The 112,176-nt window shown below is 62.7% G+C and carries 111 protein-coding genes, 1 pseudogene and 1 riboswitch (2 of these 113 cut by a window edge); of the genes and pseudogenes, 54 read left to right on the top strand and 58 right to left on the bottom strand.

The genetic code is table 11. From position 1 onward, the window contains the following. Positions 1–587, top strand: the 3' portion of a protein-coding gene (locus OO730_RS07135; protein WP_264983892.1) for a hypothetical protein. It extends 217 nt beyond the left edge of the window; the window shows 587 of its 804 coding nt (coding positions 218–804); its start codon lies off the left edge, out of view; it ends in the stop codon at positions 585–587. Positions 588–795: 208 nt separating this feature from the next. Beyond that, positions 796–3,339 carry a preprotein translocase subunit SecA gene (gene secA, locus OO730_RS07130; protein ID WP_264983891.1) on the top strand — a complete coding sequence of 848 codons (2,544 nt, stop codon included), beginning with the start codon at positions 796–798 and terminating at the stop codon, positions 3,337–3,339. 146 nt (positions 3,340–3,485) lie between these two features. Here secA and OO730_RS07125 read toward each other — a convergent pair whose 3' ends face one another. The 5 genes from OO730_RS07125 to OO730_RS07105 all read right to left on the bottom strand — a co-directional run bounded on the left by OO730_RS07125 (position 3,486) and on the right by OO730_RS07105 (position 9,194). Then, on the bottom strand, positions 3,486–3,740 hold the full coding sequence (locus OO730_RS07125; RefSeq protein WP_264983890.1) for a hypothetical protein: 255 nt from the start codon (positions 3,738–3,740) through the stop codon (positions 3,486–3,488). Between the two features lie 11 nt (positions 3,741–3,751). Continuing rightward, positions 3,752–4,270 carry a CreA family protein gene (locus OO730_RS07120; RefSeq protein ID WP_264983889.1) on the bottom strand — a complete coding sequence of 173 codons (519 nt, stop codon included), beginning with the start codon at positions 4,268–4,270 and terminating at the stop codon, positions 3,752–3,754. Between the two features lie 136 nt (positions 4,271–4,406). Next, positions 4,407–7,526: an efflux RND transporter permease subunit gene (locus tag OO730_RS07115; RefSeq protein WP_264983888.1), complete on the bottom strand. Its 3,120-nt coding sequence runs from the start codon at positions 7,524–7,526 to the stop codon at positions 4,407–4,409. Then, entirely contained in the window at positions 7,523–8,569 is a 1,047-nt protein-coding gene (locus OO730_RS07110) for an efflux RND transporter periplasmic adaptor subunit (protein WP_264983887.1), read from the bottom strand. Before OO730_RS07110 ends, OO730_RS07115 begins: the two co-directional genes overlap by 4 nt. After that, positions 8,562–9,194, bottom strand: a complete 633-nt coding sequence (locus OO730_RS07105; RefSeq protein WP_264983886.1) for a TetR/AcrR family transcriptional regulator — start codon at positions 9,192–9,194, stop codon at positions 8,562–8,564. The genes OO730_RS07110 and OO730_RS07105 overlap by 8 nt, the downstream gene beginning before the upstream one ends. Before the next feature lie 331 nt (positions 9,195–9,525). Between OO730_RS07105 and OO730_RS07100 the strand changes: the two genes are divergently transcribed. Next, positions 9,526–9,729, top strand: a complete 204-nt coding sequence (locus tag OO730_RS07100; protein ID WP_264983885.1) for a hypothetical protein — start codon at positions 9,526–9,528, stop codon at positions 9,727–9,729. Continuing rightward, on the top strand, positions 9,730–10,599 hold the full coding sequence (locus OO730_RS07095) for a ubiquinone/menaquinone biosynthesis methyltransferase (protein WP_264983884.1): 870 nt from the start codon (positions 9,730–9,732) through the stop codon (positions 10,597–10,599). On the opposite strand, the gene OO730_RS07090 is transcribed toward OO730_RS07095, so the two are convergent. Further along, positions 10,568–10,774, bottom strand: coding sequence for a DUF2065 domain-containing protein (locus tag OO730_RS07090; protein WP_264983883.1), 207 nt, complete (start codon positions 10,772–10,774; stop codon positions 10,568–10,570). The genes OO730_RS07095 and OO730_RS07090 overlap by 32 nt on opposite strands. A gap of 60 nt (positions 10,775–10,834) precedes the next feature. Here OO730_RS07090 and OO730_RS07085 point away from each other — a divergent pair, with 60 nt between their 5' ends. The 12 genes and pseudogenes from OO730_RS07085 (at position 10,835) to OO730_RS07030 (ending at position 23,350) form a co-directional block, all read left to right on the top strand. Next, positions 10,835–12,157, top strand: a complete 1,323-nt coding sequence (locus tag OO730_RS07085) for a nucleotide sugar dehydrogenase (protein ID WP_407681912.1) — start codon at positions 10,835–10,837, stop codon at positions 12,155–12,157. 8 nt (positions 12,158–12,165) lie between these two features. Beyond that, positions 12,166–12,855, top strand: a complete 690-nt coding sequence (gene mqnB / locus OO730_RS07080; RefSeq protein ID WP_264983882.1) for a futalosine hydrolase — start codon at positions 12,166–12,168, stop codon at positions 12,853–12,855. Between the two features lie 45 nt (positions 12,856–12,900). Further along, positions 12,901–13,869: a polyprenyl synthetase family protein gene (locus OO730_RS07075; protein WP_264983881.1), complete on the top strand. Its 969-nt coding sequence runs from the start codon at positions 12,901–12,903 to the stop codon at positions 13,867–13,869. Positions 13,870–13,929: 60 nt separating this feature from the next. Then, positions 13,930–16,926 (top strand): AIR synthase-related protein, encoded by a 2,997-nt coding sequence (locus OO730_RS07070; RefSeq protein WP_264983880.1) that lies wholly within the window; start codon positions 13,930–13,932, stop codon positions 16,924–16,926. A gap of 167 nt (positions 16,927–17,093) precedes the next feature. Continuing rightward, complete coding sequence (locus OO730_RS07065; protein WP_264983879.1) at positions 17,094–17,543, top strand: cytochrome c family protein; 450 nt, start codon at positions 17,094–17,096, stop codon at positions 17,541–17,543. Between the two features lie 9 nt (positions 17,544–17,552). After that, positions 17,553–19,571 (top strand): methyl-accepting chemotaxis protein, encoded by a 2,019-nt coding sequence (locus tag OO730_RS07060; protein ID WP_264983878.1) that lies wholly within the window; start codon positions 17,553–17,555, stop codon positions 19,569–19,571. 228 nt (positions 19,572–19,799) lie between these two features. Continuing rightward, entirely contained in the window at positions 19,800–20,198 is a 399-nt protein-coding gene (locus OO730_RS07055) for a Fur family transcriptional regulator (protein WP_264983877.1), read from the top strand. 235 nt (positions 20,199–20,433) lie between these two features. Further along, positions 20,434–21,006, top strand: a complete 573-nt coding sequence (gene rbr / locus OO730_RS07050; protein ID WP_264983876.1) for a rubrerythrin — start codon at positions 20,434–20,436, stop codon at positions 21,004–21,006. 21 nt (positions 21,007–21,027) lie between these two features. After that, positions 21,028–21,411 carry a desulfoferrodoxin gene (locus OO730_RS07045; RefSeq protein WP_264983875.1) on the top strand — a complete coding sequence of 128 codons (384 nt, stop codon included), beginning with the start codon at positions 21,028–21,030 and terminating at the stop codon, positions 21,409–21,411. Positions 21,412–21,604: 193 nt separating this feature from the next. Continuing rightward, positions 21,605–21,817 (top strand): annotated as a pseudogene (locus OO730_RS16250) (rubredoxin); the annotation flags it as partial. A gap of 48 nt (positions 21,818–21,865) precedes the next feature. Continuing rightward, positions 21,866–22,054: a rubredoxin gene (gene rd / locus OO730_RS07035; protein WP_407681920.1), complete on the top strand. Its 189-nt coding sequence runs from the start codon at positions 21,866–21,868 to the stop codon at positions 22,052–22,054. 96 nt (positions 22,055–22,150) lie between these two features. Then, positions 22,151–23,350, top strand: coding sequence for an FprA family A-type flavoprotein (locus tag OO730_RS07030; RefSeq protein WP_264983874.1), 1,200 nt, complete (start codon positions 22,151–22,153; stop codon positions 23,348–23,350). A 189-nt stretch (positions 23,351–23,539) separates the two neighbouring features. On the opposite strand, the gene OO730_RS07025 is transcribed toward OO730_RS07030, so the two are convergent. The 4 genes from OO730_RS07025 to OO730_RS07010 all read right to left on the bottom strand — a co-directional run bounded on the left by OO730_RS07025 (position 23,540) and on the right by OO730_RS07010 (position 26,849). Further along, on the bottom strand, positions 23,540–24,718 hold the full coding sequence (locus OO730_RS07025; RefSeq protein WP_264983873.1) for an endonuclease/exonuclease/phosphatase family protein: 1,179 nt from the start codon (positions 24,716–24,718) through the stop codon (positions 23,540–23,542). A gap of 133 nt (positions 24,719–24,851) precedes the next feature. After that, positions 24,852–25,046: a YwbE family protein gene (locus OO730_RS07020; RefSeq protein WP_264983872.1), complete on the bottom strand. Its 195-nt coding sequence runs from the start codon at positions 25,044–25,046 to the stop codon at positions 24,852–24,854. A 157-nt stretch (positions 25,047–25,203) separates the two neighbouring features. After that, complete coding sequence (locus tag OO730_RS07015; RefSeq protein WP_264983871.1) at positions 25,204–25,737, bottom strand: hypothetical protein; 534 nt, start codon at positions 25,735–25,737, stop codon at positions 25,204–25,206. Between the two features lie 68 nt (positions 25,738–25,805). Next, complete coding sequence (locus OO730_RS07010) at positions 25,806–26,849, bottom strand: OmpA family protein (RefSeq protein ID WP_264983870.1); 1,044 nt, start codon at positions 26,847–26,849, stop codon at positions 25,806–25,808. A gap of 234 nt (positions 26,850–27,083) precedes the next feature. Between OO730_RS07010 and rfaD the strand changes: the two genes are divergently transcribed. The 10 genes from rfaD (at position 27,084) to OO730_RS06960 (ending at position 39,569) form a co-directional block, all read left to right on the top strand. Continuing rightward, the gene (gene rfaD, locus OO730_RS07005) at positions 27,084–28,064 is read left to right on the top strand and encodes an ADP-glyceromanno-heptose 6-epimerase (protein ID WP_264983869.1); all 981 of its coding nucleotides are present in this window, start codon (positions 27,084–27,086) and stop codon (positions 28,062–28,064) included. 12 nt (positions 28,065–28,076) lie between these two features. Next, positions 28,077–30,467, top strand: coding sequence for an LPS-assembly protein LptD (locus tag OO730_RS07000; RefSeq protein ID WP_264983868.1), 2,391 nt, complete (start codon positions 28,077–28,079; stop codon positions 30,465–30,467). Between the two features lie 144 nt (positions 30,468–30,611). Beyond that, the gene (gene mutL, locus OO730_RS06995) at positions 30,612–32,420 is read left to right on the top strand and encodes a DNA mismatch repair endonuclease MutL (RefSeq protein WP_264983867.1); all 1,809 of its coding nucleotides are present in this window, start codon (positions 30,612–30,614) and stop codon (positions 32,418–32,420) included. Then, positions 32,420–33,544, top strand: coding sequence for an alanine racemase (gene alr, locus OO730_RS06990; protein WP_264983866.1), 1,125 nt, complete (start codon positions 32,420–32,422; stop codon positions 33,542–33,544). Before mutL ends, alr begins: the two co-directional genes overlap by 1 nt. 15 nt (positions 33,545–33,559) lie before the next feature. Beyond that, the gene (locus tag OO730_RS06985; RefSeq protein ID WP_264983865.1) at positions 33,560–33,781 is read left to right on the top strand and encodes a hypothetical protein; all 222 of its coding nucleotides are present in this window, start codon (positions 33,560–33,562) and stop codon (positions 33,779–33,781) included. A gap of 444 nt (positions 33,782–34,225) precedes the next feature. Continuing rightward, on the top strand, positions 34,226–36,007 hold the full coding sequence (locus OO730_RS06980; protein WP_264983864.1) for a sensor histidine kinase: 1,782 nt from the start codon (positions 34,226–34,228) through the stop codon (positions 36,005–36,007). A 48-nt stretch (positions 36,008–36,055) separates the two neighbouring features. Continuing rightward, positions 36,056–37,294, top strand: a complete 1,239-nt coding sequence (locus tag OO730_RS06975) for an inorganic phosphate transporter (RefSeq protein WP_264983863.1) — start codon at positions 36,056–36,058, stop codon at positions 37,292–37,294. Between the two features lie 42 nt (positions 37,295–37,336). Continuing rightward, positions 37,337–38,011: a DUF47 domain-containing protein gene (locus OO730_RS06970; RefSeq protein WP_264983862.1), complete on the top strand. Its 675-nt coding sequence runs from the start codon at positions 37,337–37,339 to the stop codon at positions 38,009–38,011. A gap of 546 nt (positions 38,012–38,557) precedes the next feature. Further along, entirely contained in the window at positions 38,558–38,881 is a 324-nt protein-coding gene (locus OO730_RS06965) for a tetratricopeptide repeat protein (RefSeq protein ID WP_264983861.1), read from the top strand. Position 38,882: 1 nt separating this feature from the next. Next, entirely contained in the window at positions 38,883–39,569 is a 687-nt protein-coding gene (locus OO730_RS06960; protein WP_264983860.1) for an HD-GYP domain-containing protein, read from the top strand. A gap of 111 nt (positions 39,570–39,680) precedes the next feature. Here the strand turns inward: OO730_RS06960 and OO730_RS06955 are convergent, their stop codons facing one another. The 5 genes from OO730_RS06955 to OO730_RS06935 all read right to left on the bottom strand — a co-directional run bounded on the left by OO730_RS06955 (position 39,681) and on the right by OO730_RS06935 (position 44,335). Next, complete coding sequence (locus tag OO730_RS06955; protein ID WP_323373374.1) at positions 39,681–40,556, bottom strand: Mrp/NBP35 family ATP-binding protein; 876 nt, start codon at positions 40,554–40,556, stop codon at positions 39,681–39,683. 111 nt (positions 40,557–40,667) lie between these two features. Further along, positions 40,668–40,865, bottom strand: coding sequence for a hypothetical protein (locus OO730_RS06950; protein ID WP_264983859.1), 198 nt, complete (start codon positions 40,863–40,865; stop codon positions 40,668–40,670). 306 nt (positions 40,866–41,171) lie between these two features. Beyond that, on the bottom strand, positions 41,172–42,503 hold the full coding sequence (locus OO730_RS06945) for a sigma-54 interaction domain-containing protein (RefSeq protein ID WP_264983858.1): 1,332 nt from the start codon (positions 42,501–42,503) through the stop codon (positions 41,172–41,174). A gap of 801 nt (positions 42,504–43,304) precedes the next feature. Continuing rightward, a complete protein-coding gene (gene hypB, locus OO730_RS06940) occupies positions 43,305–43,964 on the bottom strand; it encodes a hydrogenase nickel incorporation protein HypB (RefSeq protein ID WP_264983857.1) in 660 nt (219 codons plus the stop codon). 14 nt (positions 43,965–43,978) lie between these two features. Then, positions 43,979–44,335: a hydrogenase maturation nickel metallochaperone HypA/HybF gene (locus OO730_RS06935; RefSeq protein ID WP_264983856.1), complete on the bottom strand. Its 357-nt coding sequence runs from the start codon at positions 44,333–44,335 to the stop codon at positions 43,979–43,981. Positions 44,336–44,635: 300 nt separating this feature from the next. Next, positions 44,636–44,782: riboswitch (FMN riboswitch) on the top strand. Between the two features lie 141 nt (positions 44,783–44,923). Here OO730_RS06935 and ribB point away from each other — a divergent pair. The 3 genes from ribB to OO730_RS06920 all read left to right on the top strand — a co-directional run bounded on the left by ribB (position 44,924) and on the right by OO730_RS06920 (position 48,638). Beyond that, positions 44,924–45,676, top strand: coding sequence for a 3,4-dihydroxy-2-butanone-4-phosphate synthase (gene ribB / locus OO730_RS06930; RefSeq protein WP_264984138.1), 753 nt, complete (start codon positions 44,924–44,926; stop codon positions 45,674–45,676). Between the two features lie 379 nt (positions 45,677–46,055). After that, complete coding sequence (gene ilvD, locus OO730_RS06925; protein WP_264983855.1) at positions 46,056–47,717, top strand: dihydroxy-acid dehydratase; 1,662 nt, start codon at positions 46,056–46,058, stop codon at positions 47,715–47,717. A gap of 174 nt (positions 47,718–47,891) precedes the next feature. Beyond that, on the top strand, positions 47,892–48,638 hold the full coding sequence (locus tag OO730_RS06920; protein ID WP_264983854.1) for a substrate-binding periplasmic protein: 747 nt from the start codon (positions 47,892–47,894) through the stop codon (positions 48,636–48,638). Between the two features lie 381 nt (positions 48,639–49,019). Here the strand turns inward: OO730_RS06920 and OO730_RS06915 are convergent, their stop codons facing one another. The 6 genes from OO730_RS06915 to OO730_RS06890 form a co-directional block, all read right to left on the bottom strand. Then, positions 49,020–50,210, bottom strand: coding sequence for a pyridoxal phosphate-dependent aminotransferase (locus OO730_RS06915; protein WP_264983853.1), 1,191 nt, complete (start codon positions 50,208–50,210; stop codon positions 49,020–49,022). Between the two features lie 139 nt (positions 50,211–50,349). After that, positions 50,350–51,327: a signal peptide peptidase SppA gene (sppA, locus tag OO730_RS06910; RefSeq protein WP_264983852.1), complete on the bottom strand. Its 978-nt coding sequence runs from the start codon at positions 51,325–51,327 to the stop codon at positions 50,350–50,352. A 156-nt stretch (positions 51,328–51,483) separates the two neighbouring features. After that, positions 51,484–51,990 (bottom strand): EF-hand domain-containing protein, encoded by a 507-nt coding sequence (locus OO730_RS06905; RefSeq protein WP_264983851.1) that lies wholly within the window; start codon positions 51,988–51,990, stop codon positions 51,484–51,486. Positions 51,991–52,142: 152 nt separating this feature from the next. After that, on the bottom strand, positions 52,143–52,871 hold the full coding sequence (locus OO730_RS06900) for an adenosylcobinamide-GDP ribazoletransferase (RefSeq protein WP_264983850.1): 729 nt from the start codon (positions 52,869–52,871) through the stop codon (positions 52,143–52,145). Between the two features lie 3 nt (positions 52,872–52,874). After that, on the bottom strand, positions 52,875–53,693 hold the full coding sequence (locus tag OO730_RS06895) for an SAM hydrolase/SAM-dependent halogenase family protein (RefSeq protein ID WP_264983849.1): 819 nt from the start codon (positions 53,691–53,693) through the stop codon (positions 52,875–52,877). A gap of 1 nt (position 53,694) precedes the next feature. Next, positions 53,695–54,570, bottom strand: coding sequence for a YitT family protein (locus tag OO730_RS06890; RefSeq protein ID WP_264983848.1), 876 nt, complete (start codon positions 54,568–54,570; stop codon positions 53,695–53,697). Between the two features lie 158 nt (positions 54,571–54,728). Between OO730_RS06890 and OO730_RS06885 the strand changes: the two genes are divergently transcribed. The 3 genes from OO730_RS06885 to OO730_RS06875 all read left to right on the top strand — a co-directional run bounded on the left by OO730_RS06885 (position 54,729) and on the right by OO730_RS06875 (position 56,959). Continuing rightward, on the top strand, positions 54,729–55,217 hold the full coding sequence (locus OO730_RS06885; RefSeq protein WP_264983847.1) for a PocR ligand-binding domain-containing protein: 489 nt from the start codon (positions 54,729–54,731) through the stop codon (positions 55,215–55,217). A gap of 151 nt (positions 55,218–55,368) precedes the next feature. Next, the gene (locus tag OO730_RS06880) at positions 55,369–55,707 is read left to right on the top strand and encodes a helix-turn-helix transcriptional regulator (RefSeq protein ID WP_264983846.1); all 339 of its coding nucleotides are present in this window, start codon (positions 55,369–55,371) and stop codon (positions 55,705–55,707) included. Further along, the gene (locus OO730_RS06875) at positions 55,697–56,959 is read left to right on the top strand and encodes a type II toxin-antitoxin system HipA family toxin (protein WP_264983845.1); all 1,263 of its coding nucleotides are present in this window, start codon (positions 55,697–55,699) and stop codon (positions 56,957–56,959) included. Before OO730_RS06880 ends, OO730_RS06875 begins: the two co-directional genes overlap by 11 nt. 437 nt (positions 56,960–57,396) lie before the next feature. Here OO730_RS06875 and OO730_RS06870 read toward each other — a convergent pair whose 3' ends face one another. Next, positions 57,397–57,654 (bottom strand): hypothetical protein, encoded by a 258-nt coding sequence (locus tag OO730_RS06870; RefSeq protein ID WP_264983844.1) that lies wholly within the window; start codon positions 57,652–57,654, stop codon positions 57,397–57,399. Between the two features lie 103 nt (positions 57,655–57,757). Here OO730_RS06870 and lepA point away from each other — a divergent pair, with 103 nt between their 5' ends. The 3 genes from lepA (at position 57,758) to OO730_RS06855 (ending at position 61,056) form a co-directional block, all read left to right on the top strand. Then, on the top strand, positions 57,758–59,563 hold the full coding sequence (gene lepA / locus OO730_RS06865; protein ID WP_264983843.1) for a translation elongation factor 4: 1,806 nt from the start codon (positions 57,758–57,760) through the stop codon (positions 59,561–59,563). A gap of 84 nt (positions 59,564–59,647) precedes the next feature. Then, positions 59,648–60,268 (top strand): signal peptidase I, encoded by a 621-nt coding sequence (gene lepB, locus OO730_RS06860; protein ID WP_264983842.1) that lies wholly within the window; start codon positions 59,648–59,650, stop codon positions 60,266–60,268. Between the two features lie 263 nt (positions 60,269–60,531). Next, positions 60,532–61,056 carry a hypothetical protein gene (locus OO730_RS06855; RefSeq protein ID WP_264983841.1) on the top strand — a complete coding sequence of 175 codons (525 nt, stop codon included), beginning with the start codon at positions 60,532–60,534 and terminating at the stop codon, positions 61,054–61,056. A 122-nt stretch (positions 61,057–61,178) separates the two neighbouring features. Here OO730_RS06855 and OO730_RS06850 read toward each other — a convergent pair whose 3' ends face one another. Together OO730_RS06850 and OO730_RS06845 are read right to left on the bottom strand one after the other, a co-directional pair. Then, on the bottom strand, positions 61,179–61,967 hold the full coding sequence (locus tag OO730_RS06850) for an MlaA family lipoprotein (RefSeq protein ID WP_264983840.1): 789 nt from the start codon (positions 61,965–61,967) through the stop codon (positions 61,179–61,181). Further along, positions 61,964–63,232 (bottom strand): alpha/beta fold hydrolase, encoded by a 1,269-nt coding sequence (locus tag OO730_RS06845; RefSeq protein ID WP_264983839.1) that lies wholly within the window; start codon positions 63,230–63,232, stop codon positions 61,964–61,966. The genes OO730_RS06850 and OO730_RS06845 overlap by 4 nt, the downstream gene beginning before the upstream one ends. A gap of 193 nt (positions 63,233–63,425) precedes the next feature. On the opposite strand from OO730_RS06845, the gene OO730_RS06840 reads away from it, so the two are divergent. After that, the gene (locus tag OO730_RS06840; protein ID WP_264983838.1) at positions 63,426–66,107 is read left to right on the top strand and encodes a cobyric acid synthase; all 2,682 of its coding nucleotides are present in this window, start codon (positions 63,426–63,428) and stop codon (positions 66,105–66,107) included. An 18-nt stretch (positions 66,108–66,125) separates the two neighbouring features. Here the strand turns inward: OO730_RS06840 and OO730_RS06835 are convergent, their stop codons facing one another. Next, positions 66,126–66,332 carry a diguanylate cyclase gene (locus tag OO730_RS06835; RefSeq protein WP_264983837.1) on the bottom strand — a complete coding sequence of 69 codons (207 nt, stop codon included), beginning with the start codon at positions 66,330–66,332 and terminating at the stop codon, positions 66,126–66,128. Here OO730_RS06835 and OO730_RS06830 point away from each other — a divergent pair. The 9 genes from OO730_RS06830 (at position 66,250) to OO730_RS06790 (ending at position 76,157) form a co-directional block, all read left to right on the top strand. Next, positions 66,250–66,438, top strand: a complete 189-nt coding sequence (locus tag OO730_RS06830) for a hypothetical protein (RefSeq protein WP_264984180.1) — start codon at positions 66,250–66,252, stop codon at positions 66,436–66,438. The genes OO730_RS06835 and OO730_RS06830 overlap by 83 nt on opposite strands. 328 nt (positions 66,439–66,766) lie before the next feature. Continuing rightward, positions 66,767–67,423 (top strand): CBS domain-containing protein, encoded by a 657-nt coding sequence (locus tag OO730_RS06825; RefSeq protein WP_264983836.1) that lies wholly within the window; start codon positions 66,767–66,769, stop codon positions 67,421–67,423. A gap of 113 nt (positions 67,424–67,536) precedes the next feature. Further along, positions 67,537–68,334: an ABC transporter ATP-binding protein gene (locus OO730_RS06820; protein WP_264983835.1), complete on the top strand. Its 798-nt coding sequence runs from the start codon at positions 67,537–67,539 to the stop codon at positions 68,332–68,334. A gap of 47 nt (positions 68,335–68,381) precedes the next feature. Next, the gene (locus OO730_RS06815; protein ID WP_264983834.1) at positions 68,382–70,295 is read left to right on the top strand and encodes an AMP-binding protein; all 1,914 of its coding nucleotides are present in this window, start codon (positions 68,382–68,384) and stop codon (positions 70,293–70,295) included. Beyond that, the gene (locus OO730_RS06810) at positions 70,296–71,183 is read left to right on the top strand and encodes a branched-chain amino acid ABC transporter permease (RefSeq protein WP_264983833.1); all 888 of its coding nucleotides are present in this window, start codon (positions 70,296–70,298) and stop codon (positions 71,181–71,183) included. A 2-nt stretch (positions 71,184–71,185) separates the two neighbouring features. Then, a complete protein-coding gene (locus tag OO730_RS06805) occupies positions 71,186–72,232 on the top strand; it encodes a branched-chain amino acid ABC transporter permease (protein WP_264983832.1) in 1,047 nt (348 codons plus the stop codon). Between the two features lie 121 nt (positions 72,233–72,353). Then, positions 72,354–73,565: an ABC transporter substrate-binding protein gene (locus tag OO730_RS06800; protein ID WP_264983831.1), complete on the top strand. Its 1,212-nt coding sequence runs from the start codon at positions 72,354–72,356 to the stop codon at positions 73,563–73,565. Positions 73,566–73,712: 147 nt separating this feature from the next. After that, on the top strand, positions 73,713–74,513 hold the full coding sequence (locus OO730_RS06795) for an ABC transporter ATP-binding protein (RefSeq protein ID WP_264983830.1): 801 nt from the start codon (positions 73,713–73,715) through the stop codon (positions 74,511–74,513). A 405-nt stretch (positions 74,514–74,918) separates the two neighbouring features. Continuing rightward, a complete protein-coding gene (locus OO730_RS06790) occupies positions 74,919–76,157 on the top strand; it encodes a phenylacetate--CoA ligase family protein (protein ID WP_264983829.1) in 1,239 nt (412 codons plus the stop codon). A gap of 619 nt (positions 76,158–76,776) precedes the next feature. Here the strand turns inward: OO730_RS06790 and OO730_RS06785 are convergent. From OO730_RS06785 to OO730_RS06775, 3 genes are all read right to left on the bottom strand, one after another. After that, positions 76,777–77,115 carry an IscA/HesB family protein gene (locus OO730_RS06785; RefSeq protein WP_264983828.1) on the bottom strand — a complete coding sequence of 113 codons (339 nt, stop codon included), beginning with the start codon at positions 77,113–77,115 and terminating at the stop codon, positions 76,777–76,779. A gap of 237 nt (positions 77,116–77,352) precedes the next feature. After that, positions 77,353–77,943, bottom strand: coding sequence for a Spy/CpxP family protein refolding chaperone (locus tag OO730_RS06780; RefSeq protein WP_264983827.1), 591 nt, complete (start codon positions 77,941–77,943; stop codon positions 77,353–77,355). Between the two features lie 383 nt (positions 77,944–78,326). Then, a complete protein-coding gene (locus OO730_RS06775) occupies positions 78,327–78,674 on the bottom strand; it encodes an IscA/HesB family protein (RefSeq protein ID WP_264983826.1) in 348 nt (115 codons plus the stop codon). Positions 78,675–78,842: 168 nt separating this feature from the next. Here OO730_RS06775 and pyrR point away from each other — a divergent pair, with 168 nt between their 5' ends. The 4 genes from pyrR (at position 78,843) to OO730_RS06755 (ending at position 81,105) form a co-directional block, all read left to right on the top strand. Then, positions 78,843–79,385 (top strand): bifunctional pyr operon transcriptional regulator/uracil phosphoribosyltransferase PyrR, encoded by a 543-nt coding sequence (pyrR, locus tag OO730_RS06770; RefSeq protein ID WP_264983825.1) that lies wholly within the window; start codon positions 78,843–78,845, stop codon positions 79,383–79,385. Positions 79,386–79,388: 3 nt separating this feature from the next. Beyond that, complete coding sequence (gene thrB / locus OO730_RS06765) at positions 79,389–79,925, top strand: homoserine kinase (protein WP_264983824.1); 537 nt, start codon at positions 79,389–79,391, stop codon at positions 79,923–79,925. After that, complete coding sequence (locus tag OO730_RS06760) at positions 79,922–80,524, top strand: hypothetical protein (RefSeq protein WP_264983823.1); 603 nt, start codon at positions 79,922–79,924, stop codon at positions 80,522–80,524. The genes thrB and OO730_RS06760 overlap by 4 nt, the downstream gene beginning before the upstream one ends. A gap of 326 nt (positions 80,525–80,850) precedes the next feature. Then, a complete protein-coding gene (locus OO730_RS06755; protein ID WP_264983822.1) occupies positions 80,851–81,105 on the top strand; it encodes an Ada metal-binding domain-containing protein in 255 nt (84 codons plus the stop codon). A gap of 1 nt (position 81,106) precedes the next feature. Here the strand turns inward: OO730_RS06755 and OO730_RS06750 are convergent, their stop codons facing one another. Further along, the gene (locus tag OO730_RS06750) at positions 81,107–82,018 is read right to left on the bottom strand and encodes a tetratricopeptide repeat protein (protein WP_264983821.1); all 912 of its coding nucleotides are present in this window, start codon (positions 82,016–82,018) and stop codon (positions 81,107–81,109) included. 97 nt (positions 82,019–82,115) lie between these two features. Further along, entirely contained in the window at positions 82,116–82,472 is a 357-nt protein-coding gene (locus OO730_RS06745; protein WP_264983820.1) for a hypothetical protein, read from the bottom strand. Positions 82,473–82,664: 192 nt separating this feature from the next. Here OO730_RS06745 and OO730_RS06740 point away from each other — a divergent pair, with 192 nt between their 5' ends. After that, positions 82,665–83,504, top strand: coding sequence for a class I SAM-dependent methyltransferase (locus OO730_RS06740; RefSeq protein WP_264983819.1), 840 nt, complete (start codon positions 82,665–82,667; stop codon positions 83,502–83,504). Positions 83,505–83,544: 40 nt separating this feature from the next. Here the strand turns inward: OO730_RS06740 and OO730_RS06735 are convergent, their stop codons facing one another. Then, positions 83,545–84,378 carry a WcbI family polysaccharide biosynthesis putative acetyltransferase gene (locus tag OO730_RS06735; RefSeq protein ID WP_264983818.1) on the bottom strand — a complete coding sequence of 278 codons (834 nt, stop codon included), beginning with the start codon at positions 84,376–84,378 and terminating at the stop codon, positions 83,545–83,547. Between the two features lie 158 nt (positions 84,379–84,536). Here OO730_RS06735 and cobT point away from each other — a divergent pair, with 158 nt between their 5' ends. Continuing rightward, on the top strand, positions 84,537–85,604 hold the full coding sequence (cobT, locus tag OO730_RS06730) for a nicotinate-nucleotide--dimethylbenzimidazole phosphoribosyltransferase (protein WP_264983817.1): 1,068 nt from the start codon (positions 84,537–84,539) through the stop codon (positions 85,602–85,604). A gap of 370 nt (positions 85,605–85,974) precedes the next feature. Here the strand turns inward: cobT and OO730_RS06725 are convergent, their stop codons facing one another. The 4 genes from OO730_RS06725 to OO730_RS06710 form a co-directional block, all read right to left on the bottom strand. After that, a complete protein-coding gene (locus tag OO730_RS06725; RefSeq protein ID WP_264983816.1) occupies positions 85,975–86,172 on the bottom strand; it encodes a hypothetical protein in 198 nt (65 codons plus the stop codon). A 134-nt stretch (positions 86,173–86,306) separates the two neighbouring features. Next, on the bottom strand, positions 86,307–86,570 hold the full coding sequence (locus OO730_RS06720) for a helix-hairpin-helix domain-containing protein (protein ID WP_264983815.1): 264 nt from the start codon (positions 86,568–86,570) through the stop codon (positions 86,307–86,309). A gap of 6 nt (positions 86,571–86,576) precedes the next feature. Then, positions 86,577–87,509, bottom strand: a complete 933-nt coding sequence (gene hemC, locus OO730_RS06715; RefSeq protein ID WP_264983814.1) for a hydroxymethylbilane synthase — start codon at positions 87,507–87,509, stop codon at positions 86,577–86,579. Between the two features lie 26 nt (positions 87,510–87,535). Next, positions 87,536–87,799, bottom strand: coding sequence for an FmdB family zinc ribbon protein (locus OO730_RS06710; RefSeq protein ID WP_264983813.1), 264 nt, complete (start codon positions 87,797–87,799; stop codon positions 87,536–87,538). A 226-nt stretch (positions 87,800–88,025) separates the two neighbouring features. Here OO730_RS06710 and OO730_RS06705 point away from each other — a divergent pair, with 226 nt between their 5' ends. After that, complete coding sequence (locus tag OO730_RS06705; RefSeq protein WP_264983812.1) at positions 88,026–89,039, top strand: tetratricopeptide repeat protein; 1,014 nt, start codon at positions 88,026–88,028, stop codon at positions 89,037–89,039. Positions 89,040–89,320: 281 nt separating this feature from the next. Further along, positions 89,321–90,277, top strand: coding sequence for a tetratricopeptide repeat protein (locus OO730_RS06700; protein WP_264983811.1), 957 nt, complete (start codon positions 89,321–89,323; stop codon positions 90,275–90,277). Positions 90,278–90,519: 242 nt separating this feature from the next. Here OO730_RS06700 and lon read toward each other — a convergent pair whose 3' ends face one another. The 5 genes from lon to lptE form a co-directional block, all read right to left on the bottom strand. After that, positions 90,520–93,054 carry an endopeptidase La gene (lon, locus tag OO730_RS06695; RefSeq protein WP_264983810.1) on the bottom strand — a complete coding sequence of 845 codons (2,535 nt, stop codon included), beginning with the start codon at positions 93,052–93,054 and terminating at the stop codon, positions 90,520–90,522. Between the two features lie 130 nt (positions 93,055–93,184). Continuing rightward, positions 93,185–93,454 (bottom strand): acylphosphatase, encoded by a 270-nt coding sequence (locus OO730_RS06690; RefSeq protein ID WP_264984137.1) that lies wholly within the window; start codon positions 93,452–93,454, stop codon positions 93,185–93,187. Continuing rightward, positions 93,454–94,134, bottom strand: a complete 681-nt coding sequence (radC, locus tag OO730_RS06685; RefSeq protein WP_264983809.1) for a RadC family protein — start codon at positions 94,132–94,134, stop codon at positions 93,454–93,456. Before radC ends, OO730_RS06690 begins: the two co-directional genes overlap by 1 nt. After that, the gene (locus OO730_RS06680; RefSeq protein ID WP_264983808.1) at positions 94,131–95,120 is read right to left on the bottom strand and encodes a DNA polymerase III subunit delta; all 990 of its coding nucleotides are present in this window, start codon (positions 95,118–95,120) and stop codon (positions 94,131–94,133) included. Before OO730_RS06680 ends, radC begins: the two co-directional genes overlap by 4 nt. A 7-nt stretch (positions 95,121–95,127) precedes the next feature. Continuing rightward, entirely contained in the window at positions 95,128–95,625 is a 498-nt protein-coding gene (gene lptE / locus OO730_RS06675; protein WP_264983807.1) for an LPS assembly lipoprotein LptE, read from the bottom strand. A 133-nt stretch (positions 95,626–95,758) separates the two neighbouring features. On the opposite strand from lptE, the gene OO730_RS06670 reads away from it, so the two are divergent. Further along, on the top strand, positions 95,759–96,289 hold the full coding sequence (locus OO730_RS06670; RefSeq protein ID WP_264983806.1) for a cysteine hydrolase family protein: 531 nt from the start codon (positions 95,759–95,761) through the stop codon (positions 96,287–96,289). Here the strand turns inward: OO730_RS06670 and OO730_RS06665 are convergent. The 18 genes from OO730_RS06665 to OO730_RS06580 all read right to left on the bottom strand — a co-directional run. Next, positions 96,286–96,495 (bottom strand): DUF1858 domain-containing protein, encoded by a 210-nt coding sequence (locus OO730_RS06665; RefSeq protein WP_264983805.1) that lies wholly within the window; start codon positions 96,493–96,495, stop codon positions 96,286–96,288. The two genes, OO730_RS06670 and OO730_RS06665, sit on opposite strands and share 4 nt — an antisense overlap. Beyond that, the gene (locus OO730_RS06660; RefSeq protein ID WP_264983804.1) at positions 96,492–97,358 is read right to left on the bottom strand and encodes an NAD(P)H-hydrate dehydratase; all 867 of its coding nucleotides are present in this window, start codon (positions 97,356–97,358) and stop codon (positions 96,492–96,494) included. Before OO730_RS06660 ends, OO730_RS06665 begins: the two co-directional genes overlap by 4 nt. Further along, positions 97,346–97,897 (bottom strand): DUF3343 domain-containing protein, encoded by a 552-nt coding sequence (locus tag OO730_RS06655; RefSeq protein ID WP_264983803.1) that lies wholly within the window; start codon positions 97,895–97,897, stop codon positions 97,346–97,348. The genes OO730_RS06660 and OO730_RS06655 overlap by 13 nt, the downstream gene beginning before the upstream one ends. Positions 97,898–97,899: 2 nt before the next feature. Next, positions 97,900–98,121 carry a sulfurtransferase TusA family protein gene (locus tag OO730_RS06650; RefSeq protein WP_264983802.1) on the bottom strand — a complete coding sequence of 74 codons (222 nt, stop codon included), beginning with the start codon at positions 98,119–98,121 and terminating at the stop codon, positions 97,900–97,902. A gap of 10 nt (positions 98,122–98,131) precedes the next feature. Beyond that, positions 98,132–99,214 (bottom strand): YedE family putative selenium transporter, encoded by a 1,083-nt coding sequence (gene yedE, locus OO730_RS06645; RefSeq protein ID WP_264983801.1) that lies wholly within the window; start codon positions 99,212–99,214, stop codon positions 98,132–98,134. 717 nt (positions 99,215–99,931) lie between these two features. After that, a complete protein-coding gene (gene leuS / locus OO730_RS06640; protein ID WP_264983800.1) occupies positions 99,932–102,433 on the bottom strand; it encodes a leucine--tRNA ligase in 2,502 nt (833 codons plus the stop codon). A gap of 26 nt (positions 102,434–102,459) precedes the next feature. After that, on the bottom strand, positions 102,460–102,903 hold the full coding sequence (gene nusB, locus OO730_RS06635) for a transcription antitermination factor NusB (RefSeq protein WP_264983799.1): 444 nt from the start codon (positions 102,901–102,903) through the stop codon (positions 102,460–102,462). A gap of 3 nt (positions 102,904–102,906) precedes the next feature. Then, on the bottom strand, positions 102,907–103,374 hold the full coding sequence (gene ribH / locus OO730_RS06630; protein ID WP_323373373.1) for a 6,7-dimethyl-8-ribityllumazine synthase: 468 nt from the start codon (positions 103,372–103,374) through the stop codon (positions 102,907–102,909). A 78-nt stretch (positions 103,375–103,452) separates the two neighbouring features. Further along, positions 103,453–104,667: a bifunctional 3,4-dihydroxy-2-butanone-4-phosphate synthase/GTP cyclohydrolase II gene (locus OO730_RS06625; protein ID WP_264983798.1), complete on the bottom strand. Its 1,215-nt coding sequence runs from the start codon at positions 104,665–104,667 to the stop codon at positions 103,453–103,455. A 253-nt stretch (positions 104,668–104,920) separates the two neighbouring features. After that, positions 104,921–105,664, bottom strand: coding sequence for a GGDEF domain-containing protein (locus tag OO730_RS06620; RefSeq protein WP_264983797.1), 744 nt, complete (start codon positions 105,662–105,664; stop codon positions 104,921–104,923). A 151-nt stretch (positions 105,665–105,815) separates the two neighbouring features. Then, positions 105,816–106,547, bottom strand: coding sequence for a glycosyltransferase (locus tag OO730_RS06615; RefSeq protein ID WP_264983796.1), 732 nt, complete (start codon positions 106,545–106,547; stop codon positions 105,816–105,818). Positions 106,548–107,445: 898 nt separating this feature from the next. Continuing rightward, entirely contained in the window at positions 107,446–108,102 is a 657-nt protein-coding gene (locus OO730_RS06610; RefSeq protein ID WP_264983795.1) for a riboflavin synthase, read from the bottom strand. A gap of 70 nt (positions 108,103–108,172) precedes the next feature. Continuing rightward, a complete protein-coding gene (locus OO730_RS06605; protein ID WP_264983794.1) occupies positions 108,173–108,994 on the bottom strand; it encodes a substrate-binding periplasmic protein in 822 nt (273 codons plus the stop codon). Between the two features lie 71 nt (positions 108,995–109,065). After that, positions 109,066–109,701: a TetR/AcrR family transcriptional regulator gene (locus tag OO730_RS06600; protein ID WP_264983793.1), complete on the bottom strand. Its 636-nt coding sequence runs from the start codon at positions 109,699–109,701 to the stop codon at positions 109,066–109,068. Positions 109,702–109,743: 42 nt separating this feature from the next. Next, positions 109,744–110,313 (bottom strand): SAM-dependent methyltransferase, encoded by a 570-nt coding sequence (locus OO730_RS06595; RefSeq protein ID WP_264983792.1) that lies wholly within the window; start codon positions 110,311–110,313, stop codon positions 109,744–109,746. A 99-nt stretch (positions 110,314–110,412) separates the two neighbouring features. Next, complete coding sequence (ribD, locus tag OO730_RS06590) at positions 110,413–111,531, bottom strand: bifunctional diaminohydroxyphosphoribosylaminopyrimidine deaminase/5-amino-6-(5-phosphoribosylamino)uracil reductase RibD (RefSeq protein ID WP_264983791.1); 1,119 nt, start codon at positions 111,529–111,531, stop codon at positions 110,413–110,415. Between the two features lie 3 nt (positions 111,532–111,534). After that, positions 111,535–111,993, bottom strand: coding sequence for a deoxycytidylate deaminase (locus tag OO730_RS06585; RefSeq protein WP_264983790.1), 459 nt, complete (start codon positions 111,991–111,993; stop codon positions 111,535–111,537). Between the two features lie 89 nt (positions 111,994–112,082). Then, positions 112,083–112,176, bottom strand: the final stretch of a protein-coding gene (locus tag OO730_RS06580; RefSeq protein WP_264983789.1) for a substrate-binding periplasmic protein. The gene runs 671 nt beyond the window's last position; only the last 94 of its 765 coding nucleotides appear in the window; its start codon lies off the right edge, out of view; its stop codon occupies positions 112,083–112,085.

The raw sequence follows: 112,176 nt of genomic DNA, 5'->3' as shown, positions 1-112,176 counted from the left end.
ACCACACGGCTATCTCCCAGATGCGCGGTGAGGATGACTTTTTCCCAAAGAACATGGTGTTGGCCATGTGGCGCGTTTTTGTTCGCGGGCTCATCGCGTATCTGGGAATGGCCCTGCCTATGCTGATAGGAATGCTGCCGTTCATTCTGATAATTCTGTACGGGGCGGGGCCGGGCGGGGAAATCAGCACCGGCCTGTTCACCGCAGGTGTCATTTTCGCATTCATTGGTTGGTTGGCGGGATTCGGGCTGATGCTTCGACTGGCCGTCATGATCCCGGGCGCAGCTACGGGCCGGGTCGTTAAAGTCAAAGAGGCGCTGGCCATGACCAAAGGGCATGTCTGGCGGATGGTCGGTTCGCTGGTGATGACGATTTTGCCGATGATCGTGCTGCAAATTTTGTTCGTGACGGTGCTTGGTCCATCCGGCGGCGAGGCCCAGGACGGAGGTTTTCCCGTGCTCCCCTTTATCCTGTTGCTGGCGGTGGCTTGTATCGTTTCTCTCGTGGCTTTCGTCACTTTGCCTGTCTGGTACGAAAAACTTCGGCTGCGGCAGGAGGCGATGGCGTCTGCTCCGTCCGCCGAATAGTGGCATAACCCATTCCGTTTTCCAGAGGCCGTCCGTTTTACGGGCGGCCTTCCTTGTGCTATCCCCTTTCGGTCGGGAAAATCCCGTTTTTCACCCGACTGTCGTTGACTTTCCGGCTCATGACTATATGTACGGAATCAGCGGCGGGGCGTCGGCCCCGTCTTTTTGCACGCCGGTAGGTACATAACTCTTCAGGAGACCACGTATAATGCTGAAAATGCTCTTCGGTTCCAAGAACGACCGATATCTCAAGAAGCTCAACCCGATCATCGAGCAGGTCAATGCGCTCGAACCGCAGATGGAAGCCCTGTCCGACGCGGACTTCCCGGCCAGGATCGCCGAGTGGAAGGAACAGGTAGCCGCAGGCGAAAAGACCCTGGACGACCTGCTGCCCGAGTGCTTCGCGCTGGTGCGCGAGGCGGGCAGACGCGCCTTTGACCCGCCCATGCGCCACTTCGACGTGCAGCTTATCGGCGGCATGGTCCTGCACCAGGGCAAGATCGCGGAAATGAAGACCGGTGAGGGCAAGACGCTGGTCGCCACCCTGGCCGTGGTGCTCAATGCCCTGTCCGGCAAGGGCGTGCACGTGGTCACGGTCAACGACTACCTGGCCGCGCGCGACGCCGAGTGGATGGGCCAGCTGTACAACTTCCTGGGCCTGACCTACGGCGTGATCGTGCACGGCCTCAACGACCAGGAGCGCCAGGCCGCCTACGCCGCGGACATCACCTACGGCACCAACAACGAATTCGGCTTCGACTACCTGCGCGACAACATGAAGTTCTACAAGGAGCAGCTGGTCCAGCGGCCCCTGAACTTCGCCATCGTGGATGAGGTGGACTCCATCCTCATCGACGAGGCGCGGACCCCGCTGATCATCTCCGGTCCCGGCGAGAAATCCTCGGGCCTCTACCGCCGCATCGACGCCATCGTGCCCAAGCTCAAGAAGTCCTCGCCCACGGACCCCGAGGACAAGGACGCCGTCCCGGACGGCGATTTCGTGCTCGACGAGAAGACCAAGGCCATCACCCTGACCGACGCGGGCGTGGAGAAGATCGAGAAGCTCCTGGAAGTGGACAACCTGTTCGATCCGCAGAACATCTCGCTGCAGCACCACGTGCTCCAGGCGGTCAAGGCCCACTACTGCTTCCTCAAGGACGTGGAATACATCGTCAAGGACAACCAGGTGGTGCTGGTGGACGAGTTCACCGGCCGCCTCATGCCGGGCCGCCGCTTATCCGACGGGCTGCACCAGGCCATCGAGGCCAAGGAGAACGTCAAGGTCGAGGCCGAGAACCAGACGCTCGCGTCCATCACCTTCCAGAATTTCTTCCGCATGTACGACAAGCTGGCGGGCATGACCGGCACCGCCGACACCGAGGCCGTGGAGTTCAACCAGATCTACGGGCTCGAGGTCATCGTCATCCCCACCAACCAGAAGATGATCCGCAAGGACAACCCCGACGCCATCTACAAGACCCAGGAGCAGAAGTACCAGGCCATTGCCGAGGACATCGAGGACTGCTACCGGCGCGGCCAGCCCACGCTGGTGGGCACCGTGTCCATCGAGAAGTCCGAGCTGCTCTCCCACCTGCTCAAGAAGCGCAAGGTCCCGCACAACGTGCTCAACGCCAAGCAGCACGAACGGGAAGCCGAGATCGTGCTCGAGGCGGGCCAGAAGAAGAAGGTCACCATCGCCACCAACATGGCGGGCCGAGGCACGGACATCAAGCTGGGCGAGGGCGTCCGGGAACTGGGCGGGCTGCACATCATCGGCACCGAGCGCCACGAGTCCCGGCGCATCGACAACCAGCTTCGCGGCCGTTCCGGCCGTCAGGGCGACCCGGGCTCCTCCCGCTTCTACCTGGCCCTGGACGACGACCTCATGCGGCTGTTCGGCTCCGACCGCCTGACCGGCATCATGGAGAAGCTCGGTCTGGAAGACGGCATGGCCATCGAGAACAAGATGGTCAGCAACGCCATCGAGAAATCACAGACCCGCGTGGAAGGCCACCACTACGAAATCCGCAAGCAGCTGCTCGAATACGACGACGTCATGAACCAGCAGCGCGAGGCCATCTACGGCCTGCGCCACGACCTGATGAAGGCCGAGACCGTGGAGGAGATCGCCCGCGAGTACGCCACCGATCTCCTGGAGGACATCCTGGAGCCGGCCCTGGCCATGAAGGGCGAGGACCAGGAGGTGGTCGACTCCGTGCGCGCGCGGCTGGAAGAGGTGTTCAATTTCGAACGGTTCAAGGAGTGGCCGGACGTTTCCCTGCCCGCCCGCGAACAGGCCGACGCATGGGTCGAGGAAATCTTCGGCTACCTGCGCGCCTCCACCGGCGATCACTACGAGCCCATCCTGCGCTACTTCCTGCTCGATTCGCTCGACCGCAACTGGAAGGAGCACCTGCTGAACATGGACCACCTGCGCGACGGCATCGGGTTGCGCGGCTACGGCCAGAAGGACCCCAAGCAGGAGTACAAGCGCGAGGGGTTCGCGCTCTTCTCCGAGCTGGTCTACACCATCAAGGAGAACGCCATGCGCGCCTTCTCCCACCTGCGCATCGAGGCCGAGGTCAAGGACGAGGAGTTCAAGCACGAGGGCTCCGAGGACCTGGAATACACGGACCACGAGTCCGCCAAGGAAAAGAAACCGGCCACGGTCAAGAAGGACCCCAAGGTCTCCCGCAACGCCCCCTGCCCCTGCGGCAGCGGCAAGAAATACAAGAAGTGCTGCGGCGCGTAATCAGATAGACATTCAATTCATAAACGCCCGGTTCGGCAAAAGCCGAGCCGGGCGTTCGTGTTTCGGAAATCGAAAAAGGAATATGCGGATGCCCCGCCGGGGACACCCGCATATCAACCACTATCCTTCAACCGGTTCGAGGAAAATCAGTCCTTGGGCCGGACCTTGCTCTTGACCGTGTTGATGCGTTCCTCGGCCGCGTCCATGGGCTCGGCGCGGCCCGCCATGACCTTGGCAGCCATGGCCCAGACATCGGCCATTTCGGCCTTGGTCAGGTCGTACCCCTTGGCGGTGATATATGCTTCCATCCCGGCCTGGTCCCGGATGGTCATGGCCTCGGCCAGCATGTCCGGCTTGGACATGACGTCGTTGACCAGCCGTGAAACTTCTTCCTGGCTCATGCCCGCTCCTTTTATTTCGTGGGCACCTTGACGCAGGTCACGCTGTTCTTGGGAGAGCCTTCCACCACCCGGTCGCTGTAGACCAGGTAGATGATCACGTCCCGTTTCTGGTCGTAGAAGCGGACCACCTGCATGGACTTGAATATCAGGGACGTGCCCTTTTTGAACACCCTTTCCCCGTCCGCCTTGCCGGACCGGATGCGCTCCGGGACGACGATGTCGTCCGTGCACAGACACTCGATGGAAGCGTCGGACGTGTCCTCGGCCACGCCGAGCATGCCCTTGACCCCGCCCTTGCGCGCCCGGCTCAGGTAGCAGGACACGCCCGGGATGTCGGGATCGTCGAAGGCCTCGACCACGATGTCGTCGTCACGGGACAGCAGACGGAACACGGTGTCCACTGTGCCGATGACCTCCGGCGTGGCAGCGGTTGGCACCACGGCGCAGAGCAGCAGCGCGAGCGGCAAAACGCGGAAAAATCGGCTGAAAAATGGACGCCGTTCAGTCTTGAGAAAATCTAGAGATTTCATAGACCGTTATATAGCAACGGTTCCCGGGGAATGCAAGGGGGTGGGGATTCAGGCGCAGGGGGGCGGTTGATCTGAAGAAAAAGGGGGAGCGGGGCAATGCCCCGCTCCCCCTTTGCGTTGCTTTTTTGGGGATTCCTTACGCCGTCGCTTCCTTCTTCGCCTTGCGTTCTGCCGCCCGTCGCTTCATGCCGTGCTGCAGGGAGCAGAGGCAAGGGACCACCACCAGGGTGAGGAGGGTGGCCACGCCCAGGCCGAAGATCACGGCCACGGCCATGGGGCCCCACCACTGGGAGGTCTCGGAGCCCATGTCCAGGCGGAAGTTGATGAAGTCGAAGCTCACGCCCGTGGCCATGGGCACCAGGCCCAGCACCGTGGTGATGGCCGTCAGCATGACCGGACGGAACCGGGTCAGGCCCGCCTCGATGATGGCGTCGCGGGCCTCGATGCCGGACTCCTTGAGCTGCTCGTAGTAGTCGATGAGCACGATGGCGTTGTTGACCACCACGCCCGCCAGCGAGAGCACGCCCACGCCGGTCATGATCACGCCGAAGGCCGTGCCCGTTATGAGCAGGCCGAGCATGACGCCGCCGAGCGACAGGATGACCGAGGTCAGGATGATGAACGGCGTGGTCATGGAGTTGAACTGGGTGACCAGCACGATGAAGATCAGGAACAGGGCGGCCACGAAGGCGCGCTCCAGGAACGCGGAGGCGTTGTCCTGCTCCTCCTGCTCGCCGGTGAACTTGTAGGAATAGCCGCGCGGGAACTCGAACCCGGCCAGTCGGTCGTTGATGTCCTTGATCACGTCCGTGGCCAAACGGCCGGACACGTCTGCGGACACGGTGACCACCCGTTTCTGGTCGATGCGGTTGATGCCGCCCAGGCCGCCGCCCAGGGACACGGTGGCCAAGGAGGTGATGGGCACGGGCCGGCCGTCCGGGCCGGAGACCGTGATGCGCTTGATGTCTTCCAGGGAACTGCGGCTCTTCTTGGGCAGCCGGGCCACGATGTCGTATTCGTCCTTGCCTTCGCGGTATACGCCCACCTTGAACCCGTTGACCGAGGTCTTCACGGTCTGGGCGATGGTGGAGGCGCTGACGCCCATGAGGGCGGCCTTTTCCTTGTCCACGTCAACGCGGATCTCGGGCTTGCCCGCCACGAAGTCGTCCTTGAGGTCCACCATGCCGGGCACGTCCGCGATCATGCGCTTTATCCTCTGGGCCATCTCGCCCAGGGTGCGCAGGTCCGTGCCGGTGATTTCCATGTTCACGGGATCGCCTGTGGGCGGGCCCATCTTCTCGGGCTCCACGCGCACTTCCGCGCCCCGGATGGCGGCCTGGAGCCTTGAGCGCAACTCGTCGGTGATCTCCGGCGAGGTGCGGGACCGGTCCTGGATGTCCACGAAGTCGAGCTTGACCAGGGAGTAGTGGGTGCCGATCTCGTCCGAGGCGCCGGATTCGCCGGTGTTGGCGATGACGTACTCGATGTCCGGGTACTCGGCGGCCATTTTCTCCACCACCTTGACGTATTCGTCCGAGGCGTCGAGGTTGGTGCCCACCGGGGCCTTGATCTTGACTTCCACCCGCTTGGGATCGGTGTTGGGCAAGAATTCCACGCCCTTGCCGAACATGCCGAAGGCTAGGGTGGACACGACCAGCAGGGCAAAGGACATGCCCAGGATGGTAAAGCGGTGGTCCAGGGACCAGACCAGCACCGGGCGGTATATGTCCTTGAGGCGCTCCATCATGCGGTCGATCATGGACGGCTTCAGGTCCTTTCCGGTCTTGGGGATGCCCTGGAACTTGGCTGACAGCACCGGGTTGATGACCAGGGCGATGAACAGGGAGGCGAACAGGGCGATGATGACCGTGATGGGCAGGTAGCTCATGAACTGGCCCATGATGCCGGGCCAGAAGATCATGGGCAGGAACGCGCCCACCGTGGTCAGGGTGGAGGCGATGACCGGCCAGGCCACCTCGTCGGATGCGTCGCGCGCGGCCTGGAGCCGGGTCTTGCCCATCTGCATGTGGCGGTAGATGTTCTCCACCACCACGATGCCGTTGTCCACGAGCATGCCCAGGCTCAGGATGAGCGAGAAGAGCACGACCATGTTCAGGGTGAACGAGATGGCGTCGAGCACGGCGAAGGTGATCAGCATGGACACCGGGATGGCCAGGGACACGAACACGGCCGAGCGTCCGCCGATGAAGGCGAAGACCACCACCAGCACCAGCAGCAGGCCGGTGATGATGTTGTTCTCCAGGTCCTTGATCATGTTGCGGATGTCCTGGGACTTGTCGGCGGTCAGGTTGATGGTCAGCGAGGGGGGCAGGATTTCCTGCTCTTCCTTGATGATCTGCTTCACCGCGTCGTTGATCTCGATGATGTTTTCGCCCGCCCGCTTCTTGACCGCGATGGTCACGGACTGGTCTCCGTTGAACCGGCTGACGGAGGTCGGGTCCGCGTAGTGGTCGCGGATGGTGGCCACGTCGCGCAGGTACACGGGCTTGCCGTCGTGGGAGTAGACGATGATGTTGAATATCTCGTCCGGGGTCTTGAAGTCCGCAGGCACGCGCACCAGGTACTTGGCCTTGCCGATCTCCACGGACCCGCCCGGGGTGTTGACGTTGGCTGCGGATACGGCGTCGAGGAGGGAGGAGACCGGGATGTTGTAGTAGGCCACCCGGTCCATGTCGAACTCGACGTGAATCTCGCGGTCCAGTCCGCCGATGACGTCGGCGTCGAGCACGCCCTGGATGGATTCGATGCGGTCTTCCAGGGTTTCGGCAAAGACCTTGAGCCGTTTCAGGGAGAACGGCCCGGACAGGACCACGTTCAGGATGGGCTGCTCGGACAGGTTGACCTCGTTGATGGTCGGGTCGTCGGGCAGGTCGGCGGGCAGGTCCGGCTTGGCCTGGTCCACCTTGTCGCGCACCTTCTGCAGGGCGTCGTCGATGTCCACGCCGGGGTTGAATTCAACCTTGATCAGCGACACGCCGTCGTCCGAGATGGAGGATATCTCCTTGGTGTCGGACAATCCCTTGAGCTTGCGCTCCAGCGGCATGGTGACCAGGGTCTCCATGTCCTCCGGGGCCACGCCCTCGAAGTTGGTCTGCACGAAGATGTACGGGATGGTGATGTCCGGCTCGTCCTCTCGCGGCAGGGCGGCGTATGCGGCCATTCCGGCGATGATGATGAAGAGCAGCAGCACGATGACCGTGGACTGCCGATTCAGTGCGGCTCTGTTGATGATCATTTCGTTTCCACCCTGGTGCCGTCCTCGACCATGGTGTGGCCGGACACGATGAGTTCGTCGCCGGCCTTCAGGCCCCTGGTCACCTGGACGAGGTCGTCGCTGACCACGCCGATCTCGATGGTCCGGGCGCGGGCCGTGCCGTTCTCGTTGACGTAGAGCAGCCGTTCGCCGCCCTGGTTGATGACGGCGTAGAGCGGGGCGGTCACGGCGTCTTCAATGGTGCGCCGCTCAAGGGACACGCGGGCGAGCATGCCCGCGCGGATGGCCCCGTCCAGGTTGTCGGTCAGCACGCGGGTCTCGAAGGTCTTGGACGTGGCGTCCGCCTTGAACGAGATGAATTCCACCACGCCGTCCCAGGTGCGGCCGGGGATGGCGTCCACGGTCACGGTCACCTTCTGGTCCTTTTTGATGTAGGGGATGTCCATCTCGGGCACGTTGATGGTCACGCGGATGAGGGTCGGGTCCACGATGTCCACCACGGGGCTGCCCTCGCTCAACCGTTCGCCCTGGTCCACGTGCAGCTTGTTGACGATGCCCGAGACCGGGGCGCGGATCACGCCGTTGTCCACGCTGACCTGCATCTCGCGCAGGGATGCGTCGGACTCTTCCAGCTTGGCGGCCATCTCGTCGAATTCCTCCTGGGCCAGGACGCCCTTTTCCAGCAGCTCGCGGCGTCGGCGGAGCTGCTCGGCGGCCAGCTCCCGGGAGGCCTTGGCCTGGTCGAGGCGGGCGCCGCTGGAGGCCACGTCCACGCGGGCGACGATCGCGCCCTTTTCGACCCGGTCGCCTTCATGGACGCCCAGCCACTTGACCGTGCCTGCGGAATCCGAGGACACGGACACGTCCTCGTCCGGCTCGGTCTCGCCGGGCAGGGTCAGGATGTCCTTCAGGGGAATCGGGGTCACGGTCACGGTTTCCACCTTGACCACCCGTTCGTGCTCCACTGCCTTGGCCTTGGATTCCTCGCCGTCGCAACCGGCCAGGGTCAATCCCATGGCAAGGGAGACGAGGATCATGAGGGGGATGAATTTATTCTCAAGCATTGTATTTCTCTTTGATGGCTTTGAGTCCGCCCAGGGCGAACGTGGCAAGAAAGTTCGTGGTATGGTCCAGGTCTTCCTCGGTCTGGATGGTGAATTGGGGGTCGTCCAGGGCCCGGAGGAAATAGTGAACGCTCAGCGAGGTGGCGGCCATGGCCGCGTCGGCCACCACGGCCATGTCTTCGCAGCCGCCGAGCAGTTCCTGTAGAACGGGGAAGAGGATCTCTTCCTCCACTTCCTTGTGACATCTGAACACTTCGGGGTCATGGTCCTCCGAGCTCAGCTCCTGAATGATCTGCCGGGCCTGGTTGAGCTGGACGCCGTCGGGGTCGTTGGCCTTGCACATGTAGCTGAGTTCCGCGCGCAGGTACTGCCGGTATTTCTCTTCCGGGCTCTTGAGGGACGTCATGCTTTCGCGCAATCCGGTCTTTTCCATGTAGTCGTCCATCCAGTGGGCGAGCACCTTGTAATAGAGGTTCTGCTTGTCGCGGAAATGGTAGTTGATGGCCGCAACGTTCACGTCCGCCCTGGTGCAGATGTCCCGGACCGTGGTCTTGTCGAATCCCTTGATCGAGAACTCGGCGCTGGCGGCGGCAAGAATTCTGTCGCGGGTTGAGTCTTTGCTCATTGGTCTCTCCAAATGTGCGATTAAATCGTCATTTCAAACAGCGTTTGAAGGGCTCATATAGAGATGGCCCGTGCGGTTGTCAACAGGAAAATCAAACATCGTTTGAAATGGTGTTTCGTCGGGTTGCGCCACGGCATCCGGCCACGTGTTCCCGGCGCGGGGACAGGGATAAAGAACTCGACGGACCCGTGCCGCGCATGCTACTGAATCCGCAAAAAAGAAAGGGGCTTTTCGGTTTCTTTCTTTTTTCCCGCCCGGCTACCCTGACTATGTTGGTCAAGGCCATTTCCCACCGGGCGGTTTTTTCCATTTTTATCCCGGGAGATTGTTCATGGAAAAGTTAGACAAGCAGGCGCTCCAGGTGGCCAAGGAAGTGGTCATCAAGTTCATCGAGGTGGGGCGCATCTCGCCTTCCAACTTCGGGCAGAATTTCGACGTCATCTACAAGGACATCATGCGTACCATCACCGGCGAAACCGCAGGCGACGGCTCCCGTGAGGAAGAGCTGGTCGAAAAGGCGGACAAGGCCGAATAGATGACCCGTCCGGAATGTGAATCCCACACCGGGGCCACCACCCACACCGAGCATGGCGAGCGCGTCGCCGCCATGTTCGGCCGCATCGCCGGGTGGTATGATTTCCTCAACCACGCCCTGAGCGGCGGGCAGGACATCTTCTGGCGCTACCGGTTGGCCAAGGCGGCCCGCCCGGAACCGGGCGGCATGGTCCTGGACCTGGCCGCCGGGACCATGGACGTGTCCGTGGAGCTGCTCCGGCAGTATCCCGGGTGCACGGTGGCGGCCCTTGATTTCGCCCTGCCCATGCTGGAGAACGGCAAGCGCAAGAAGCTCAGGGAAGGGCGCGAAGAGCGCATCTTCCCGGTCCAGGCCGACGGCCGGGCCCTGCCCCTGCCGGACAATTCCATGTCCGCAGCCACCATCGCCTTCGGCATCCGCAACATCCTGCCCCGCGAGGAGGCCTACGCCGAGTTCATGCGTGTGCTCAAGCCCGGCGCGCGGCTGTGCATCCTGGAGTTCGGCACCGGGTCCAAGCGGGTCTGGAAGGGGCTGTACAATTTCTACCTGGAAAAGCTGCTGCCGTTCATCGGCGACCGCATCTCCGGCGACCCCGGCGCCTACCGCTACCTGGCGGAGACCATCAAGTCCTTCCCGGACGAGCGGGCCTTGGGCGTCGAGCTGCTCAACGCCGGATTCGAGCGGGTCTACAACGTGCCCATGATGTCCGGCATCGTCTACCTGCACGTGGCCGAGAAGCCGCTTGGGAACGCCGCCCCCGCAGAGGCCGCGCCCAAAAAGAAGGCCGCGCCGAAAAAGGCGGCAGCCAAGGCGAAGAGACCGGCGGGCGGGAAGGGCGCTAAAAGTTCAGAGAGCGCCCGAAAGAAATAGTCAGGAGGCCGAGTATGATCGCGGTCAGCCCGACGAAGCGTAAAAACTTCGGTGGCTGGGTGGCAAAGGTCAGCAGCCATTTGGGCATGCGCTCGGCAAACAGGAAGTAGGGTATGCCCTCGAAAACGAAGGCAAGGCCTATTGCCATGATGAGAAGCGACCAGTCGATGTTCATGGTGGCCACACTGCCCCAAACGCGGGCCTGTGTCCACCGGGACGGAGAAACGGAGAGCATATGAGCATGATAACTTTCGACCAGTTGAAGAACGGTAAAGAGGCCGTCGGCGTGGTCGGCCTCGGTTACGTGGGGCTGCCCCTGGCCGTGGCCCTTGGCCGCCACTTCAGGGTGGTGGGCGTGGACGTGTCCGAAAAGCGCGTGGCCGAACTGAATGACCGCCTGGACCGGACCAACGAGGTGGATTTCGCCACCGTGGGCGAGGATGTGAACCTGAGCTTCACCGCCGACCTGTCCGCCCTGTCCGGAACGAAACTCATCCTGGTGGCCGTGCCCACACCCATCGACGAATTCCGTTCCCCGGACCTGCGGCCCGTCAAGTCCGCCAGCGCGTCTGTGGGCAGGCACCTCACTCCGGGCACGGTGGTGGTCTTCGAGTCCACGGTCTACCCCGGCCTGACCGAAGAGGTCTGCGTGCCCATCATGGAGGCCGAGTCCGGCCTCAAATGCGGTCGGGATTTCTGGGTGGGCTACTCCCCGGAGCGGATCAATCCCGGCGATCAGGTGCACCGGCTGGAGACCATCGTCAAGGTGGTGGCCGGGCAGGACGACGCCACGGGCAAATTGCTGGAGGACGTCTACGGCACCGTGGTCACGGCGGGCATCCACCGCGCCCCGGACATCCGCACCGCCGAGGCGGCCAAGGTCATCGAGAACACCCAGCGCGACCTGAACATCGCGCTCATGAACGAGCTGGCCCTGATCTTCGACACCATGGGCATCGACACCCTGGACGTGCTGGAGGCCGCGGGCACCAAATGGAATTTCCTTCCCTTCCGGCCCGGCCTGGTGGGCGGCCACTGCATCGGCGTGGACCCCTACTACCTGACCTTCAAGGCCGAGGCCATGGGGCTGCACCCCCACGTCATCCTGGCGGGCCGCGAGATCAACGACACCATGGGCAAGTTCATTGCCGAGTCGACCATCAAGCGGTTGATCCAGAACGATTGCAAGATCAAGGGCGCGCGCGTGGGCGTCCTCGGCCTGACCTTCAAGGAGAACGTGCCGGACCTGCGCAACACCCGCGTGGTGGATATCATCGAGGAGCTGGGCGATTACGGCGTTGATGTCCTGGTGCACGACGCCCAGGCGGACAGGGCGGAAGCCCGGGAAGAGCTGGGCATCGAATTGTGCGACCTCGCCGAGCTGCGCAACCTGGACGCCCTGATCCTGGCCGTGTCCCACGACCGGTACCGCGCCCTCTCCGTCAGGGAGATCAAGGGGTGGTTCGCCGACCCGGACAAGGGGTTGGTGGTGGATGTCAAAGGATTCTTCGACCGGGCCGAACTGGCCGTTGAAAACGTCGCCAGCTGGCGGCTCTAGGGGATTTGATGATCGTTGTTGCAACGGCCACGGTGAACGAGATGAAGGCGGCCTTTCCCGACGCGCCCGCTGTGGAGCAGGGCGGGGCCGTGGAATACGGATTCCAGGGCCGTGACCTGCTGCTCGCCGTGACCGGCGTGGGCGTGGTCAACGCGGCCCTGGCCGCCGGGAGGCTCCTGTCCCGTCCGGACGTGGACGGGATGGTCAACCTCGGCATCGCCGGGTCCTACAATCCCGAAGAGTATCCCCTGTTGTCCACCTGCTACGCCTGGCAGGAGACCTGGCCCGAATACGGGCTGCTGGACGAGGAGGGGAGCGTGGACCCCAAGGGCATCGGCTTTGCCCAGGGCACGGCGGGCAAGCAGATTGTCTGGAACCGGATCAAGCTCAATCCGGTCAACGATGCGGCGGGCATGGGCCTGACGCTGCGTGACGGCTGGCTGCGCGCTGCGGGCGTGACCGTGTCCGGCGTGACCGGGACCCCGGAGCGGGCCGGATGGCTCAAGCTGTCCTGCAACGCGGACATGGAAAACATGGAAGGGTTCGCCCTGGCCTACCCGTGCATGCAGGCAGGGCTGCCGTTTCTTGAGCTGCGGACGCTTTCCAATCTGGTGGGCTCCCGCGAGGCAGAGGACTGGGATCTCAAGGGCGCGCTCAAGGCCCTGAAAGATGCCGCTGCGGACCTTTTTTCGGGCTAACGCGGGACTTGCCCCGCACCCGGCAACCTGACATACTGAAACGATATGGAAGACCTCTTACGATATTTCCAACGGGAACTCCCCGGCATCAATGATTTTCTCGACAAGGAAGCCGATCAGCTGAGCGGTTTGGTCAGGGATGTGGCCAAGCACATCATCGGTTCGGGCGGCAAACGCATCCGGCCCATGATGACCCTGCTCTTCGCCCGCGCCTTCGGGTACGGCAAGGACGACTACCACGCCATTGCCTGCGCGCTGGAACTGCTCCATTCGGCAACCCTGCTGCACGACGACTACCTGGACGACGCCGAGCTCAGGCGCGGCAAGAAGGCCGCCCACCTGGTTTTCGGGCGGACCGAGACCATCCTGGCAGGCGACGCATTGCTCGCCCTGGCCAACGAGATGGGCGCGCGCTACGGCAACTCCCGGCTGTCCTGGCTGCTGGCCAGGGGCATCATGGAGACCGCCGTGGGCGAGATCGAGGAGATAGCCTTCTCCCGGAACCCGTCCCTGGACCGCGCCACCTACATGGAGATCATCATCGGCAAGACCGCGCGTCTCATCGAGTGCGCCTGCCGGTGCGGGGCCGCCCTGGCAGGGGCCACCCCGGAGCAGGAGGACGCCGCGGGCCGGTACGGCCTGAACGTGGGCATCGCCTTCCAGCTGGTGGACGACGCCCTGGATTACGCCTCGCCCACCAGCGAGACCGGCAAGCCCGAGGGCGGCGATCTCAAGGAGGGCAAGGTGACCCTGCCGCTGATCCTGCTCATGGAGGACGGCGACGAGGCCGGGAGCGAGGCGCTGCTCGATGCCCTCAAGGAGAAGTCCCTGAGCGAGGCCCAGTGCGAGGACGTGCTGGCCCAGGTGCGGGAAGGGCGCTACTCGGACAAGACCCGGGAGGAGGCCGCCCGCTATGTCGAGAAGGCCAAGGCGTGCCTGGACGGACTCGACTCCGTCGAGGAGGTGGCCGTGCTGAAGCAGGCCGCGGATTTCGTGCTGACCAGAACCAAGTGATTTTCAGGCCGGTTCCGAGGAAGGGACCGGCCTTTTGCATATTGAGAGGAGAGAGTAATCATGCTGTGCCGTGTACTTGTCGGTCTGAAGGAAAATGTGCGTGACGTGTTGGGCGAGAAGATCGCCCGCAAGATCACCGGAGAGCTGCACATGGACGTGGGCGGTGTGCGCATCGTCAACGTCTACACCCTGGAAGGGCTCGATCAGGCCCAGGTGGACCTCGCCCTGGAGCGGGCCGCCCTGCACGACCCCGTGCTGCACGAGGCGTCCCTTTCGCCGCTGGCCCGTGATTTCGACTGGATCATCGAGGTCGGCTTCCGGCCCGGCGTGACCGACAACGAGGGCCGCACCGCCAGGGAGACCCTGGGCGTGGTGCTGGGCCTGGACAAGAAGGCGCTTGAGGGCGTCAAGGTCTACACCTCCCGCCAGTATCTCATCACCGCCGACATGGCCGAGGGCGACATCAAACGCATCGGCAAGGACCTGCTTGCCAACGAGCTCATCCAGCGCTTCGAGTACAAATCCGCCGCCACCTGGACCACGGACCCCGGCTTCGAGGCCAAGGCCGCCCGGGTCACGGGCGAGGCGTCCGACGAGGTGAACATCATCCCCCTGTCCACCATGACGGATCAGGAGATGACGGACTTTTCCCGGGCCAACACCCTGGCCCTGTCCCTGCGCGAGATGCACGACATCCGGGCCTGGTACGCCGACCCGGCGGTGCAGGCCGAGCGCGCCAAGTTCGGCCTGGGCATCGACCCCACCGACGCCGAGATCGAGGTCCTGGCACAGACCTGGTCCGAGCACTGCAAGCACAAGATATTCTCCGCAAAGATCGCCTACGAGAACACCGAGACCGGCAAGATTTCCGAGCTGTCCAGCCTGTACAAGACCTTCATCCAGGGTTCCACCAAACAGATTCGCGAGCGCAACGCGGCCACCCGCGAGGGCGGCGACTACTGCCTGTCCGTGTTCAAGGACAATGCGGGCGTGATCTCCTTTTCCGACTCCATCAACGTCTGCGTGAAGATGGAGACCCACAACTCCCCGTCCGCGCTCGACCCCTACGGCGGGGCCCTGACCGGCATCGTGGGCGTCAACCGCGACCCCATGGGCACCGGCATCGGCGCCAACCTGCTGTGCAACACCGACGTGTTCTGCTTTGCCGATCCCTTCTACGAGGGCGAGCTGCCGCCCAGGCTGCTCCACCCGCGCCGGGTGTTCGAGGGCGTGCGCGAGGGCGTTGAGCACGGCGGCAACAAGTCCGGCATCCCCACCGTGAACGGGTCCATCGTCTTTGACGAGCGTTATTTCGGCAAGCCGCTGGTCTACTGCGGCACCATCGGCACCATGCCCGTCACCGTGGCCGGCAGGCCGTCCCACGAGAAGTGCGCCATGTCCGGCGATTTCATCGTCATGTCCGGTGGCCGCATCGGCGCGGACGGCATCCACGGCGCGACCTTCTCCTCCGAGGAGCTGCACGAGGGCTCCCCGGCCACGGCCGTCCAGATCGGCGACCCCATCACCCAGCGCAAGATGTACGATTTCCTGATGCGCGCCCGCGACCGGGGCCTCTACAACGCCATCACCGACAACGGCGCGGGCGGGCTGTCCTCGTCCGTGGGCGAGATGGCCGAGGACTCGGGCGGCTTCGACATGGACCTGGCCAAGGCCCCCCTCAAGTACGACGGCCTGCGGCCCTGGGAGATTCTCATCTCCGAGGCCCAGGAGCGCATGACCATGGCCGTGCCGCCCGAGAAGCTGGACGAGTTCATGGCACTGAGCGCGGAGATGGACGTGGAGTCCACCGTGCTCGGCAACTTCACCGACTCCGGCAAGTACCTGGTCCGGTACGGCGACAAGATCGTTACCTGCCTGGATATGGATTTTCTGCACAACGGCGTGCCCCAGATGGAATTGACGGCCACCTGGGAGCGTCCGGTCCACGACCGCGACGAGGTCCCGGTTCCCGCCGACCAGAACGGGCTGCTCAAGAACATGCTGGGCCGCCTGAACATCTGCTCCAAGGAGTACGTGGTGCGCCAGTACGACCACGAGGTACAGGGCCGGTCCGCGGTCAAGCCCATGGTGGGCGTCAAGGCTGACGGCCCGTCCGACGCGGGCGTGGTGCGCCCGGAATACGGTTCGGATAAGGGATTGGTCATCTCCCACGGCATCTGCCCGCAGTTTTCCGATTACGACACCTACTGGATGATGGCCAACGCCATTGACGAAGGCATCCGCAACGCCGTGGCCGTGGGCGGCGACGTCAACTACATGGCCGGTTGCGACAATTTCTGCTGGTGCGATCCCGTGCAGTCCGAAACCACCCCCGACGGACAGTACAAGCTCGCCCAGCTGGTGCGTGCCAACCAGGCCCTGGCCCACTATTGCCTCGGCTTCGGCGTGCCCTGCGTGTCCGGCAAGGACTCCATGAAGAACGACTACAAGGGCGGCGGCCACAAGATATCCATCCCTCCCACCGTGCTCTTCTCGGTCATCGGCGTCATCCCGGACGTGAACAAGTGCATGACCTCGGATTTCAAGAGAGAGGGCGACCTGATCTACGTGCTCGGCCTGACCCGCCCCGAACTGGGCGGCTCCGAGGTGGCCGACGAACTGGGCTTCTCCAATCCCGACGCACCCCAGGTGGACCTCCTGTCCGCCAAGGCCCGTTACGAAGCCGTGTTCGCGGCCTCGCAGCAGGGACTGATCTCCGCCTGCCACGACTGCTCGGACGGCGGGCTGGGCGTGGCCCTGGCCGAGATGTGCATCGGAGGCAGGCTGGGCGCGGAAGTCGACCTGGACGCTGTGCCGACCTGCGGCGACATGAACCTGACCGGCGTGCTCTATGCCGAGTCCGCCAGCCGGTTCGTCGTCACCGTGAAACCGGCGGACCGGGCGGCCTTTGAGGCCCTTTTTGCCGGGCAAATCCTCGGCTTGATCGGGCAGGTCTCAAATGCCCCTAAATTAATTGCAAAATATGCCGAAGAGACAGTGCTGAACGAGGAGGTCGGAGCCTTGGCCCAGGCGTTCAAGGCAACACTCGATTGGTAGTGGTTGTTGTCGGTTTGAGAACAATAACTGCTTTACCTGATTGAAAAATACCTCTATAAGTTCTAAGCAATAGTAATGGCGGCTTGAGAGGTCTGCCGCCACACCAAGGATATCGCTACGGGGGTTGGTACATGTCTTTTTCTACTGTTTGGTCGAAAGGCTGTCTCATGTTCTTTGGGGCTGCCTTTTTTATCGCCGTCTGCATGGCCGGCACAGGCCGCACGAACTCCGGGCAGTTCGTCGGGTCTGCGGCATGCGAGGAATGTCACGAAACCGAGTATGGTAATTTCAAGCAATTCGCCAAAAAGGCCCACTCCGGCGAATCGGTCAAGCTCATGTCGGGTGACCTGACCGAAGAGGAACTCAAGGAGTGTTTCCACTGTCACGTGACGGGCTATGGCCAGCCGGGCGGCTTCGTCAGCTTTGAAGAGACTCCGGGCATGGCCGACTGCGGCTGTGAGGTCTGTCACGGACCGGGGTACGACCACGTGGAATCCGGGGGCGACTCCGAATTGATCAAGGGGTCGCTGGACATGGCGGATTGCCAGACATGCCACAACCCGGAACGGGTCGAGGCATTTGACTTCAAGCCGCTGTTGTACGGCGGGGCGCACTAGGGAGGGCGTATGAATTTCATCAAGAAATCCCTGGGCGTCAAGGTTTCCCTGCTGTCGTCCGTATTGACCATCGTCGCCTTCACGGGCCTGTTCGTGTATACGTCCATTTCCACCAAAGACCACACCCTGCATGAGGTCGAGGCCGCAGCCGAGCGTGTGGCCGACATGCTCTACATCGCCATCGAGGACCCCATGGCCGTCGGCGACAACGAGGGCACCGAGATCAAATTCCTGCAGATGGCGGAACGGTATCCGGATACCATGGTCTACCTGACGGACTACAAGGGCGAGGTCACGTATTCGACCGTCTCCGGAGCCATCCGCAAGTCCATTTTCGAGGAACGTTCTGAAAACGGCCTGCCGGGCATGATCCAGAACAGCCTGGACGAAAAGATGCGTTCCGGCGAGCTCATGGAGATCAACGGCAAGCTCCATTTCGCCGAGGTCAAGTCCATTGAGAACAACCCGTTCTGCTACCACTGCCACGGAGGCACCCGGAAGATTCTGGGCACCATGGTCGTGGCCGTTGACGTCAGCCCGCAATTCGAGGCCCTGAAGAACAATCAGTTCAGGTCCGCAGGCATCTCGGCGCTCGGCGTCATCGCCCTGCTGGCCGCCCTGATCATCTTCATGCGCCAGTCGGTCATCAAGCCCATCACCTCCATCGCGGCCACGGCCGAGGAAGTGGCCAAGGGCGACCTGGATGCCCAGTTCCACGTCAAGGGACAGGACGAGATGGCCAGCCTGGCCGGGTATCTGACGGCCATGGTGGACCAGATCAAGAACCAGCTTCAATACAACCAGTCCGTCCTGAACGGCATCGTGGTTCCCCTGTTCGTCACCGATGCGGCCATGACGTTCCAGTTCATCAATCCGCCCCTGCAGCGGATTCTCGGGTTTGTGGAAGACGAGGTGAAGGGACGGCCCGTGTCCGAAATCTTCACCTGCGACGACGAGGAAGCCGGGACCTGCGAGGCCGACAAGGTCATGATCACCGGAGAGCCGGTCACCGGGCGTTTCCTCTATCCCCGAAAGGACGGCGTGACCTTCCCGCTGCTCTTCGAGGCTTCCCCGCTCAAGGACGCCGAGGGCGAGACCGTGGGCGTCATCTGCGTGCTCATCGACCTCAGCCGCGAGGAAGAGGACAAGAAGAATATCGAACTGCAGCGCCAGAACCTTCTGGAAGTGGCCAACGAGGTCACCGAGGTCGCCAACAAGCTCAACGAGGCGTCCGACGAACTGTCTTCGCAGATGGACCAGTTGGCCAGCGGCGTGGACACCACCGCCGATCAGACCGGCCAGGTGGCCACGGCCATGGAAGAGATGAACGCCACGGTCCTGGAGGTTGCCAAGAACGCCTCCGAGACCGCCGAGGCGTCCGGCCAGGCCAACAAGGTGGCGGCCGACGGCGGCATCGTGGTGGGCAAGACCGTGGACGAGATCAACGCGGTCGCGCGGACCACGGAGAACCTGGCCGAGGCCCTGAGCGCCCTGTCCAGCCGGGCCGAAAACATCGGCAAGGTCATGGCGGTCATCAACGACATCGCGGACCAGACCAACCTGCTTGCGCTGAACGCGGCCATCGAGGCCGCCCGTGCGGGCGAGGCCGGTCGGGGCTTTGCGGTGGTTGCCGACGAAGTCCGCAAGCTGGCGGAAAAGACCATGGACGCCACCAAGGAAGTGGAGGGCGCCATCTCTCTCATCCAGCAGTCCACCTCGGACGTGGTCAAGGAGATGGACACCGCCAGGGAGCGCGTGGTCAAGACCTCGGGCATGGCCCAGGAAGCGGGCGGTGTTCTCGAAGAGATCGTCAAGCATTCCAACACCATTGCCGATATGGTCAACGGCATCGCCACGGCGGCCGAGGAGCAGTCCAGCACCTCGGATGAGATCAACACCCGCGTCACGCAGATCAACAATCTGTCCCAGGAAATCCTGGCCGGGATCAACGACTCCAACCGCGGTATCCAAGTGGTGTCGGGCATGGCACAGAACCTTGCCGGCCTGGTGGCCAAGTTCCGCAACTAGCATCGATCAACACAAAAGGGCGGCCCGAGTTTTCGGGCCGCCCTTTTTTATGTGGGGTTGATAACGATTCCGCCTATTCATTGCGTGAGTCCTTATTGGGTTAAGGCATTTGCAGGAAAGGACTTTCTGTTGTAGGGGAATACTGCGCCGGTAAGCTGGCGTGGGGAGCTTGACTTTTCGACAACAAAAGAATAGTAATTGTTATCGAATTTTTTCGAAGGAGTTCTTATGGCGCATGAAATGGGATTTAGGCTTTCCAAGCAAAGGAAAGTTATTCTTGAAGAGTTAAGGAAGGTTAAAAGCCATCCTACCGCTGATGAAGTATATGACATGGTGCGAAAGATCATCCCGAGAATAAGCCTGGGAACGGTCTACCGCAACCTGGAGTTTCTTTCCAGCAAAGGCCTCGTCTTGAAGCTGGGCGCACCGGGTGAGCAGAAGCGGTTCGACGGGACACCTGACCCGCACCCGCATATCCGTTGCGAGGTTTGCACCGCCGTGGCCGATGTCGAATGCGAGATCGAGATTCCCGATATCCCCGAGTCCTGCACGGGCGGCTACAGGATTTTGAACACCAACGTCGAGTTTGTGGGCATTTGCCCCAAGTGCCAAAAGACGCAGCAGTAACGCCACTGCTTCCGATATTTCAAGGCCGGTCACACAACCGTGTGACCGGCTTTTCTTTTTTTCTTCAGGGTCTTGACATAGCGCGCACTGCTTATTAGTAATAGTTCTCACAAAGTGAATTGACGCCGCCATGAATGCAATGTTTTGACAACGGCGGCCGATTGGGAACAAAATAATACGACAGCGCATCGATTTTGATGTAAGAAACGGTGAAAGTCCAAAAAGGAGAACATGTATGTCACTTAAAGGCACCCGGACGGAAAAGAACCTTTTGACCGCTTTTTGCGGGGAATCCCAGGCCCGCAACAAATACAATTATTTCGCAAGTGTGGCCAAGAAAGAAGGCTACGTCCAGATATTCAGGATTTTTGAAGAGACCGCCAATCACGAGAAGGAACACGCCAAGCGGCTGTTCAAGTTCCTTGAGGGCGGCGACGCCGAGATCACGGCCACCTTCCCGGCGGGCAAGATCGGCACGACCCTGGAGAACCTCTACGCCGCTGCCGAGGGCGAGAACGAGGAGTGGCAGCACATGTACCCCGAATTCGCCAAGATCGCCCGGGAAGAGGGCTTTGCCGAAATCGCCGCAGTCATGGAAAACATCGCCGTGGCCGAGTCCTACCACGAAGAACGTTACAAGGCCCTGATCGCCAATATCGAGGCCGACAGGGTTTTCAAGAAGGATGAAGAGATCGTCTGGCGCTGCCAGAACTGCGGGTACAATCACAAGGGCACGACCGCCCCGGTGAAATGCCCCGCCTGCGATCATCCCCAGGCCCATTTCGAGATGAAGGACACCAACTGGTAAACCAGCACAAGGAGAAACGACATGGCAATCAAACTGGGTGAAGTGTACAAATGTGAAGTGTGCGGCAATATCGTCATGGCCATCCACGAGGGCGGCGGCGACCTGGTCTGCTGCGGACAGGAAATGAAACTGATGACCGAAAACACCGTTGATGCCGCCAAGGAAAAGCACGTCCCGGTCTGGACCAAGGACGGCGACAAGATCACCGTCAAGGTCGGCGACGTGGCCCATCCCATGGAAGAGAAGCATTACATCGAATGGATCGAGGTCCAGATCGGCGAGACCGTCCTGACCAAGATGCTCAAGCCCGGCGAAGCCCCGGAAGCCGAGTTCTGCGTCTGCGGGCTGTCCGGTGACATCAAGGTCCGCGAGTACTGCAACCTCCACGGGCTCTGGAAAGCTTAAAAGGGCGATGGCGGCGCATCTGCCGCAGTGCTGCGGACATCGCTGTAGGGGGACTACAGCTTCGCCCTTGCGCCTTGCACCTGCACCACTCCCGACCTTTTAAGCAGGACCATTCGTGAGTTAATGATGGGCGGGCCCGGCGGCCCGCCTTTTTGCCCTCTGCGCAAGCGGGGGAGAGCAGCGAGGAAAATTTATGGCTCTGCCTGAAGAGATGTACCAATGCCAGACCGTCAATTGCGGTTATATCTACAACCCCGACAAGGGCGACCGGAAGGGGAAGATTCCCAAGGGAACCAAGTTCGAGGACCTGCCGGACGAGTGGCGGTGCCCCATCTGCGGCGGGACCAAGAATTGTTTCAGGCCGCTCATGGGCCCCGGCTCCACCAAGGCCGACTGTGAATTGCCTGTGGAAACAGACCCTGACAAGTTGACAGCCGTCGCGGCTGCTGCGAACATGCCCGACCAAAAGGAGAGAGATCCCATGCAGAAATACGTTTGCGAAATTTGTGGCTATGTGTACGACCCCGAGGTGGGTGACCCCGATTCCGACATCCCCGCCGGCACCAGCTTCGACGACCTGCCGGACGATTGGACCTGCCCCATCTGCGGCGCTACCAAGGAAAGCTTCGTCCCGGAAGACTAGTCTTCCGGACATGTCGGTGATGAGGAAGCGCGTTCCGGTCAGATCGCGCTTCTTTTGGATTTGGGAATTGATTGACCGTTCAATGTGGAGCATTGCATGAAACCTGTCGAAATAAAGAAAGATGTATACTGGATTGGTGCGGTGGACTGGAACCGCCGCAACTTCCACGGCTATTCCGTGGCCCCCATGGGCACCACCTACAACAACTATCTGATCATGGACGAGAAGGTCACCCTGGTCGACACCGTGGCCGAGGAGTTCTGGGGCACGCTCCAGTGCAACCTGGCCAACGTGCTCGGCGACAGGAAGATCGACTATATCGTCGTCAACCACCTGGAACCGGATCATTCCGGTTGCCTCGCCAAGGTGGTGGAAAAATACAAGCCCGAGAAGATCTACACCTCTCCCATGGGCCAGAAGGCCATGGAGGCGCACTTCCACTACAAGGACTGGCCCGTCGAGGTCGTGCCCACCGGCAGCGAGATCAACATCGGCAAGCGCACGCTGACCTTTGTCGAGACCCGCATGCTGCACTGGCCCGACGCCATGCTGACCTACTGCCCGGAGGAGAAGATCGCCTTCACCAACGACGCATTCGGCCAGAACTGGGCCACCAGCGAACGCTGGGCGGACGAGGTGGACCGCGCCAAGCTGGAAGAGCTGATGCGCTTCTACTACGCCAACATCGTGCTGCCCTACTCCCCGGTGGTCCTCAAGACCCTGGCCGCGCTCAAGGAGATGAACCTCGAATTCGACATGATCTGCCCGGACCACGGGCTCATGTTCCGGGGTGACGACTGCGCATGGGCCATGGAGAAATACCAGCAGTACGCCGAGCAGAAGCCAAAGAACAGGGCGGTCATCATCTACGACACCATGTGGCATTCCACCGAGAAGATGGCCAAGGCCGTGGCGGCCGGACTGGCGGACGAGGGCGTTTCCGTGCGTCTCATGTCCATGAAGTCCAACCATCATTCCGAGGTCATGCTGGAGGTGTTCGACGCCGCCGCCGTTATCGTCGGGTCCCCGACCCACAACAACGGCATCCTGCCGCTCATGGCCGACATGCTGACCTACATGAAGGGACTGCGGCCCCAGAACAAGATCGGCTCGGCCATCGGCTCCTTCGGCTGGTCCGGCGAGTGCGTCAAGGTCCTCACCCAGTGGCTGGAGGACATGAGCATGGAAGTGGTGGAGCCGGTCAAGACCAAGTTCGTGCCCGATCACGACGCCATGGAGAAGTGCTACGAGCAGGGCAAGGCCATTGCCGCTGCGGTCAAGGCCAAGCTTGGGTAAGCGGCTGTCCATAGCGGCCCGATTGCTGCGTTGCTGCGGTCAAAGAGCGTCCTCGCGTATTGGGATACGCTGCGGTACTCTTTGACCTTGCGCCTTGCACTCGAACCACTCTGAACAGCCTTGGCTGTTCGTCAGTAAAGATAAAAAGCCCGGTCTCTGATGAGGCCGGGCTTTTTGCTTGGGTGGGGGCTATTCTTCGAGGGGGGTGAAGGTGCCGTCCTTGAGGGTGGTCAGGTATTCGGCGCTGAAGTCCACCTCGAGTTCGACCCAGAGGGGGAGGTGGTCGCTGATCTGGAAGGTGCGCCAGGTGTTGACGTAGTAGTCCCTGCGCAGTTCCTCGTCGGCCAGAGTCTTCTTGAAGTCGTTCACGGCGTTCAGTTTCTTGGCGGTGGGTTTGTTTTTCCGCCTGGCCTCGCGCAGGGCTTCCTCGGCATCCGCCAGTTTCCTTTGCAGGGTGGCGGTGACGAACGGGTCGTAGTCGCGAAACTGCGTGACCCCGTCCCGCATGACCGCAGAGAGCACGTCCAGGACGCCGTGGCTCCGGTCGGAATCGGCGCGGCGCACCGAGCCCTCCCTCGGCAGCCAGGATATCTGGTCGTAGAATTTGTTTTTCCTGGAGTTGCTCCCGATGATGTTCTGGGTGGTTTCGAATCCCTGTCCCACCAGGGCATTCCCGGCATCGTCACCCATCTTGTCGATGTTGAAGTCGCCCACCAGAATGTAGTTGTCCTTTTCCTTCTTCGCCAGCTTGGCCAGGTGTTTGGCCACGGACTCGATTTCACCGACCCGTCGCCTGTACTCGTCGGAGTTCTTGGACTGCTTGCCGTAATAGATGTGCACCGTGGAGAAGATGAACCGGAACCAGCCGGACTGGAAGGCGCAGGCGAACGGGGTGCGGGCGAACTGCCGTTTCCGGGTCACGTCGCTGATCTGGTCCTTCCAGGGCAGGACGATCTCGCCCGCGATGTTGCGGAAGCGGACCTTGTTGGTGTTGTAGATGAACCCGAGGCGCTCCTTGTTGCCGCTGCTCCCCTCGGTCACGTCGGTGACGATGTAGTCGTAGTCGGCCCCCAGCAGCCGCATGACCTCCTTGAGGGGGCCGAGGTCGCGGCAGATTTCCTGGATGGCGATGACGTCGAATGCGGAGATGACTTCGGCGATGTAGTAGAGCGACTCCTCGAGCCGGGGGCCGTCGCCGAACCGGTTGTCGTCGAAATTGCGGATGTTCCAGGTGCCCAGCACCAGCGTCGACTGCAGGGTCCGTCCGGGCATTTCCGCGGCCACGAGTTTCCGGATTCTCTCCAGCCCGTCCACGGTCCGCTTCCGGGACTTCCTGTCCATGCGCTTGAGCGGCCAGTAGTTGATCATGCCGTCCTCCTCTGGCCCGGGAAACAGCGTCTGAATCCGACGCACGGCGCGGGCCGGTTGCAATATTGGCTATTGCATACAGCATGCGCACGGTTGCGGCAAGATGGAGAGGAAATAGAAGGGCGAGGTGCGGCTAGTCGGCCAGGATCGCCTTGACCCTGCCCACCTGGCCGTCGTCCAGGCGGACCTTGATGCCGTGCGGATGGGTGGGCGATTTGGTCAGCAGCCGTTCGACCACGCCCTCGGTGAGGTTCCCCGAGCGCTGGTCTTTCTTCAGGACGATATGCACCCGCATGCCGGGCTTGATGTCTTTTCTGGGAATACTCATTCAACGGCCTCTGGTGGTTTACCCCGCGTCGGGGTTTGCTGGAGTGGGTTGCCGTGCAATCTGCCGACCGCAACCATGCATGCCGTGCCCGTTCGGGCGGGCGGCCGGTTCGAAAAAAGTGCGGATGCGCGGCTTTCGCAAACCTGCGCGAAGGGGATTACTGCCAGCGACCGCCGGAATAGCAGAAAATCTGGGCGTTGGGGCGGCGGACCTTGGGGGTGAACTCGGCAGCGCGGCATTCCTCGGGAGAGGAACCCCGGGCCTCGTATACCACTTCCACGAAGCGGAACAGGCCGGAATAGCCGTGTTGTTCCTTGGTCACCTCGAACAGCTTGCCCATTCCCGGGGCGACCTCTTCTTCGAGGTACTGGCGGCGCATGAAGTACACGGCCTTGTATGTGCCGTCGGACTGTTTCTCGATGCGCGGCTTGCGGCGTGAGGGCAGGAGGTGGGTGTTGGCGGTGGCCATCCACTCCAGGGCCGACGTGACCAGCTGCTGCTGTTTGCGGGCCAGGTCCTTTTTCAGGACGGTCAGGGCGGATTTGCCGGGCGATTCGGTGTCGGAGTCCTGGATGGAGGCGGTCTCCACGGGGGGGCTCGCCAGGGCCTCGCTCTGCGCCTGTGCGGCGGACGTAAAAAAGGCCCCGGTCAGAAACACGGCCAAAATAACATAGATAGCAGATTGTTGCATGGGTCGCATCCTTCCAACCAGAGCAGTGGGCTGGGCGGCAGTGCCGCCCAGCCGTTTGCACTATAACGCTACTTGGTCAGGATTTCAACCCTGCGGTTCAGCCTGCGGCCTTCCTTGGTCGTGTTGTCGTACTTGGGCTGGGATTCACCATAGCCCACGGCCTCCATGCGGTCTGCACCCACGCCGTTGGCGGTCAGCCAGTTCATGACGGAGTTGGCGCGGCGCTCGGACAAGCCCTGGTTGTAGGCGTCGGTACCGGTGGAGTCGGTGTGACCGGAGATGACGTAGGAAGCGGCGGGGTCCTGCTCCAGAAGAGCCTTGGCCCTGCTCAGGATCGGGGTCATTTCCTCGGTGATCGAATACTTGTCGAAGTCGAAGTTCAGGTTGAAGGAGATAGTTTCCTTGACCATGGGCACCGGAGCGGGCTTCGGAGCCGGATCAGCGACTTCGCCGTAAAAGACGGCCTGGGCATAACGCTTGAGGGCACCTGCGTCGGCAAAGGTGGCGGCGTCGGCCGGGACCGTGCACGGGAAGGCTGCGCGGATGCCCTCGATGACGGCCTGTCCGTCGGCGGTGTCGGCGTAGGAGACCACGTGGACGCAGAGCTTGTCGCCGTACTTGGCGTACAGGGCCTGTGCCTTGGCGACCGGGTCGGCACCGATGTTCGACGCGCCGTCGGTGAAGATGATCAGGGCGGTCTTGCCGCTCAAGGAGGACAGGGGACCGTCGATGCTGGCAAGGCCCGCGCCCATGGGGGTCTGGCGGTTGAAGATGTCGAAGCCGGTGTCGATGGCTTTGGCGGCGCCTTCCACGTTGGCCTTGGAGTAGGGCTTCATGCCGCACATTTCCTCAAAGGGGGCGAACATGTACACGCCGGAATTGTAGTCGAGTTCCGGGATGGCGTTGTTCAGGGCCAGGATGTTCTGGACGGCCATCTCGATTTTCTTCACTTTGAAGTCGCCTTTCATGGCCATGGAACCGGACTGGTCCACGAACAGGATGAAGTTGTCGACTTTCTTGACCATCTTAGCGTTGGCGGTGGCCGCGAACGCAAAGGACAGGGTCAAGAGAGCGGCCAGAGCCAGGAACAGCAGACGCTTTGAAGTTTTCATATTTTTTCTCCTTGATAAGAATTGTTCTCAAAAAAGCACAATCAGCATGATTTGCGAATTATGACATTACAAGAGTGTGGCCCCTGGCGCAAGGGGGTATGCCGGGAAATATAGGAAAAGTAATGCGATCTCAACAGGGAATGAAGAGTTCTTCGGGTTGCGTCCCGGCCGGGAACACAGTATAAAAAGACGTTTACACCCCGAGGATGAATCTCGGGGGAGCAAGGAGCAGTTATGTACATAGTCACGGGCGGCGCGGGATTCATCGGAAGCGCCATGGTCTGGAAACTCAACCGGATGGGCATCGACGACATCCTGGTGGTCGACAACCTGTCCACTTCGGACAAGTGGAAGAATCTTGTCGGCCTGCGGTATCAGGACTATCTTCACCGCGACCAGTTCCTCAAGTTCATGCTGGAGGGGGACGACCCGTTCGAGACCCAGGCGGTGATCCACATGGGCGCCTGCTCCTCCACCACGGAGCTCGACGCCGACTTCCTCATGGAGAACAACTACCGCTACACCCAGTACGTCTGCCGCTTCTGCCTGGATCACGACGCCCGGTTCATCAACGCCTCCTCGGCGGCCACCTACGGCAACGGCGAGTTCGGCTTCAACGACGCCCACGAGGGCATCGATCGGCTCAACCCGCTGAACATGTACGGCTACTCCAAGCAGCTTTTCGATCTCTGGGCCAAGGACGCCAATGTCCTTGACCGCATCGTCAGCCTCAAGTTCTTCAACGTCTTCGGCCCCAACGAGTACCACAAGGACGACATGAAGTCGGTCATCTGCAAGGCCCACTCCCAGATACTGGAGACCGGCGCGCTCAAGCTGTTCAAGTCCTACCGCGACGAGTACCCCGACGGCGGCCAGAAACGCGACTTCGTGTACATCAAGGACTGCGTGGACATCATGGCCTGGTTCCTGGAGAATCCGGACAAGAACGGCATCTTCAACATCGGTACGGGAACTGCAAGGACATGGAATGACCTAGCCAACTCGGTGTTCGCGGCCCTGGGAAGGGAGCCGAATATCGAGTATATCCCCATGCCGGAATCCATTCGCGATAAATACCAGTATTTTACGCAGGCCGACATGGACAAGCTCAGGTCTGCCGGGTATGACGGGGAAATGACGACCCTGGAAGACGGCGCCAAGGACTACGTGCAGAATTACCTGGACAAAGAAGACCGCTATCTCAAGTCCCGCTAGGGCGAGGTGTATTTGGAACGCAGGTCGCGCATATCAATACTGGCCGGGACGGTTTTCGTCCTCGTGCTGTGCCTCCCCTGGACGCTCATCGGCAAGACGCCCGACGGGAACCGGGTTCGGAAGTACGTGCCCGAGGCCCCGGTGGAGCAGCCCAAGCAGTCGGAATGGACCTTCTCGGCGGACCGCGTGGTGGGCGACCATACCAGCGAGTACGTGGAGGCCTTCGGCAACTGCTCCCTGAGCCTGGGCAAGAACCAGCTGCGGGCGGACTTCGCGCGGTACTACCAGTCCACGGGCTGGGTCTTTCTCAAGGGCAACATCCGCGCCCACTGGGACGGCGATTTCCTCCAGGCCGACGAGGCCGAGTTCGACCTGAACAACATGACCGGGTGGCTCAAGAACGGCAAGCTGTTCATGGCCAAGCCCCACATCTACGTGGAGGCCGAGCGCGTGGGCAAGGCCGCAGGCGACACCTACACCTTCAAGAACGCCAAGGTCACGGCCTGCTCCGGCGAAAGGCCCGCCTGGTCCGTGACCACCGCAGAGGGCGACGTGACCCTGGACGGCCGCGTCCACCTCTACCATTCCGCCTTCCGCATCAAGGACGTGCCGGTCTTCTACTGGCCGTATATGGCCCTGCCCGGCACGGCCAAGCGCCAGAGCGGTTTCCTGATTCCGTACATGGCCAGTTCGGACAAGCTCGGCTTCCAGTTCAACCTGCCGTACTATTGGGCCATCGACGACGAGTCCGATGCCACCTTCTATCAGAATTTCATGAGCAAGCGCGGATACATGCAGGGCATCGAGTACCGCCACGCCAACGACTCCGCCACCAAGGGCGTCTGGCAGGCGGACGTCCTCTACGACAAAAAGCGGGCCCCGACCGAGGGTGACGAGTTCGAGTCCTACCGGGGGGACGGGCTGACCCGCGACAACCCGGACCGGTGGTGGGTGCGCTCCAAGTACAACGGCTGGCTGGGCAGCCCCAAGTGGCAGGTCAGGCTCGACCTGGACGTGGTCTCCGACCAGAACTACCTGCGCGATTTTCAGAACGGCCCCAACGGATACGAGGCCTCGCGTGACCAGTTCCTCGACGCCTTCGGTCGCGACATCGAGAACATAGACTCCCTGCACCGCCTGAGCACGGCCTACGTCAGCCGCAGTTGGGACCGCTTCGGCGTCGTCGGCCTGGTCCAGTACGATCAGGCCCTGGAATACCGCAACGGCAACAACTCGTCGTCCCAGGACCCCACGGTCCAGAAGTTCCCGGAACTGGACGGGTTCGCCTGGCAGCAGTCCCTGTTCGGCACCGGGCTCGAGGCCTCCCTGGAAACCAAATACAATTATTTTCATCGTGAATACGGCAATTCCGGGCACCGGTTCCGGGCCACGCCGGAGCTGAAACTGCCGCTCAAGACCGACCTGGTCACGTTCATCCCGTCCCTGTCCCTGGATCACACCTCCTACAACGTGACCTCCCATGAGAAGACCGGCGTCATGACCGTCACCGGCCCGGGCGGGAAGACGCAGTCCATCGACACGGGCGTCATGGAGGACGGGTTCCAGAGCCGGACCTCCTGGGCGGGCGGGTTCACCGCATTTTCGGAGATGACCCGCGTGTTCAACCTGGCCGAGGATCTCAGTCCCGAGCCGGGGCTGGCCGGGACCAGCCGCTGGACCAGGCTCAAGCACTCCATCGTGCCTCGGGTGGAATATGGGTACACGCCGCATGTCTCGGGCCAGTCAAAGCTCCCGTATTTCGATGCCCTGGACCGGCTTGAGGCGAAGAACAAGGTGACCTATTCACTGACCAACCTGCTCGACCGGCGGCGCGATTCCGTGATCCTGTCGCCGGGTGAAAACGGCGGCCGGCCCGTGACCTCCGTGGCCAGCGACTACCTCGATTTCGTCCTGTTCCGCGTGGAGCAGTCCTACAATCTGCGCGAGGCGGACCGCACGGACGAGTTGGGGCAGTATGAGCGCCGTCCCTTCTCCGACGTCATGGTGGAACTCAAGGTCAAGCCCGAGACATTCATCGACGTGCTGACCCGCAACTGGTTCTCGCCCTACATCACCGGCCTGACCCAGAGCGAGACCTCGGTCGTGTTCCACAAGGACGGGTTGGGCATGATCTCCGTGGGCTACGATTTCCTGGACAAGGTGGACGAGTACCTGCGCACCCGCACCGATCGCATGTCCGTGCTCAACCTGGGTGCCAGGTGGGAGGTCACCGAGGACTTCTCCATCGGCGCCAAGTATCGCCACGACTTCGTGTCCGGCAAGGATTTGGAGCGCACCCTCAAGTTCAACTGGGCTGCGGAGTGCTACTCCCTGTATTTCGCCTACACCCAGAAGCCCGACGACCACCGGTTCGAGATCGGTTTCGATCTGCTCAATTTCTAGCCAAGCGATCCCCCAATGCTCGATTGCGCCGCCGCCGCAAAAAAGGCAGACTGCCGTGAGGGGAATCCGCTTCCCGCTGGTTTCTTTTCATTGCGTCCTGCATTCGAACCTTGCTGAACCTTCCGGAAGTCTTATTGTTGAGCCATGATGGAACCTGCTGAAATCCGTATCCTGCCCCCGGGCCTGAAGAACCAGATCGCTGCGGGCGAGGTGGTGGAGCGACCGGCCAGCGTGGTCAAGGAACTGGTGGAGAACTCCCTGGACGCGGGGTCCACCCGCGTGGACGTGACCGTGGAAAAGGGCGGGCGCGCGCTCATGGTGGTCCAGGACAACGGCACCGGCATCTCCCCGGACCAACTCGCCCTGGCCGTGACCCGGCACGCCACCAGCAAGATACGGGATTTCTCCGACCTGTCCGCCATCGGCTCCTTCGGCTTCCGGGGCGAGGCACTGCCGTCCATCGCCTCGGTGTCGCGGTTCATCATGACCTCCCGCGCCGAGGGGCATGAGGCCGCCTTCATCGAGGTGCGCAACAGCGAAGTGGCCGCCGAAGGCCCGGCCGCCCTGCAATCCGGCACCCGGGTGGAGGTTCGCGACCTCTTTCAGTCCATTCCGGCCCGGCTGAAGTTCCTCAAGACCGAGTCCACAGAGAACCGGCGCTGCCAGGAGACGCTCATGCGCCTGACCCTGGCCCATCTGCATGCCGGGTTTTCACTGACCGTGGGCGGGCGCGAGGCCTTCCGGCTGCCCTCCGGCCAGGACCTGTGCGCCCGGCTGGCCGCGTTCTGGCCCCCGGCGGTCTGCCGGGAACTTTGTCCCTTTGATTTCGAGCGGCACGGCTACCGCGCCCACGGCGTGGCCGGTTCGCCCGCCACGGCCCAGGGGCGGGGCAACCGCATCCTGCTCTATGTGAACGGCCGTCCGGTGCAGGACAAGCTCATGCTGTCCGCCGTGCGCCAGGCATACAAGGGCATGCTCCTGTCCCGCGAATATCCGCAGATCGTGCTTTTCCTGGAACTGCCGCGCGAGGAGGTGGACGTGAACGTGCACCCGGCCAAGATGGAGGTGCGGTTCATCGAGGAGAGCGCGGTCTTTTCCGTCATCCGGGGGGGCATCCTGCAGGCCCTTGGCAACCGGGAACCGGCCGGGAGCGGCGGTCCCGCCTATGCGCCGCCGCCCGCTTCGTCCGTGTCCGGCCCCTCGTCCTCCATGCCGCCCGGCCCGCCGGAAAAGTTCGCGCACCGGCCCGCGTCCATGGGCGACGGCCCGAAATTTTCCACCTACCGCCGGGTCGAGCCCGACTTCGTCCCGCCGAGGGGCCTGGACCTGCCCGTGGGGCCGTCCGCGCCCATGGCCCGGGAAGGGGCGGGGCCCGGCCTCGACGCGACCCGGTCGGCGTCCCTGGCGGGCGGCAGGATGACCTATCTCGGCCAGGTGGCCGACACCTATCTGGTGGTCCGCGAAGGCGATACCCTGGTGCTCATCGACCAGCACGCGGCCCATGAGCGCGTTCTGCTGGAGGCCATGCGCAAGGCCCGGACCAGGGGCGATTCCCAGCCCCTGGCCCTGCCCATCGAGATCGCCCTGCATCCCAGCGAGGCCGAGGTGCTGCAGGGGCTGCACGACGACCTGCGGTCCATGGGCTTCGTCATCTCCATGGACGGCCCGGCCAAGGCGCTGGTGCGCGGCATTCCGCCCACGCTGGACTCGGGCAAGGCGCGGGAGTATCTCACGGACGCCCTGGCGGAAAAGGCCAGGGGATTGGAAGACCTGTGGATCATGATGTCGTGCAAGACCGCCATCAAGGCCAACCAGCCCCTGGCGACGGACGAGGCCCTGGCCCTGCTCGAAACCTGGCTGGTCACCCCGGAGCGGGAGTACTGCCCTCACGGGCGGCCCATTGTCCTGCGCTGGTCGTCCCATGACCTCGAAAAAATTTTCAAGAGAAAATAATGATCGATTACAACAAATTGCGCGTTCGGATCAACCCGGACAACCTGCGCCACAATTACCGAATCTACCGGAAGCTTCACGACAACGTCATCCCGGTCATCAAGTCCGACGCCTACGGGCACGGACTGGCCGAGACCTGCCGGGCCCTGGAGCCCGAGGGCGTGATCACCTTTGCGGTCGGTTTCGTCAACGAGGCGGTCAAGCTGCGCGGGATCGGGTGCAAGACCCGCATCCTGGCCCTGCTCGGTCCCCAGGACGACGCCGACGTGGAGGCCCTGTGGCAGCATGACGTGCTGGCGGCCATCTCCCATATCGACCAGTTGAAAAAGGTGGCTGCCGCCGCTGCGGCCAACGGGCCGCTGGACATCGGGCTCAAGTTCGACACCGGCATGCGTCGGCTGGGGTTCCTGCCCGGCGAGCTGGACGCGGCCATGGAGGTCATCAAGGGGTCCGGGCTCAATCCGGTCATGGCCTCTTCCCACCTGGCGTCGGCGGATGTGCCCGGGCACAAGGACAATGTGGAAGGGCAGATCGCCACTTTCGAGTCCATGGTCGGCTGGTTGACCGCAGCCGGATTCGACGTGGAGGCCAATATCGCCAATTCCGCCGGGGCCCTGGCCTTTGAGCGGAGCCGGATGGGTTCCCTGCGCCAGGGCATCACCCTGTACGGCGGCAACCCGTTCTCGGGCTCCGAACTGGAATCCCTGGGCCGGGAGTTCCGGCCCGCCATGGAGGTCACCGCGCCGGTCATGCAGGTCCACGAGCTGAAAAAGGGCGAGTCCATCAGCTACGGCTGGACCTTCACGGCGGACCGCGACTCGGTGGTGGCCGTCGTCGGCGTGGGCTATGCCGACAACTACTCGCGCGGCCTGTCCAATACGGGCGAGATGCTCATCCACGGAAAACGGGCGCCCATCAGGGGGCGGGTCTGCATGCAGATGACCGCGGTTGACGTCACCGAACATATGCGCGAAGGTCACGCCGTCGGAGCCGGGGACAGGGCCTTTCTTCTGGGCGGACCGGGACCGGACGCCATCACCCCCAAGGAATTGGCAGGGTGGTGGGGAACCATCGACTACGAGGTGTTCTGCCTGCTGGGCATGAACCCGAGAGAGTATATTTAATTCAAGGAGATCGACATGCCTGCAGTGCAAGACGACGAATGGGTCGTGGCCGAGAGCTACCCCCTCAAGGACATGGAAGAGAAGGGCGTGACCCCTGCCTGGCTGGAAGGAAAATGGCTGAACGTGGCCGAGGACATGGCCCTGATTCCCGAGAACAACGTCCGCGTGATCGAGGAAAACGGCACCTGCCGCGTTGAAGTGTCCATGTATCTCATGGAGTGCATGCGCGGCTTCTAATTCCGGATTGCCGATAAGCGCACCATTGCTGCGTCAAGCGAATTGCAGGCGAGTCTTCGGGCCGTACGCGATATTCCGCACTCAGGAGTGCTGCAAAACGGCAAGACCCTCGCGTAGGAAAACTACGCTTTGGTCTTGCCGTTTTTTGCGCCCCGCACTCGTACGCTTCTCGGTGAACCGGCCTTGGCTCGAACCGGAAACAGGCTTATTGGAGGACCGGGCATGGCCCATGGGCTTGGATTTTCTGGAGTTGTCTTTCGGAACGCGGATGGCGGGAAAACGGCTTGATTGCGGGATCGGGACGGGTTTTGTAACAGAACTGTAACAAAGGATGACGTTACAATTTCGTTACGTTTGTGTTACACAGCCCACGCGCGCGGCGCGGCGGGATAGTCTGAGCGGCTTGACCAATTTCAACCGCCGTTGCGCAACGAGGTACAGGGTATGAGGCTCGGCTCCTTTCAGATGCGTATCCTTTTATGGACGTGGGCGCTTTTGCTCGCGGTCCTGGGCGTGATCTTTTTCTATTCCACCTCCATCGTGGAAGAAGAGTTGATCGCGGATACCGAAATCCGTTCCAGAAGCGAGATCGAGTCCATCAAGTGGCTCATCAGGGATCATCAGAGCTTTGCCGATGAGCGGGAGTTCTCCGAATGGGTGGACGCCTTCGGCTACAGCCTCGGCTCGCGCATCACCTACATCGTGGACGGGCGGGTCATTGCCGATTCCGACGTCCTGTTCGGCGACCTGGGCAACCTCGACGACCACTCCTCCCGGCCGGAGGTCATGGCCGCCCTGCAAAGCGGCTGGGGGGCCAACGTCCGCCACTCCGACACCCTGAGCAAGGACATGCTCTACGTGGCTTCGAAGATGGAGGCTTCCTCCGGCGTGCCCGAAGGCGTGATCCGGCTGGCCGTGTCCTTTTCCAAGGTGGGCGAGCGGCTGAGCCTGTTGCGCCGGAACTTCCTGTGGATATTCGTCATCACCTTCGGCGTGGCCCTGGTCATCAGCATCGTCATGTCCCACAACATGGGTCGGGAAATCCTGGCCTTTTCCGGCCTGGCCCGGGCCATCGGCGAAGGTGACTATTCCAAGCGGCTGCGCCGGGTCCCGGGCGGCGAGTTCAAGCCCCTGGCCGAGTCGGTCAACGCCATGGCCCAGTCCATCGAGCGCAACATGCAACTGGTCAGCGACCAGAAGGGGCAGCTCCAGGCCATCTTCCAGGGCATGCACGAGGGCGTGCTGACCCTGGACAGCGAGGGGCGCATCGAGTCCTTCAACCCGGCGCTGGACAAGATGTTCAACATGCCGGAGTCCTCCGTCGGCAGGACGCCCATCGAGGTCTCCCGGCGGTTCGAGATACAGGATCTGGTGGACTCCATCCTGGCCGACGCCGACAACGGTTCGAGTTCCGTGCAGATAGACCTGTCCGACTCGCGGACCGTGGAGGTCAAGGCCGAGGCGTACCGGGACCAGAACGGGGTGCGCAAAATCATCCTCGTCTTCCATGACATCACCGAGATGAAGCAGAGCGAGAAGGGACTCAAGGATTTCGTGGCCAACGCCTCGCATCAGCTGCGCACGCCGCTGACCTCCATCAAGGGCTACACCGAGACGCTCATCGACATGCCCCCGGCCAATCCCGAGGACTCCAAGGGGTTCCTGCAGACCGTGCTCAAGAACGCGGACCATATGGACAAGGTCATCTCCTCCATGCTCGCCCTGGCCAAGTCCGAGCAGATGGGCAAACGGCTGGAGCGGGTGCCGGTGTCCGGTCGCGAGCACCTTTCGCGGGCGGTCAACGACCTGACGCCGTGGGCCGCCGAGAAGGACGTGGTCATCGAGACCCGCACCCCCGAGGGCGAGATGATGGTCATGGGCGAGACCGACGGGCTGCTGCACGTCTTCCACAATCTGCTCAACAACGCCGTGAAGTACAGCCCCATGGGCGGTCGCATCACGGTCTTTGCCGAGGACGACGGCGAATCCATCGTCTTCTGCGTGGAGGACCAGGGCCCCGGGATCTCGCGCGAACTTTCGACCAAGGTGTTCGAACGGTTCTACCGGGTGGACGAGAACACCATCGACGGATCGGGCAGCGCAGGGCTGGGGCTTGCCATCTGCCGCCGCATAGTGAAAAATTTCGGCGGGGAAATCTGGCACGACGGATACGGCGAGGACGTCCGCGGAGCGCGCTTCTGCTTCCGCCTGGACAAACCGGCGTGACGATCGTGACGAACATTTAACCAACTCCCTCGAAAGAGGGGCGTAACAATGGATATATACGATCTGTTCCTTTACATGTCGCTGGGGGCGGGCTTCCTCATGGCCTTCAACCTCGGCGCGAACGACGTGGCGAATTCCATGGCCTCGGCCGTGGGTGCCCGGGCGATCACGATCAGGCAGGCCGTGTTCATCGCCGGCATCCTGAACTTCGTCGGCGCGGTTTTCCTGGGTTCGCATGTGACCGCCACCATCAGCAAGGGGATCATCAACCCCGAGGCCATCACCGATCCCAAGATCATCATGATCGGCATGTTCGCGGCGCTCCTGGCCGCGGCCCTGTGGGTGCTGGTGGCCACGCTGACATCGTTGCCGGTCTCGTCCACCCACTCCATCGTCGGGGCCATCACCGGCTTCGGCCTCATCGCGGGCGGCCCGAATGTGGTCAACTGGCTCAAGATGGGCGGCATCGTCCTGTCATGGGTCATTTCGCCGTTCTTTGCCGCAGCCATCGCCTATTTCATCTTCACGCACATCAGGAAGTACATCCTGTTCAAGCGGGATTTCATCCACCAGGCAAAGAAGTGGGCACCCATCTGGGTGGCCATCACCCTGGCCATGATCTCCCTGTCCTTCCTGTACAAGACCCCGGCGGGCAAATCGCTCCACCTGCACTGGGTCGCTTCGCTGGGCGTGGCCGCGTTCCTGTCCTTCCTGGCCTGGCTGGTCGCCCGGTATTTCGCGGCCAAGATCATTCTGGACGAGGAAGAGGGTGCCGAGGGCGTCGAGCGGATATTCCGCAAGATGCAGGTCGGCACCTCCTGCTACGTGGCCCTGTCCCAGGGTGCCAACGACGTGGCCAACGCCATCGGGCCGGTGGCCGCCATCTACCTCATCGCCAAGGAGCACGTGCTGTTGTCCAAGGCCGAGGTGCCTTGGCCCATGCTGGTGCTCGGCGGCGTGGGCATCGCCGTGGGTATCGGCCTGCTCGGCCATAAGGTCATGGCCACCGTGGGCCAGAAGATCACCACCCTGACCAACACGCGCGGTTTTGCGGTGGACTTCGGGGCCGCGTCCACCGTGCTGGTGGCGTCCAACCTGGGACTGCCCGTGTCCACCACCCACGCGGCCGTAGGCGGCGTGGTCGGCGTCGGCCTGGCCCGCGGGTTCCACGCCGTGGACTTCCGCGTGCTGCTCCGGATCGTGGCCTACTGGGTGGCCACGGTTCCCATTGCCGCCCTGACCAGCATCGTTATCTTTGTGCTGCTCAAGTGGTTGTGTTACAGCTAAGTCGCAATTAAATAAAAAAACCTTTCAAAAGAGGTCATATACATGTCATTGAGACTCCCCTTTTTCGGTTTGCTCGCCAGCCGGTCCCCCATGGACGGTTTGACCGAGCACTATGACAAGATCGCCGAGTGCATCGCGGCCATCGACGACTCCCTGGAATGCTACGTGTCCGGCGGCGTGTGTCGCGAGTTCGAGGAGCTGACCAAGGCAGTGGACGAGATCGAGAACCACGCCGACTCCATCAAGCGCAACATCCGCAACCATCTGCCCAAAGGGCTGTTCATGGCCGTGGAGAAGTCGCTTTTCCTCTCCTACACCAAGAGCCAGGACAATATCCTCGACTCCGCCCAGGACGCCCTGCATTGGCTGGCCATGCGCAAGGTCATCATCCCCGAGGACGTGCAGAAGGACCTGATCTATCTGCTCGACTCCATAGCCAAGTGCACGGTGCTCCTCGGCCCGGCCCTCAAGTCCACCATCGCGCTCATCCACGGCGAGTCCCTGGACCGCGAAGGGACCAAGGAGTGCTACCGCAAGGTCCGCCGCGAGCGCGACGAGGTGCGCCGCCGCAAGAACGCGTTGCAGCAGAAAATCTACGACAAGGATATAGATTTCAAGGATATCTACCAGCTTATCCACTTTGTGGACTGCCTGGACAAGATGGGGCATGACACCGAGAATTGCGCTGAATTGCTGCGCGCAATGATCGCGCGGTAAACGCGCGATTATTGTCGGCGCAGATCCGGCTTGCGATAGCGGCGCATCTGCACATTTTTCGGGCATCGTCCGATCCTCACCGTAGCGTTGCTACGCCTCCGGTCGGTCGATACCCGGGAAAATGCACATCTGCACCACTCTCCCAAGCCTCCCGTCACCGGGGGGGGCCGTCGCTGTTGGGTGCGCGCTGCATCCGAGCCACCTTTGGTCCGAATTAGGGGAGAGGCTTTTGCCTCTCCTTTTTTCGTGGGGTGTTGCGCGGCGAGGGGTGGCCAAAAGGAGCCTCATTGAGAATGGTCTGGTCGGTTTGTCTGAGACAGATTCCAACACGTTGAAAAAGCACGCGAAAAAATGTGAACAAAATGCTTGAAATTGAAAATCAAAATCAATATTGTGCGCACATGTTGAACAACGAGGGAAGGCGGGCGGCGGTTGTCGCCTCTGTGGATTTCGTCGCGTGGAGGGCGGTGTCTTCAATTCGGGGACGATGTAGGGGCCGGTCCGCAATGGTGCGGGCCGGCGAGTCTAACCGAAAAGGAGATACCAATGAGCAGTTTGAAAATACTCGGCATGTTGAACCGGGCCGGAATGGATGCCTTCAACGAGGGGAGGACCGAGGACGCCCTGTTTCAGCTGATCCAGGCGGACCGGCTGGCGCAGTCCATGGAGTCGCCCCTGCACGGGGCAAAGGTGCGCAACAACATCGGCCTGGTGCATCAGGGTGCAGGCAATCACGAAGCGGCCCTGGCCTGCTTTCGGGTGGCCGCGCAGGAAGCCGTCAGGGGCGCGGGCGAGGGGAATGTCCTGCACAAGGCCATCGCCCGGAACCTGAATCGGCTCGAGGCCGAAGTGACGGGGCAGGGCGCGTAGCATGCCGACCCGGAAAAACGTCCAGGGTGACAAACCCGCTGGTGGGACGTCGTGCTCACTCGATTCCACCCACTTCGTGACCACCGTGCTGCATCAGTTCGCCGAGTCCCTGGGCACGGCCATAGACGCCAAGGACCCGCACACATCCATGCATTCCGACGAGGTGGCCGAAGTTTCCCACGCCCTGGCCCTGACCATGGGGCTCTCCCCGCGCGAGGCGGACATCATCCACGTGGCGGCGCACCTGCACGACATCGGCAAGATCGGGGTGCCCGACGCGGTCCTCCGCAAGCAGGGGGCCCTGAACACCAAGGAGTGGCAGGCCATACGCAGGCACCCGGAGCTGGGGGCCAACATCCTCAAGCCCGTGGCCGCATTGCGCGACCTCGGCGTCGTGGACATGGTCCTGCATCACCATGAACGCTGGGACGGCAAGGGCTACCCGGCCCGGCTCAGGGGGGTGCAGATTCCCCTGGGTGCACGGATCATCTCCCTGGCGGACTCCCTGTCCGCCATGCTGCAAAACCGTCCCTACCGAAACGCCATGGATTTCACGAAGGCGCATGACGAGATTCTTCGCTGTTCCGCCACGCAATTCGACCCATCCGTGGTGATCGCTTTCAGGAAGTCGGCGGACACCATTCTGAAGATGGTTTCCTACCTGTCCAACAAGGAACAGGCCGCATAACCGCGACTGCATCCAACAGAAAAACCGCCCCGGCTGGTGCCGGGGCGGTTTTTTTATGTCTACGCGTTGCGGTTCATGGAAGCGGTGCGGATGTGCCGCTGTCGCGAGTCGCTAATCTGCTTTCGGCGGGTCCGGAAGATTGAGCATGGGTTCGATGACCTGCTCGAAGGCCTTGCCCGTGACGGTCTCGCGGTGGACCTTCATGAACGGGTAGCCCTCGTCGCCGGAGGTGGCCACCTCAGGGTCGAGGGGGATGCGGCCCAGGAACCGGACGCCCGCTTCCTTGGCAAGCTCCTCGCCGCCGCCGGACTTGAAGATGTCGTGCACCGTGCCGCAGTTGGGACAGGCGAACCCGGACATGTTTTCCACGATGCCGAGCACGCGGTTGCCCACCTCGCCCACGAAGGACACGGAGCGGCGCACGTCGTCGATGGCCACGCCCTGGGGGGTGGTGACGATGACGCCGATGGCTGTGGGTCCCAGCGTCTGCAGGGTGGACAGCGGCTCGTCGCCGGTGCCGGGGGGACAGTCCACGATCAGGTAGTCCAGGTCGCCCCACATGACGTCTTCCACGAACTGCTTGATCAGCCCCATCTTGACCGGGCCGCGCCAGATAACGGCCTGGCGGTCATCCGGGAGCATGAAGCCCAGGGACATGACGGACAGGTTCTTGGACCAGGGAACAGGCTCCATGACCTGATCACCCATATGGGGCTGCTTGCCCTTGAGGGAGAGGAGGCGCGGTACGCTGGGGCCGTGCACGTCCACGTCGAGCAGGCCGACCTTCTTGCCGGCCAGGGACAGGGCCACGGCGATGTTGGCGGCCACGGTGGACTTGCCCACGCCGCCCTTGCCGGACATGACCACGATCTTGTGCTTGATGCGGGACAGGGTCTTGTTCAGTTTCTCATCGGGATTGGTGCACCCGCTCTCGCTGGAGCAGGAACCGTCGGGTGCTGCGGACGCGCAGCCTTCACAACCGCTCATGGTATTCTCCTGAAAACGGCGGTCGGTGACCGCCTTTGAAGTATCGTGCAACGCCCGTCCGGGATCGGTTCCCAGCCGGGCCAACGCTAATTAAGCATGGTTTCGGATTTGTCAAACGCGGGTGCCCGGCATGGCCAGGTCGTCCAGCGCGTGGCGCATGTAGCCGTCGAGGACCTGGGTCTCGGAGCCGGTGAGCCAGGGCAGGACCGTGACGCCGCCCGCTTCAAGGGTCTGCCGGGTCTGGTTGCGGATGGCGCCGCAAAGAAAAGCAGTTACCCCGCAGGCCAATATGGCGGATGTCCTGTCCATAGGGTCCTTTGAGGGAAGGGATAGGTGGCCTGCGGGGTAAAATTTGTCGTCACGTATTTCAAATAACTTGTAGCCGTCAGCATTCTCGCAAACGGAGGCCAGTCGGTTCCGGTAACATGCCAGGCAGATGAGCTGGTCGGTATCTGCTTTCATTTCATCTACTCCACATACGGCGGACCCGAGCCGGATACACGCTATCAAGCACAGACCGTGCCATCTCATATAGCATTGAAAATCAATAAGTTATGATTTCGGCATACGGATTTGTGGCTAAAAATAAGCCCGGTACAGACAGGTTTGGGCTAATTATTTGCCCTTTCCGGGAGGGGTGAGCAGTCGGCGGAGGGTGTCCTTGGTGATGGAGAGCTCGCGGCAGGCGGCCATTTTCTTGCCGTTGTTCCGTTTCACAGCCTGCCGGGCGGCCCGGCGCTTGATATCGTCCATGGTCCCGCGCAGGGGGTCGGGGCCGGACCGGTCGGGCTGGCCGGGCTGGAGATATTCGGGCAGGTGTTCCACCTGGATGAAGCCGCCCGTGCAGAGGATGAAGGCGTATTCCAGGATGTTCTCCAGCTCGCGCACGTTTCCGGGGTAGCCGTGATGCATGAGCACCTGGAGAGCGTCCTCGCTCACGCCCAGGATGCCCTTCCCCTGGCTGGCCTCGAACTCGGCCAGGAAGTGGCTGATCAGGAGCGGCAGGTCCTCCTGTCTGGCCGAGAGCGGCGGCAGGGTCAGGGTGACCACGTTGAGGCGGTAGAACAGGTCCTGGCGGAAGGACCCTTCGGCCACGGCCCGTTCCAGGTTGCGGTTGGTGGCCGCCACCACGCGCACGTCTGCCTTTACCGGCTCCACGCCGCCCAGCGGCTCGTACATCTTGTCCTGGAGGAAGCGCAGCAGCTTGACCTGGAGCTTGCCCGGCATATCCCCGATCTCGTCCAGAAAGATGGTGCCGCTGTTGGCCAGCTGGAACCGGCCCGGCTTGTCCTTTCGCGCGTCGGTGAACGCGCCCGCCTTGTAGCCGAACAGCTCGGATTCCAGCAGCGTCTCGGGCAGGGCGCCGCAGTTCACGGCGATGAACGGCCCGTTCTTGCGCGGGCTCAGGTTGTGGATGGCCCGGGCGAACAACTCCTTGCCGGTTCCTGATTCGCCCAGCAGCAGGGTGGTGGCCTCGGAGTCGCTGATGCGCGGCAGGATGGCGAATATCTTTTCCAGGCCCGGGCTGCGGCCCACGATGTTTTCGAACCGGTAGATGTCCTTGGCCTGTCGCCGGGTGGCGTGGATTTCGGTCAGGTCGCGGAAGGTCTCCACGCCGCCGACCATGTTGCCGTCGCCGTCGCGCAGGGTGGAGGCGGAGATGGACACCGGCAGGGTGGTGCCATCAGAGCGCACGATGAAGATGGACTTGTTCACGATGGGCTTGCCGCTGTCCATGCAGGCGGAGATGGCGCAGTTCCCGTCGCACAGCGAGGAGCGGAACACGTCCCAGCACTTGCGGCCCACGGCCTCGGTCTCGGGGATGCCGGTGATGCGTTCGGCAGCCTCGTTGAAGTAGGTGACGTTCCAGTCGGCGTCCACGGTGAACAGCCCGTCGGCGATGGAGGCGAACACGTCTTCAAGGGGCAGGTTTTTCGGGAAGGACATGATTGGCAGCGTACGCGTCTATTTATGTGCTGCCAAGAAAAATGGGCGAAAAATTCTCCCGGTTATTTTGTGGGCTCCAAACCCGCGATGCGAGTTTGATCGCCATTTTGGTTTTTAGCGCATTCGCGTTTGACGGCAATCGTTCTCCTTCTGGAGTGTTCCGCTTTTACAGCGGCTGACTTTTTGGCTGGCGCACCAAAAAGTAAGCAAAAAATGCGCTTTTCCAACTTGGCCGCCCCAAGATCGCGGCAAGAATCCGATCAGCTCTGGACGGCTCCCATCCGTGGGGGATGGCTGGCGTTGCAAGTATGGGGAGGTGTTGGCCCTGGCAGGGGGGCGGGCTGCATTTTGGGAGCCGCCGTCCCTTGCAGTCGGCTTCTAGGCCGCGATCAAGGCGGGTGCATACTATGATTAATTGAGCGTGCGTCTACCAAGAGGTGCACCTACTGGAGATGGCAGGTTCAAACGGCAGTGACGGCAATTCGCTGGCAGGTCCTAGAGCCTGTTCCGGGCGAATTGCGCAGCCCGTCGACATTGCCGCAGGCAAGTTTGCAGACGGGCAGCAAAGTCGCCTACAGGCTCTTGGGCCTGGCAGCGCGAGCTAGCCCAAAAGCGCCCTTTTTCCCCTATTTTTGGGGCGCCAGCCAAAAATAGGGCCGCCGAGGGGCGGAACACGTTGTAAGGAGGACGAAGAGCGTACAACGCGAATGCGCCTCCGCTTCTTCCTTCCGCACGCAAAAAAAAGTCAGGCCGCCCACAAGGGCGGCCTGACTTTCAAATCTTCAAAAGCGGTGAAGCGGCTTACAGCTTCTCGGCCCGCTTCTCGCGCAGCCACTCATACCACGCCTCCATGTTCTCGCCGGTGCGGGCGGAGATGGGCATGACCTTGATGTCCTTGTTCAGCTTGGTGGCGTGGGCCTTGGCCTTGTCCAGGTCGAAGTCCACGTAGGGCAGCAGGTCCACCTTGTTCAGCAGCATGACTGCGGAGATGTGGAACATGAACGGGTACTTTTCGGGCTTGTCGTCGCCCTCGGCCACGGACAGGAGCGTGACCTTGTAGTCCTCGCCCACGTTGAACTCGGCCGGGCAGACAAGGTTGCCCACGTTTTCCACGAACAGGATGTCCAGCCCCTCGGTGTCGATGGACTTGAGCGCGTCCATGACCATGCCGGAATCCAGGTGGCAGCCGCCCTCGGTGTTGATCTGCACGGCCTGGGCGCCGGTGGCGGCCACGCGCTGGGCGTCGTTGTCGGTCTGCAGGTCGCCTTCGATGACGGCCATCCTGAACTCATCCTTGAGGTCGGTCAGGGTGCGTTCAAGCAGTGTGGTCTTGCCCGCGCCCGGAGAACTCATGAGGTTCAGGCACAGGATCTTCTTGACCCGAAATTTTTTGTTCAACTCATCGGACAGACGGTCGTTGGCTTCCAGCACGTTTCTGACGATGGGGACTTCCTGGGACATGTTTCCTCTCCTTGCTATAGCTGGTCATCCACTTCAATGGAGTCGATGAGCAGTTCCTTACCTTCGAGAACCTTGTGGCCGAGCAGGGCGTCGCACTTGGGGCAGGGCATGCACCGATTGTGCTCGGGCGAGAATTCCTCTCCGCACTCGCCGCAGGTCACCTTGACCGGCACCTCGATCACTTCCAGTTCGGCTCCGTCGAATTCGCCGCCGGGGATAAGCGCCTCCCATGCGAACTCCAGGGCTTCGGTGACCACGCCGGCCAGGCGGCCGTTTCTGATGGTCACCTTCTTGAGCCTCTTGCCGTCATGTTTGACCATCTCTTCGCGCAGGATGCCGAGGATGGATTCGACGATGGACATTTCATGCATGGGAATTGGGCTTACTCCTTTTTGACCTATGCGGCAAGAACTACGGCAGCGTCGGCTTGCAACAGCAGGCCGATTTCGTCGTCGGAAGGTCGGAGTCCGGCCCCGCCGTATCGGGATGCGGCTGCGGGAAAGCCCCAACCGTCCGCCTGGGACTCGACCCGCTCCTGCAAGCCTTGATTCGGGGAAAGAGAGGAGTAGACGTGCCGGCTTGGGAACGGGGTTGCTTGAGGGCGGTCGGAAACGGATTCGCTGTGACGGGTTTTTGTTGACACGGCCGGAAATTTGCAGGAATGTTTCCGCACTTGTTCTCAGGGCGGGGTGCAATTCCCCACCGGCGGTGATCCGGCTTTCCGGGAAGCCCGCGAGCGCCTCCCTCAGGTGGGAGGGTCAGCAGATCCGGTGTGATTCCGGGGCCGACGGTAAGAGTCCGGATGGAAGAGAATGAGGCAGTTCTGCGTTTGCGCATCCCGGCGGTCCTCGCCTCATGGTGCGCATGCGTTCCGGCGAACACCGGCGCTCAAGCCGTGCCCGCCACTCTGTCTACGCGCCCTGATTCATCCCTAACCTCCTTGGAGGGTTTCTTTGATGATGGATCAGCCAATCCTCAAACAGTTCGGCGGCCCGATCTCGCGGGTCGAAAACGCGATCGCCTTGTTGCGCAAGGGCCGGGGCATCCTGGTCACCGACGACGCGAATCGCGAAAACGAGGGCGACCTCATCTTCGCCGCCGAAACACTGACCAATGAGCAAATGGCCATGCTCATCCGCGAATGCAGCGGCATCGTCTGCCTGTGCATGAGCGAAGAAAAGGCCCTGCAGCTCGACCTCCCCATGATGGTGGAGGAAAACGAGAGCCAGTTCGGGACCGCGTTCACGGTGTCCATCGAGGCCGCCCAGGGCGTGACCACCGGCGTGTCCGCAGCCGACCGGGTGACAACGGTCAAGGCGGCCATCGCCCCGGACGCCAAGCCCGGCGACCTGGCCCGGCCCGGCCACGTGTTCCCGCTCTGCGCCCGCTCCGGCGGCGTGCTCGAACGCGGCGGCCACACCGAGGCCACCGTGGACCTCATGCGGCTTGCCGGACTCAACCCCTGCGGCGTGCTCTGCGAGCTGACCAACCCCGACGGCACCATGGCCAAGCTGCACGAGATCGTGGGCTTTGCCATCAAGAACGAAATGGCCGTGTGCACCGTCCAGGACATCATCGCCTACCGCGAACACCGCGAAGACGAGGACGGAAACCTCAAGCCCGTGGAAGACGCCCCCAAGGCCCCGGGCATGATGCCCGCCGGCGCCACCAGAGGCACCAGCGCCATGTCGCGCTCCAACAGCCGCTGGTAACCGACGCCAAAAACAAAATACGGCTTCTCCTTCGATATAGTAGGCCCCTCCGGTTTTCGCCCGGAGGGGCCTTTTTCTTGCTCGGCGGCTTCCGATAGCGGCACATCTGCACCACTCTCGAAAGCCTCGGGGTGTAAGAAGGGAAGGACCAGACGTACTATTGTCTTGTCCTCAACCCCGCGCGGATGCGCGCACAAAAAGTTTAGGAAAAGGAGGGGATGGGGGTCCGGGGGAAGGGGAGGAAAGAACCCTTTCCCAAAGGGTTTTTCCTCCCCTTCCCCCGGCCGCCGGAGGCCCCTTCTTCCAAACAAGTTGACACCCGGCCCCTATCCGGTGTGAACTACCACTCCGAATTTTATTTAGTTAGGAGAGAATTTCGATGCGTAGCAAGAAGATGACTGGTGGATTGGAGAAGGCCCCGCACCGTTCGCTTTTGTATGCGAGCGGGTTGTCCAAGGAAGAGATGGACAGGCCGCTGATCGGCGTATGCAACGCCCAGAACGACATCATTCCCGGTCATGTGCATCTGGACACCATTGCCGAGGCCGTCAAGGCGGGCATTCGCCTGGCCGGCGGCACGCCGCTCGAGTTCCCGGCCATCGGGGTATGCGACGGGCTGGCCATGAACCACGAGGGCATGAAGATGTCCCTGCCCAGCCGCGAGATCATCGCCGACTCCGTGGAGATCATGGCAACCGCCCATCCGTTCGACGCCATCGTCTGCATCCCCAACTGCGACAAGATCGTCCCCGGCATGCTCATGGCCATGCTGCGGCTGAACATCCCGGCGGTCATCGTGTCCGGCGGCCCCATGCTGTCCGGGCACAAGAAGACGTCCGACCTGATCACCGTGTTCGAGGGCGTGGGCAAGGTCCGCGCCGGGCTGATGACCGAGGACGAGCTTGAGGAGTACACCGCCGGGGCCTGCCCCACCTGCGGCTCCTGCGCGGGCATGTTCACGGCCAACTCCATGAACTGTCTTTCCGAGTCCATCGGCCTGGCCCTGCCCGGCAACGGCACCATCCCGGCGGTCATGTCCGCCCGCATCCGGCTGGCCAAGAAGGCGGGCATGCAGGTCATGGAGATGCTGGAGCGCGACATCAAACCCCGCGACATCGTCACCGAGAAGGCCGTGCACAACGCCGTGACCATGGACATGGCGCTCGGCTGCTCCACCAACACCACGCTCCATCTGCCCGCCCTGTTCGCCGAGGCCGGGCTGGACCTCGATCTTTCGATGTTCAACGAGATCAGCGTCAAGACCCCGAACCTGTGCAAGCTTTCCCCGGCCGGTCCCCACTACATGGAGGACCTGGAGGAGGCGGGCGGCATCCCCGCCGTCATGTCCGAGCTGGTCAAGCGCGACCTGCTCAACCTGGACGTCATGACCGTCACCGGCAAGACCCTGGGCGAGAACCTCAAGGACATGAACGCCCGGGTGACCAACCCCGAGATCGTCCGGCCCATCGACAACCCGTATTCCGAAGAGGGCGGCATCGCCATCCTGTACGGCAACATCGCGCCCGAGGGGTGCTGCGTGAAGCAGTCCGCCGTGGCCCCGGAGATGATGCGGAACACCGGCACCGCCCGCGTGTTCAACTCCGAGGAGGAGGCCGTGGAGGCCATCCTGGGCGGCAAGATCGTGTCCGGCGACGTGGTGGTCGTGCTCTATGAAGGCCCCAAGGGCGGCCCCGGCATGCGCGAGATGCTCACCCCGACCTCGGCCATTTCCGGCATGGGGTTGGGCGAGTCCGTGGCCCTGGTCACCGACGGCCGGTTCTCCGGCGGAACGCGCGGCGCGGCCATCGGCCACATCTCGCCGGAAGCGGCGGCGGGCGGCCCGTGCGGCCTGATCCAGGACGGCGACAGGATCAGCATCGACATCCCGGCCCGGTCCATCGAACTGCTTGTGGACGAAGCCGAGCTCGAAGAGCGGCGCAAGGCCTTCAAGCCCGTGGCCAAGGAGATCACATCGCCCTTCCTCCGCCGCTACGCCAAGCTCGTGACTTCGGCCTCGCGCGGCGCGGTGTACGAAAAATAATCTTGAGCGACGTCAATGAAAATGCCGGGCGGGAATTTCCTGCCCGGCATTTTTCGCTTTGGGAAAATGTATACACGGGAGAGGGAGATGGTGTATCATGACAATACGTTGACCATGTATTGAATGCCGTATGCATCCGGGGCGTTTCCCAACAATGGAGGGGTCGTGTTTCGAATGAGTCTTATTGCCGTGCTGTTGCTGCTGGCGCATGCGGGCATGTCGTTCGGGGGAGACCTTCGGGTGGTGACCGAGTCCTGGCCTCCGTATACATACAGTGAGAACGGCGAGATCAAGGGGGTGGTCACCGAAATCGTCGAGGCCACCCTGAACCGGGCCGGGCTCGACTACTCCATCGAGCTGTATCCCTGGGCACGGGCTTACGACATCGCCAAAAACAATGAAAACGTTCTCATTTATTCCATCTTGAAACTGCCCAACCGGGAGGGGCTGTTCAAGTGGATACACCTCGACGGCCTGCGCACCGCCATGTGCCTTTTCCGGCCCTGCCACCGAACCGACATAACGGCGTGCACGCTTGAGGAGGCCAGGTTCTACCGGATCGGCGTGACGCGCGAGACCTCGACACACCATTTTCTGCAGGCCAAGGGGTTTGTGGAGGGCGCCAATCTTTTCCCGGTCAACTGCGAGGAGCAGAATTACCTGAAGTCCTCTCCGGAAACCAATCGAATCGATTTCACCACCGGCGACAGGCTTTCCCTGGCCCACTGGCTCAGGGACGCGGGCCTGCCCACGGACTACTGGGTGGCCCAGGTGCCCCTGTTCCAGGAGGATTTTTACATGGCCTTCGGGATCAGGACGCCGGACGGGCTGGTGGACAGGGTGCGCCGCGCCCTCCGGGAAATGCGGGAGGAAGGGGAATTCGCGGCCATCGTGGACAAATATTCCCGCCTCTACCAATGACCCGTACGCCCGGTCAGGGCTGAAGGGGTCGGGCCGGAACCATGCGGCCCGGCTTTTTTTGTGCCCAAAAACGAGAAAGGCCTCCTTGGGGAGGCCTGGATTTTCTCGGTGCAAATAAAAGGAAGATGCTTTCTTTAAAGCATATGGCGTGCCAAACTCGGGCCCAAAGCTGAGATAGTTTTTATATCCTTTAATATCAAGATGTTGTCTCGGAAGTTGGAAGACTCCGCGTCCGAGCCGGATCAGGCCGGGGGGTACAGTTTTTTTAACTTGGCCCCGGAGTCGGGGGCAGGGGGCCAAATTTTTAAACCGTTTGGCCGGGGGCGGGAACAAAAAAAGGGCTGCCCGAAAGCAGCCCTTTTCGATGTCGGGATTATTGAATTATTTGTACTTGGCCATGGCCGCTGCCATGCCGTCCTTGGCGCGCAGGATGACGTCTTCGCTCACGCAGAAGGCCAGGCGGAAATAGCCGGGGCGGCCGAAGCCGGTTCCGGGCACTGCCAGGACCTTTTCCTCGGTCAGGGAGGCGCAGAACTTGACGTCGTCGCCGCCCGGGGCCTTGGGGAAGAAGTAGAACGCGCCCCTCGGCATGGTGTACTCGTACCCGGCGTTGTCCAGGATCGAGGCCATGGCCTTGCGCCGCGCATCGTAGACCGAGGCGTCCACGGTGGAGCCGAGGACCTTGCCGAGCAGCTTCTGGGCCAGGGCCGGGGCGTTGACGAAACCGAGGATGCGGTTGGTCAGGGTCACGCCGCCGATGAGCGCTTCCTTGCCGGGCATGGCCGGGTTGATGCAGGCGTAGCCGATGCGTTCGCCCGCCATGGAGAGGTTCTTGGAGAACGAGGAGCAGACCACCGAGTAGTCGTAGATGTCGAGCAGGCTGGGCACTTCGACGCCGTCAAAGGCCAGGAAGCGGTAGGGCTCGTCGGCCAGGAGGATGATGGGGCGCTCGCGGCCCTGGTTGTGCTTTTCCAGGATTGCGGCCAGCCCTTCCAGCTGCTCGCGGGAGTAGACCGCGCCCGTGGGGTTGTTGGGCGAGTTGATGAGCACCACGCGGGTCTTGTCCGTGATGGCCTTGTCCATGGCGTCCAGGTCCAGCTCGAAGGTCAGCTCCCTGGCCGGAACCGGGACCAGCTTGGCCCCGTGGTTCTCGCAGTAGAAGCCGTACTCCACGAAGAACGGGGTCGGGGTGATGACCTCGTCGCCGGGGCCGAGGGTGGCCCGGAACACGGAGTTGAGCGCACCGGCCGCGCCGCAGGTGATGACCAGGCAGTCGGCGGGCACGCTGACGCCCTGCTCTTTGCTGACCACGGCGGCCAGCTTTTCGCGCACGTCCGGGTAGCCGAAGTTGGGCATGTAGCCCATGAAGAACGGCTTGTCCGCGTCCTCGGCCAGCTCGAGCAGCGCGTCCTTGACGGAGGCGGGCGGCGGCAGGTCGGGGTTGCCCAGGCTGAAGTCGCAGACCGCGTCCTCGCCGAACTGTTTTTTCAGGGCGATGCCCTCTTCGAACATCTTGCGGATCCACGAGGACCGTTCCACGTATCCGGCTATCTGGTCGGAAATCAGCTGCATGAAAAACTCCTTCTATTCATTGGGACCGCCACTGTACGGCAAAGGCTTTTGCCGCGCAAGAAGCCTTGGCCTGAAACGGGCCGGGGAGGGCGCGGACGCCCGTGGCCGGGGCGTCCCGTTCCCGGAGGCAGGGTCCCTCCTAGTTGGTCAGGCCCTGCGGCCAGACGTAATAGAACCCCGCCTTGGGCGGCATGATGAAGCCTGCGTCCACGCCGAGCATGTTCAGCTTGGCCGGGTCTGCCGAATCCAGGGTGTTGTAGGGGTTGTCGTTGGGGTAGGTGTCGCGGCGGTATGTCACGACCCTGGCATCCTTGGCGAGCCCGGCCATGGCGCGCGCCTTGGCAAAGGCGTCCTGCACGTAGCCGACCTGATCGATGAGGCCGATCTGCCTGGCCTGCCCGGCCGTGAACACGCGGGCCGTCTTGACGGTCTCCAACTGGGCCGGGGACAGGGGCCTGTGCTTGGCGACCAGGGTGTGGAAGCGGGCCGCGAAGTCGTCGATGATTCCCTGGAAGAGCGCCTCCTCCTCAGGGGTGGTGGGCCGGAACGGGGAGCCCATGTCCTTGTCGCGCCCGGACTTGGAGACCTCCACGTCCACGCCGACCTTGTCCATGAGGCCGGAGAGCTTGGGCCGCATGAAGATTACGCCCACGGACCCGGTGATGGTGGTGGGGTGGGCCATGATCCAGTCCGCAGGCAGGGCCGCGTAGTAGCCGCCGGATGCGGCCACGTCGAACATGGCGGCCACGACTTTCTTGCCGGACCGCTGCTTGAAGCCGAGTATCTCGTGATAGAGGATGTCCGAGGCGGTGGTGGTGCCGCCGGGCGAGTCGATGCCGATGACCACGGCCCCGACCTCGTCGTCCGCCTCGGCCAGCTTGAGCGCGTTGACCAGCTCCTGCACCTGGCTGGGCCGGGCGCGCAGCATGCCCATCTTGGGCTGGGAGCTGAGGAAGCCGCGCAGGTGGATCAGGGCCACCTTGCCTTGGCCCTCGCCGTCCACCACGAACTCCTTGAGCGGCTCGGTGGCCTGGGAAGCGAATATCTTTATCTTGGGCGCGCAGCCGGGGAGCATGAGCAGCAGGGCCGCCAGGGCCAGCAACAGTCGGGATGGCATGGGTTCCTCCAAAGTGGCAGTATTGATTGCCGGATACTATCGGGGAGGAGGACTTTTGCCAAGAGGGCCGGGCGGATTTCAATGCAAGCCCGGACACGCATCTCCCCCGTCCATGGGAGAGATGTGGTCAGGCATTTCCGATGGTCGGTCGGGATGCTACTCGGCGGCCTGGGCCTGGTAGGCGGCCATGGCCAGGCGCTGGGTCAGGGCGGACACGCCGTTTTCCGATTCGCCGAAGATGAAGTTCAGGCTGTCGTCGCCCTGTCGGAAGGCCTGGAGCAATTCGTCCAGGGTGACCACGCCGTCCTCGTTGAGGTCGTAGGCGTCATACTCTTCCTCGCTCTCGCCGGACCCGGATTCCGAGTCGGAGGGCGGCGCTCCCTTGCCCCCGCCCATGGCCTCGGGCCCCTGGGCATGGCTTTCCGCGTCGGCGCTCAACTCTTCGGCAGTGATGAAGCCGTCGCCGTCGGCGTCGATCTGGCCGAACCGCTCCGCATCGAGCGGCGTTTCCTCGAGGGTCAGGACCCCGTCGCCGTCGGTGTCGTCCTGTCCGATGATGAACTCCGCCATCTCGTCCGGGTCGGGCCGTTCATTCCTGGCCTGCTGCATCATCTCGGCCAAGTTGAGGGACGCGCTCGAGCCGCTCACAGAATCAATGCTCATGATCTGCTCCTCTTGCTGGAGGTGAATGGAGAGGGCAAAAATTGCCCGTGCCTCTGCCTTGGGCGATCGCAGCAAGGGACGCGCCAGAAATGCGTTAATGAATATTAAGAAATGTTAAGATGCGGAAAGCGTTTGCCCGCAATGGTTCCCGGCTAGATGACCAGGACGTATCCCAGCCCGGCGGCCAGCTCGCCCAGGAGCACGGCGCAGCCCAGGAAGTCGCCGTTTGCGCCGCCCACCTTTTCGGCCAGCCGGAACAGGCCGAGCAGGGCCAGGGTGGCGATGAGCACGCCGGCCAGGGCGGCGTAGAGTCCGGCCAGATAGAGCCCGGCGGCGAAGGTCACGGCCGTGGTGGCCAGGGCCACGCCCAGGGTGGCGCCGTCGATGTACAGCTTGCCCAGCCCGGGGCGGACTAGGTGGCGGACGTGGTAGCCGAGCCAGACGGCTCCGGCCCGGCCCAGGATGAACACCCAGACCACGGCTTCATAGTCGCCGCGCGAGGCCATCTCGTGGAACAGGACGACCTGCCCGACGATGACCATGACCAGGCCGATGACGCCGAACGCGCCGGACCGGCTGTCCTTGACCACTTCCCAGAACCGCGTGGGGTCGGTGTGGGTGGTGACGCCGTCGCAGATGTCGGCCAGCCCGTCGAAATGCAGGCCGCGCGTCAGGATGACGGACAGGGCGGTCATGAGCCAGGCCTGGACCCAGGGGGAGTTTCCGAACAGGCCGAGCCAGAAGGGCAGGGCCACCACCGCGCCGAGGAGCGCGCCCACCGGGGCCATGTAGCGCATGCACCGGTTCATGGATTCGTCCGGAATGACGCGGGCCGGGGCCAGGCGGGTCAGGAAGCCGAGGGTGTCGAGGAAGTGGCGCATGGTCTATCTCTCCCAGGAAAGTTCGATCTCGTCGCCCATGGACAGGCCGAACCGTTTGGCCGCGGACCGCTGGTTGACGGCGATCTCCAGGAATCCCTGGCTGCCTTCGAGCAGGCCGGGGTCGCCCTCGGGCATGTCCGCGTAACGGGTGGCGTAGGCAAGGGGGCCGCCTGCGGGCGAGGTCAGGCGCAGGGCCGCCGGGGTGCCGAGGCTGCCCGCCTCGAGGTTGAGCACGCAGTTGCCGAACCGGTCGATGTGCAGCACGTGGCAGCGCGCCCGGTCGGCGGAAATGTTCGGTTCGGACCAGGTGCGGGTGACCATGTCCTCCGGGGCGATCTCCTCGCCGAGGCTGGCGGGTTTGCCGCCCAGGGCGAACCATGCGGCCAGGGGCGCGAACACGTCCCGCCCGTGGAAGGTGTGCGAGACCTTCTTGGGCGCGTCCACGGCCCTGGACAGGTCATAGGCGCGCGCCTCGGACCAGGCGAATTTCAGGGCCAGGGTGAGCAGCCCGTTGTCCGGGGCGATGAGCAGCCGGTCGCCGATCTCCACGCCCACGATCCTGCGGCCCGTGCCCACGCCGGGGTCGACCACGGCCAGGATGACCGCGTCGTCCGGGAAGTGGACGTAGCTGGCGGCCAGGAAGAAACCGGCCTGGGCCACGTTGAAGGGCTCCACGCCGTGGGAGATGTCCACCACCGGGCAGTGCGGGGCCTTCTTGGCCAGGACGGCCTTCATCTGGCCCACGTAGGGGTCGGTCAGGCCGAAGTCGGTGATCAGGCCGATGGTGCGGGGAACTGCCTCTTTCTCGGTTGCGGTGAACATGTCAGTACACCTTTCTGGACGAGAATCCCTGGCCCTGGACGTGGAAGCCCGAGCCCATGATGAAGAACGCGTCCGGGTCGATGTTGTAGACCAGCTCCTCCAGTTCCTTGAGCTGGATGGAGGAGACCATGGTCAGGATCACCTTCTTGGGGTCCCCGGTATAACCGCCGTGCCCGTCGAGCAGGGTCACGCCCCGGTCGAGGTCGGTCAGGATGGCCGCGTTCAGGGCCGCGTGGTGGTCGGAGACGATCATGATCATCTTGCGTTCGGAGAACATGCCGAGCACGTACTCGATGGCGAAGGCGATGACGAAGGTCATGGCGATGGAATAGAGCACGACGTGCGCATCCAGGTAGATGAATCCGCCCAGGAAGCCGATCATGTTGAACCACAGCTCGAACGAGCCCATGGACATGTTGAACTTTTCCTTGCAGATCACGGCCAGGATGTCCGCGCCGCCGGTGGAGCCCAGCGACCGCAGGGCCACGCCCACGCCCGCGCCGAGCAGTGCCCCGGCGATGATGACCGCCAGCCAGATGTCGTCGAACTTGAACTGCCACGGGATGATGTCGATGAACACGGACGAGATGATCATGCCGTACAGCGAGTAGAAGAAGAACCTGCGGCTGACGAACACCCAGCCGAGCACGAACACCGGCAGGTTGAGCAGAAAATACCACTGGCCGGTGGTCAGGCCGTCGAAGGCGTAGTAGCATAGCAGGGCGATGCCCGACATGCCGCCCGTGAGCAGGCCGTGGGGCATGGCCACGGATTTGACCGCGAAGGCGATGAGGAACGCGCCGATGGTCAGCAGCGCCAGGTTCCAGGGTACGCCGAAGGTCATGGCGCGAAGTGAAGTCTTTGTGTCGAAATCCATTGGTGTCTCCGCCCCTGATTCTAGCGGGTTTTGCCGGGTCTGAAAACCAAAATCGTGCGCCGGGCCGCCCGCTCCCCGGCCAACTTGCGCACCGGGTCGATTCGGAGTAAACAGGCTGCTTCCGGATAATTTCAGACCAGAAAACGAGGGTTTGGCATATGAAAATCACCGATGTGATCCCTGCCGAGGATCTGCGGGCGCTCCAGTTGGAGCTGTCCGAGCGGTTCGGCCTGAACGCCGACATCATGGACGCGGACGGCAAGCGGCTGTTCGGCACCACCTGGGGCAACAGGCTGTGCCGGGCCATCCGCGACGACGACAAGGGGTTCGGTTCCATCTGCGTGCCTGCGGGCCAGATGTTCACCCGGCTCATGAAGCAGGGCGAGCCTTTTTCCGAGGAATGCGACGCGGGCATGATGCGGGTTGCGGTGCCTGTCCTGGCGGACGGCGAGGTCGTCGGTTCCATCGGCGGTTGCGGTTTGGTGCCGTTCGAGGGCGAGGCCGACCCCTTCACCATCGGCATGATGAGTGATATTGAGGAGTCGACTGCCGCCGACATGGCCGGGAAGTTGGTCCCGCTTGCCGAGGGCATGGTGGAGGAGATTCAGGCCTACATCAAGCAGCGGATCGAGGAATTGAAGGGATAGATTCCAGTTGTTATATGGACGGGAAAACGGAAGCCGCCCCAAGGGGCGGCTTTTTTGTTGATCATGGATTGCCATTATTGAACTTGTGAGTTATATATGAATCGTTAAAGAAGTTTATGGGTCATTTATAAACCATTTAATAGGTGTGTTTATGAGCAAACTATCTGTCCGCACATATTCCCGGTACAGCGGTGAAGCCGTGCGTCTGCTGGGGAAGATGATCCGGTCGGGCCGCAAGGAGCGTGGGCTGACCACGCAGGATTTGGCGGACCGGGCCGGGGTGTCCCGCAGCATGTTGCAGCGCATAGAGCGAGGGGTGCCCACGGTGGGGATCGGCTCGGTGTTCGAGGTGGCGGCCATAGTCGGCGTCAAGCTGTTCGACGCGGATGGCAGGGGGTTGGAGCGTCTTTCCCGGCAGGTGGACGATCGGCTTGCCCTGCTCCCCAAGTCCGTGCGCAGCAGGGACCGGGAGGTGATCGATGACTTCTAGGGAGAGCCGTGCCGAGGCCTATGTGTGGGTGTGGCTGCCCGGCGAGACCGAGCCGGTGGTCGCGGGGCGACTGGCTCCCGACGAAGGCGGACTCCGATTCAACTATGGTCGGTCCTATCTTGAGCGCGTGGGGCAATCTTCTGCGGCGATATCGATTTTCGAGGATGAGCTGCCTTTGCGGGCGGGCGTCCTCCCTTTGCGTCCGGGACTCTCCATGCCCGGCTGCATTCGGGACGGCGCGCCCGACGCCTGGGGGCGTCGGGTCATCCTGAACAGGGTGCTCGGCATTAAGGGGGCCGAGGCCGATCCGGTGGCTCTTGATGAGTTGACGTATCTGCTGGAGTCCGGTTCGGACCGCATCGGGGCGCTGGATTTCCAGGCGTCGCCCACGGAGTATGTGGGGCGCAACGCCAAGAACGCGGACCTGGCCGAACTGCTGGACTCGGCGGACCGGGTGGAGAAGGGCGTCCCGCTCTCGCCGGAGTTGGACCAGGCGCTTTTTCACGGCTCATCCATCGGCGGGGCCAGGCCCAAGGCCCTGATCGAGGACGGCGACCGCAAGTACGTGGCCAAGTTTTCGTCCACCACCGACGTGTACAATGTGGTCAAGGCCGAGTTCGTGGCCATGCGTTTGGCCGGGCTGGCCGGAGTGGACGCGGCTCCGGTCCGGCTGGTCCAGGCCGCCGGACGGGACGTGCTTCTGGTGGAGCGGTTCGACCGGGTGCGCACGGACGACGGCTGGCGGCGCAGGGCAATGCTTTCGGCCCTGACCCTGTTCGGCCTGGACGAAATGATGGCCCGGTACGCGAGCTACGAGGACCTGGCCGAGATCATCCGTCATCGGTTCACGCGCCCAAGGGAAACCCTCCGGGAGCTGTTCACCCGGCTGGTGTTCAACGTCATGAGCGGCAACACCGACGACCATGCCCGCAACCACGCAGCCTTTTGGGATGGGCGGAATCTTTCCCTGACCCCGGCCTACGACATCTGCCCTCAGGGCAGGACCGGAAACGAGGCCGCCCAGGCCATGCTCATCACCGGCAACGACCGCAGCAGCCGCTTGAAGACGTGTCTCGCGGCTGCCAATGCTTTTCTTTTGTCCGAAGACGAGGCGCGGAGTATTTGCGATGGGACGGAAGCCGCCATTCGCGATAATTGGGACATGGTGTGCGAAGAGGGCCGATTGACCGCAATCGAAAGGGCTTCCCTCTGGCGCAGACAGTTTTTGAATCCATATTCGCTGGAACAATGATGGGTTTGCCATCAATATCAAAGGAAGCCGCCCTTTGGGGGCGGCTTTTTCATTGGGTCCGGGCTGGACCGTCCATCTGCGCATTGGCCGTGTGGGGAGGCGGGGCTTTGCCGTGCCCCGGGTCCACGCCTACGGGCGGTTTCACGGCCGCGTCAGGTGGAGATATGGTGATTGATGCCGTTGAAAGTGATCATTGGAATGCACCTCCGTTAGCTGTTTCTCCTAATAGAATAATAGCTATCCGGGGTCGGTAGTCAATGCCCTGGCGGGCGGTTTTGAAGAAGAGAGGTGGCAGCCCAAGGGGCTGCGATTGTTGGGATAAGGGAGAATTTTGAGGAGAGCCGTCGCTGGCGCTCCTCCATTTTTTTTGTTGCCCTCCCGGCGGGGTCCGTTTTTTTGCCCCAACAAAAAAACGGACCCCGCCGGGAGGGCGCGCGTTAGCGCAATCTTAAAAAATTCCCTATCGCCGCCAACGGCGGCATCAATAATTCTTCTCCTCCCCCGCCGGGGTTGAACCCCGGCTGCTTCAGGCCGCGCTGCTCGAAGCGTTCGCCGGCGCAGGCCTCATCACAAAATAGACAACCATCATTAAATACCTTAATAGAGCCTTCCGACACCCGGTCAAAGGGGTCTTTCCCTGTGTCCGAGTGATCAAACCGCTGAAAAACGCACGACTGCTGCGTTGCTGCGGCCAAAGAGTGTCCTTATATTAAGGAGATGGGCTCCAACACTCTGTGACCTTGCGCTTTGTATTCGCACCTTTTTGAGCGGCTTGAGAATCGCCTGAGCAAATAAACTATGAGCAAAATCAATAAAATACGAAATTTCAGCATCATCGCCCATATCGACCACGGCAAGTCGACGCTGGCGGACCGCATCCTCGAGATCACCGGCATGGTCGGGGACCGCGACAAAAAAGAGCAGTACCTCGACAAGATGGACCTGGAGCGGGAGCGCGGCATCACCATCAAGGCCCAGACCGTGCGCATCCCGTACACCGACACCGACGGCGAGAAATACATCTTAAACCTCATCGACACCCCCGGCCATGTGGACTTCTCCTACGAGGTGTCCCGGTCCCTGTCGTCCTGCGAGGGCGCGCTCCTGGTGGTGGACGCCACCCAGGGCGTTGAGGCCCAGACCCTGGCCAACGTGTATCTGGCCATGGACAACGACCTGGAAGTCATCCCGGTCCTGAACAAGATCGACCTGCCCAGCGCGGACCCGGAAATGATCTCCAGAGAGATCGAGGACGTCATCGGCCTGGACTGCTCCAACCCGATCATGGTCTCGGCCAAGACCGGCAAGAACGTCCAGCAGGTCCTCGACGCCGTGATCCACCTGCTGCCGCCGCCCGAGGGCGACCCGGACGCGCCGCTCAAGGCGCTCATCTTCGACTCCTGGTACGACTCCTACCAGGGCGTGGTGGTCCTGTTCCGCATCCTCGACGGCCAGATCAAGAAGGGCGACCGGATCAAGATTTATTCCTCCGGCAAGAAGTTCGAAGTCACCCGGCTGGGCGCGTTCATGCCCGAGGCCGTGGACATCAAGTCCATGGGACCGGGCGAGGTCGGGTTCATGTGCGCGTCCATGAAGGAACTGGGCGACGCGCCCGTGGGCGACACCATCACCCATGCCGAGAGGCCGACCCCGGAGCCGTACCCCGGCTTCAAGCCGGTCAAGCCCATGGTCTTCTCCGGCCTCTACCCGGTGGAGCCGAGCGAGTACGAGAACCTCAAGGCGGCCCTGGAAAAGCTCCAGCTCAACGACGCGGCCTTCAGCTACGAGCCCGAGACCTCCCAGGCGCTGGGCTTCGGCTTCCGCTGCGGCTTCCTCGGCCTGCTGCACATCGAGATCATCCAGGAGCGGCTGGAACGCGAGTTCGAGGCCCGGCTCATCACCACGGCCCCGTCCGTGATCTACGAAGTGGAGACCGTGACCGGCGAGACCCTGATCATCGACAACCCGTCCAAGCTGCCGGACCCGACCAAGATCGCGTCCATCCGCGAGCCCTTCGTGCGCCTCGAGGTGCACGTGCCCAACGAGTTCGTGGGCGCGGTGCTCGCCCTGTGCGAGGAAAAGCGCGGCATCCAGAAGAACATGGCCTACCTGACCGAAACCCGGGTGGTCATCACCTACGAGATGCCGTTCGCCGAGGTCATGTACGACTTCTTCGACAAGCTCAAATCGTCCACCAAGGGCTATGCCTCGCTGGATTACGTGATCATCGACTACCGCCAGGCGGACCTGGTGCGGCTGGACATCCTGATCAACGGCGACCCCGTTGACGCATTTTCCTGCATCGTGCACCGCGAGAACTCCGCCCGCATCGGCCGGTCCCTGGCTCTTAAACTCAAGCGCTCCATCCCGCGCCAGATGTTCGAGGTGGTCATCCAGGCCGCCATCGGCAACAAGGTCGTGGCCAAGGAGCGCAACGCGCCGTTCCGCAAGGACGTGACCGCCAAGTGCTACGGCGGCGACATCTCCCGGAAACGCAAATTGCTGGAAAAACAGAAAGAGGGTAAGAAGCGTATGCGCCGCATGGGCAACGTGGAAATCCCCCAGGAAGCGTTCCTCGCCGTGCTCAAGGCAGACGAAGACTAGGCTGGCTGTCCCAGATGCCCGGGCCTTCCTGACCCGGACGTGTTGCCTCAGCCTGATAATTCGGATTCATACATAGGAAGATTCATGACCCAGAGTTCCCTCAAATCGTTCCGCGACACCGTCGAGGCCGTCGTGGTGGCCCTGCTGCTCGCGTTCGTCATCCGCGCCTTTGTGGTGCAGGCCTTCAAGATTCCGTCCGGCTCCATGCTGGAAACCCTGCAGATCGGGGACCACCTGCTGGTCTCCAAGTTCGCCTACGACGTCCGGCTGCCGTCCACCATCTGGCTCGACACCACGGACGGCAAGGTGCTGTACAAGACCGGCGACCCCGAGCGCGGCGACATCATGGTCTTCAAGTTCCCGCTCAACGAGAACCAGGACTTCATCAAGCGCGTCATCGGCCTGCCCGGCGAGACCATCGAGATCAGGAACAAGGTGGTCTACATCGACGGCCAGCCCATCGACGAGCCGTACGTGATCCACACCAAGGCGGACAATATCCCGGTGCGCGACAACTTCGGCCCGTTCATCGTGCCCGAGGACGAATACTTCATGATGGGCGACAACCGCGAGGGCTCCCACGATTCCCGCTTCTGGGGCACGGTCAAGCGCTCCAAGATCGTGGGCAAGGCCCTGATCATCTACTGGTCCTGGGCGTCCGTCACCGACATCCGGTTTAATCGCATCGGGACCATCTTCGACTAGACCGAAGCCGAGACTGATAAGACCAAGGCCGCTCCCCGGAGCGGCCTTTTTTTGTGCGGATCGATCGTCCGGGGGCCGGGGCACGGTGACCGTCTGATTTTTCAGGACAATTGTGCACCGGTCGGGTATGGAATGGGCGCAACCGACTGCTTTCACGGTGGTTTTGATGTGGGGAACGGTCTTTGCATTAAGAGCGTGTTTTACAAAGACATTCCGGTGCTTCAAGGCGCCATGCTACGCAAACCGGTAATAAGGGCATGAAAATGAAAAAAGCTATCTTCTCCACCTTCCTGATGGTCTCGCTGCTGTTCGTGAGCACCGTGGCTTCCGCCGATTACGTGGAAACCGTCTACGGAGACGGCGATTACGACTTCGTAGAGGTCAACTGGACGCACACCTATGACGGGTCCGTCACCGGTCCCTTCAAGGCCACCCTGAGCATCTGGGCCGACGACGTCGACTCGGCTGCGGACGGCTGGGCCGCCGAAGTGGACAAGGTCTACCTCAACGGGACGTATCTCGGCGACCTGCTCTCCTACGGGGAGTTCGACAACAACCGCCCGGCCGGGGTGCCTGAGAACCTTTCCCTGACGGTGTTCGACATCACCCCGTATCTCGCCGGCGTGATGGACCTGCACATCGAGGTTTTCAACGGCGCATCCAGTTATGCGATGGAGTTCATCAGCTCCACCCTCCGGGTCTCTCCGACCCCGATCCCCGGCGCTCTCTGGCTGCTGGGCTCCGGCCTGCTCGGTCTCATCGGCCTGCGGAGAAAGATGAACGATTAGCGCGGCGGGCGTTCCGCCCTTGCCGCTCGGACACGTATGAGAAGGCCGCTCCCTGGGGCGGCCTTTTTGCGTGCGGATATTTCGGGGCGGACAGAGTCGGGCCCGGGACCTTTCGGCCCGGCCTAGCGCCTGATGTCCAGCTCCCGTTTCTTGGTGTAGATGAACCGGACCATCTCGTACTCGAAGGGCGAGCCGGTGGAGTGGTAGCTGAACGCGGTGTTGGCGCGCATGTCCAGGCCCCGGATGATCAACTCGGTCATGTCCAGGGGGCTGTTGTCCTGCAGGCCGAGGGTCTCGTACAGGTATTCCATCTCCAGATACATGATCAGGGTGTCGCCGCCGAAGCCTGCGGTGTCGCGCAGGTTGGACGGGCCGAGGACCGGCATGACGAAGTACGGGCCCGTGCCGAGTCCCCAGTAGCCGAGGGTCTGGCCCACGTCTTCGTGCTGGCGTGCCAGCTTCGGGTTGCGCGAGGCCAGGTCGCGGACGCCCGCCAGGCCGAAGGTGGTGTTGATGAGAAAACGGCAGAAGCTGATGGCCGCCTTCTTCCCCTTGAACTGCAGCAGGGAGTTGAGGAAGACCGGCACCTCGCCGATGTTGCCCAGCACGTTGGACACCCCGGTGCGCACCGGGGCCGGGATGAAGATCCGGTAGATGTTGGCCGCCGGGTACATGACGTACTTGTCCAGGATCGCATTGACCTCGTACAGTTCGCGGTTCATCGGCTCCCACGGGTCGTCCACGTCCAGGAAGCGCAGGGCGGGCGCGTCCGCTTCGGGCCAGCGGTGGAGGGGGGCCTTGAACCCCGTGGGCTCCAGCGCGGCTGCCGGGGCGGCAACGTCCACCACCTTGGGGGCGCATGAAGCGGTGAGCAGGGCCAGCAGGAGCAGGAGCAGGATGCGGCGGGTCATGGCTGCACCATCCCTTTCAGGGCCAGGACGAAGTCCGGATGCATCAGGTTGCCGCAGTGGCCGCCGTGCTCGAAAAGTTGCGCCCGGTCGCCGAAGACCTCCGTGAGGAAGCGCACGTCCGACTCGTCCAGGATGACGTCGTCGCGGCTGCCCACCACCCTGACCTTGTCCGCGCCCTCGAGGTAGGACCGGATCGCTTCCAGGCCGGAGAGGCGGATCACTTCCTCCCGGGTCGTGGCCGGGTCGAGGTAGCGCAGGAACGGCAGCAGGTACTCGTCCAGGTAGTGGCCGAAGCTGACGTTGAACGCCTGCCGGGCATAGGGCAGGAGCGGGTCGCCCACCTTGAGCGGGTAATGGTCCGGCGGCACCAGGTATTCGGCCCGCAGGCAGACGTCCGAGGTGAAGATCATGGACGCGGACGAGATGCGGAACGCGGCCCCGATGAGCGTCTTGAGGTCGCGCTGGTCCAGGCCGATGTCCGTGATCATCCTGAACAGGAAGTCGTCGTCCAGGTCGGTCACGTCCGCGTTGAGATAGTAGTCGGAGAACTGGTCGAGGTAGTCCTGGATCTGCTGGTGGACCGTGACCCGGTTGAGGTTCTCGCCGGTCAGCCAGGAGTCGAGCCGGTTCACGGACCGGATGAGCGACACCGGCGGGTTGATCATCACCACCCGATCGAAGCCGAATTCGTTCGTCCGCTCGTCCATCTCGGCCAGGAAGGCCGCGTGCAGCCCGCCCAGGCTGTACCCGGCCAGCGAGTAGCCGGTGATCGCGCACTCCTCGGCGAGCTCCTCCCGAATCCAGCCCATGACCCGGTCGAGGTCGGCCACGTCAAAGGGCACGAAGCCGGGCACCCCGTGGCCGGACGCGCTGACCACGAAGTTCATGTGCGTGGGCGAGGACAGGGCGGCCACGTGGAAACCGGCTTCGTGGAACAGCCGGGTCAGGAAGACCATCTTGGCCGAGTTGTGCTCCGCGCCGGTCCCTGCGATGACGAAGATGAGCGGGGCCGGTCCATCCTGCAGGGCGGTGGTGAAAAACATGTCCCGGCTGTACGAGAAGACCTCCGGAACCCGGCGGCCCTCTATGCGGATGGCCCGGACCTCGGGGCGGACCGGGTTTTCGAAGACGTACCGCATCTTGGCGGGCGTGCCGAAGACCGTGGCCTGGTACGGGTCGTCAAAGGGGTACGGCTGTTGGTCTCCGGCCGGACAAACCGCAGGCAGGAGCAGCAGGGTGAGGATGATCAGATATATGGTGCGCATGTTTCCACGTGGTGAAATGTCCGGTCAGGGCCGAAGGTGCACCAGTATCTAACCTGACGGTCTGCGGAAAGCAATGCGCCCGCTCGCGGGCCCGCTATTTTTCACGCTTCAAAAGTGGACACGCCAAACCATTCAGGGTATCAAATGAAAAGTCTTGAATTTCTCTAGATTTTGACTTCATCACGGCGGATTCATGGACAGGCAGTCACTTTTTGCGGGTATCCCCGATATGCTGGACGAGCAGAAGTTCGCCCATGGCGGGAACGTGCGGCGCATGGCCGAAACCGTCGGGTGCGCGCCCGAGGAGATTCTCGATTTTTCGGCCAACGTGAACCCGCTGGGGCCGCCGCCGTGGCTGGGGCAGGTGGTGGGCCAGGCGCTTCGGTTCGTGGACGCCTACCCGGACCCGGAATGCCACGACCTGATCATGGCGGCTTCCGAAAAGTACAAGGTCTGGCCCACCCAGGTGGTGGCGGGCAACGGCGCGTCCGAGCTCCTGTTCGCCATCGCAGGCATGCGGCGCCACCGGCAGGCCATCATCCCCTCGCCCACCTACGTGGACTATGCCCGGGCGTGCAAGGCGCACGGCCTGTCCATCGTCGAGGCGGGCATGACCGGGGATTTCCAGGTGAACTTTCCGGCCATGGGGTCGCTGCTACGCACGTCGTCCCTGGTTTTTTTGTGCAGCCCGAACAACCCCACGGGCACGATCTTTTCCCCGGCCGACCTGCGCGAGGTGGCGTCCATGTTTCCGCAGTCCACCTTCGTGGTGGACGAGTCCTTTGCGGAGTTCCTCCCGGAGGACACGGACCGGCTGGTTCGCGACAGGCCGTCCAACGTCATCACCGTGGTCTCCCTGACCAAGTTCTACGCCATCCCCGGCATCCGGCTGGGCCTGGCCTTTGCCGACCCGGACGTGATCCTGCGCATTCGCCGACGCATGCCCGCCTGGTCCGTGAACATCCTGGCCCAGAGGGTGGGCACGCGGTGTCTGCGCGACACCGGTTACGCGGCCCGCACCCGCGAGCAGACCGGGCTGTTGCGCGAGTCCCTTGCCGCAGGGTTGCGGCAGGTGCCGGGCATCAAGGTCTTCCCCGGCGTGGCCAATTACCTGCTCTGCCGCATGGACCGCGTGGGCCAGGACGCCACCTGGCTGCGCGACCGGCTGCTGGCCGAGCACAGGATCGGCATCCGGCTGTGCGGCAACTACACCGGGCTGGACGACAACTGGTTTCGGGTTGCGGTGCGCGACAAGGACGACAACGAGTCCCTGATCCGGGCCATGGAGGCGGTGTCCGGCACGGCGCGCGGCCCGGTGGTCAAGCGCGTCAAGCGCACGCCCGCGCTCATGATCCAGGGCACCAGCTCCAATGCGGGCAAGTCGGTGCTGGCCGCGGCCTTCTGCCGCATATTTCTCCAGGACGGCTACTCCGTGGCCCCGTTCAAGGCCCAGAACATGTCGCTCAATTCCTTCGTCACCGACCAGGGCGGCGAGATGGGCCGCGCCCAGGTGACCCAGGCCATGGCCTGCCGCCTGACCCCGGACGTGCGCATGAACCCCGTGCTGCTCAAGCCCGGTTCGGACACCGGCTCGCAGGTCATCGTCATGGGGCGGCCCGTGGGCAACATGTCCGTGCGCGAGTACGTGGAGTACAAGCCGCGCGCATGGGAGGCGGTCAAGACCGCCTACGACTCCCTGGCCAACGAGCACGACATCATGGTCATCGAGGGCGCGGGCAGCCCGGCCGAGGTGAACCTGAAGCACCACGACATCGTGAACATGGCCATGGCCCGGTTCGCCGAGGCCCGGGTGCTGCTCACCGGCGACATCGACCGGGGCGGCGTGTTCGCCTCCATCGTGGGCACCATGAATTTGCTCACGCCCCTGGAGCGCGACCTGGTGGAGGGGTTCGTCATCAATCGGTTCCGGGGCGATGCCTCGCTGCTCGACCCGGCCTTCGGCCAGATGTTCGAGCACACGGGCAAGCCGGTGCTGGGCACGGTGCCGTACATCCACTCCCTGGGGTTGCCCGAGGAGGACTCGGTGTCCTTCAAGGAGGGGTTCCGGCCCGAGGCGGCCAAGTTCCCGGACGGGGAGTGCGTGGACATCGTGGTCCTGGACCTGCCGCGCATCTCGAATTTCAACGACATCGACCCGCTCTACGCCGAGCCGGACGTCCATGTCCGGGTGGTCACCGACGCCCGCGACGTGGGCACGCCCGACGCGATCATCATCCCCGGCTCCAAGTCCACGGTGGGGGACATGAAGGCCCTGCGCGGCACGGGCATGGCCGCAGTGCTGCGCGAACTGGCCGGAGCCGGGAACAGGACCCGGATCGTGGGCATCTGCGGCGGGTTCCAGATGCTCGGAGAGACAGTGGACGACCCCTACGGCCTGGAATCCGAGACCACCCGGGTGGAGGGCTTCGGCCTGCTGCCCGTGCAGACCACCCTGGCCCCGGAAAAGACGCTGACCCGCACCTTCGGCGTGCACTCGGCGTCCGGCCTGCCCGTCCACGGCTATGAAATCCACCACGGCCACACCGCGCCGCTGTCCGACGACCTGCGGGTGGCCCTGCGTGACAACGCGGGCGAGCCGCTCGGCTATATGCGGACGGACAAACGGGTCATGGGCACCTATCTGCACGGATTGTTCGACTCGGACCGGTTCCGCCGCTGGTTCATCGACCAGTTGCGCATGGACAGGGGACTGTCGCCGCTGGAGCAGATCCAGACCACCTTCGACCTGGAGGACGCGCTGGATCACCTGGCGGGCGTGGTGCGCGAAGCCGTGGACATGGACTCGGTCTACAAGGCGCTCGGCCTTTCCGGATGCTGCGCCCAGGCCAGCCTCTTCTACAAGATGGGCGGGTGACGCGGGGAGCGGGCATGCTCAGTCGTCCGGGGAACTTGCGGAAGTGCACGTGTTCTTCCCCTTTTCCTTGGACCGGTACATGGCCTGGTCCGCGCACTTGACGAGCGCCTCTTCCGAACTCCCGTGGTTCGGGCAGACGGAGATGCCGACGCTAGCCCCGATGGTGGCGGTGATTTTCCCCAGCTTGAAGGGAGCGCCCCGCCGCCTCGATGATCCTGTCGCCAACCCGCATCGCCGCACCTTCTTCCGTTTCGGTCAGGGACAGGGCGTCGTTCGCCACGGAGTTGAATTCGACCTGGACGGCGGTCTGCTCCAGTCCGACGGCGCTTGACTCGCATTCTCGCTGTCTCTTGCCGGATGGAAAGGGTGCTGGCGATGTATATTGTTAATCCCATGGTTGTGCAATTACGGCAGATGACGGGTGAAGGTAAACCGTTCGGGATGGTTGGGCCGTGGACGCGGACGACCTTTTTTTCACAAACAATTGTTTGAGTATTGACTTGCGCATGAAAAACGGGTTTTTAGGGGCACCGCGTTCTGTCGGGCCGTTTACGGATGAAATTGCGCCGTTTGATGAAAACGTGTATCCATCCGTGAAGAATATATGCCAATACGGCTTGAACCGACAGCGCCCCAGCGGCTGCTTCAAGGAGGAGAATATGTACGTCGGACTGAAAATGCTTCGCGACTTCGTCAAGGTCACCCCCCAGACCCTGGTCAAGGACGCCCAGAAACAGCTTGAGGACAACAAGCTCTGGATGCTCCTGGTGGTGGACGAGAACGGCAAGCTGCTCGGCTACGTGCGCAAGGAAGACATCTTTGCGGCCCTTCCCTCCATCATGACCTCCCTGGAAAAACACGAGATCAACTATCTGATGAGCAAGCTGACGGTGGAGAAGATCTACCGCACCGACATCAAGACCGTGGCCCCCGAGACCGAAATCGAGGGCGCGGCGGACATGATGTTCGAGATGGACCTGGCCGGTCTGGCCGTGGTCGGTCAAGAGGGCGAGCTCATCGGATACATCAATCGAAACGTCATGCTCGACGTGCTTGCCGAAGAGATGGGATACCGCGAGGGCGGGTCCCGTCTGACCATCGAGGTCGAGGACCGGTCCGGCGTACTCTATGAAGTCGCCGGGGTCATCGCCAACATGAAGATGTCCATCATCTCCACCGGCACATTCTTTTTCAACGGACGCCGCGTCGTCGTCGTCCGAGTAGATACCGAAGACCCGTCCGCAGTGGAGGCAGCTCTCACGGACCGGGGCTACAAATTGGTCACTCCCGACGATTTCAAGGAAGAGTGGACCTAAAGGCGCACCTGGCTTTTCGACAGCATATGGACCGGGGCGGTGTTACGTAATCCACCGACCGGCCGTGCACACGTCGCCTGAGACGGGTGTGTTCTCAGCACATAATTTAGGATATGGCCTACCTCGACGTCTGTGATGTAACACTCACGTTCAAGGGCATTGCCGCCCTCATGGGGGTTTCCTTCACCGTTGAACAAGGGACTATCGCGTCCCTTATCGGTCCCAACGGTGCGGGAAAGACTTCCATGCTCAACTGTATCAGCGGCCGCTACGTCCCCGATGGCGGGGCTCGCGGGCCGTGCAGCATCTCCCTCGACGGCGAGTGCCTGCTCTCGCTTCCGGCGCATAAGCGCACGGAGCTCGGGCTCTCGCGCACTTTCCAGAACATCGCCCTGTTCAAGGGTCTGTCCGTGCTCGACAACCTGATGGTCGGTCGGCACAGCCAGATCAACTACGGGTTGCTCTCCTCCATCATGTACTGGGGCAAAGCGGTACGCACGGAGGATCGGCATCGTCGCCGCGTGGAAGATGTAATCGATTTCCTCAACCTTTCGCCCTACCGGCACCAACACGCGGGACGCCTTCCCTACGGGGTGCAGAAAAGGGTGGAACTCGGACGCGCACTCGCCGCCGAACCCAAGCTCATCCTCCTGGACGAGCCCATGGCGGGCATGAACCTCGAAGAGACCGAGGACATGGCCCGATATATCCTCGACATAGCCGAAGAATGGGGCGTTACCGTCCTATTGGTGGAACACGACATGGGAGTTGTCATGGACATCTCCGACAAGGTCGTGGTCATCGATTTCGGCCAGAAGATCGCCGAGGGTACGCCGGACGAGGTGCAGGCGAACAAGGACGTCATCGCTGCCTATCTAGGCACCGAGGACGCAGCGTTCACAGGGAGATAGAGAACAGGAAGGCCCGGCTGCAAGCCGAGATAATATAAGGAAATTTCATGGCAAAACCATACAAGACCACGTTGCCCCGACTGCTCGTCAGACAGGCCGAGGAGCGCGCCCAAAAGACTGCCCTGCGTGAGAAGGAGTGGGGTGTCTGGCAGGCCGTGTCCTGGCAGGACAACCTGCGCATCACCGCCGAGTTCGCCTGCGGGCTCGAGGCGTTGGGCCTGGGCCGGGGCGACATCGTCATCCTCATCGGCGACAACCGCCCGGAATGGATATGGGCCGAGTTGGCCATCCAGGGTCTGGGCGGCATTGCGCTCGGCCTCTACCAGGACTCGCCGGCCGAGGAAATCGAATACATCTTCGCCCTTTCCGAGTGCAAGCTCGTGGTCGCCGAGGACCAGGAGCAGGTGGACAAGATGCTCTCGTTCCGGGGCAACCTGCCGGAACTCGCTCATATCATCTACCACGATCCCAAGGGATTGGTCGCCTATGAGAAGGACGTGGACGGGCTCGAGGATTTCAAGGCCGTCCGCCGCCTGGGCCGCGAATCCCGCTCCGACTGCGTGGCCCATTTCAAGAGCCGCGTCAGCGGCGTCAAGCCGGACGACCCGTGCCTCATCGCCACCACCTCGGGCACCACGGGCAGGCCCAAGCTGGCCATGCTCTCCCACAGAAACCTGCTGTCCATGGCCCACAACCTGGGCAAGTACGACCCCAAGTCGGCCAGGGACGAGTTCGTTTCCTTCCTGCCCCTGGCCTGGATGGGCGAGCAGATGATGGCCGTGGCCTCGGCCCTGCTCTTCGGGTTCTGCGTCAACTTCCCCGAGACCCCGGATACGGCCAGCGCCGACTCGCGCGAGATCGGCCCGCACTTCCTCTTTTCCCCGCCGAGGGTGTACGAGTCCATCGCGGCCAAGGTCCAGGGCGACATCATGGAGACCACGCCCATGAAGCGGTTCCTCTACAACCGCTTCCTGCCCATCGGCTACGAGTACGTGGACACCCTGTTCGCGGGCAGGACTCCCTCCCCATGGCTCCGGCTCAAGTATTTCGTGGCCGACCAGGGGCTGTTCCGCGCCCTGCGCGACCGGCTCGGCTTCTCCCGCATGCGCAGCGCCACCACCGGCGGCGCGGCCCTGGGGCCGGACATCTTCCGCTTCTTCCACGCGCTGGGCGTGAACCTCAAGCAGATTTACGGCCAGACCGAGATCGCGGGCATCTCCTGCATCCACAAGGAAGGGGAGGTGGACTTCACGTCCGTCGGCGCGCCCATACCCGAGACCGAGGTCAGGATCACGGACGAGGGCGAGATCATCTCCCGGTCCCCGGCCGTGTTCCTCGGCTACTACAAGAACGAGGAGGCCACCCGCGAGACCGTCACCGAGGACGGCTGGCTGCTTTCGGGCGACGCGGGCTACTTCGACGACAACGGCCGCCTGGTGGTCATCGACCGCGTCAAGGACGTCATGCACCTCAACGACGGCACCCGGTTCTCGCCCCAGTTCCTGGAGAACAAGATCAAGTTCTCCCCGTTCCTGCGCGAGTCGGTGGTGCTGGGAGGCGGGCGCGACCATGTGGCCGCCATCCTGTGCATCGACATGGCCATCGTGGGCCACTGGGCCGAGACCAACATGATCACCTACACCACCTACCAGGACCTGGCGGCCAAGGACGAGGTCTACGCGCTGGTCAAGGCGGAGGTGGCCAAGACCAACGCGACGCTCCCGGAGGAGACGCGGATCAAGCGGTTCTGCCTGCTCTACAAGGAACTGGACCCGGACGACGGCGAACTGACCCGGACGCGCAAGGTGCGGCGAACGACCATCAACGAACGCTACGGCGCGCTCATCGAGGCGCTCTACACCGACGCCTGCGCCCTGAATCTGGAAACCGAAATCACCTACCAGGACGGCCGGGTGCGGGAAATGTGCGGCGATATCCGCATCGAGGACATGGAGGCCTAAGTGGAATATTATCTCCAACTGATAGTCAACGGGCTGGTGGTCGGTTCCATCTATTCCCTGGTGGCGCTGGGATTCGTCATCATCTACAAGGCCACCAAGGTCGTGAACTTCGCCCAGGGCGAGCTGGTCATGGTCGGCGCCTACGTCTGCTTCGCCCTGACCGTGCAGTTCAACATCCCGTTCATCTGGGCGTTTCTGATCACGCTGGCCTTTTCGGTCCTGCTCGGACTGGCCATCGAGCGCATGGTGCTCAGGCCGCTCATCGGCGAGGAGCACATCTCGGTCATCATGGTCACCGTGGGCATGAGCTCGGTGCTCAAGTCCCTGGTCCAGCTCTTCTGGGGCACCCAGATCAAGGTCTACCCGCAGGTGCTGCCCTCGGAGCCTGTCATGATCGCCGGGCTGCCCGTGGCCCCGGTGTACATCGCGGCCTTTTTCCTGTCCGTGGTCCTGTTCGCCGTGTTCTCCGCCTTCTTCAAGTATTCCCGGACCGGCGTGGCCATGCGGGCCACGGCCTTCGACCAGCAGGCCGCGCAGTCCATGGGCATCGGCATCAAGAACATCTTCGCCATGAGCTGGTGCATCGCCTGCATCGTGTCCGCCGTGGGCGGCGTGATCCTGGGCAACATCAACGGCATCAACTCCCATATCGGCCACCTGGGCCTCAAGGTCTTCCCGGCGGTCATCCTGGGCGGCCTGGATTCCCTGCTCGGCGCGGCCCTGGGCGGGCTGATCATCGGCGTGCTGGAAAACGTCTGTGACGGCGCGGCCCGGCAGCTCTTCAACCTCGGCGGGTTCAGGGAGGTGGCGGCCTTCATCATCCTGGTGGTCATCCTGATGATCAAACCATACGGCCTGTTCGGCACCAAAGAGATCGAGAGGGTGTAGCCATGCAGGGCAAATGCGGACTCTTCTTCACTTCCTACCAGGGCGAGGCCCGGATATTCCAGTCCGGCTTCCAGAAAATCATGATCGGCCTGCTCGTGGCGGGCCTGCTCGCGGCACCGTTCGGGCTGGGCAGCTACCTGGTCTCGATCATGAACCTGATCTTCATCGCGGTCATCGGGGCCGTTTCCCTCAACCTGCTGACCGGCGTGTGCGGCCAGATTTCACTCGGCCACGGCGCGTTCATCGGCGTGGGCGCGTTCGCCGCGGGCCAATGCACCCTGCACGGCGTGCCGTTCCCCCTGGCCATTCTCACCGGCGGCCTGATCACGGCCATGGTCGGCATGGTCTTCGGCGTGCCGTCGCTCCGGCTCAAGGGCATCTACCTGGCCATCGCCACCCTGGCCGCGCAGCTGGTGCTGGAATACACCTTCCTGCACGGCGGCGAGCTCACGGGCGGCTCCAACGGGCTGCTGCTCAACCCGCCGGAGATACTCGGCTTCGCCTTCGACTCCGAGACTCGGATGTACTACCTGCTCTTCGTTTTCGCCTGCTTAAGTCTGCTCATGGTGTCCAACATCATGCGCAGCAAGTACGGGCGCGCCTTCGTGTCCATCCGCGACTTCTACCTGTCCGCCGAGATCGTGGGTGTGAACCTGTTCTGGTACAAGATCATCGCCTTCGGCGTCAGCTCGTTCCTGGCGGGCGTGGCCGGTGGGCTGTGGGGCCACTACACCGGCTACATCTCGGGCGAGCAGTTCAATATCGGGCTGTCCATCACCTATCTGGCCATGGTCGTCATCGGCGGCCTCGGTTCGGTCATCGGGTCCGTGTTCGGGGCCGTGTTCCTGACCCTGCTGCCCGAGGTGCTCAATGTCTTGGCCAACGGGCTGAGCGGCTGGTTCCCGGCCATCAACCAGGTGGTGGGGGCCATCCAGCACGGCGTGTTCGGGTTGGTGCTGATCCTTTTCCTCATCTACGAGCCGGAGGGGCTGGCCCATCGCTGGAGGCTGATCAAGGCGTACTGGAAACTGTATCCCTTTGCCCATTAGGGCGGGCGGTACGATTCGCCCCGAGGTTTCAATCCCGTTGCTCGGCAGCGGGTCAAACATAGAAACAACGCCGAATCGAGGTGAGGAGGCGTGTAACCCTTAAACCCCTTAGGAGTTGAACATGAGGGTTGGTAAAATCATAACCGCAGCGTGCACCATGCTTCTTGCCGGGCTGATGCTCTTTGGTTGCGGAGGCGAGGAACAGAAATCGGCAGAAACCAAAAAAGCGGACACGACCCCCATCCAGGTAGGCGGGCTGGTCGATATGTCCGGACCCACCTCGTCCGTGGGCGTGCCGTATGCACAGGGTCTCAAGGCGGGCGTCCAGTACGTGAACGCCAACGGCGGCATCGACGGCCGCATGATCGAATTCAACCTGCAGGACACCGCCTACAACGTCCAGCAGGGCCTTTCCCTGTACAAGAAGATGGTCAACGCGGGCGCGGTCTGCATCCAGGGCTACGGCTCGGCAGTGACCGAGGCCCTGGTCCGCAACCTGGCCAAGGACAAGGTGCCCGACCTGTCCGCGTCCTATTCGGCCCACCTGACCGATCCCAAGACCGCCCCGTACAACTTCTTCGTTGCGGCGGATTATTCCACCCAGGCGCGTGCGGCCATCAAGTACTTCAAGGACAACTGGACCGAGGCCCGGGCGCCGAAGATCGCCTTCATCTACCCGGACCACCCGTACGGCCTGGCCCCCATCAAGGGAGCCAAGGCGTATGCCGAAGAGCTGGGCTTCGAGATCGTGGGCGACGCCAACGTCTCCCTCAAGGCCATCGACGCCACCACCGAGCTGCTGCCCCTGAAGGACCTGGCCCCGGACTTCTGCTGGATCGGCGGCACCACCCCGTCCACGTCCGTCATCCTCAAGTCGGCCAAGAACATCGGCATGGAGACCACCTTCTTCACCAACATCTGGGGCTCTGACGAGAACCTGCCCAAGCTGGCCGGCGAGGACGCCAACGGCGCGTTTTCCAACCAGGCCGCCGCAGTCTACGGTCAGGACGTGCCCGGCATGAAGGCGATCATGGAGCTGACCAACAACGAGCCGCAGATGACCCACTTCACGCGCGGCTTCGTGTCCGTGCTGGTCATGACCGAGGGCCTGAAGAGGGCCGCCGCCAAGGGCGGGATCACCGGCGAATCCCTCAAGGACGCGCTGGAGACCCTGCGCGACTTCGATCCCATGGGACTGGCCCCGGCCATTTCCTACTTCCCGGACGACCACCGTCCGAACATGGCCGTGTTCCTGTACACCATCAAGGACGGCAAGCTGACCTTCGTGAAGGAACAGATCCTGGAGCGTCGAGCCGACTGGCTCGGCCACTAAAACTGTTGAAAATTCCGGTCTGGCGTCGTTGCTGCGGCGAATCCGGCCCGGTTTTTGAACAGTTTCGGCAAGGTCTGTGAGAGATAGAGAGAGAAAAAGACCGGGGGCTGTCCTTCGCCCCCGGTCGCCAAAAACGGGAGCAAGCCTTTGGGCGACGTACTCAAAGTTGAAAACCTGGAAGTCGTGTACAACGACGTGGTCCTGGTCCTGAAGGGATTGTCCCTGGCCTGCCCGCGCGGGCGGATCACGGCCCTGCTCGGCGCCAACGGGGCGGGCAAGTCCACCACGCTCAAGGCCATATCCGGCCTGCTGGAAGCCGAGGACGGCGAGGTCACGGACGGGGTCATCCAGTACAACGACGAGCCCATCCAGGGCCTCATCCCGGAGAAGATCGTGAGGCGGGGCATCTTCCAGGTCATGGAAGGCCGCCGCATCTTCGAGGACCTGACCGTGGAGGAGAACCTCAAGTGCGGCGCGTTCACCCGCCCGCGCTCGGAGATCGCCGGGTCCATGGCCAAGGTCTACGAGTATTTCCCGCGTCTCAAGGAGCGGAGCAGGCAGCTGGCCGGATACATGTCCGGCGGCGAGCAGCAGATGTGCGCCATCGGCCGGGCCATCATGGCCAAGCCTGAGTTGCTGCTCCTGGACGAGCCGTCCCTCGGCCTTGCCCCGCTGCTGGTTGAAGAGATTTTCGAGATCATCAAGCGGATCAACCAGGACGAGGGCGTGACCATCCTCCTGGTGGAACAGAACGCCCGCGCCGCCCTGTCCGTGGCAGAGCAGGCCTACATCATGGAAAACGGTCGCGTGGTCATGGACGGCACGGCCAAGGAACTGCTCAACAACCCGGACGTCCAGGAATTCTACCTGGGCATGGGACATACCGGCGACAAGAAAAGTTATCGGGATGTCAAACACTACCGCAGAAGAAAACGCTGGCTCGGGTAGCGGCTTCCGATAGCGGGCCATCTGCACATTTTCCCGGACTTGCCCCTGTCCTCGCCGTACGGGGGTACGGCTGTGGTAGGGCTGCGCCCGGGAAAATGCACATCTGACCCACTCTCGAAAGCCTTCAGTCGTTGGCGGGCGCAGGGGCGCTTCGCTGCCCGCGTCAGGGGGAGTGTGCGTTGGCGGAAGAATTGGGAGGAGGGAGGCGGATTGTCACCCGATGACGGTGGCATTTTTTTCGGTCCTGGCGTATGCAGGAACAAACTGCCAGCTTCGCATGGTCCCCGCGAAGCGGAGATAAAAAGTTTAGGAAAAGAGGGGGATGGGGGTCCGGGGGAAGGGGGAGAAACAACCCTTTTCAAAGGGTTTTTCTCCCCCTTCCCCCGGCCGCCGGAGGCAATCTTTATGTACTACAGCGAGTATGAGACCGAGTCGCGCGAGAAGCGAATGAAGCGCAAGTGGAAGGGCGTGCAGGATGTCCTGATGGAAGCCGAGCAGTCGTCGGGCGAGTTCCGGGCGCGGCTGAACGCGTTGGGTGCGTGCGCCAGGGATTTCAAGAATTTCGAAGACTACGGGAAGATCCCGCCGCTCCGGAAGAAGGACATCATCCAGTGGCAGAAGGAGCACGGCATCGGCTGGTTCCTGAACTGCAAGCCGGGCGAGCTGTCGCGTATTTATCAGTCCCCGGGCCCGATCTATGATCCCGAGGGCCGGGAAGGGGACTACTGGGCATGGGCCGAGGGGTTCTTTGCCGCGGGATTCCGGCCCGGCGATCTGGCCCAGATGACGTTTTCCTATCACATGACGCCCGCCGGGTTGATGCTTGAAGAGCCGCTTCGGGACATCGGGTGCGCGGTCGTCCCGGCCGGGCCGGGCAACACGGACAAGCAGATCGAGTTCCTGACCCAGCTGCCGGTGACGGCCTTCGTGGGCATGACCAGTTACCTCAAGGTCATCGGCAAGAAGGCCGAGGCCGCGGGGTTCGACCTCAAGAACGATTTCAAGCTGGAAAAGGCCTATGTGGCCGCCGAGCCCCTGCCCGAAGCCCTGCGCGCCGAGGTGGAGGAGATGTTCGGCATCACGGTCCGCCAGGGCTACGGCACTGCGGACGTGGGCTGCATCGCCTACGAGTGCATGGAGCTGGGCGGCATGCACCTGTCCAATTACCGGCATGTGGAGATCTGCGACCCGGCCACGGGCGAGCCCCTGCCCGACGGCGAACTCGGCGAGGTGGTGGTCACCCCGTTTTTCACCGACTACCCGCTGGTGCGGCTGGCCACGGGCGACCTGTCCTCCATCGACACGGCCCAGTGCGCGTGCGGCCGCACGGCCCGCAAGCTCACGGGCTGGAAGGGCCGCGCCGACGACACGGCCAAGGTCAAGGGTCAGTTCATCTATCCAGGCCAAGCCGCTGCGGTCATTGCCAAATATCCCGGCATTTCGGGCTGGCAGATTCAGGTAAAGAGTGATAATGGCAGAGATGCGCTGATCGTGATCTGCGAGACCGCTGTCGCGCTGGATGAAGAATCCTTTGTCGCCGATTTTCAGGCGACCATGAAATTGAGACCAATCGTCGAAGCCGTTGCGCCGGGCACCCTGCCCGAGGGCGCTCCCCGGCTCGTCGACCAAAGGACGTTCGATTAACCCGGTGGTATTCCGGGGTTGCGGTCCTAATCGAATGGGGTGGCACAAGATGCCACCCCTTTTCGTTTTTGCTTGCGGCTTCGGATAGCGGGCCGTCTGCACATTTTCCGAGGGGGAATTTGATCCTCACGTAGAAGGCTACGCTGCGGTCAAATCCCCCCTCGGAAAATGCACATCCGACCCACTCTCCGAAGCCTGAAGATGACGAAGTGCGTCTTGGGGAGGAAGAGCCTCTTCTTACGGGACGGCTGTGGGGTGACCCGCTGTTGGGTGCCCTTGGCACCCAAATCGCTCGCGTTTATTTTTTTGGGTTCTTCGGACGCCGGGCTGGGGAACCTGAGTAATGTCGGTGTACTTCGCCCCACGCATAATCCGCAGCCTATCGCAATGAATTCAGCATTTCCCAGTTCCCGCCACCGACCGTCCCCCAGGACGGAGGAACGCGGCTAGGTTGCGAGAAGTGGTGAGCTGCAAGGCGCAAAAAAAGCCCAGGACCGCCGCGTATCTCAATACACAAGGGTCTGGGCTTTTTGCAGCACGCCTGAGGTGTAAGATCTTGTAACGCTCGCGTTGCTCGCGAACAATTCACTTAACGCAGCAGATCGCCGCTTATCGCAACCTAGCAGCCGCAGCCGCCGGAGCCGGCGGAACCACAGGAACCCGAGGAGGCGCAACCGCAGCCGCCGCCACCGATCTGGTTCTCGGAATTCACGACAAAGCCGTACTCGGACATGTCGATGGAGACCGCGCCGGAGGCGGTAGCCAGTTCCTCGTTGATAAGGAAGGTGAAGGCACCCTGTTCAACGGACTTGTCGCCGTCGCGCGGCTCGTCAAGGGCCAGGGACAGGCGGGGGCCTGCGCAGCCGCCGTCGGCCAGGTGCACCCGGATGGGCTGCACTTCCTTGTCTGCGAAATATTTGGTCAGCTCCTGCTGGGCGGATTCGGATACATTGATCATGACTATACTCCTAATAGTAGTTTTCGATCTACTAAACGTAATCAGGAAAATAGTCTTGTAAACCCCTTTTCTGCAAAAAAAGGTATTTCACCAAAACAGAAAACGCCCCATTTCGGAGCGTTTTCCATGAGTTTCGGACTGTTGGAATACAGAATCTTGATCTGCAAGACGCAGAAAGGTCGGGCCCATCCGCCACGGTAGGAGATGGCAGGGGGGGGGTGTTTCGCAGGCGAAGCCCTATTGCATCATGCCTGGTCCCGGCATGTTTCCATAGCCGCCGGGGCCGGGCTGACCGTCTCCGTAATACCGCTGGCCGCCGCCCATCATCATATTCATCATGCCGCCCATCATGCCTCCATGCATCATGTCCATCATGCCGCCGCCCATCATGCCGCCGTGCATCATGCCCATGCCGAAGTAGGACAACCCCTGCTCGCGCATGTCGGCGAGCATTTCCACTTGCAGCTCATAGGACTGGGCCAGGAGATCGCCGGCTTCCTTGGCAAAGGCCTTGGCCTGCTGCCGGTCGATTTTTTCCTGGGCCAGGGCACCGTTGAGTTGGGCCCGTTTGGCCCACAGCTTGTCCGCCAGCTTGATGAACTGCGGCTGGTATTTCTCCGTGATCTTCCTGAACGCCTCCTGCTGCCCCGGCGTGGCCTGGTAGCCTCTCCACATGCCGCCGTAGCCTTTGCCGCCGCCGGACCCCATGCCGCCATATCCCATGCCGCTGCCGGGACCGGGCATGCTTCCGGATTGAGCCATTGCAAGCCCTGCAACGCAAAGTGCGATGGCTGCGACCAACGCCAGAATGATTGCATTCCTTTTCATGGTACCTCCCATGTGCTGTTGTGAATGGCTTCAATCCTACCGCGCGGACTCTTCATTCATATTATAATCTGAACATCGGCACAGTGCCCGGCCACCCATTCTCCAGAACGGATGGAACCGGCTTGGGCGAGAAGCCGTCACCTGCAAGGCGCAAAAAAACAGGACCGCCGCGTATCCTAATACGCAAGGGTCTGTGGCCACCGACCGCGCCAAACACATGAACCTCTTCTCCCCGCCACCGATCATCCCCCAGGACGGAGGGACGCAGCTAGGGCGAGAAGTCGTCAGCTGCAAGGCGCAAAAAAAGACCAGGACCGCCGCGTATCTCAATACGCAAGGGTCTGGCCTTTTTGCAGCAACGCCGCAGATGGCGGCTTATCGCCCTAGCAGCCGCAGCCGCCGGATCCGGCGGAACCGCAGGAACCCGCAGAGGAGCAGTCGCAGCTGCCGCCGCTGCTGCCGCCAACGGGATTCTCGGAGTCGACCACGAACCCGTAGTAGGTCATGTCGATCTTGATATTGCCGGTCTGGGCTTCGAGTTCCTTGTCTACGACGAAGGTGAAACCGGAAGCTTCGTAAGTGACGTCTTTATCGTTAGGCTCATCCAGAGCCAGGGTCAGGCGAGGGCCTGCTCAGCCACCGGCCGCGAGGTACACGCGGATGGGGGACGCTTCTTTATCGGAAAAATAGCCTTCCAGCTGTTTCTGGGCGGCTTCGGTTACTTCAAACATATAATTCCTCCTAATTGTGGTCGGGAAAAGAAGAGGTAAGATCAATACTATCCTTTGTCAAATCCAAAAGCAGTGATTCCTACTTGCGCAAGTTGACCACCCCCCGTAGATGGGCTAATTTCCTCCATTCCTCGGACCGTGAAAAAACAGCCATGAGAGGCCCATGCCATGAAAGAATGCGGCACTATACTGACCGGAAAGGAGATGAGCCGGACGCTCGAGCGTCTGGCCTTTGAAGTCTACGAACGCCGGGGCGACGACGAGTCCATTGCCATCCTCGGCATCCAGCGCCGCGGGGCGGACCTGGCCGAACGGCTCAAGAAGCTCCTTGACGAGCGGCTGGGCACCAAGGTGCCGCTGGGCAAGCTGGACATCAACCTGTACCGCGACGACTGGACCACCAACCTGGAGTTGGCTCCGGTCATCAACTGTTCGGAGATCGGGTTCGAGGTCGAGGGCCGCTCCATCGTGCTGGTGGACGACGTGCTCTACTCGGGCCGGACCATCCGCGCCGCCCTGGAGGCGATCCTGGATTACGGTCGCCCCAAGCGGGTGGAACTGCTCGTGCTCGTGGATCGGGGCCATCGGGAGCTGCCCATCCAGGCCGACTACGTGGGCAAGAGGATCGACACTCTGGGCGACGAGCATATCAACGTGCTGGTCGCCGAGCGCGACGACGAGGACAAGGTCTGCCTCGTGCGGGGCGAATAGCGCATGGCTTTCGTGCCCATCAAGCGCGACGAGGTTCAGTATCCGTGCATCACCCTGGTGGGCATGGCCGGGGCCGGCAAGTCCACCCTGGGCGAACTGCTGGCCGAGCGGCTCGGCTGGGGGCGGCTCGACACGGACCGGTACATGGAGTCCTACTACGGCATCCCGCTGCAGGCGATCATGGACACCTACGGCCTGGACGACTTCCTGCGCATCGAGGAGGAGCTGGTCGCCAGGCTGAATCTGACCCGGACCATCATCTCCACGGGCGGGTCGGTCATCTACGGCGAAAGGGCCGTGACAAGGCTCAAGGAACTCGGCCCGGTGGTCATGCTCGACATCGGGGAGGACACTTTCATCAAGCGCGTGGGCGACGCCGAAAACCGGGGGCTGGCCATCGGACCGGGCAAGACCATGCGCGATCTTTACAACGAGCGCCAGCCGCTGTACCGTGCCGCCGCCGACATCACGGTATCCACGGACATGTCCACGCCCGGGGAATGCGTGGAGGCCATACTCCAACAAGTCGATTTTTCATGAACAAACTGACCCCCAAGGCCGCCTTCCGCAAGCTGGCAGGCATATACGACAAGATGGTCACCCGTTACGACGAGGTGGCCGGTCCCATCAACATGCGCTGCGACGGCTGCACGGACAACTGCTGCCTGTCCTTTTTCCAGCACCACACCTACGTGGAGTGGGCCTACATGTGGGAAGGGCTGAACAAGCTCCCCGCAGACCGGCTGGAGGAGATCAGGGCCCGGGCGCAGGAGTACGTGGACCAGGCCCAGGCCGCGCTGTCCCGGGGCGAGCGCCCGCACGTCATGTGCCCGCTGAACATCGACGAGAACCAGGGCGTCTGCGGCCTGTACCAGCATCGGCTCATGATCTGCCGCATGCACGGCGTGCCCAACCTGCTGACCAAGCCCACGGGCCAGGAAATCCGCTTCCCCGGCTGCTACCGCTGCCAGGAGCTGACCGCAGGCATGGACAACCCGCCCGTGGTGGACCGCACCCCGCTGTACATGGATCTGGTCAAGCTCGAGATGCAGTTCGTGGGCAAGAACCTGCGTATGCTGCCCAAGGTGGATCACACCATAGCCGAGATGATCGTCCTCGGTCCGCCGAAGCTCCGATAAGAAGCCGATTGCGTCGTTGCTGCGCCGAATTCGCGTCCTCACGTACTGAAGAGTACGCTGCGGGGCGAATTCACCTTGCGCCTAGCACTCGACTCCTTCTCGAAGCTTCGGTCTCCTGGGCGAGCATTGATAAGCCGCCGATTGCGTCGTTGCTGCGCTGAATTCGCGTCCTCGCGTACCGAAGAGTACGCTGCGGGGCGAATTCACCTTGCGCCTGGCACTCGACTCCTTCTCGAAGTTTCGGCCTCAAGCATTGACGAGCCGCCTGCAAAGGGCGGCTTTTTCATGGCTGGACGGCTTGGACGTGTCGGCGTAGTGTGTATTCCATGAGAAAACTGTTGATCCCCGCATTTGTCGCCCTGGCGCTCTTGTTCGCGGGCCTGGCAGTGGAGGGGGCGGCTCTGACCGTGTTGGGCGAGGCCCAGGCGGCTTCGATCGTCTATCACGGCAACCGGAACTCGCATATCTTTCACCAGCCCGGCTGCCGGTACTACAACTGCAAGAATTGCGTTGTGGAGTTTTCCTCGCGGCAACAGGCATTGGCTGCGGGGTTTCGGCCCTGCAAGATTTGCAAGCCCTAAATCAGTCCCGCGCGGCCCTGGCCTTTTCCGCCCAGACACGGGCCAGTTCAGGGTCCCTGGGCACGCCGCAGCCCGTCCGGTACAGGTCGCTGATGACGGTCATTGCCAGTCCGCTGCCCTGGTCCGCGCAGTCCGTGGCCAGGTCAAAGGCCTTGGCGCAATCCTTTTCATATCCGTACCCTTCGGCATGAAGAAAGGCGGTCAGGGCCTTTGACTTGACGTTGTCCTTTGCCGTCAGGGTTTCCAGCAGGGGGATCGCCTTGCCGTAGTCCATGGTCTCGAAGATCAGGAACGCGGCGTAGCGCAGTTGCATGTCTTCGCGGCCGGACCGGGCGGCCCGGGCCATGTACATGTCGGCGGCGTGGAGGTTGTAGCGCGAGAACTGCTTGTTGGAATAGAGATAGCCCATCCAGTAGTTGGGGGTGAGCCTGTCCTCGTCGTAGATGATCACGGTCGAGCGCTCCAGGGAGTCGTCGAACAGCTGCCACGCCCGCTCCAGGTCGCCGTCGTGCACGGCCATGATGCCCATGAAGTTGAGGGCCGGCTGGAACATGAGCCTGGCCGGTTCCTCCAGCAGCGAGCGGGCCTTGTCCATGTCCCCGGGGACGATCTCCCCTTTGGCGTACATGACGCCGAGCACCAGCATGGCTTTGGGGTTGCCCGCGTCCGCAGCCCTTTGCAGCACAGGGATCGCGGCCTGGTCGTTCAGGTCGGTGAGGATATAGGCCATGGCCAGGTTGAAGTCTTCCTGTCCGGGCTGCCCGTCCTCGGCGGTCTGCATGAACTGGGGCGCGAGCTGCAGCATGGCCAGCGGCACGATCAGGAAAACCACGGCGATGATGATGGCCGTGGTCGACAGCCTGGGTGCGTCGTTGCTGCCCGTCAGCAGCCCGAGAAATTTCTTGTTGTCCATGTGTCGGTCGCTCGTCGCCCGGATGAGGCGGATATGCCGAATGCGTACCCGATGGGTGGCCGTTTGTCACGCGGGGGGGGGCGCAGCAAAGGGGATGTCAGACCGTTTTCGTGAATCCGGCCTTGGCAAAGGTGAACTGGCCCGCCTGGAGCAGGGAAATCTCGTTCTCCTTGGCGGATATCTGGCGGATTTTTTCGTCGTCGGGCAGGGCGGAGTTCCAGACCCTGGCGATCTCTTCCCGCACGACGCCTATGCGCCGCTCAATGGATTCCAGCGTGAAGGTGCCGTTCTTGATGGGCTCGATGGCCGCCTCCCTGAACGCGGCCACGGCCTCGTCGGAAAAGCTCACCAGATCGCCGAGCGCCTTGGCGGCCTGCTCCCCGGCAAGCTCGTTCAGGTGCATCTCAAAGGCGTACCCGTCCATCACGGGCGCGGTGTCGGTTGCTACGTACATGAACCCTCCGTGGTTCGTGTCCGCACACTGTATCGGCCGGAATATGGAATCACTGAAGGGGTTGCCACCGGGCCGCCGGTGGTATATCGATCTCCGCATTATGGATGCCTAACCCGATTCTTGCCGACCCTGTCCCCATGCAGAACGCTTTCCCATGAAAGCGCGGTTTACTCATGCCTTTAGGAGTCCATAATGACCAACCCCCTATTCGATACCGTCCGCCATACCCCCGACGCCGCCTCCCTCTGGGACGGCAGCCACAAGATTCCCTGGAACGATCCTGCGTTCAGCGCGCGGATTCTCAGGGAGCACCTCTCCCAGGACCACCACCTCGCCAGCCGCAAGTCGTCCGTTATCGAGGCGCAGTGCGCGTGGATCGCGTCGCGCTGCCTGTCCGGCGGCCCGGCGTCCATTCTCGACCTCGGCTGCGGCCCCGGCCTGTATTCGAGGCTGTTGGCCGGTGACGCCAACTACTATATCGGGCTGGATTTCAGCCCCGCGTCCATCGGTTACGCCCAGGACACGTTCGGCGCGCCCGGCAAGGCCGAATTCAGGCTGGCCGACGTGGCCGAAGCCGATTTCGGCGGCCCGTTCGAGCTGGCCATGATGCTCTATGGCGAGCTGAACGTGTTCCCTCCGGAGGTCTGTCAACGGATACTGGCCAAGGCCCATGCGGCGCTGGCCCCGGGCGGTCGGCTGCTGATCGAGCGGCAGCGGTTCGGGGCCGTCAGGAAATCCGGGCAGGAGCCCCGTTCCCGAACGCGCGCTGACAACGGCGGCTTGTTCTCGGACCGGGCCTATGTATGCCTGACTGAAAACCACTGGTTCGACGCCGAGTCCGTGGCCCTGCAGTGCTTCCACGTGCTGGCCCAAGGCGACGCCGAGCCGGTCACCTACCGGTCCACCACCCGGGCGTGGACAGGTGACGAGATGGAAGGCCTGTTGCGCCAGGCCGGTTTCGCCGACGTGGCCCACCACGACGACTGGCCGGTGCCGGACAACGGCCTGGCCTTGGTTTCGGCCACGAAGTAAAAATGAAAAGCCCGGCTGATGCCGGGCTTTCTTCGGTCGGTCAGATGGCGATGTCGTCGCCCTGCAGGAATCCGATGAAATCCTTTACCCCGGCCTTTTTGGCGAACACGTAGTTGGACACCCAGCGGGAGAAGTTCATCTTGCGGCCGTAGATTTCGTACTGCCTGTCCGGCCCCGCGAAATCCCAGCCGAAGTGGGCGGCCACCTTGGGGTTGATGGGCTGTTCGAGTTCGGGGAAGGGCTCGCCCAGCGCGTCGAGGGCCGCCGCGTCCGGCGCGGTGAACCCCAACTCGCGCAGCACGCCGGAGGCCGCATGGTTCATGAGCCGTTTCCGGGGGTGGTTGACCGTGTTGAAAAGCTGCTCCGAGCGGTAGTCGCGGCTGATGATGTCCAGGTACTTGACCGGGGTGTGGGCTTCACGCTGCCGCTCCCGCTCCAGCGTGTCGATCACCATGGACAGCAGGTCGAATTTGGCGGCCATGTCCGTGTGGATGTAGAGCAGGACGATTTCCTCGACGGGCAGGGGGGTGGCGGTGAGTTCGTCAAGGAGCGAGCAGCGGTAGTCGAAGCCGGTCGCGCCCGACCAGGTGGGCCAGTAGCCCGTGAAGAACATGTTGGGCACGCACAGGCTGCGGGCGTCGGCGGGGAGCTTCGCGAGCAGGGATTCCGAGGCCAGCTCGTCCCATTTGGGCCCGAGGCGCTGGTACAGGAACAGGGAACACCGGGAAAGAAGGTCTGCGGGCACGGGCTCGCGCGTGTAGTTGGTGATCAGCACGCACTCGTATCGGTCCGCGAATTCCGGGCACAGGCGCAGCCGCTCGACCAGGGGGTCGCCCTGGCAGTTGGCGTGTACGATGCAGAGTTCCTTGGTCATGCGTGTCCGGAAGCGGTTGAAATCCCGTTATAAAGATATGTCCGCCTGATAGCACGGAACCCGGTTGCGCACAATATGATCCACGCGCCGGTTTACAGGCAGGGGGAGGGCGGTGTATCCCACCCGGACACACTTTCAAAATGGGAAGGGAAATTTAAATGGAAAGCGAATTCAATAAGGTGTTGGGCGGTATCCAGCCCGTGGATCAGTCCCTGGCCCCGCGCGGCCAGGCGCATCTCGATGACCTGACCAAGCCGCAGGGCAGCCTGGGGCGGTTGGAGGACCTGGCGCTCAAGCTCTATCTTGTCCAGGAGGGCAACGCGCCCGTTGCCGACCCCATGCGGGTCTACACCATTGCCGGTGACCACGGCGTGAACGACGAGGGCGTCAGCCTGTTTCCGCAGGAGGTCTCCCGTCAGATGGTGCTCAATTTCCTGAACGGCGGCGCGGGCATCAACGCCCTGGCCGGTACGGTCGGGGCCGAGCTGTTCGTGGTGGACGCGGGGTGCTGCGGCGGCCCGTTCGACGAGCATCCCAGTCTGATCCAGGAAAAGATCGCTCCCGGCACGGCCAACCTGGCCCAGGGCCCGGCCATGACCCGCGAGCAGACCATCAAGGCGCTCATGCTCGGCATATCCCTGGCCGACCGCGCGCACGCCGACGGCGTCAAGGTGCTCGGCACCGGCGACATGGGCATCTCCAACACCACGCCGTCCACGGCCATGTACTGCGCCTATCTCGGCCTGGACCCCGAGGCCATGACCGGCCCCGGCACCGGCCTGGACAAAAAGGGCGTTGCCTCCAAGGCGCAGGTGGTGCGCAAGGGGCTCACGGCCAACGCCGCCGCAATCGCCGCCGGTGATCCCGTCGATATCCTGGCCGCCCTCGGCGGCTTCGAGATCGCGGCCCTGGCCGGACTGGTGCTCGGCGGAGCGAAAAACCGCCAGCTCGTGTGCGTGGACGGGTTCATCTCCACCGCCGCCTATCTCGCGGCCTGGAAAATCTGCCCCACGGTCATGGACTACTGCATCATCAGCCATGCCTCCGCCGAACCCGGCCACAAGAAGGCCGTCGAAACCATGGGGCTGACCCCTTACCTCGACCTCGGCTTCCGCCTCGGCGAAGGCACCGGCGCGGCCTGCGCCATGTTTCTGGTCCGTGCAGCCACGGACATGTTCAACAAGATGGCCACCTTCTCCGACGCGGGCGTAGCCGAAGCCGAGTAGATAGTTTGCCTCCGGCGGCCGGGGGAAGGGGAGGAAAAACCCTTTGAAAAGGGCTTTTTTCTCCCCTTTCGCTGCTGTCGCCATCTCCAAGGCTCGATGACTCGCCGTGCGCTACTGCTCCCCCGGACCCCCATCCCCTTCTTTTCCCAAACTGTTTATGTCGCCTGCGGCGAGATGTTTGCGGCCGCAAAATCACTTGTCCCAAAGACACCACAAGCGGGTTCCCGTGCACCGTCCCGTACGGCGAGGACAGCGGCAAGCCGGAAAAATGTGCAGATGGCCCGCTATCGCAAGCCGAGTTCTCGGTTCTCCAAAAGAATAGGCCGGTCAGAATTGACCGGCCTATTCTTTTGGAGAACCGTGCGGCACGCTATGCATCGCCTAAGTCTCCGGTGACTGCCTGGATGACGTCGCCCTTGGCGTTGTAGGTGCCGGTGGCTTCCACCTTGACCAGTTCGCGGGCCATTTCCGGGTTTTCGAGAACTTCTCGTTGGAGCCTGACCTTGCGGATGGACTTGACCATTTCCGCGTTGTTGGACGTGTTGACGTTAAAACCAGCAACTTCCATAATCCGTACCTCCTTGGGTGGGGCATTGAATATTCTACTTGCTGTTTTTATCGGCAATAATGCGGAAACCTTTAGGGTATGGGTGACATCCCTTGGCCTGCGCTCTCCAGGAAGCTGAATCTTGTTGATCTTTTTCATCCCTTCCACGTCCACCATTTCAGTTTTTCGGGGTCGTGCCCGTCAACGGACGCGAAGTAGACCGCGCACCGGAAAACGTAGAGCACGCATCGGTCGATGTGTCGGCCCGCCTGGTCCATGAGCCGCCGGTACATGGCCTCCGGGTCCTGCCCCGCCAACTCCTCAACGGAGGTGTAGCCGAGGCCGAGGAGGTCCCTGGCCATGCTCGGCCCCACGCCGGGGATCACCTGGAGGCGTTTCAGGGCAGCCTTGTCGCTCATGGTCGGCTATGCGGATTCGCGGGCGTAGACTTCATCCAGGATGGCCTTGCCGCCCGCATCGAGGACCTTTCGGGCAAGGGCCATGCCCACGTCCCAGGCGTTGTCCACGTGACCCTCTTCCTCCAGCCGGATGGGGCGGGAGCCGTCCACGTCGGCAACGAAGCCGGTCAGCTTGACCGTGTCGCCGTCGATGACGGACCAGGCAGCGATGGGCACCTGGCAGCCGCCGTCCAGGCCGGTCAGGAAGCCGCGCTCGGCCATGACCTGCCGCTTGGTGGGCAGGTGGTCGAGGAAGGCGAGCATGTCCCGCACTTGGGTGTTGTCGGTGTGAAATTCGATGCCCAGGGCTCCCTGGGCCACGGCGGGCAGGAATTCGGGCGGACCGAGGACTTCCTGCTTGGGCGCGGACAGCTGGAGCCGGTTCAGCCCGGCGGTGGCCACCACGATGGCGTCGAAATCGCCGCTTAAGAGTTTCTTGACGCGGGTGTCGAGGTTGCCGCGCAGGGATTCAATATTGAGGTCCGGGCGCAGGGTGGCCAGCTGTGACTGGCGGCGCAGGGAGGAGGTGCCGACCACGGCCCCCTGGGGCAGCCCCTTCAGCCCGTCGTACTTGACGGACAGGAGGGAGTCGGTGGGGGCTTCGCGTTCGGGGATGATGCCCACTTCCAGGCCGTCGGGCAGTTCGGTGGGCACGTCCTTCATGGAATGGACCGCGAGCTGGGCGCGGCCGTCCAGCAGCGCTTCCTCGATCTCCTTGACGAAGAGGCCCTTGCCGCCGACCTTTGCCAGCGGCACGTCCAGAATCTTGTCGCCCTTGGTCTTGATCTTGAGCAGTTCGACGGTCAGGCCGGGGTGTTCGGCCTCCAGGCAGTCTTTGATATGATTGGCCTGCCACAGGGCCAGTGCGCTGCCCCGGGTGGCGATGGTCAGTTTTTTCATTGGAAACCTTGTTCGGAGTAAAGCGGTTATCCGCAGTTGGAGCAGTCGCCGCCGGAGCAACCGGCGCACGGGGAACTGGAGGAGAATTCGGTGCCGGAACCGGCATCGGCGGCAGTGCCGGAATCACCGGTGTCGGGGCGGAAGCCGCCCACCTTGGAGCGGACCGCGCTCATGAGCTTGCCGGTCTGTTCGGATTGGCATTTGGGGCAGGGGGGACATTCCTCCCTGTCAAAGACGAGTTCCTCGAATTCATGGCCGCAGTCGTTACATTTGTATTCGAATATGGGCATGGCGCGCTCCAATAACGGTTTGACGCCGGGTCGTGCCCGGCGCAGGAAATCCATAGCTGAAAAGGTGCGGGCTGGCAATGTTTCGGCCCGCGCAGCACCAAGGTAACAACGCGCGGGGCCTTGTCCAGCCCCCTATTGTGAAAAGACCCCTTTACACGAACCGACTCAGATGGGAAAAAGGAGTGTCCCCTGAAGGATATCGAATGACAGCAAGCGATGGTGAAACATGAGCGACGATTTTTTCGGCCTGGAACTGCCCACATCCGCCGGCAACGGCGACGAGACCCCCTCGGGCTGGCGCTACCTTTCCCGTGGCGGGTGCGTCAAGTGCGCCTTCTCCACGACCACGGCGGTCGAAATGGGCGTGGGCATGAACCGGCGCGTTCACAAGGGGCAGAATTTCTGGTTCGTGGAGCAGGTGGACAGGGGGGTGTTCGAGGGGCGGCTGCTCAACGACCGTCATGTGCCCTCGGGCGACGCCGAGACCATCGACCTGCAGGAGCTGGTGGACGGCTACCGCCCGGAACTCGCCTACTACGAGGAACTGGTCCTGCCCGCCATGCTCGAGCTGGAAAAGACCCTGGACCGGGGTGACGAGCACCGGGAGCGCGGGCGGCTGGACCGTGCCCGGGCCGAATACGAGCGGGCGCGCGGCATCGAGGAGAACAACGTCAAGGCCCTGTTCGGCCTGGGGCTAATCTATCTCGAGCGGGGCGAGACGGACCGGGCCAGGGACCTGCTGGCCGAGTTGGTCAAGATCAAGGCGACGTTCGACGGCAAGAACCAGCACCTGTTCAACGAGTTCGGCATCGCGCTCAGGAAGAACCGCATGTTCGCCGAGGCCGTGGAGTATTTCCGGCGGGGGCTCGATTTCGTCAAGGACGACGAGAACCTCTACTACAACCTGGCCCGCGCCCATTATGAGAACGGCGAATGGGAGGCCTCCCTGGACAACCTGATCCAGAGCCACCGGCTCAACCCGCAGTTGGAAGTGACCCGCAACCTGTTCGAGGTCATGGTCGGGCTGGAGAACAACGAAGACCTCCAGTTGCGCTACGGCAAGCCCGCCGTTCCGCCCCACGTAGCCTCCCGCGCCCGGCAGATCCTGGCCACGGGCTCCGGCAGGCTGCGGCTGGACGAGGGCCCCGTTGCCGCAGGCCTCGAGATCGAGCGGGGCCGCGCCCGGTCGGGCAGCCCGGTTGGTTTCGTCGAGCTGAAGAAACACGGCCGCGGCAAGTAACCGATTCTCACTACTTCGGTTTTCTAATCTTTTTCCCCTAAAGCTCCCCTGCCGCCTCTCCGATGAGAGAGGAGGTTCACGGGTGGAAACCGTGTCCGGGCACCTGCCCGGAAGCGGATTTTCGACTGTAATCGCGTCGGTGTCTTGCGGGAGCCCGGACGCACGAAGGGTTGCAGCACCGTGTTCGGCGACGTCGTGAGACGCCTGCCCGGCGCGAGGGGAAAACGCGCATGGCGGGCGGACTGGGCCGGACATGGGGCAGCCCTGCGGAAGGTATTCCCATGAGCAAGGACTCGCACGTTTCCCTGGACGGCAGGGAGCGCTCCCGGTTCCGGCGCGGCCGGGGCGACATCGGCCACATCTGTTGCGTCTTCTCCACCAGCAAATCCCGGAACGTCATCCGGGGCACCACCCTTGTCGGCCACGGGCACGCCCACTACTGGCTCGTCCGCCAGGTGGGGGGCTCCGCCTACGGCGTCCGGGGCGTGGACGGGGACTTCCTTCCCTTCCACGCCGAGGCGATCATCTCCGCCGACGAGCTGCTGTCCGACTACACTCCCGAGGTATCGGTCTTCGAGGACCGCATGCTGTCCGCCGTCAAGCGGCACGATTACCGGCTGGCGGGCGACGGGTGCGGCCCTGAGTCCGGGCGGTCCGTGCTCTGCCTCGACGAGGTCAACGTACGCGGCCTGTTCGAGCTGGGTGTGGAGTACATCCTGGCGGGCCTGAGCACGCGGGGCCGCAACCTGATACGCGAGCTGATCCGGGTCAAGGCCCCCTTCCCGGGCAAGGACCAGTTCCTGTTCAACGAGTTCGGCATCCGGCTGCGCAAGATCGGTTTCCTGGACGGGGCGGTCATCTGCTACCGCCGGGCGCTCAAGTACACCGAGGCCGACGATCACCTCTATTACAACCTGGCCCGGGCCTATTACGAGCAGGGGCAATGGTGGGACTGCATGCGCGCCCTGTCCCAATGCTTCGCCCTGAACCCGGACCTGCCTCAGGCGGGCGACCTGGTGATGCTCACCAATGCCCTGGCCGACGACGTCGGGCTGCGCGCCAAGTACAACAAGCCTCCGGTGCCGGACGGCGTGGCCCGCCGCGCCGGGCTCCTGGCCGAGGCCGTCTACGCCCACGACGTCAAGGCGGTGGCTGTGGCCCGCACCAGGGCGGTGGAGGCCGAGGACAGGCGCAAACAGGACATCTGGCTTCCAGGGAGGGAGGCCGTCGGCCTTTAGCAGGTCACGCAAAAAAGCCGCCCACAAGGGCGGCCCAGGCTGCCGACAAACGGCCATCTGCGTCGTTGCTGCAAAAAAGGCAAACCCTCGCGTATTGCATATACGCGTCGGCCTTGCCTTTTTTTTTGCGCCTAGCAGCTGACCATTTCTCGGCAGCCTGTCAGGTTGGACTTCGTCATCGATCTGAGCCGCCCACAAGGGCGGCCTTCTTCACAACAACGTTAAGGCTATCGGAAGCCGCTTTATTTCATTTTGGCCTGGGGCCAAATCTCGTCGACCTTCTCGATGGTCTTGATGGTGATCCTCTTGAGCAGCTCGTCGGGTATCTCGGCCAGGTCCTTCTTGTTCTGGGCCGGGATGAGGACCTTCTTCATGCCCCGCGACACGGCGGCAAGGATTTTTTCCTTGACCCCGCCCACGGGCAGGACGCGGCCGCGCAGGCTGATCTCGCCGGTCATGGCCAGGTCGGGCGAGACCGGCGTGTCGGTCAGGGCCGAGATGAGCGCGGTGACCAGGGTGACGCCGGCGGACGGGCCGTCCTTGGGCGTGGCCCCGGCGGGCACGTGGACGTGGATGTCCAGATTGTCCGCGAACTTGGGGTCGATGCCGTAGACGTCGGCGCGGGCGCGGGCGATGGACAGGGCGGCCTGGGCCGACTCCTTCATCACGTCGCCGAGCTTGCCGGTCAGGGTCAGCTTGCCCTTGCCGGGCATGGTGGTCACTTCGATGTGCAGAATCTCGCCGCCCACCGGGGTCCAGGCGAGGCCGACGGCCACGCCCGGCGGCAGGGAGGGCTCTTTCTCGTCGTCCAGGAAGCGCGGCGGGCCGAGCAGGGTGTACAGGTTCTTGGCCGTGATCTTGAACGGCCCCTTCTCGCCCTCGGCCTTTTTGCGGGCCATCTTGCGGCACAGGGTGCCGATCTCGCGCTCCACGTTGCGCAGGCCCGCCTCGCGGGTGTATTCGCGCACCACCTTGGACACCAGCTTGTCGCTGATGACCAGCTCGTCGTCGTTCAGGCCGTTTTCCTTGATCTGGCGCGGGATGATGTAGCGGCGGGTGATGACGGTCTTTTCCTGCTCGGTGTAGCCGGGGATGCGGATGACTTCCATGCGGTCCATGAGCGGGCCGGGGATGGAGTCGAGCATGTTGGCCGTGCAGATGAACATGACCTTGGACAGGTCGAACGGCACGTTCAGGTAGTGGTCCGTGAACGAGAAGTTCTGTTCCGGGTCGAGCACTTCGAGCAGGGCCGAGGACGGGTCGCCTCGGAAATCGCTGCCCAGCTTGTCGATCTCGTCGAGCATGATCACCGGGTTGCGGGTGGTGCACTGCTTGATGGCCTGGACGATGCGGCCCGGCATGGCCCCGATGTAGGTCCGCCGGTGGCCCCGTATCTCGGCCTCGTCGCGCATGCCGCCCAGCGACATGCGGTGGAACTTGCGTCCCAGGGACCGGGCGATGGAACGGCCCAGGGAGGTCTTGCCCACGCCGGGAGGCCCGACAAAGCAGAGGATGGGGCCCTTCATCTTCGGGTTGAGCTTGCGCACGCTCAGGTATTCGAGGATGCGCTCCTTGACCTTTTCCAGGTCGTAATGGTCGTCGTTCAGGATGGACTCGGCCTTCTTGATGTCCAGCCGGTCGCGGGAGATCTTTTTCCAGGGCAGTTCGATCATCCAGTCGAGGTAGGTCCGGATGACGGTGGCCTCGCTGGACTCGGCGTGCATGGATTCCAGGCGGCGGAGCTGCTTGAAGGCTTCCTTCATCACGTCCTTGGGCATGCCGGACGCGGTGATGCCCTTTTTGAGCTCTTCCATTTCCTCGGAATCGTCGGAGTCGTCGCCCAGCTCGCGCTTGATGGCCTTGATCTGCTCGCGCAGGTAGAAATCGCGCTGGGCCTTGTCCATGCCCTCTTTGGCCATGGTCTGAATCTTGTTCTGCATGGACGCCACTTCGACTTCCTTGAGGAGCTGGTCGTTGACCAGTTCCAGCCGTTTCATGGGCTCCACGCATTCGAGAATCTTCTGGGCGGCGTTCACCTTCATGCGCAGGTTGGACGCGATGAGGTCGGCCAGCCTGCCCGGCTCGGAGACGTTGTTGAGCACGGACATGATGTCCTGCGAGGAGATGCCCCGCAGGGACAGGATGCGCTCGGACTGCTCGCGTGAGGAGCGGATCAGGGCTTCCTGTTCCGGGGTGAGGTCTCCGGTCTCCGGCTCCATGATCGGTTCCAGTTCCGCGATATGGTACGGGTCGTTCTGCGAGAACCGTTTCACCTTGGCCCGGGCCAGTCCCTGGACCAGGACCTTGAGGCGGCCGTCGGGCATCTTCAGCATGCGCATGATCATGCCCACGGTGCCGGTCATGTAGAGATCGTCCGGGTCCGGGTCCTCGACGGATTCGTCCTTCTGGGTCAGGATCAGGATGTAGCGGTCGCCGGACAGGGCCTCGTCGACGGCCTTGACCGATTTCTCGCGGCCCACGAACAGCGGCAGGATCATGTAGTTGAAGACCACGATGTCGCGCACGGCCAGGACCGGGAGCACCTGGGGGATGTCCGCCGGGTTGGGGCCGGGCATGTCCTCGCCTTCGCCGAACAGGGGGGAGGCCCCGGCAGCGCCGGTCAGGGCCTCGATGATGTCGGGCAGCTCTTCGCCCTTGCCCGGACCGCCGGAACCCGGGGGCTCGGGAGTGCCTATGGATGTATCCTTGATGCCTTCCGGCTTCCTGCGCTTGATGCGCGAGGGGCGGATGGGGGATTTCTTCGTTTTCTTGCTCAAGGGAGTAACCTCGTATTTGTATGCAAAATGGTCGTGTTACACCAAATAAGTCGTCATTTCCCGAACGCAAGTATATTATTATTGCATTTTTTCTGTTTTCCGGACGGGCGGGGGAGAGGGGGGCAGGGGGTCAGCGGCGGACGGTGAAAGCGGTGAAATCATTGTCGGCTTCGGACCACTCGGACCGGATGTCCGTGACCCGCGCCAGGGGCGGGCCGTCCCACAGCCGGAGAATGAATTCCTCAAGCTGCTCGCGGGTTCCGTCGGCCAGGGTTTCCACGTCGCCGGAGGGCAGGTTGCGTACCCAGCCGGTGAGGCCGAGGTTTGTGGCCGTGTCGCGGGTCCACGCCCGGAACCAGACGCCCTGGACCTTGCCGTGCACCGTGGCCCGCAGCTGCATCACATCCGTCCCTGGTCGTTGAAGCTGTAATAGTCGTGATCCGTGACGATGACGTGGTCGAGGACGTTGATGTCCAGCCCGGCCGCCGCCTCCCGGATCATGCCGGTGAGCAGGATGTCCTCCTTGGACGGGTTGGCGTCGCCGCCGGGGTGGTTGTGGGCCAGGATGATGTTGGCCGCTTCCAGGCGCAGGGCCGTGGCCATGATTTCGCGCGGGAAGACCGGGGTGGCGTTGACCGTGCCCTTGGCGGCCTGACGCCATTCGATGACCCGGTTGCGGGTGTCCAGGTACAGGACCCAGAACTCCTCGGTGCCCTTGTTGCCCAGCCGGGCCATGGCCGCGCGGGCCACGTCCGCCGGGTCGCTCAACGGCGCGCCGCGCCGGGCCCGGTCCTCGCCGAGCCGGGCGAAAAGTTCCTGGAGGAGCGCCCATTGCGCCCGCACGCCCGGGCCCACGCCCTTGACCTCGGCCAATTGGTCGGGGCTGGCCATGATCGCGTTCTTGAGCGAGCCGAACCTGTCGATGAGGTCCTTGGCCAGGGGCTTGGTGTCGCGCCGGGGCAGGACCGAGGCCAGGACCAGCTCCAGGATTTCGTAGTCCGCAAGGGCGCGGCTGTTGTCGGCCAGCTTCTCCTTGAGCCGTTGGCGGTGTCCTGCGTAGTGGGGTGCGGTCCTGGTCATCGGCGGACGGGGCGTTTGGGTTGGAACAGGTCGATGAGCCCGGCCATGAGCATGTCCAGGGCCTCCTCGTACTTGCGCTCGCCGGTCTTGAGGGACAGCTCTGCCTCCATGGCCAGATCGATCATGCGGGCCACGCCCGCCGCGCCCAGCCGCTGGGCAAGGGGAGCCTTCTTGCGCATCATGAAGGGACTGCCCTTGGGGTTCTCGTTGTGGGCGAGCATCCAGTAGAGGCGGGCCTGGCTGGCCAGGAACCCGATCAGGTTGAAGAGCATCTGATCCTTGGCGGACTTGCCGTGGTCGTCGATGACCCGCTTCCAGACGGCGGCCTCGGCGCCGGGCCGTTCCAGGGCGTCCATGAGATCGAAAAAGGCCATCTCGCCGGTCTGGGCCACCAGTCCGGAGTGCTCTTTGCGGACCAGCTTTTCATCGCCGGCGGCCAGCTCGATCTTGTCCAGCTCCAGCCGGGCGGCCACTGCGTCCGTGGGCAGGGCGTAAGCCAGCGCCTGCCCCGCGCCGGGCTCGAAGGTCAGTCCGGCCCCTGCCGCCCACTGCTTGACGTAGTCGGCCATGGACCGCTGGTCCAGGCCGCTGGATTCCCATATCCATCCCTCGTCGCGGGCCTTCTTGAACAGGGTGCGCCGGGACAGGGCGGGCGGCACCGGGGCCTTCTTGCCCTTCCATTCCCCTTCCAGGCAGAAGAGCGGGAAAATGTCGTTGCCCAGCCCCTTGACCGAAGCGTCGAGCTTGTCCCACTGGTCCGCCTTGAGGGTGTGGGCACGGCGCACGATGAGCGCCTTGGGCTGCGGGAACAGGGACTTGATGGTCAGGTCCGTCCAGAAGGCGGAGGCCAGGGGCTCGTCGTCGTCCCCCCAGAAGGTCTTGGTCTCCCAGCCGTCCTGGCCGGAGTGTTTCAGCCGTTCGTCCACCTGGGCCTTGATCAGCTGAGGGTCGGGGCAGATGAGGAAGAGATATCTGGGCCGTTTCATAAATCGCCTAGTAGTTCTGGGTCATGCGGTCGGCAAGTCGGCGGATGCCCAGCCGGGTCACCTCGGCGTCCGCCTTGGCTCCGTCGCCCGTGAAGAAGGGCCAGTCCTGGCTCATGCGGCCCGAGCGCCAGAGCACGCCCCCGCTCCGGGTGGAGCGGATTACCGCCTCGAACTCGAACACGGCCACGGAGCGCAGGGTCTCCTCGCTTTCGCCGGCCACGGCCGTGGCCCGGTGGTAGCGGTTGATGTTGATGGAGATGAGCGCGTCCGCCCTGGCCTTGTCGTCGGTCCAGGTGATGGTCCCCCGGTTGTTCAGCTCGTCGCGCAACAGCTTGCGCACCTCGGGCTCCAGCCAGGACAGGGTGGTCGGGTTGTTCACCTCGTCGATGGAGATGGTCCGGTACTCGGGCGCGAGCACGCTGGCGCCGCCTTCGCCCAGGCTGTAGCCCGAGCATCCGGCAAGAACGAGCAGCAGGAAAAGGGGTGTATATCGAAGCGGTGTCATCACTGTCCTCCGGGGTGTCGAATGTGGGGGGAATGGTAAAGGGAATTGGCTCAAGAGTCCACCCAATGTCGCTTGACGGAGGCATCGTCCTGTAGGACAACACCCCCGAAACATCAATACGGGAGCTTGAGCCATGGCCGATACCGTGCTTGTCGTCGTCGACGTCCAGAATATCATGTTCGAGACCGAAGGGTATGTCCCGTTCGAGGGCGAACGCGTCGTGAAAACCATCGAGGGACTGATCGCCGCAGCCCGCGAACACGGCGTCCCGGTCCACTATATCCAGCATACCACCCGGGGCGCGGGCTCGGAGTTCGAGCAGGACAGCCACAACTGGTTCATCCGTCGGGAGATCGCCCCGAAGCCGGGCGACACCGTCTCGGTCAAACACTCCTACGACGGATTTTGGGACACCGACCTTGATGCCGTCCTGAAGAAGCTGGGCGCGAAAAAACTCGTCTTCTGCGGGCTGCAGACCGAGTGCTGCGTGGACACCACGGTGCGCAGCGCCCTGGCCCACGGCTATGAGTCCGTGCTCATCGGCGACGCCCACACCTCGTACGACAACGGCGTACTCACCGGGGAGCAGATCGTGGCCCACCACAACCAGACCCTGCACAAGCGGTTCTGCCGGGTGATCATGTCCGGGGATTTTTCGTTTTAGACCGTTGCCCGTTCCAGGTCCGCCAGCAGTTTTTCCAGGTCCAGACCGTAGCGCTTCGCTGCCGTTTCCACTGTTTCGAACAGCGCCTTGCAGAGCAGACACTCCCCGGCCTGTTCGTCGAAGGTGCGGAACACCGGTTCCGTGGCCCGGTACTTGTGGACGATGTCCAGCAGGGTCATGTCGGGGGTGATGCGGGGGGTGCTCATGAGGAGAGCCCCTCCATGGCCCGCGTCAGGGCGGCGGGCAGGTGCGGCAGGAGTTCGCCGATCTGGGAGCCGGGGTTCGGTCGGGCCAGTTCCCCGGCAAAGCGGTTGGCCTGGGCCGCGATGCGGGCTGCCTCGGGAACGGGCAGACCGTATTCGATCAGGGCGCAGGCCATGCCCGTGATGGTGTCGCCGGTGCCGCCCATGGCTTCCATGGCATTTTCGGATGGTTCCGAAACCGTTGACAGGACGCCGGTTCGGTCGGCCACCCTGTCTGTTTGTCCCTTGATCAGCAGGCAGGTCGCCGCGTTCCCGTGCTCATAGGCGCGGCAGATCAGTTCCTCCACATTGTTTTCATCCTGAAGAATGAACCCGCGCGTATAGAAGGGATGGGGCGCGGTTTCGTCAGCCAGAAAGGCCAGCTCCCCGGCGTCCGGCGTGAACAGGTCGTACGCCTCGGCCTCGCCGCTCATCTTTGCCGCGTACATGAAGCCCGCATCGGCCACGATCCGGGGGGCGCATTCCATTGCCTGGGCGGCGAGCAGGACCTTGTTGTGCCAGTCCACGTCGGGCTGGAGATAATGGAAGGCCAGGGTGGAGTAGTCGCGTCCGGGCAGCACCGTTTCCAGGTGGGCGTACAGCTTCCGGCTGCCTGCGCCCAGCCCTTCATCGCCCACCAGCATGGCGTGGGGCAGGTCCAGGCCCAGATGGCGGCAGGCCATGGCCGCAGCTCCCAGAAGGGCGGGTGTCCCCCTGTCCGGGGGAAGGGGCACGCCGCCCGCCTTGACGGTGTCGCCGTCCCATTGGAGCGGCGCGTCCAGCAGCGGGGCTTCGGGGTCGGGTATGGTGCCGATTACGACGAGCATAGTTCCAGGGTCTTCTCGAAGGCCAGATTCAGGGCGTAGCCGCACAGGGTGTGCCCTATGTCGCGGGGCGAGGGCGCGTCGTCCAGGGTGCGGCCGATGAGCCGGGCCGCGATGTACGGCACGTCCGGGCAGCCGCCGCCCGAGATGTTGACGATGGTCCGGGTGGATTTCTCCACCGTGATCTTCATGTTGGCGGCGCGCACCATGAGGTGCGCGCCGAAGTCCTTGACCTGGAACAGGTCCACCGGGGTGAGCAGCGGGCCGGTGACCGGCACCACTTCGAGGGGGGCTGTCCCGGCGTGCTCCAGGGTGCGGAGGATGTTCAGTTCTTCGATCAGCGGAATTTCCACGACCAGGTCGCACCCGCGCTGGATTTCCGGGGGCGGGCCCATGACCTTGACGGACCAGCCGTTCTCCCGGAGGGTTTTTTCAGCCCGGATGACCTCGCTGGTGTTGTCGAAGACGAGCAGCCCCCGGTCGGCCTGCGTTTCGGCGGGCCGACCGGAAGGCTTGCTCCCGAACAGTTTGCGAAAGTTCAAGCTCAGCCTCCGGCCAGCTTGAGGCGGTATTCGCCGTCACCTTCTTCATCGATGGACTGAACCGCCCAGCCTTTGCCTTGCGCGGCGCGGCTGATGTTCTCCTTGGCGGCCTCGGTGTCCACCAGGACCTCGAGTTCGCCCGAGCCCATGGCGTCGATCTTGGCCAATGTATCCAGAACCGGTTGGGGGCAGGAAAGGCCCCGCGCGTCGATGAGTTCGCTCATTGTGTGCTCCTTATGCTTTCTTGCGCATGGTGAAACCGATGAACAGGCAGACGGCCAGGCCGATGACTACGGCGGCGATGCCGTGGGGGCCGACGCCCTTGGGCGAGCTGGCCAGGCCGAAGTTGTGGGCGAATCCCGCGCCCACGATCATGCCGAAGACGAAGATCGCGGCGTCGCCGTCGCCTTCGCCCGCCATGAACAGCTGCCTGCCGGGGCAGCCGCCTGCCAGGGCGAAGCACAGCCCGGCCAGGAGCATGCCTGCGAAGTTCCAGATCGCCTGGGTGTGGGCCACGGGCTGGCCCTCGAAACCGGCGTTGAACTGGCCGAGCACGAGGTTGGCCGCAAAGGCGGCCGCCAGCAGGGCGACCACGCCGATGAGGAGATGGACCTGCTTGAACAGGATAAGGTCGCGGAACGCGCCCATGGTGCAGAACCGGCTGCGCTGGGCCAGTGCTCCCACGGCCAAACCCACGGCCAGGGAGATCAGCAGGGGCGCGTGCATGGCCCCGGGACCCTTGAGAGAGTAAAAGAGCACGCCGGACTTGGCCTCGCCCTCCACCTGCGGATACAGGAACAGGAGGGCCAGGAAACCGAGCATGATGAGCGGCATGATCAGCCCCACGGAGGTGTGGGTCTTGTAGCTTCGGCCCAGGTCATAGCCCTGGCGGAAGAAGAAGGTGCCGATGCCGATGCCGCAGATGAGTCCGGCCAGGCCGATGAGCGCGTTGAGGTCGCCGCCCGCCAGCCGCAGGATGGCCCGCCACGGGCAGCCCAGGAAGACCAGGGCGCCGATCATGGCGAATGCGCCCAGCACGAACCGGACGATGGGCGCGGACCCTGCGCGCGGCCGGAAGTCCTTGGCGGCAAAGGCCGCGATCATGGAACCGACCACGAATCCGATGATTTCAGGACGCATGTACTGGACCACGCCCGCCCGGTGCAGCCCGAGGGCCCCTGACATGTCCCGCTCGAAGCAGGCCACGCAGATGCCCATGTTGCCCGGATTCCCCCAATACTGCAGCAATGCAGCCAAAACCCCGATGAACAGCCCGACGAAAATGATGCCGTTTCGTGTGGCAAAAACGTTTTTCATACCCCAGCTCCTCTTCTGCTTGCCGTTAATTCACTCCAATTCCCATTTTGAGACGTATCGCTTGATAATTATAGAAATAAGCTCTCGGCAACCAATCGTTTATAATACTGAGGGGCTCGCCTCGTATAGATGAGGCTGATATGTTTGATGTAGCTTATATATAATTCCAGTGTCGGAAGGTAGGAGACTGGGCGCAAAAAAAGGCCGGGAAAGAATCTCAAACGGCCTTTCTTTTTCAAAATCGGGATGGTGTGTTGCAGTCTTTGTATCATGACCAGTCAAGATGTTCCGGCTTCAACACCGGAGACCGGCAATTGATATCGGGCCGTAGAGCCTGTCGAAGGCGACGCAGCGCAGCCCGACCGAACCTGCAGGGCAGGCTGTCCTGTCGGGCAGCGAAGTCGCCTACAGGGTCTTGGGCCCGATATCAGGAGGGCGCACAAAAAAAGCGGTTTTTGCTTACTTTTGGCCGCTTTGGTCCAAAAGTACGTCGCCGTAAAGGCGAAATGGAAAGTGATGATGACAGGGGATGTCGAACGCGGAGCGCGGCAAAATTTTACTCCAATCAACCATACATGGCCTCCTTTGAGTTTATGCTGGCGTAAGACATGGATTTGATGATTGATGGGTGTTGTCGATTTTCTTGTGTTGCGGATAAGAAAAGGCCGGGAGGACGATGTCCTCCCGGCCTTTTGCCGTTGAATATGAAGCGAGAGCCTAGCCGACCACGATGTTGACCAGCCTGTTGGGGATGACGATGATCTTGCGGACCGTCTTGCCCTCGGTGAATTTGGTCACGTTTTCAAGCTCCAGGGCGATCTTCTCGACCTCGTCCTTGGGCGCGTTGTTGGGGGCCTCGAATTTCCCGCGCACCTTGCCGTTGACCTGGACGACCAGGGTGACCTCGTCCTTGACCAGGGCCTTTTCGTCAAAGGTCGGCCAGGGCTGTGCGGTCATGGTGGTGGAATGGCCCATGGCCTGCCACAGCTCCTCGCAGATGTGCGGGGCCACGGGCGAGAGCAGGGTCACGGCGGTGGCGATGGCCGAGGACAGTCCCTTGGGGTCGGACTGCTTGAGCTCGTCCTTGACCTGGTACAGTTCGTTGACCAGCTCCATGATGGCCGCGATGACCGTGTTGAACTGGAATTCGTTCTCGATGTCCCTGGTGGCCCGGCGGATGGTGTCGTGTTCCTTGAAGCGCAGCGCCTTGGCCGCTTCGGACGCCGGGGCGGCAGCCGAGGTGGGCAGTTCCGCAGTGAGCACGTCCTCCAGTTCCTCCACCAGCCTCCACAGGCGGCTGAGGAAGCGGTACGCGCCGTCGATGCCCTGATCCGACCATTCCAGCTCCTTGACCGGCGGGGAGGCGAAGAGAATGAAGAGCCGGGTGGCGTCCGCGCCGTACTGGTTGATCATGGCGTTGGGGTCGACCACGTTGCCCTTGGACTTGGACATCTTGCCGCCGTCCTTCAGGACCATGCCCTGGGTGAGCAGGTTGGCGAAGGGCTCCTTGGCCGTGACGAATCCGGTGTCGCGCAGGGCCTTGGTGAAGAACCGGGAGTAGAGCAGGTGCAGGATGGCGTGCTCGATGCCGCCGATGTACTGGTCCACGTTCATCCAGTAGTCCAGGTGCTCGCCGCCCAGGGGTTCCTCCTCGTTGCGCGGGTCGCAATAGCGCATGTAGTACCAGGAGGACTCGAAAAAGGTGTCGAAGGTGTCGGTCTCGCGCCGGGCGGCCGCGCCGCACTTGGGGCAGGCGCAGTTGACGAACTCGTCCATCTCCGGCAGCGGCGACTTGCCGTCCTTGCGCACCTGGGCGTTCTCGGGCAGGAGCACGGGCAACTGGTCCTCGGGGACCGGCACCACGCCGCAGGAATCGCAGTAGATGACCGGGATGGGCGCGCCCCAGAACCGCTGGCGGGACACGTTCCAGTCGCGCAGCCGGTAGTTGACGGCCATGGTGCCCTTGCCGGACTTGTCCAGGTGCTCGACGATGGCCTTCTTGGCCGGCTCGTTCTCCATTCCGTCGAATTCGCCGGAGTTGATCATGAAGCCGGGGTCGGTGTAGGCGGCGTCGAGGTCGGCGGCGTCGAGCCGCTCGCCCTTTTCCTGGAGCGCGGGCGGGTTGATGACCGCCTGCATGGGCAGGTCGTACTTGGCGGCGAACTCGAAGTCGCGCTGGTCGTGGGCCGGGACGGCCATGACCGCGCCGGTGCCGTAGCCCATGAGCACGAAGTTGGCGATGTAGATGGGCATCTCCCGGCCCGTGACCGGGTTCACGCAGTACTTGCCCGTGAAGATGCCTTCTTTCTCAAGGTCGTCGGCACCGCGTTTGATGCGGTCCATATCCTTGATGTTCTTGACGAATTTATCAATGTCGGCCTTGTTGTCGGCGTCGGCGGTCAGCGTCTCCACCAGGGGATGCTCGGCGGCCACGGACATGAAGGTCGCGCCGAACAGGGTGTCCGGGCGGGTGGTGAAGACCGTGACGGTCTCGTCCATGTCCTTGACCTGGAAGGTCAGTTCCGCGCCGTAGGACTTGCCGATCCAGTTGCGCTGCATGGTCAGCACGCGCTCGGGCCAGCCGCCCTCGAGGGTGTCGAGGTCCGCAAGCAGCTCGTCCGCGTAGTCTGTGATGCGCAGGAACCACTGCTCCATGTCCTTCTGTTCCACCTCGGAGTCGCAGCGCCAGCACAAGCCCTCTTCCACCTGCTCGTTGGCCAGCACGGTGTTGCAGGTCGGGCACCAGTTCTGCGGGGAGTCCTTGCGGTAGGCCAGCCCCTTTTCCAGGAACTTGAGGAAGAACTTCTGCTCCCACTTGTAGTATTCGGGACGGCAGGTGGCGATTTCGCGCCGCCAGTCGTAGGAGTAGCCGAGCCGCCTCAGCTGCTCGCGCATCTCGCTGATGTTCTGGTAGGTCCACTCGGCGGGATGGGTCTCGTTCTTGATGGCCGCGTTTTCGGCGGGCAGGCCGAAGGCGTCCCAACCCATGGGGTGCAGCACGTTGAAGCCCTGCATGGACTTGAACCGGGCCACCACGTCGCCGATGGAGTAGTTGCGCACGTGCCCCATGTGAATCTTGCCCGAGGGGTAGGGGAACATCTCCAGCACGTAGTACTTGGGTTTGGACGGGTCGGTCTCAACTTCGAAACAGCCGGATTCATTCCATATTTTCTGCCATTTCTTCTCAATCGCTTCCGGTGTGTACTTACCTAAAGCCATAATAAGAATCCTCGCGGGATGAAAATTTACTTTTTGAGCGTCTTTGCCACGCCATCGAGGATGCCGTTGACAAAGGAGCGCGACTTGTCGTCGCCGAACGTCTTGGACAACTCGATGGCCTCGTTGATGGCGGCCTTGACCGGAATGTCCGTGAACATCATCTCATAGAGCGAGAGCCGCAGGATGGACAACTCCACCATGGCGATGCGTTCGATCTTCCAGTGCTGCGAGTGAGCCTCGATGGCCTTGTCGACTTCCGCCAGGTGCGCGTCCACGCCCATGACCAGGTCAAGGGCGAAGTCGTGCGCGGTCTCGGAGCCCTGCTCCAGGACCAGCGGGTTGGTCGAAAACAGTGTTTCCATGTCCATGCCGCCGGTTTCCCGGAAGTGCATGGAATAGAGCACCTGAAAGGCCAGGGTGCGTCCCACCCTGCGTATGCCGGGCCTGTTGCCCTTTCTTGTGGATGCCATGGGCTAGAGCTGCTCCAGCACCCGGACGGTTTCGAGCAGGGCGGAAGCTGCCTCCACGCCCTTGTTGCCCGCCTTGGAGCCGGCCCGTTCGATGGCCTGGTCCAGGGAGTCGCAGGTGAGCAGGCCGAAGCCCATGGGCACGCCGGTCTCCATGCTGGCCTGGGCCACGCCCTTGGCGCACTCGTTGCAAACGTAATCGAAGTGCGGGGTGGCGCCGCGGATGACCGCGCCGAGCACGACGACGCCGTCGTAGTTGCCGGAGCGGGCCAGTTTCTGGGCGGCGATGGGGAGCTCGAAGGCACCGGGTAGTCGGACCAGGGTTAGGTCGTCCTCGCTGCCGCCGTGGCGGACCAGGTAGTCCACCGCACCGGAGATGAGCCGGTCAACGATGAAATCGTTGAAGCGCGCGGCCACGATGGCGATTTTGAGTCCCTTGGCATTCAACTGCCCTTCGATGGTCTTCATGGACATGGTGTCTTCTCCCTACTGGAAATGAGCTATATAGCAGTGTAATATGTTATCCGTTTTCGAAAATCAAATGGGCGCGGCCTAGTCGCCGTTGTTGCCCTTGATCAGGTGGTGCATCTTGTCGCGCTTGGTCTCCAGATATTTCTGGTTCAACTCGCAGGATCCCACCTCGATGGGCACGCGTTCGGTGACTTCCAGGCCGTAGCCCTCGAGTCCGACCATTTTCTTGGGGTTGTTGGTCATCAGCCGCATTTTGGAGACGCCCAGCGCCACCAGGATCTGTGCGCCGGTGCCGTATTCGCGCATGTCCGGCGGGAAGCCGAGCTTGACGTTGGCCTCGACGGTGTCCAACCCCTGGTCCTGCAAGTGGTACGCCCGGATCTTGTTGCCCAGGCCGATGCCCCGGCCTTCCTGGCGCATGTAGACCAGCACGCCCTTGCCCTCGTTGCGGATCATGCACATGGCGTCCTGCAGCTGGGGGCCGCAGTCGCAGCGCAGGGAGCCGAACACGTCGCCGGTCAGGCACTCGGAGTGCACGCGGACGAGGGTCGGCTTGTCGGGGTGGATGTCGCCCATGTACAGGGCGATGTGCGTCTTGCCGTCCGCCTCGGAGTGGAAGGCTGCGGATTTGAAATTGCCCCAGCGGGTGGGGAGGTTGGCTTCGCCGACCTTGGTCACGGACTTGCCGTCGAACTTCATGCGGTAGGCGATGAGGTCGGCCACGGAGCATATCTTGAGGTTGTGCTTGCGGGCGTAGACCTCGAGGTCGGGCATGCGGGCCATGGAACCGTCCTCGTTCATGATCTCGCAGATCACGGCGGCGGGCTTGAACCCTGCCAGCCGGGCGATGTCGGAGCCGCCCTCGGTCTGCCCGGCGCGCACCAGCACGCCGCCGTCCTTGGCCCGCAGCGGAAAGATGTGGCCGGGGGTGACGATGGACTCGGGACAGGCGCCGTCGGCCACGGCGGCCAGAACGGTGGTGGCGCGGTCGGCGGCGGAGATGCCCGTGGTCACGCCCTCGCGGGCCTCGATGGAAACCGTGAAGTTGGTGCCGAACCCGGATTCGTTCTTCTTGGCCATCAGCTCCAGGCCGAGGGCGTCCGCCATGGTGTTGGCCATGGGCAGGCAGATCAGGCCGCGCCCGTAGGTGGCCATGAAGTTGATCGCTTCAGGGGTGACCGCCTCGGCGGCACAGACGAGATCGCCTTCGTTCTCGCGATCCTCGTCGTCCACCATGATGACCATCTTGCCCAGGCGGATATCCTCAATGGCTTCTTCGATTTTGCATAAGGCCATGTTCACGCACCTCGATATGTGTTTTTCCCGTGGCTGGCGGGTATTCCTCACCCTGCACGGGGACCATTTCTTACCGTAAATGGGCCCAGTGGGGAAGGAGAAATATTTTGTCAATAAAGCATGTTATACCAGCTGATTGTGGAGGGGGCGTCCAAAGACGTGTGTTCGCGGATGCCCTCGCGACCTTCGGAGAATAGTCACCAGGGCCGGAAATGCAACCGGCTCAGGAGCGAAAATATGGGACGGGAAGGTATCAGGCGGTGAATTCGATGACCTGGTTCCGGCCGTTTTCCTTGGCCCGGGTCAGCGCCTTGTCAGCCGCCAGGATGAACGAGTCGCGCGCCTTGCCCGCCTTGGGCAGGGCGCCGATCTCAGCCACGCCGCAGCTGATGGTCACCTTGACCTCGGGTCCTTCCAGGCTGATGTCGTTGACCTCGACCACGATGCGCAGCTTTTCCGCAGCCCGGGAGGCCCTTTCGGCCGTGGTCTCGGGGAGCAGTACCACGAATTCCTCGCCGCCGTACCGGGCCACGATGTCCGAGGTGCGGACGTTGGCCGCTATGAGCCGGGCCACTTCGGCCAGGGCCAGGTCGCCCAGGGGGTGGCCAAAGGAGTTGTTGACGTCCTTGAAGTGGTCGATGTCGATCATGATCATGGACAGGGCGTTGCCGTACCGGCCGGCCCGGTCCACTTCCTCGTCCAGCCGGTCGAAGAACCAGCGCCGGTTGGGCAGGCCGGTCAGGTCGTCGTGGGTGGTCAGGGTGGCGATCTTGTCGTGGCAGCCTTCGATGAGGCGCATGAGCCGGGTGGAGGAAAAGAGGGACAGGCCGAGCACCACGGCGGCAGCCGCCAGGACCGAGGCCAGGGCCAGGCTGCGGTCGTCCAGGAGCATGGCGGGGAACACGGCGGCGACGATGACGGCCATGGAGGCCACGGATTGGAAATTGAAGATGCGCCAGGCGTTCTTGCGGCTTTGGCTCTTGGTGGTCGGTGTCATTGCTGCTGTTCCTCCGGTGGGGCGTGGGGTTATTCTATAGCCGGATTTTCGGGTTATGGAAAGGGGGGCAGGACGAGGCGGGCCGCCGCTCCTCGCCTTCAGGCATGGGAACGGCGGCCCGTTTCGGGAACGGCAATGCCGAGCGGGCCGGTCAGGCCAGGGCCGCTCCCCGGACCACGGGCCTGTCGAGTTCGCCGACGGACACGTTGCGTTCCGCGGCCAGCCGGTCGAGCAGGGATACCTGCCTCCGGGACAGGGCGTTGTTGTCCAGCGAGCGCCCGGCGTCGTAAACGCCGACCACGTCTTCCAGTACGGTCACGCTGTGGGCGCGCCGGTGCCAGTCGAGAATATTGAGATAATCCGCCTCGTATTTGCCCTGGTAGTTCCAGCCTCCGCACCGGTCCACCACCAGCCTGCGCGACAGGCACAGGCAGAGCGGGTCGATGTTGCCCTGCCGGACCAGGGAGCCAGCGTCGAGCCGGGGCAGGAATGGCGTGTCAAAGGCCAGCTGCGTGTCGATGCGGCCGATGATCATTTCGGCGTCGAAGTGCTTGAGGTACAGGCGCAGGGCATACGGCTTGAGGACGTTGTCGTCGTCGAGGAAGATGATCTTTTCCCCTCCGGCCACGCCCAGCAGGATATTGCGGATGCCGTTGCCCCAGTCGTTGTCCCTGGGCAGATTGAAACTTCTGACGGGCATGTTTGTCTCGGGCTTTTTGCCCTTGACCCCGTCGAAGCCGATGAGAATTTCCACTTGTCCCCGTTCCAGTCCGGCGAAGCGGGCTGCCGCGTTTACGGAATCGACCGCTTTTTGCAGCGCCTTGGGCCGTCTGCCTGTGGAGGGGATTATGACTGAAAAGAGCATATCGCCGTCCCTGGCCATATTGCTGTCTCCCTCCCCGCGTCCCTGCGGGTTTGAAGGGTCTCCCAACCCCTAATTCATGTCTCCCGAACAGCAGGGTATATTCCCGCTGTTCACTGGTTCTATCGACAGCGATTAATGTTTGTTTAGAGGGGGGGGCAAATTTTCTTCACTTGGTGAATGTTTCGGGCTCCAAACCCGCTTGCGGCGGGTTTGATCGCATTGTTTTTTAGGGTTTTAGCGCATTCGCGTTTGACGATATTCGTTATCTCCACATTGTGTTCCGCTTTTACAGCGGCTGACTTTTTAGCTGGCGCACTAAAAAGTAAGCAAAAAGTGCGCTTTCCCAGCTCGGCCGCCCCCAAGATCTCGGCAAGAATCCGATCAGCTCGGGGCGGCTCCCATCCGTGGGGACTGGTACGCGTTGAGTTCGCAAAAAGATAAAGGCCATGGCGAGGTGCGTGTATCTCCTTGCGGGAGCCGCCGCCCCTCGCTGTCGGCTTCTAGGCCGCAATCAAGGGCTGGGTTCTCGGTTGTCCGTCCGCTCTGGGGTTTGTATTCAGGTGCGCCCTGCGGAGATGGCCGGGTGTTTCAACAGTGACGGACAATACGCTGGACAGGTCCTAGAGCCTGTTCCGGGCGACTTGCGCAGCCCGTCTGCGTCTGCTTCAGCAGACATCCTGACGGGCAGCAAAGTACGCCTACAGGCTCTTGGGCCTGACAGCGCGAGCTAACTCAAAAAGCGCCCTTTTTCCCCTATTTTTGGGGCGCCAGCCAAAAATAGGGCCGCCGAGGGGCGGAACACAAAGTAGGGAGAACGAATTCTGTCGAACGCGAATGCGCGCAGTGCTCAAAAAAACGATCAACGCCGCCAAAGGCGGCGTTGGAGAAGGCTACAGAAAGAAAACGGAATCAGCGGCTAGAAGCCGTGTTCGCGGAGGTATTCCATGGTGATTTTCGACTGCGTCCCAGCGTGGTCGCCGCCGGTCCACGGCGCGACCATCCGCTCCACATACTTGCCGATGATGTCGGTCTCCATGTTGACCTTGCGGCCCGGTGTCCAGCCGGAGATGGTGGTGGCCTTCTGCGTCTCGGGGATGATGTTCACCTCCAGCCAGGTGGGGGCGCAGTCGTTGACGGTCAGCGAGATGCCGTCCAGGGCAACGGACCCCTTGGGGATGACGTAGCGGCCGTTGGCCGAGTCAAAGGCGAGGCGGTATATCCTGGATTCGCCCGCCGGGCGCACCTCGGCCACCTCGGCCAGGCAATCCACGTGGCCGGACACGATGTGGCCGCCGAACCGGTCGCCCATGGCCATGGCCCGTTCCAGGTTGGCCTTGGAGCCGATCCGGAGCTCGCCCAGGCTGGTGACGGACATGGTCTCCCTGGATGCGTAGCAGGTGAACCAGTTGTCGCCGAAGGTCTCCACGGTCAGGCAGACGCCGTTGACCGCGATGGACTCGCCGGGCTCGATGTCCGGGAGGTCGAAGAGGGGGGTGATGCGGAAGCGTGTCTCCGCGCCCCGGTTGTCGGCGGTGTCGATGCGGCCCATGCCCATGACCAGTCCTGTGAACATAGTGAATTCCTCGTGAAGCGGCTTGTTGCCGAAGTTGTAGCAGGGAGCGGGGGAAGTGTAAATCCGGGGATCAGTGCAGGTGTCTGTCCAGGATTTCCTGGTATTGCGGCGTGGCCTTGACCCGGTCCAGGGCCCGTTGGAAATCCCAGTACAGGTTGGGCGGGATGTCCCGGTTGAAGGCGTAGAAGACCGGCGTCTCGCTCAGCACGAAGACCGTCTCGAAATCATCCGGGGAGAGCCCGTGCTTGATGGCGATCTGCTTCCAGCACCGCTCCTCGTAGGCCACCATGTCCAGCCTCCCCTCCATGAGCTTGAGGATGTTCTGCTCCATGTTCGCCAGGGCTTCGATCTTGTTCCGCTCGCCGTGCTTCTGCAACAGCGCGTCCGTGATGTCTTCCCGCAGGGTGCCGATGCGGTATCCCTCGGCCTTGTCCAGGTCGTCCAGGACGATGCGGGACGATTTCCTGGCGACGAGCACGAAGCGGACGGTGGCGATGGGGCCAGCCCAGCGGAACAGGTTTTCCCGCTGGGGAATCCGGGCCATGCTGAAGAGTATGGTGTTGCTGACGTTGCAGACGCGGTCGTAGGCCCTGGCCCAGGGCATGACCTGGATGGGGTGGTCGGGTTGGCCGAGTTCCTTCCAGATCAATCGCAGGAGGTCCACGGAAATCCCCTTGAGGTCCCCGTCTTCCGTATAGTTGAACGGATAGTATTCCTCGGTCAGGTAGGAGATCTCCCACCCGGCATGGGCGGGTGCGGGGGTGAGGGCGAGAAAAGCCAGGATCGGCAGCCAGATGGCGAGGACGCAGAAAAGTATCGCAGGGAAGGAAGGCCCTGGTGCCTCGTGCGGGGTCCCCTCTGCGGGGAGAGTCTGGCAGGGTGGCGTACGCATATTATGTAATTATGGGGAGATACATATCATGTGCGTCGTTGGGTGTAAACAGGAATCGGGACCTGCGCCCCCTACTTGAGGGGTGCGTCAGGGTCCTTGAAGAGGTAGACGGCGGTCATGTCGGCGAGGGCTTCGTAGAGGCGGTCCTGTTCGATGTCCGGGCCGAACACGGCAACGGAGTGCATGGTCTCCTCAAAGGCGTTGGCCACCACCCGGGCAGCGGCGTCGAGGTCCGTGACCCGGAGGTTGTCGCCCATGGCGGAGAGCAGGCCGACGATCTTGGCTGTCATGTCCCGGTTTTCAACGGCCACCATGCGGGTGAAGTCCTCATCCGTGTAGCGCATCGCCAGCATGATGCGCAGCAGTTCGGGCGCGTGGTGGTGGGAGTCGTGTCCCAGCCGGATGGTCAGGCGCATCATCTCCCTGCCTGTGGCCCCGTCCCGGACCATGGCCCGGAGCTCTTCGAACACGGCCGCGTCCACGTCGGCCATGTGCCGGCTGAGGATTTCGAGGAGCAGGGCCTTCTTGTCCGTGAAGTAGGCATAGAAGGTGCCCACGGATACGCCCGCCTTCCCGGCGATCTCCTTGGCGTTGGTGCCCTGGAAGCCCTTTTCGCCGAACAGGGCCATGGCCGCGTCCACAAGGCGGTTGCGCTTTTCGATGGACCGCGCCTGCTGGGGCACGCGGACGGTGGTGTCATTGCTCATTCGTTTCTCCGGCAGACAGCGTACCGTTCCCGGCGTCCGGCATCAAGCCCTCTCCAGGACGGCGGCATGGCTGAGGCGGATGGCGGGGGTGCCCGTGTGCACGAATCCGGTCCGGGCCGCTGCCGCCAGCTCGTTATCGAAGTGGGAGCGGGAAACGTGGAACCGGGGCTCGGCCAGCAGCAGCTTCCCGCCGGGTTTGACGCATTGGGCCATGCGCCTGAAATAGGCGTCTATGTCCGGTGTTTCGTGGGCCATGTACGCCGAGAGCCCGAAGTCCACCTCGGGCAGTCGGCCCAGGTCCCCGGCATCGCACTTCCAGGTCTCTATGATGTCGGCCAGGCCGAGCTCGTCCGCCTTCTCTTCGAGCAGGGCCAGGGCCTCTGCCTGGAGGTCCACGGCGATGACCTTGCCGGACGGCCCCACAAGGCGGGCCAGGGCCAGGGAAAAGAAGCCCGTGCCGCAGCCCGTGTCGGCCACGGTCATGCCCGGCTCGACCAACCCCTTGAACATCTTCCGAGGCGGCTGGATCAATGCCCGGACGGGGTTGTTGAGGGTCCACTGCCGGTGCCACGACATGATGTGGTCTCCCTGTTCCTTGTATGCATGCAACATGATCGCCTCCGTGTGTTGTGTTAAAAACTGAATATGAACTCAGGTTCATGTTGTCAACATAAAAAAATGGGTGATGCCCGTGTTTGCCTGCGGCGGAAGTTATTTTGCCAGTAATGTCAGCATGATGTCCGCGCCCAGCCGTTCCGTGCGGGTGATCCGGAAGTCGCGGGTGTCGGCCATGGTCACGTTGTCGCGCCCGGAATAGGCCGAGGGCGCGGTGTTGTCGCCCAGGATGCGCGGGGTCAGGAAGTGGACCACCTCGTCGGCCAGCCCCTGTTCGATGAGGGACATGGCGAACCGGCCGCCGCCTTCGCACAATGTGTAATAGCAGTCCTGTTCCGCGTGGAGGCGTTCAAAGCCCGGCGAGAGGTTGAGGCGGCCGGGCTCCCCGGGCAGGGGCCAGACGGACGTGCCGCGTTCGCGGAGGCGGTCCGCCTGTTTCGACCGGGCGGCCTTGTCCGAGGTCATGAAGATGGTTCGGTTCGACCGTTCGCGGAGCAGGGTATGCTCGGCCGGGGCTTCGGGCAGCCGGGAGGTGACCACCACCGCCAGGGGCTGGATGAAGCCTGCGGGCAGGTCGTTCATGCGGCAGGTCAGGCTCGGGTTGTCGGCGTAGAAGGTGTTGCCTCCCACCACCACGGCCCCGACCATGCTGCGCAGCTTGTGGACGCGGGCAAAGGATTCCGGGCCGGAGATCGGTTCCGGCTCGTTGCGGGCCGAGGCTATCTTGCCGTCCAGGGTGGCCGCCATTTTCAGGATGTTGTAGGGCGAGTGGGAGTGCTGCCAGAGCAGGAAGTCGCCGATGAGGTCCAGGCATTCCTGTTCGCAGACGCCGAGTTCCACGTTGATGCCGTGTCGGCGCAATCGCTCCACGCCCCCCGCAGCCACCGGGTTGGGGTCGCGGGTCCCGACCACCACCGTGCCCACCTTGGCCTCAATGAGCCCTTCCGTACAGGGCGGGGTCTTGCCCTGGTGGTTGCACGGCTCCAGGGTGACGTACATGGTCAGCCCTTCGGGGGCCACGCCCTTTTCCCTGGCGTCGGCCAGGCACTCGCGCTCGGCGTGCAGCGCGCCGAACCGGGTGTGGTATCCCTCGGCCACGATCTTGCCGTCCCTGACGAGCACGGCCCCCACGCAGGGGTTGGGCGCGGTGGTGCCCCGTCCCCTGTAGGCCAGCTCGATGGCCCGGCGCATGAAATGTTCGTGGTGCCCAGGCATGGTCTAGCTGAAGTCCCCTTCCATGTATATGCAGCGGACCCCGGCCTCGTCGAGCATCTGCTCGGACAGCTCGTCCGGGTAGTTCTCGGAGAAGTAGATGTTTCGCACCTCGCAGTTGATGAGCATCTTGGTGCACAGGATGCACGGCTTGGTGGTGCAGTAGATGTCGCACCCCTTGAGGTCGAGGTTGTGGGTGGCGGCCTGGATGATGACGTTCTGTTCGGCGTGCAGTCCCCGGCACAGTTCGTGCCGTTCCCCGGACGGGATGCCGAGCTGATCGCGGATGCAGCCGACGTCCTCGCAGTGGGCGATGTTGGTGGGCACGCCGTTGTATCCGGTTGCCAGGATGCGCTTGTCGCGCACGGCGATGGCGCCCACGGCGCGGCGGGTGCAGGTGGAACGCTGGGCCACCAGATGGGCTATGCGCATGAAATATTCTGGCCAGGGCAGTCTGTTGGACATGGTCGATCCTCGTGCGGGTTGTGTCCGGTCCGTCTATCATTTCTCGGCGCGAAAGGGAACGGTCGGGCAATCCCTCTTCCGGGTGCGCGTCAATAGTACGCGGAGATGATTTTCAGGTAGGGGCTCATGCCCGTCTCGTCGGGTTGTTTCATTTCGTTCAGCGTGGCTTGCAGGTGTTCGATG

It is taken from the genome of Pseudodesulfovibrio portus (assembly GCF_026000375.1).
GTDB lineage: Bacteria > Desulfobacterota > Desulfovibrionia > Desulfovibrionales > Desulfovibrionaceae > Pseudodesulfovibrio > Pseudodesulfovibrio portus.
Note: the sequence above shows the minus strand (reverse complement) of the source record. Positions and strands in the feature narration are given on the sequence as shown.

Excerpts from the sequence above, each read along its gene's own strand:
- OO730_RS06890 (WP_264983848.1), bottom strand. The coding sequence starts at position 54,570 with ATGGATTTCGACACAAAGACTTCACTTCGCGCCATGACCTTCGGCGTA.
- OO730_RS06620 (WP_264983797.1), bottom strand. The coding sequence starts at position 105,664 with ATGACACCGACCACCAAGAGCCAAAGCCGCAAGAACGCCTGGCGCATC.
- nusB (WP_264983799.1), bottom strand. The coding sequence starts at position 102,903 with ATGGCATCCACAAGAAAGGGCAACAGGCCCGGCATACGCAGGGTGGGA.
- OO730_RS07030 (WP_264983874.1), top strand. The coding sequence starts at position 22,151 with ATGAAACCTGTCGAAATAAAGAAAGATGTATACTGGATTGGTGCGGTG.
- OO730_RS06970 (WP_264983862.1), top strand. The coding sequence starts at position 37,337 with ATGTCATTGAGACTCCCCTTTTTCGGTTTGCTCGCCAGCCGGTCCCCC.
- OO730_RS06595 (WP_264983792.1), bottom strand. The coding sequence starts at position 110,313 with ATGTTGCATGCATACAAGGAACAGGGAGACCACATCATGTCGTGGCAC.
- hypB (WP_264983857.1), bottom strand. The coding sequence starts at position 43,964 with ATGTCCCAGGAAGTCCCCATCGTCAGAAACGTGCTGGAAGCCAACGAC.
- lepA (WP_264983843.1), top strand. The coding sequence starts at position 57,758 with ATGAGCAAAATCAATAAAATACGAAATTTCAGCATCATCGCCCATATC.
- OO730_RS06800 (WP_264983831.1), top strand. The coding sequence starts at position 72,354 with ATGAGGGTTGGTAAAATCATAACCGCAGCGTGCACCATGCTTCTTGCC.
- OO730_RS06805 (WP_264983832.1), top strand. The coding sequence starts at position 71,186 with ATGCAGGGCAAATGCGGACTCTTCTTCACTTCCTACCAGGGCGAGGCC.
- OO730_RS06610 (WP_264983795.1), bottom strand. The coding sequence starts at position 108,102 with ATGTTCACAGGACTGGTCATGGGCATGGGCCGCATCGACACCGCCGAC.
- OO730_RS07055 (WP_264983877.1), top strand. The coding sequence starts at position 19,800 with ATGGCGCATGAAATGGGATTTAGGCTTTCCAAGCAAAGGAAAGTTATT.
- OO730_RS07015 (WP_264983871.1), bottom strand. The coding sequence starts at position 25,737 with ATGCAACAATCTGCTATCTATGTTATTTTGGCCGTGTTTCTGACCGGG.
- mqnB (WP_264983882.1), top strand. The coding sequence starts at position 12,166 with ATGATCGTTGTTGCAACGGCCACGGTGAACGAGATGAAGGCGGCCTTT.
- mutL (WP_264983867.1), top strand. The coding sequence starts at position 30,612 with ATGATGGAACCTGCTGAAATCCGTATCCTGCCCCCGGGCCTGAAGAAC.
- OO730_RS06755 (WP_264983822.1), top strand. The coding sequence starts at position 80,851 with ATGAGAAAACTGTTGATCCCCGCATTTGTCGCCCTGGCGCTCTTGTTC.
- OO730_RS06710 (WP_264983813.1), bottom strand. The coding sequence starts at position 87,799 with ATGCCCATATTCGAATACAAATGTAACGACTGCGGCCATGAATTCGAG.
- OO730_RS06605 (WP_264983794.1), bottom strand. The coding sequence starts at position 108,994 with ATGCGTACGCCACCCTGCCAGACTCTCCCCGCAGAGGGGACCCCGCAC.
- ilvD (WP_264983855.1), top strand. The coding sequence starts at position 46,056 with ATGCGTAGCAAGAAGATGACTGGTGGATTGGAGAAGGCCCCGCACCGT.
- OO730_RS06600 (WP_264983793.1), bottom strand. The coding sequence starts at position 109,701 with ATGAGCAATGACACCACCGTCCGCGTGCCCCAGCAGGCGCGGTCCATC.
- OO730_RS06615 (WP_264983796.1), bottom strand. The coding sequence starts at position 106,547 with ATGGCCAGGGACGGCGATATGCTCTTTTCAGTCATAATCCCCTCCACA.
- OO730_RS06880 (WP_264983846.1), top strand. The coding sequence starts at position 55,369 with ATGAGCAAACTATCTGTCCGCACATATTCCCGGTACAGCGGTGAAGCC.
- OO730_RS06705 (WP_264983812.1), top strand. The coding sequence starts at position 88,026 with ATGAGCGACGATTTTTTCGGCCTGGAACTGCCCACATCCGCCGGCAAC.
- OO730_RS06665 (WP_264983805.1), bottom strand. The coding sequence starts at position 96,495 with ATGAGCACCCCCCGCATCACCCCCGACATGACCCTGCTGGACATCGTC.
- OO730_RS06820 (WP_264983835.1), top strand. The coding sequence starts at position 67,537 with ATGGCCTACCTCGACGTCTGTGATGTAACACTCACGTTCAAGGGCATT.
- OO730_RS06900 (WP_264983850.1), bottom strand. The coding sequence starts at position 52,871 with ATGCGCCACTTCCTCGACACCCTCGGCTTCCTGACCCGCCTGGCCCCG.
- OO730_RS06850 (WP_264983840.1), bottom strand. The coding sequence starts at position 61,967 with ATGACCCGCCGCATCCTGCTCCTGCTCCTGCTGGCCCTGCTCACCGCT.
- OO730_RS06840 (WP_264983838.1), top strand. The coding sequence starts at position 63,426 with ATGGACAGGCAGTCACTTTTTGCGGGTATCCCCGATATGCTGGACGAG.
- thrB (WP_264983824.1), top strand. The coding sequence starts at position 79,389 with ATGGCTTTCGTGCCCATCAAGCGCGACGAGGTTCAGTATCCGTGCATC.
- OO730_RS07105 (WP_264983886.1), bottom strand. The coding sequence starts at position 9,194 with ATGAGCAAAGACTCAACCCGCGACAGAATTCTTGCCGCCGCCAGCGCC.
- OO730_RS07085 (WP_407681912.1), top strand. The coding sequence starts at position 10,835 with ATGAGCATGATAACTTTCGACCAGTTGAAGAACGGTAAAGAGGCCGTC.
- OO730_RS06790 (WP_264983829.1), top strand. The coding sequence starts at position 74,919 with ATGTACTACAGCGAGTATGAGACCGAGTCGCGCGAGAAGCGAATGAAG.
- OO730_RS07090 (WP_264983883.1), bottom strand. The coding sequence starts at position 10,774 with ATGAACATCGACTGGTCGCTTCTCATCATGGCAATAGGCCTTGCCTTC.
- OO730_RS07120 (WP_264983889.1), bottom strand. The coding sequence starts at position 4,270 with ATGAAATCTCTAGATTTTCTCAAGACTGAACGGCGTCCATTTTTCAGC.
- OO730_RS06740 (WP_264983819.1), top strand. The coding sequence starts at position 82,665 with ATGACCAACCCCCTATTCGATACCGTCCGCCATACCCCCGACGCCGCC.
- OO730_RS07110 (WP_264983887.1), bottom strand. The coding sequence starts at position 8,569 with ATGCTTGAGAATAAATTCATCCCCCTCATGATCCTCGTCTCCCTTGCC.
- sppA (WP_264983852.1), bottom strand. The coding sequence starts at position 51,327 with ATGCCATCCCGACTGTTGCTGGCCCTGGCGGCCCTGCTGCTCATGCTC.
- OO730_RS06625 (WP_264983798.1), bottom strand. The coding sequence starts at position 104,667 with ATGGCCTTATGCAAAATCGAAGAAGCCATTGAGGATATCCGCCTGGGC.
- ribD (WP_264983791.1), bottom strand. The coding sequence starts at position 111,531 with ATGCCTGGGCACCACGAACATTTCATGCGCCGGGCCATCGAGCTGGCC.
- OO730_RS06965 (WP_264983861.1), top strand. The coding sequence starts at position 38,558 with ATGAGCAGTTTGAAAATACTCGGCATGTTGAACCGGGCCGGAATGGAT.
- OO730_RS06885 (WP_264983847.1), top strand. The coding sequence starts at position 54,729 with ATGAAAATCACCGATGTGATCCCTGCCGAGGATCTGCGGGCGCTCCAG.
- OO730_RS07025 (WP_264983873.1), bottom strand. The coding sequence starts at position 24,718 with ATGATCAACTACTGGCCGCTCAAGCGCATGGACAGGAAGTCCCGGAAG.
- OO730_RS07070 (WP_264983880.1), top strand. The coding sequence starts at position 13,930 with ATGCTGTGCCGTGTACTTGTCGGTCTGAAGGAAAATGTGCGTGACGTG.
- OO730_RS07065 (WP_264983879.1), top strand. The coding sequence starts at position 17,094 with ATGTTCTTTGGGGCTGCCTTTTTTATCGCCGTCTGCATGGCCGGCACA.
- OO730_RS06745 (WP_264983820.1), bottom strand. The coding sequence starts at position 82,472 with ATGTACGTAGCAACCGACACCGCGCCCGTGATGGACGGGTACGCCTTT.
- OO730_RS07075 (WP_264983881.1), top strand. The coding sequence starts at position 12,901 with ATGGAAGACCTCTTACGATATTTCCAACGGGAACTCCCCGGCATCAAT.
- OO730_RS06935 (WP_264983856.1), bottom strand. The coding sequence starts at position 44,335 with ATGCATGAAATGTCCATCGTCGAATCCATCCTCGGCATCCTGCGCGAA.
- OO730_RS06920 (WP_264983854.1), top strand. The coding sequence starts at position 47,892 with ATGAGTCTTATTGCCGTGCTGTTGCTGCTGGCGCATGCGGGCATGTCG.
- OO730_RS07125 (WP_264983890.1), bottom strand. The coding sequence starts at position 3,740 with ATGAGCCAGGAAGAAGTTTCACGGCTGGTCAACGACGTCATGTCCAAG.
- OO730_RS06955 (WP_323373374.1), bottom strand. The coding sequence starts at position 40,556 with ATGAGCGGTTGTGAAGGCTGCGCGTCCGCAGCACCCGACGGTTCCTGC.
- cobT (WP_264983817.1), top strand. The coding sequence starts at position 84,537 with ATGGAAAGCGAATTCAATAAGGTGTTGGGCGGTATCCAGCCCGTGGAT.
- rfaD (WP_264983869.1), top strand. The coding sequence starts at position 27,084 with ATGTACATAGTCACGGGCGGCGCGGGATTCATCGGAAGCGCCATGGTC.
- alr (WP_264983866.1), top strand. The coding sequence starts at position 32,420 with ATGATCGATTACAACAAATTGCGCGTTCGGATCAACCCGGACAACCTG.
- ribH (WP_323373373.1), bottom strand. The coding sequence starts at position 103,374 with ATGTCCATGAAGACCATCGAAGGGCAGTTGAATGCCAAGGGACTCAAA.
- OO730_RS06915 (WP_264983853.1), bottom strand. The coding sequence starts at position 50,210 with ATGCAGCTGATTTCCGACCAGATAGCCGGATACGTGGAACGGTCCTCG.
- OO730_RS06895 (WP_264983849.1), bottom strand. The coding sequence starts at position 53,693 with ATGTTCACCGCAACCGAGAAAGAGGCAGTTCCCCGCACCATCGGCCTG.
- OO730_RS07095 (WP_264983884.1), top strand. The coding sequence starts at position 9,730 with ATGACCCGTCCGGAATGTGAATCCCACACCGGGGCCACCACCCACACC.
- hemC (WP_264983814.1), bottom strand. The coding sequence starts at position 87,509 with ATGAAAAAACTGACCATCGCCACCCGGGGCAGCGCACTGGCCCTGTGG.
- OO730_RS06845 (WP_264983839.1), bottom strand. The coding sequence starts at position 63,232 with ATGCGCACCATATATCTGATCATCCTCACCCTGCTGCTCCTGCCTGCG.
- OO730_RS06585 (WP_264983790.1), bottom strand. The coding sequence starts at position 111,993 with ATGTCCAACAGACTGCCCTGGCCAGAATATTTCATGCGCATAGCCCAT.
- OO730_RS06785 (WP_264983828.1), bottom strand. The coding sequence starts at position 77,115 with ATGATCAATGTATCCGAATCCGCCCAGCAGGAGCTGACCAAATATTTC.
- OO730_RS06875 (WP_264983845.1), top strand. The coding sequence starts at position 55,697 with ATGACTTCTAGGGAGAGCCGTGCCGAGGCCTATGTGTGGGTGTGGCTG.
- OO730_RS06720 (WP_264983815.1), bottom strand. The coding sequence starts at position 86,570 with ATGAGCGACAAGGCTGCCCTGAAACGCCTCCAGGTGATCCCCGGCGTG.
- OO730_RS06670 (WP_264983806.1), top strand. The coding sequence starts at position 95,759 with ATGGCCGATACCGTGCTTGTCGTCGTCGACGTCCAGAATATCATGTTC.
- lepB (WP_264983842.1), top strand. The coding sequence starts at position 59,648 with ATGACCCAGAGTTCCCTCAAATCGTTCCGCGACACCGTCGAGGCCGTC.
- pyrR (WP_264983825.1), top strand. The coding sequence starts at position 78,843 with ATGAAAGAATGCGGCACTATACTGACCGGAAAGGAGATGAGCCGGACG.
- OO730_RS06650 (WP_264983802.1), bottom strand. The coding sequence starts at position 98,121 with ATGAGCGAACTCATCGACGCGCGGGGCCTTTCCTGCCCCCAACCGGTT.
- OO730_RS06725 (WP_264983816.1), bottom strand. The coding sequence starts at position 86,172 with ATGGAAGTTGCTGGTTTTAACGTCAACACGTCCAACAACGCGGAAATG.
- OO730_RS06825 (WP_264983836.1), top strand. The coding sequence starts at position 66,767 with ATGTACGTCGGACTGAAAATGCTTCGCGACTTCGTCAAGGTCACCCCC.
- radC (WP_264983809.1), bottom strand. The coding sequence starts at position 94,134 with ATGACCAGGACCGCACCCCACTACGCAGGACACCGCCAACGGCTCAAG.
- yedE (WP_264983801.1), bottom strand. The coding sequence starts at position 99,214 with ATGAAAAACGTTTTTGCCACACGAAACGGCATCATTTTCGTCGGGCTG.
- secA (WP_264983891.1), top strand. The coding sequence starts at position 796 with ATGCTGAAAATGCTCTTCGGTTCCAAGAACGACCGATATCTCAAGAAG.
- OO730_RS06815 (WP_264983834.1), top strand. The coding sequence starts at position 68,382 with ATGGCAAAACCATACAAGACCACGTTGCCCCGACTGCTCGTCAGACAG.
- OO730_RS06735 (WP_264983818.1), bottom strand. The coding sequence starts at position 84,378 with ATGACCAAGGAACTCTGCATCGTACACGCCAACTGCCAGGGCGACCCC.
- lptE (WP_264983807.1), bottom strand. The coding sequence starts at position 95,625 with ATGACACCGCTTCGATATACACCCCTTTTCCTGCTGCTCGTTCTTGCC.
- OO730_RS07045 (WP_264983875.1), top strand. The coding sequence starts at position 21,028 with ATGGCAATCAAACTGGGTGAAGTGTACAAATGTGAAGTGTGCGGCAAT.
- OO730_RS06780 (WP_264983827.1), bottom strand. The coding sequence starts at position 77,943 with ATGAAAAGGAATGCAATCATTCTGGCGTTGGTCGCAGCCATCGCACTT.
- OO730_RS07060 (WP_264983878.1), top strand. The coding sequence starts at position 17,553 with ATGAATTTCATCAAGAAATCCCTGGGCGTCAAGGTTTCCCTGCTGTCG.
- OO730_RS07100 (WP_264983885.1), top strand. The coding sequence starts at position 9,526 with ATGGAAAAGTTAGACAAGCAGGCGCTCCAGGTGGCCAAGGAAGTGGTC.
- OO730_RS06660 (WP_264983804.1), bottom strand. The coding sequence starts at position 97,358 with ATGCTCGTCGTAATCGGCACCATACCCGACCCCGAAGCCCCGCTGCTG.
- OO730_RS06690 (WP_264984137.1), bottom strand. The coding sequence starts at position 93,454 with ATGCAGCTGCGGGCCACGGTGCACGGCAAGGTCCAGGGCGTCTGGTTC.
- rd (WP_407681920.1), top strand. The coding sequence starts at position 21,866 with ATGCCCGACCAAAAGGAGAGAGATCCCATGCAGAAATACGTTTGCGAA.
- ribB (WP_264984138.1), top strand. The coding sequence starts at position 44,924 with ATGGATCAGCCAATCCTCAAACAGTTCGGCGGCCCGATCTCGCGGGTC.
- OO730_RS06960 (WP_264983860.1), top strand. The coding sequence starts at position 38,883 with ATGCCGACCCGGAAAAACGTCCAGGGTGACAAACCCGCTGGTGGGACG.
- OO730_RS06700 (WP_264983811.1), top strand. The coding sequence starts at position 89,321 with ATGAGCAAGGACTCGCACGTTTCCCTGGACGGCAGGGAGCGCTCCCGG.
- OO730_RS06945 (WP_264983858.1), bottom strand. The coding sequence starts at position 42,503 with ATGTCCTTCCCGAAAAACCTGCCCCTTGAAGACGTGTTCGCCTCCATC.
- OO730_RS07020 (WP_264983872.1), bottom strand. The coding sequence starts at position 25,046 with ATGAGTATTCCCAGAAAAGACATCAAGCCCGGCATGCGGGTGCATATC.
- OO730_RS07010 (WP_264983870.1), bottom strand. The coding sequence starts at position 26,849 with ATGAAAACTTCAAAGCGTCTGCTGTTCCTGGCTCTGGCCGCTCTCTTG.
- OO730_RS06975 (WP_264983863.1), top strand. The coding sequence starts at position 36,056 with ATGGATATATACGATCTGTTCCTTTACATGTCGCTGGGGGCGGGCTTC.
- OO730_RS06830 (WP_264984180.1), top strand. The coding sequence starts at position 66,250 with ATGCCGACGCTAGCCCCGATGGTGGCGGTGATTTTCCCCAGCTTGAAG.
- leuS (WP_264983800.1), bottom strand. The coding sequence starts at position 102,433 with ATGGCTTTAGGTAAGTACACACCGGAAGCGATTGAGAAGAAATGGCAG.
- OO730_RS06760 (WP_264983823.1), top strand. The coding sequence starts at position 79,922 with ATGAACAAACTGACCCCCAAGGCCGCCTTCCGCAAGCTGGCAGGCATA.
- OO730_RS06750 (WP_264983821.1), bottom strand. The coding sequence starts at position 82,018 with ATGGACAACAAGAAATTTCTCGGGCTGCTGACGGGCAGCAACGACGCA.
- OO730_RS06985 (WP_264983865.1), top strand. The coding sequence starts at position 33,560 with ATGCCTGCAGTGCAAGACGACGAATGGGTCGTGGCCGAGAGCTACCCC.
- OO730_RS07115 (WP_264983888.1), bottom strand. The coding sequence starts at position 7,526 with ATGATCATCAACAGAGCCGCACTGAATCGGCAGTCCACGGTCATCGTG.
- rbr (WP_264983876.1), top strand. The coding sequence starts at position 20,434 with ATGTCACTTAAAGGCACCCGGACGGAAAAGAACCTTTTGACCGCTTTT.
- OO730_RS06855 (WP_264983841.1), top strand. The coding sequence starts at position 60,532 with ATGAAAAAAGCTATCTTCTCCACCTTCCTGATGGTCTCGCTGCTGTTC.
- OO730_RS06950 (WP_264983859.1), bottom strand. The coding sequence starts at position 40,865 with ATGGACAGGACATCCGCCATATTGGCCTGCGGGGTAACTGCTTTTCTT.
- OO730_RS06980 (WP_264983864.1), top strand. The coding sequence starts at position 34,226 with ATGAGGCTCGGCTCCTTTCAGATGCGTATCCTTTTATGGACGTGGGCG.
- OO730_RS06905 (WP_264983851.1), bottom strand. The coding sequence starts at position 51,990 with ATGAGCATTGATTCTGTGAGCGGCTCGAGCGCGTCCCTCAACTTGGCC.
- OO730_RS06680 (WP_264983808.1), bottom strand. The coding sequence starts at position 95,120 with ATGAAACGGCCCAGATATCTCTTCCTCATCTGCCCCGACCCTCAGCTG.